The 103,448-nt window shown below is 56.3% G+C and carries 98 protein-coding genes, 1 tRNA gene and 1 pseudogene (1 of these 100 running past the window's edge); 30 read left to right on the forward strand and 70 right to left on the reverse strand.

Annotation, left to right across the window (positions count from 1 at the left end; genetic code table 11):
- Both A11S_RS11150 and A11S_RS11155 read left to right on the forward strand, forming a co-directional pair.
- Positions 1-468, forward strand: the 3' portion of a protein-coding gene (locus A11S_RS11150) for a PhoH family protein (protein ID WP_015468615.1). 291 nt of this gene lie to the left of the window's left edge; only the last 468 of its 759 coding nucleotides appear in the window; its start codon lies off the left edge, out of view; its stop codon occupies positions 466-468.
- 153 nt (positions 469-621) lie between these two features.
- On the forward strand, positions 622-1,248 hold the full coding sequence (locus tag A11S_RS11155; protein ID WP_015468616.1) for an SCO family protein: 627 nt from the start codon (positions 622-624) through the stop codon (positions 1,246-1,248).
- 26 nt (positions 1,249-1,274) lie between these two features.
- Here A11S_RS11155 and A11S_RS11160 read toward each other — a convergent pair whose 3' ends face one another.
- Positions 1,275-1,574 (reverse strand): hypothetical protein, encoded by a 300-nt coding sequence (locus tag A11S_RS11160; protein WP_015468617.1) that lies wholly within the window; start codon positions 1,572-1,574, stop codon positions 1,275-1,277.
- 239 nt (positions 1,575-1,813) lie between these two features.
- On the opposite strand from A11S_RS11160, the gene A11S_RS11165 reads away from it, so the two are divergent.
- The gene (locus tag A11S_RS11165) at positions 1,814-3,082 is read left to right on the forward strand and encodes an OmpP1/FadL family transporter (RefSeq protein WP_015468618.1); all 1,269 of its coding nucleotides are present in this window, start codon (positions 1,814-1,816) and stop codon (positions 3,080-3,082) included.
- A gap of 81 nt (positions 3,083-3,163) precedes the next feature.
- On the opposite strand, the gene A11S_RS11170 is transcribed toward A11S_RS11165, so the two are convergent.
- The 10 genes from A11S_RS11170 to A11S_RS11215 form a co-directional block, all read right to left on the reverse strand.
- Complete coding sequence (locus A11S_RS11170; protein WP_015468619.1) at positions 3,164-3,721, reverse strand: thioesterase family protein; 558 nt, start codon at positions 3,719-3,721, stop codon at positions 3,164-3,166.
- Positions 3,722-3,724: 3 nt separating this feature from the next.
- The gene (locus tag A11S_RS11175; protein WP_015468620.1) at positions 3,725-4,027 is read right to left on the reverse strand and encodes an SCP2 sterol-binding domain-containing protein; all 303 of its coding nucleotides are present in this window, start codon (positions 4,025-4,027) and stop codon (positions 3,725-3,727) included.
- Between the two features lie 50 nt (positions 4,028-4,077).
- On the reverse strand, positions 4,078-4,752 hold the full coding sequence (locus A11S_RS11180) for a 2OG-Fe(II) oxygenase (protein WP_015468621.1): 675 nt from the start codon (positions 4,750-4,752) through the stop codon (positions 4,078-4,080).
- 151 nt (positions 4,753-4,903) lie between these two features.
- A complete protein-coding gene (locus A11S_RS11185; protein ID WP_015468622.1) occupies positions 4,904-6,697 on the reverse strand; it encodes an acyl-CoA dehydrogenase C-terminal domain-containing protein in 1,794 nt (597 codons plus the stop codon).
- A 31-nt stretch (positions 6,698-6,728) separates the two neighbouring features.
- Positions 6,729-7,742 (reverse strand): cytidine deaminase family protein, encoded by a 1,014-nt coding sequence (locus A11S_RS11190; RefSeq protein WP_148285147.1) that lies wholly within the window; start codon positions 7,740-7,742, stop codon positions 6,729-6,731.
- Between the two features lie 2 nt (positions 7,743-7,744).
- Positions 7,745-8,041: a hypothetical protein gene (locus A11S_RS11195; protein ID WP_015468624.1), complete on the reverse strand. Its 297-nt coding sequence runs from the start codon at positions 8,039-8,041 to the stop codon at positions 7,745-7,747.
- Between the two features lie 6 nt (positions 8,042-8,047).
- A complete protein-coding gene (locus A11S_RS11200; RefSeq protein ID WP_015468625.1) occupies positions 8,048-8,842 on the reverse strand; it encodes a hypothetical protein in 795 nt (264 codons plus the stop codon).
- 15 nt (positions 8,843-8,857) lie between these two features.
- Positions 8,858-11,266, reverse strand: a complete 2,409-nt coding sequence (locus tag A11S_RS11205; protein ID WP_235067803.1) for a 3-hydroxyacyl-CoA dehydrogenase/enoyl-CoA hydratase family protein — start codon at positions 11,264-11,266, stop codon at positions 8,858-8,860.
- Positions 11,267-11,460: 194 nt separating this feature from the next.
- Positions 11,461-12,765 (reverse strand): hypothetical protein, encoded by a 1,305-nt coding sequence (locus A11S_RS11210; RefSeq protein WP_015468627.1) that lies wholly within the window; start codon positions 12,763-12,765, stop codon positions 11,461-11,463.
- A 238-nt stretch (positions 12,766-13,003) separates the two neighbouring features.
- Entirely contained in the window at positions 13,004-14,131 is a 1,128-nt protein-coding gene (locus A11S_RS11215; protein WP_015468628.1) for a thiolase family protein, read from the reverse strand.
- A gap of 294 nt (positions 14,132-14,425) precedes the next feature.
- Here A11S_RS11215 and A11S_RS11220 point away from each other — a divergent pair, with 294 nt between their 5' ends.
- Both A11S_RS11220 and A11S_RS11225 read left to right on the forward strand, forming a co-directional pair.
- Complete coding sequence (locus tag A11S_RS11220; protein WP_015468629.1) at positions 14,426-14,854, forward strand: FYDLN acid domain-containing protein; 429 nt, start codon at positions 14,426-14,428, stop codon at positions 14,852-14,854.
- The gene (locus A11S_RS11225) at positions 14,855-15,814 is read left to right on the forward strand and encodes a 50S ribosomal protein L11 methyltransferase (protein ID WP_015468630.1); all 960 of its coding nucleotides are present in this window, start codon (positions 14,855-14,857) and stop codon (positions 15,812-15,814) included. It abuts the gene before it with no gap.
- 32 nt (positions 15,815-15,846) lie between these two features.
- Here the strand turns inward: A11S_RS11225 and A11S_RS11230 are convergent, their stop codons facing one another.
- The 10 genes from A11S_RS11230 to A11S_RS11275 form a co-directional block, all read right to left on the reverse strand.
- Positions 15,847-20,661, reverse strand: coding sequence for a protein with mRNA degradation ribonuclease J1/J2 domain (locus A11S_RS11230; RefSeq protein ID WP_015468631.1), 4,815 nt, complete (start codon positions 20,659-20,661; stop codon positions 15,847-15,849).
- A 9-nt stretch (positions 20,662-20,670) separates the two neighbouring features.
- A complete protein-coding gene (locus tag A11S_RS11235; protein ID WP_015468632.1) occupies positions 20,671-21,462 on the reverse strand; it encodes a hypothetical protein in 792 nt (263 codons plus the stop codon).
- Between the two features lie 204 nt (positions 21,463-21,666).
- Positions 21,667-22,332, reverse strand: coding sequence for a hypothetical protein (locus A11S_RS11240; RefSeq protein ID WP_015468633.1), 666 nt, complete (start codon positions 22,330-22,332; stop codon positions 21,667-21,669).
- Between the two features lie 37 nt (positions 22,333-22,369).
- Positions 22,370-22,720 carry a DUF3147 family protein gene (locus tag A11S_RS11245; RefSeq protein ID WP_015468634.1) on the reverse strand — a complete coding sequence of 117 codons (351 nt, stop codon included), beginning with the start codon at positions 22,718-22,720 and terminating at the stop codon, positions 22,370-22,372.
- A gap of 34 nt (positions 22,721-22,754) precedes the next feature.
- Positions 22,755-23,984 carry a right-handed parallel beta-helix repeat-containing protein gene (locus A11S_RS11250; RefSeq protein ID WP_148285148.1) on the reverse strand — a complete coding sequence of 410 codons (1,230 nt, stop codon included), beginning with the start codon at positions 23,982-23,984 and terminating at the stop codon, positions 22,755-22,757.
- Positions 23,975-24,436 carry an inverse autotransporter beta domain-containing protein gene (locus tag A11S_RS11255; RefSeq protein ID WP_041802775.1) on the reverse strand — a complete coding sequence of 154 codons (462 nt, stop codon included), beginning with the start codon at positions 24,434-24,436 and terminating at the stop codon, positions 23,975-23,977. Before A11S_RS11255 ends, A11S_RS11250 begins: the two co-directional genes overlap by 10 nt.
- Positions 24,437-24,482: 46 nt before the next feature.
- A complete protein-coding gene (glmS, locus tag A11S_RS11260; protein WP_015468637.1) occupies positions 24,483-26,312 on the reverse strand; it encodes a glutamine--fructose-6-phosphate transaminase (isomerizing) in 1,830 nt (609 codons plus the stop codon).
- Positions 26,313-26,373: 61 nt separating this feature from the next.
- Positions 26,374-27,732, reverse strand: coding sequence for a bifunctional UDP-N-acetylglucosamine diphosphorylase/glucosamine-1-phosphate N-acetyltransferase GlmU (gene glmU / locus A11S_RS11265; protein WP_041802777.1), 1,359 nt, complete (start codon positions 27,730-27,732; stop codon positions 26,374-26,376).
- Between the two features lie 197 nt (positions 27,733-27,929).
- Positions 27,930-28,796 carry a DUF3108 domain-containing protein gene (locus A11S_RS11270; RefSeq protein WP_015468640.1) on the reverse strand — a complete coding sequence of 289 codons (867 nt, stop codon included), beginning with the start codon at positions 28,794-28,796 and terminating at the stop codon, positions 27,930-27,932.
- Complete coding sequence (locus A11S_RS11275; RefSeq protein WP_051054903.1) at positions 28,789-29,754, reverse strand: GNAT family N-acetyltransferase; 966 nt, start codon at positions 29,752-29,754, stop codon at positions 28,789-28,791. Before A11S_RS11275 ends, A11S_RS11270 begins: the two co-directional genes overlap by 8 nt.
- A 30-nt stretch (positions 29,755-29,784) precedes the next feature.
- Between A11S_RS11275 and dapD the strand changes: the two are divergent.
- Positions 29,785-30,638: pseudogene (dapD, locus tag A11S_RS12265) on the forward strand (2,3,4,5-tetrahydropyridine-2,6-dicarboxylate N-succinyltransferase).
- A gap of 23 nt (positions 30,639-30,661) precedes the next feature.
- A complete protein-coding gene (dapE, locus tag A11S_RS11285; protein WP_015468644.1) occupies positions 30,662-31,789 on the forward strand; it encodes a succinyl-diaminopimelate desuccinylase in 1,128 nt (375 codons plus the stop codon).
- Positions 31,790-31,807: 18 nt separating this feature from the next.
- On the opposite strand, the gene truA is transcribed toward dapE, so the two are convergent.
- Positions 31,808-32,578: a tRNA pseudouridine(38-40) synthase TruA gene (gene truA, locus A11S_RS11290; protein ID WP_015468645.1), complete on the reverse strand. Its 771-nt coding sequence runs from the start codon at positions 32,576-32,578 to the stop codon at positions 31,808-31,810.
- 91 nt (positions 32,579-32,669) lie between these two features.
- On the opposite strand from truA, the gene A11S_RS11295 reads away from it, so the two are divergent.
- Positions 32,670-33,416 (forward strand): hypothetical protein, encoded by a 747-nt coding sequence (locus A11S_RS11295; RefSeq protein WP_015468646.1) that lies wholly within the window; start codon positions 32,670-32,672, stop codon positions 33,414-33,416.
- Entirely contained in the window at positions 33,413-34,162 is a 750-nt protein-coding gene (locus A11S_RS11300) for a hypothetical protein (RefSeq protein WP_015468647.1), read from the forward strand. Before A11S_RS11295 ends, A11S_RS11300 begins: the two co-directional genes overlap by 4 nt.
- Positions 34,163-34,169: 7 nt before the next feature.
- On the opposite strand, the gene fmt is transcribed toward A11S_RS11300, so the two are convergent.
- The 3 genes from fmt to rmuC are packed head-to-tail and all read right to left on the reverse strand — an operon-like array spanning position 34,170 to position 36,925.
- A complete protein-coding gene (fmt, locus tag A11S_RS11305; protein WP_015468648.1) occupies positions 34,170-35,126 on the reverse strand; it encodes a methionyl-tRNA formyltransferase in 957 nt (318 codons plus the stop codon).
- A gap of 1 nt (position 35,127) precedes the next feature.
- A complete protein-coding gene (def, locus tag A11S_RS11310; protein WP_015468649.1) occupies positions 35,128-35,661 on the reverse strand; it encodes a peptide deformylase in 534 nt (177 codons plus the stop codon).
- A 52-nt stretch (positions 35,662-35,713) separates the two neighbouring features.
- Complete coding sequence (gene rmuC / locus A11S_RS11315; RefSeq protein ID WP_015468650.1) at positions 35,714-36,925, reverse strand: DNA recombination protein RmuC; 1,212 nt, start codon at positions 36,923-36,925, stop codon at positions 35,714-35,716.
- Between the two features lie 55 nt (positions 36,926-36,980).
- Between rmuC and A11S_RS11320 the strand changes: the two genes are divergently transcribed.
- Entirely contained in the window at positions 36,981-37,685 is a 705-nt protein-coding gene (locus A11S_RS11320; RefSeq protein ID WP_015468651.1) for a hypothetical protein, read from the forward strand.
- A gap of 2 nt (positions 37,686-37,687) precedes the next feature.
- Here the strand turns inward: A11S_RS11320 and yihA are convergent, their stop codons facing one another.
- From yihA to rpmH, 5 genes are all read right to left on the reverse strand, one after another.
- The gene (gene yihA, locus A11S_RS11325; protein ID WP_015468652.1) at positions 37,688-38,329 is read right to left on the reverse strand and encodes a ribosome biogenesis GTP-binding protein YihA/YsxC; all 642 of its coding nucleotides are present in this window, start codon (positions 38,327-38,329) and stop codon (positions 37,688-37,690) included.
- Positions 38,326-40,251, reverse strand: coding sequence for a membrane protein insertase YidC (yidC, locus tag A11S_RS11330; protein ID WP_015468653.1), 1,926 nt, complete (start codon positions 40,249-40,251; stop codon positions 38,326-38,328). The genes yihA and yidC overlap by 4 nt, the downstream gene beginning before the upstream one ends.
- Positions 40,252-40,364: 113 nt before the next feature.
- Complete coding sequence (gene yidD / locus A11S_RS11335; RefSeq protein ID WP_015468654.1) at positions 40,365-40,601, reverse strand: membrane protein insertion efficiency factor YidD; 237 nt, start codon at positions 40,599-40,601, stop codon at positions 40,365-40,367.
- Positions 40,598-41,005, reverse strand: coding sequence for a ribonuclease P protein component (rnpA, locus tag A11S_RS11340; RefSeq protein WP_015468655.1), 408 nt, complete (start codon positions 41,003-41,005; stop codon positions 40,598-40,600). Before rnpA ends, yidD begins: the two co-directional genes overlap by 4 nt.
- 58 nt (positions 41,006-41,063) lie before the next feature.
- The gene (gene rpmH, locus A11S_RS11845; RefSeq protein WP_014103938.1) at positions 41,064-41,198 is read right to left on the reverse strand and encodes a 50S ribosomal protein L34; all 135 of its coding nucleotides are present in this window, start codon (positions 41,196-41,198) and stop codon (positions 41,064-41,066) included.
- A gap of 342 nt (positions 41,199-41,540) precedes the next feature.
- Between rpmH and A11S_RS11350 the strand changes: the two genes are divergently transcribed.
- Positions 41,541-42,158 (forward strand): hypothetical protein, encoded by a 618-nt coding sequence (locus A11S_RS11350; RefSeq protein ID WP_014103939.1) that lies wholly within the window; start codon positions 41,541-41,543, stop codon positions 42,156-42,158.
- Positions 42,159-42,292: 134 nt separating this feature from the next.
- A complete protein-coding gene (locus tag A11S_RS11355) occupies positions 42,293-43,021 on the forward strand; it encodes an outer membrane protein (RefSeq protein ID WP_015468656.1) in 729 nt (242 codons plus the stop codon).
- Here A11S_RS11355 and A11S_RS11360 read toward each other — a convergent pair whose 3' ends face one another.
- Positions 43,022-43,372, reverse strand: a complete 351-nt coding sequence (locus A11S_RS11360; protein ID WP_015468657.1) for a P-II family nitrogen regulator — start codon at positions 43,370-43,372, stop codon at positions 43,022-43,024. It lies immediately after the preceding gene.
- 114 nt (positions 43,373-43,486) lie between these two features.
- Between A11S_RS11360 and A11S_RS11365 the strand changes: the two genes are divergently transcribed.
- A complete protein-coding gene (locus A11S_RS11365) occupies positions 43,487-44,755 on the forward strand; it encodes a UbiH/UbiF/VisC/COQ6 family ubiquinone biosynthesis hydroxylase (RefSeq protein ID WP_015468658.1) in 1,269 nt (422 codons plus the stop codon).
- Positions 44,756-44,758: 3 nt separating this feature from the next.
- On the opposite strand, the gene A11S_RS11370 is transcribed toward A11S_RS11365, so the two are convergent.
- From A11S_RS11370 to A11S_RS11420, 11 genes are all read right to left on the reverse strand, one after another.
- A complete protein-coding gene (locus A11S_RS11370; RefSeq protein ID WP_015468659.1) occupies positions 44,759-45,883 on the reverse strand; it encodes a hypothetical protein in 1,125 nt (374 codons plus the stop codon).
- 21 nt (positions 45,884-45,904) lie between these two features.
- The gene (locus A11S_RS11375; RefSeq protein WP_015468660.1) at positions 45,905-46,279 is read right to left on the reverse strand and encodes a hypothetical protein; all 375 of its coding nucleotides are present in this window, start codon (positions 46,277-46,279) and stop codon (positions 45,905-45,907) included.
- Between the two features lie 117 nt (positions 46,280-46,396).
- Positions 46,397-46,873, reverse strand: a complete 477-nt coding sequence (locus A11S_RS11380) for a hypothetical protein (protein ID WP_015468661.1) — start codon at positions 46,871-46,873, stop codon at positions 46,397-46,399.
- Positions 46,873-49,863: a hypothetical protein gene (locus A11S_RS11385; RefSeq protein ID WP_015468662.1), complete on the reverse strand. Its 2,991-nt coding sequence runs from the start codon at positions 49,861-49,863 to the stop codon at positions 46,873-46,875. The genes A11S_RS11380 and A11S_RS11385 overlap by 1 nt, the downstream gene beginning before the upstream one ends.
- Positions 49,864-50,102: 239 nt before the next feature.
- Positions 50,103-50,801: a hypothetical protein gene (locus A11S_RS11390; RefSeq protein ID WP_015468663.1), complete on the reverse strand. Its 699-nt coding sequence runs from the start codon at positions 50,799-50,801 to the stop codon at positions 50,103-50,105.
- 73 nt (positions 50,802-50,874) lie between these two features.
- Positions 50,875-51,273 (reverse strand): hypothetical protein, encoded by a 399-nt coding sequence (locus tag A11S_RS11395; RefSeq protein WP_015468664.1) that lies wholly within the window; start codon positions 51,271-51,273, stop codon positions 50,875-50,877.
- Positions 51,274-51,310: 37 nt separating this feature from the next.
- On the reverse strand, positions 51,311-52,402 hold the full coding sequence (locus tag A11S_RS11400) for a hypothetical protein (protein WP_015468665.1): 1,092 nt from the start codon (positions 52,400-52,402) through the stop codon (positions 51,311-51,313).
- A gap of 252 nt (positions 52,403-52,654) precedes the next feature.
- A complete protein-coding gene (locus A11S_RS11405) occupies positions 52,655-54,019 on the reverse strand; it encodes a hypothetical protein (protein ID WP_015468666.1) in 1,365 nt (454 codons plus the stop codon).
- 96 nt (positions 54,020-54,115) lie between these two features.
- Positions 54,116-55,516, reverse strand: a complete 1,401-nt coding sequence (locus A11S_RS11410) for a DotG/IcmE/VirB10 family protein (protein WP_015468667.1) — start codon at positions 55,514-55,516, stop codon at positions 54,116-54,118.
- Complete coding sequence (locus tag A11S_RS11415) at positions 55,506-56,633, reverse strand: DotH/IcmK family type IV secretion protein (RefSeq protein WP_015468668.1); 1,128 nt, start codon at positions 56,631-56,633, stop codon at positions 55,506-55,508. Before A11S_RS11415 ends, A11S_RS11410 begins: the two co-directional genes overlap by 11 nt.
- 115 nt (positions 56,634-56,748) lie before the next feature.
- Entirely contained in the window at positions 56,749-57,528 is a 780-nt protein-coding gene (locus tag A11S_RS11420; protein WP_015468669.1) for a type IVB secretion system apparatus protein IcmL/DotI, read from the reverse strand.
- Between the two features lie 272 nt (positions 57,529-57,800).
- Between A11S_RS11420 and A11S_RS11425 the strand changes: the two genes are divergently transcribed.
- From A11S_RS11425 to A11S_RS11440, 4 genes are all read left to right on the forward strand, one after another.
- Positions 57,801-59,147 carry a hypothetical protein gene (locus A11S_RS11425; protein WP_015468670.1) on the forward strand — a complete coding sequence of 449 codons (1,347 nt, stop codon included), beginning with the start codon at positions 57,801-57,803 and terminating at the stop codon, positions 59,145-59,147.
- 11 nt (positions 59,148-59,158) lie between these two features.
- Complete coding sequence (locus A11S_RS11430) at positions 59,159-60,358, forward strand: hypothetical protein (protein WP_015468671.1); 1,200 nt, start codon at positions 59,159-59,161, stop codon at positions 60,356-60,358.
- Positions 60,359-60,526: 168 nt separating this feature from the next.
- Positions 60,527-62,800: a flagellar hook-associated protein FlgK gene (gene flgK, locus A11S_RS11435; protein ID WP_015468672.1), complete on the forward strand. Its 2,274-nt coding sequence runs from the start codon at positions 60,527-60,529 to the stop codon at positions 62,798-62,800.
- A gap of 17 nt (positions 62,801-62,817) precedes the next feature.
- Positions 62,818-63,861, forward strand: a complete 1,044-nt coding sequence (locus tag A11S_RS11440) for a flagellin (protein WP_015468673.1) — start codon at positions 62,818-62,820, stop codon at positions 63,859-63,861.
- Positions 63,862-63,906: 45 nt separating this feature from the next.
- On the opposite strand, the gene A11S_RS11445 is transcribed toward A11S_RS11440, so the two are convergent.
- From A11S_RS11445 to A11S_RS11480, 8 genes are all read right to left on the reverse strand, one after another.
- Positions 63,907-65,334, reverse strand: a complete 1,428-nt coding sequence (locus tag A11S_RS11445; protein ID WP_081604785.1) for a TcpQ domain-containing protein — start codon at positions 65,332-65,334, stop codon at positions 63,907-63,909.
- 205 nt (positions 65,335-65,539) lie between these two features.
- Complete coding sequence (icmT, locus tag A11S_RS11450) at positions 65,540-65,842, reverse strand: IcmT/TraK family protein (protein ID WP_014103961.1); 303 nt, start codon at positions 65,840-65,842, stop codon at positions 65,540-65,542.
- 88 nt (positions 65,843-65,930) lie between these two features.
- Positions 65,931-67,094 (reverse strand): type IV pilus twitching motility protein PilT, encoded by a 1,164-nt coding sequence (locus tag A11S_RS11455; RefSeq protein WP_015468675.1) that lies wholly within the window; start codon positions 67,092-67,094, stop codon positions 65,931-65,933.
- Positions 67,073-67,918, reverse strand: coding sequence for a type IV secretion system DotC family protein (locus tag A11S_RS11460; RefSeq protein ID WP_015468676.1), 846 nt, complete (start codon positions 67,916-67,918; stop codon positions 67,073-67,075). The genes A11S_RS11455 and A11S_RS11460 overlap by 22 nt, the downstream gene beginning before the upstream one ends.
- Before the next feature lie 3 nt (positions 67,919-67,921).
- Entirely contained in the window at positions 67,922-68,440 is a 519-nt protein-coding gene (locus tag A11S_RS11465) for a DotD/TraH family lipoprotein (RefSeq protein WP_041802782.1), read from the reverse strand.
- Positions 68,441-68,642: 202 nt separating this feature from the next.
- On the reverse strand, positions 68,643-69,059 hold the full coding sequence (locus A11S_RS11470; protein ID WP_014103965.1) for a lytic transglycosylase domain-containing protein: 417 nt from the start codon (positions 69,057-69,059) through the stop codon (positions 68,643-68,645).
- A gap of 12 nt (positions 69,060-69,071) precedes the next feature.
- Complete coding sequence (locus A11S_RS11475) at positions 69,072-70,055, reverse strand: hypothetical protein (RefSeq protein ID WP_015468678.1); 984 nt, start codon at positions 70,053-70,055, stop codon at positions 69,072-69,074.
- A gap of 161 nt (positions 70,056-70,216) precedes the next feature.
- Entirely contained in the window at positions 70,217-71,077 is an 861-nt protein-coding gene (locus tag A11S_RS11480; protein ID WP_015468679.1) for a thioredoxin fold domain-containing protein, read from the reverse strand.
- Between the two features lie 139 nt (positions 71,078-71,216).
- Here A11S_RS11480 and A11S_RS11485 point away from each other — a divergent pair, with 139 nt between their 5' ends.
- From A11S_RS11485 to A11S_RS11505, 5 genes are all read left to right on the forward strand, one after another.
- Entirely contained in the window at positions 71,217-71,792 is a 576-nt protein-coding gene (locus A11S_RS11485) for a LemA family protein (protein ID WP_015468680.1), read from the forward strand.
- A 13-nt stretch (positions 71,793-71,805) separates the two neighbouring features.
- Positions 71,806-72,840 carry a M48 family metallopeptidase gene (locus A11S_RS11490; protein WP_015468681.1) on the forward strand — a complete coding sequence of 345 codons (1,035 nt, stop codon included), beginning with the start codon at positions 71,806-71,808 and terminating at the stop codon, positions 72,838-72,840.
- Positions 72,841-72,908: 68 nt separating this feature from the next.
- Entirely contained in the window at positions 72,909-73,661 is a 753-nt protein-coding gene (locus A11S_RS11495) for a Bax inhibitor-1/YccA family protein (protein WP_015468682.1), read from the forward strand.
- 214 nt (positions 73,662-73,875) lie between these two features.
- Positions 73,876-75,534, forward strand: a complete 1,659-nt coding sequence (locus A11S_RS11500) for a sigma-54-dependent transcriptional regulator (RefSeq protein ID WP_015468683.1) — start codon at positions 73,876-73,878, stop codon at positions 75,532-75,534.
- A gap of 220 nt (positions 75,535-75,754) precedes the next feature.
- Positions 75,755-75,830 (forward strand) — tRNA-Ala (locus A11S_RS11505).
- 19 nt (positions 75,831-75,849) lie between these two features.
- Here the strand turns inward: A11S_RS11505 and dcd are convergent.
- From dcd to A11S_RS11530, 6 genes are all read right to left on the reverse strand, one after another.
- The gene (gene dcd, locus A11S_RS11850; RefSeq protein WP_041802786.1) at positions 75,850-76,464 is read right to left on the reverse strand and encodes a dCTP deaminase; all 615 of its coding nucleotides are present in this window, start codon (positions 76,462-76,464) and stop codon (positions 75,850-75,852) included.
- Positions 76,451-77,491, reverse strand: coding sequence for a M48 family metalloprotease (locus A11S_RS11515; RefSeq protein ID WP_015468685.1), 1,041 nt, complete (start codon positions 77,489-77,491; stop codon positions 76,451-76,453). The genes dcd and A11S_RS11515 overlap by 14 nt, the downstream gene beginning before the upstream one ends.
- Positions 77,478-77,807 carry a hypothetical protein gene (locus tag A11S_RS11520; protein WP_041802788.1) on the reverse strand — a complete coding sequence of 110 codons (330 nt, stop codon included), beginning with the start codon at positions 77,805-77,807 and terminating at the stop codon, positions 77,478-77,480. The genes A11S_RS11515 and A11S_RS11520 overlap by 14 nt, the downstream gene beginning before the upstream one ends.
- A 193-nt stretch (positions 77,808-78,000) precedes the next feature.
- Positions 78,001-81,717 (reverse strand): LamG-like jellyroll fold domain-containing protein, encoded by a 3,717-nt coding sequence (locus A11S_RS11525; protein ID WP_015468687.1) that lies wholly within the window; start codon positions 81,715-81,717, stop codon positions 78,001-78,003.
- Positions 81,718-82,014: 297 nt separating this feature from the next.
- A complete protein-coding gene (locus tag A11S_RS12270; protein ID WP_081604794.1) occupies positions 82,015-82,140 on the reverse strand; it encodes a DUF4402 domain-containing protein in 126 nt (41 codons plus the stop codon).
- Positions 82,083-82,511 carry a DUF4402 domain-containing protein gene (locus A11S_RS11530; protein ID WP_015468688.1) on the reverse strand — a complete coding sequence of 143 codons (429 nt, stop codon included), beginning with the start codon at positions 82,509-82,511 and terminating at the stop codon, positions 82,083-82,085. Before A11S_RS11530 ends, A11S_RS12270 begins: the two co-directional genes overlap by 58 nt.
- A 258-nt stretch (positions 82,512-82,769) precedes the next feature.
- Here A11S_RS11530 and A11S_RS11535 point away from each other — a divergent pair, with 258 nt between their 5' ends.
- From A11S_RS11535 to A11S_RS11555, 5 genes are all read left to right on the forward strand, one after another.
- Entirely contained in the window at positions 82,770-82,898 is a 129-nt protein-coding gene (locus tag A11S_RS11535; protein ID WP_014103982.1) for an entericidin A/B family lipoprotein, read from the forward strand.
- Between the two features lie 71 nt (positions 82,899-82,969).
- On the forward strand, positions 82,970-83,326 hold the full coding sequence (locus tag A11S_RS11540) for a hypothetical protein (protein WP_015468690.1): 357 nt from the start codon (positions 82,970-82,972) through the stop codon (positions 83,324-83,326).
- Positions 83,327-83,460: 134 nt separating this feature from the next.
- A complete protein-coding gene (locus A11S_RS11545) occupies positions 83,461-84,759 on the forward strand; it encodes an O-antigen ligase family protein (RefSeq protein ID WP_015468691.1) in 1,299 nt (432 codons plus the stop codon).
- A gap of 92 nt (positions 84,760-84,851) precedes the next feature.
- Entirely contained in the window at positions 84,852-85,301 is a 450-nt protein-coding gene (locus tag A11S_RS11550; RefSeq protein ID WP_015468692.1) for an SseB family protein, read from the forward strand.
- Positions 85,258-85,803, forward strand: a complete 546-nt coding sequence (locus A11S_RS11555; RefSeq protein ID WP_235067805.1) for a hypothetical protein — start codon at positions 85,258-85,260, stop codon at positions 85,801-85,803. Before A11S_RS11550 ends, A11S_RS11555 begins: the two co-directional genes overlap by 44 nt.
- Before the next feature lie 61 nt (positions 85,804-85,864).
- On the opposite strand, the gene A11S_RS11560 is transcribed toward A11S_RS11555, so the two are convergent.
- The 3 genes from A11S_RS11560 to A11S_RS11570 are packed head-to-tail and all read right to left on the reverse strand — an operon-like array spanning position 85,865 to position 89,139.
- A complete protein-coding gene (locus tag A11S_RS11560) occupies positions 85,865-87,052 on the reverse strand; it encodes a PrnB family protein (RefSeq protein WP_015468694.1) in 1,188 nt (395 codons plus the stop codon).
- Between the two features lie 33 nt (positions 87,053-87,085).
- On the reverse strand, positions 87,086-88,321 hold the full coding sequence (mltA, locus tag A11S_RS11565) for a murein transglycosylase A (RefSeq protein ID WP_015468695.1): 1,236 nt from the start codon (positions 88,319-88,321) through the stop codon (positions 87,086-87,088).
- Between the two features lie 53 nt (positions 88,322-88,374).
- Positions 88,375-89,139: a Tim44/TimA family putative adaptor protein gene (locus A11S_RS11570; protein ID WP_015468696.1), complete on the reverse strand. Its 765-nt coding sequence runs from the start codon at positions 89,137-89,139 to the stop codon at positions 88,375-88,377.
- A 151-nt stretch (positions 89,140-89,290) separates the two neighbouring features.
- On the opposite strand from A11S_RS11570, the gene A11S_RS11575 reads away from it, so the two are divergent.
- Together A11S_RS11575 and secB are read left to right on the forward strand one after the other, a co-directional pair.
- Positions 89,291-89,776, forward strand: a complete 486-nt coding sequence (locus A11S_RS11575; RefSeq protein WP_015468697.1) for an FxsA family protein — start codon at positions 89,291-89,293, stop codon at positions 89,774-89,776.
- A gap of 91 nt (positions 89,777-89,867) precedes the next feature.
- On the forward strand, positions 89,868-90,377 hold the full coding sequence (gene secB, locus A11S_RS11580; RefSeq protein WP_015468698.1) for a protein-export chaperone SecB: 510 nt from the start codon (positions 89,868-89,870) through the stop codon (positions 90,375-90,377).
- A gap of 57 nt (positions 90,378-90,434) precedes the next feature.
- On the opposite strand, the gene ftsH (A11S_RS11585) is transcribed toward secB, so the two are convergent.
- The 11 genes from ftsH (A11S_RS11585) to A11S_RS11635 all read right to left on the reverse strand — a co-directional run bounded on the left by ftsH (A11S_RS11585) (position 90,435) and on the right by A11S_RS11635 (position 102,658).
- The gene (gene ftsH, locus A11S_RS11585) at positions 90,435-92,387 is read right to left on the reverse strand and encodes an ATP-dependent zinc metalloprotease FtsH (RefSeq protein ID WP_015468699.1); all 1,953 of its coding nucleotides are present in this window, start codon (positions 92,385-92,387) and stop codon (positions 90,435-90,437) included.
- Between the two features lie 83 nt (positions 92,388-92,470).
- Positions 92,471-94,465 (reverse strand): ATP-dependent zinc metalloprotease FtsH, encoded by a 1,995-nt coding sequence (gene ftsH, locus A11S_RS11590; protein WP_015468700.1) that lies wholly within the window; start codon positions 94,463-94,465, stop codon positions 92,471-92,473.
- A gap of 237 nt (positions 94,466-94,702) precedes the next feature.
- Positions 94,703-95,407, reverse strand: coding sequence for a DNA polymerase III subunit epsilon (gene dnaQ / locus A11S_RS11595; protein ID WP_015468701.1), 705 nt, complete (start codon positions 95,405-95,407; stop codon positions 94,703-94,705).
- Positions 95,408-95,505: 98 nt separating this feature from the next.
- Positions 95,506-95,907 (reverse strand): hypothetical protein, encoded by a 402-nt coding sequence (locus A11S_RS11600; RefSeq protein ID WP_015468702.1) that lies wholly within the window; start codon positions 95,905-95,907, stop codon positions 95,506-95,508.
- Between the two features lie 107 nt (positions 95,908-96,014).
- Complete coding sequence (locus tag A11S_RS11605; protein WP_015468703.1) at positions 96,015-96,725, reverse strand: glutamine amidotransferase-related protein; 711 nt, start codon at positions 96,723-96,725, stop codon at positions 96,015-96,017.
- Entirely contained in the window at positions 96,709-97,332 is a 624-nt protein-coding gene (gene coaE, locus A11S_RS11610; protein WP_015468704.1) for a dephospho-CoA kinase, read from the reverse strand. Before coaE ends, A11S_RS11605 begins: the two co-directional genes overlap by 17 nt.
- The gene (locus A11S_RS11615) at positions 97,329-98,171 is read right to left on the reverse strand and encodes a shikimate dehydrogenase (protein WP_015468705.1); all 843 of its coding nucleotides are present in this window, start codon (positions 98,169-98,171) and stop codon (positions 97,329-97,331) included. The genes coaE and A11S_RS11615 overlap by 4 nt, the downstream gene beginning before the upstream one ends.
- Complete coding sequence (locus A11S_RS11620; RefSeq protein WP_015468706.1) at positions 98,168-99,046, reverse strand: pyruvate, water dikinase regulatory protein; 879 nt, start codon at positions 99,044-99,046, stop codon at positions 98,168-98,170. Before A11S_RS11620 ends, A11S_RS11615 begins: the two co-directional genes overlap by 4 nt.
- A gap of 157 nt (positions 99,047-99,203) precedes the next feature.
- Positions 99,204-100,451, reverse strand: coding sequence for a DUF6782 family putative metallopeptidase (locus A11S_RS11625; protein ID WP_015468707.1), 1,248 nt, complete (start codon positions 100,449-100,451; stop codon positions 99,204-99,206).
- Positions 100,405-101,799: a DUF6782 family putative metallopeptidase gene (locus tag A11S_RS11630; protein WP_235067808.1), complete on the reverse strand. Its 1,395-nt coding sequence runs from the start codon at positions 101,797-101,799 to the stop codon at positions 100,405-100,407. The genes A11S_RS11625 and A11S_RS11630 overlap by 47 nt, the downstream gene beginning before the upstream one ends.
- A 232-nt stretch (positions 101,800-102,031) precedes the next feature.
- Positions 102,032-102,658: a hypothetical protein gene (locus A11S_RS11635; protein ID WP_148285150.1), complete on the reverse strand. Its 627-nt coding sequence runs from the start codon at positions 102,656-102,658 to the stop codon at positions 102,032-102,034.
- A gap of 170 nt (positions 102,659-102,828) precedes the next feature.
- Here A11S_RS11635 and A11S_RS11640 point away from each other — a divergent pair, with 170 nt between their 5' ends.
- Entirely contained in the window at positions 102,829-103,269 is a 441-nt protein-coding gene (locus A11S_RS11640; RefSeq protein WP_235067810.1) for a hypothetical protein, read from the forward strand.
- The last annotated feature ends 179 nt before the right edge of the window (positions 103,270-103,448 follow it).

Below are 103,448 nucleotides of genomic sequence, written 5' to 3' on the forward strand. Positions count from 1 at the left end.
GTGGAACGCATTGTTCTGTCACGGCCCGCAATGGAAGCGGGTGAATCGCTGGGGTTCCTGCCGGGTGACATGCACGAAAAAATGGCCCCGTATTTACGCCCGCTGTATGACGCGTTGGGTGACCGCATGGGCGGCAAACGCGTACGCCAGTTGATTCAGGACGGCACCATCGAAATCGCCCCCGTCGGGTTCATGCGCGGACGCACCTTGAACAACGCCTTCGTTGTGATTGACGAGGCGCAGAACTGCACCTATTCCCAGTTGAAAATGTTGCTGTCCCGTTTGGGGTGGCATTCAACCATGGTGATCACCGGTGACCCGGACCAAAGCGATTTGCTGGATGGTATATCCGGCTTGAAAGACATCGCCCACCGTCTGGAATCCGTACCGAATATCAACGTTGTCCGATTGCAGCAGGTGGATATTGTGCGCCACCCGCTGGTCGCGGAAATGCTGGACGTTCTGTAATGCGATAACAGGACGGACTGCTCACCCTTCTGCGTTTCTAGCGTTGCTCGCGTTCGTGGCCCGGGAACCCCCTTCCCGGGCCACTTTTATGGACGACGGCTTGCATTTCAATGATGGGCGTGCTTTTTAATTCGCACAAAAAGGAGCCGCCCCATGTTAAAAAAACGCCTTGCCCGTCTTGTTGTCTTGTCCATCATTGCCATTGCGATCGGTGGCGTTATTGCCGGGATACAGATTAAAAACGCGCCTGGCCCGATGGCGCAAAGCGCGGTGAAAAGCAGCGGCGTCGCCGGGGCTGATATTGGCGGCCCCTTCACTTTGACGGATCACAACGGCCAGCCCTTCAGCGAAAAAAATCTGGCGGGGCACCCGACGCTGATTTATTTCGGCTTCACGTTCTGTCCGTCGATTTGCCCAACAGAATTGCAAAAAATGACCGCCGCAATGAAAATGGCGGATGCCGAAAAATCTGAAAAAATTATGCCCGTCTTCATTACCATTGATCCGGAACGCGATACCGTCGATGTGATGAAAAACTATGTCACGCAATTTCACCCGCGCCTGATCGGTCTGACCGGGACCCAGGACGACATCAACGTCGCCGCCCGGGCATGGCGCGTCTATGCGCAGAAGGTTCAGGATGAAACCATGAGCGAATACACCATGGATCATTCATCCTATATCTATCTGCAGGGTCCGGATGGCGGGTTGCAGGCCATTTTCGGAACGGACAGCACAGCGCGCGAAATCGCCGATGCCATCAACGCCAACGTGAAATAATTTACGCGCCAGCAACACCATTGATTTTATGAATCCGAATCATCCCCTGATTCGGATTCATTTTTTAAATCACACCGCACCCAGCACCACGCCATATACAGCGTCAGCAACACCGCAGCCGACACCATGTTTATGGCAACGACCAGCACCAAAACCGACCACATCGATAAAGAATGCTTGATCGTCGAGAGCATCGTATCATCAAGCGAGACAACGAACGCCGCACAGAATGCGAGCCCGAAAATCAGCAAAACCGCGATCTTCAGGAATGCGCGATGCATACGATGGCGTTTTTTGGATGCGTTTGATGGCGTATTGAATGTCATGACGCGCTCAGTTTATCGCACATAAACAGTGATGCAAAGCACACGCAATTTTCATATCGGCACATGCCATAAAGCTTGATGCGATGCCGCATAATCTATCCTGTTGCATGTGCAAAAAATCATTAGAATAAAAGTGTCTTTGACGCGTTTCGCACCGTTTTGCAGATGCGGCCGAATCGCTTATCCTGACATATCCGTTTTCAATATCCATGATTGTATAACAAGGGGAGTCCTAAACCATGTCACGCAACAAATTCTCGATGATCCGCACCGGCTTGATGGCCGCCGCAACTGTGGTTGTTGGCGCATCCGCCGCCAACGCCGCCGGCTTTTATATTCAGGAACAATCGGTACGCGGATTGGGCTCTGCCTTCTCTGGCTCCACCACGACATTGAACGATGCCAGCACGGTGTATTTCAACCCGGCCGGCATGACGCAATTGCCGGGTCTGCAGGCCCAGGCCGGCGTGCATGTGATCATTCCCGATTCTAAAGTAAAGGACACGGGCACAACGGCCGGTACGGCCGCGGGTTTGCCGTTGGGTGGTTCTTCTGGCAATCCGTATGATGCAACACCGGTGCCGAACGGCTTCGTCACCTATCAGGCCACCAACAATCTGTGGCTTGGCCTGGGCGTTACCGCACCGTTCGGTCTGGCCAGCGATTACGGCTCAACATGGTTTGGCCGTTTCGACTCAACGAAAACGGAATTGGCTGTGATCGACGTCCAACCGACCATCGCCTATAAAATCAACGATCAATGGTCCATCGGCGGCGGCATGAATATTCAACACGCTTCGGCTAACCTGCAGAACAACGTGGTTCTGGGTGCTGGTGTCGAAGGCAACAGCAAATTGTCCGGTGACGACTTCGGATATGGCTACAGCCTGGGCATCCAGTACAAGCCGTGGGAATCCACCACCTTCGGCCTGAGCTATAAATCCGAAGTGCACCATGAACTCGATGGCGACATCGAAGTAAAATTGCTGAGTGGTGCAACCGTGGCCGCCGCAACATCTGGTGGGTCGGCCAAACTGAACACCCCGGATCACCTGACCCTGGGCGGCGCGCACAAAGTGACCGATCGTCTGACCCTGCAAGGTCAAGCCACCTGGTTCGGCTGGAGCAACTTTGACCAGATCCAAGCCGTCCGCGACAGTGGCGCCGTAGCTTCTACCGTTCAACAGAACTACCAAAACACATGGGCGTTTGCCGTTGGTGCCGAATACATGGTCAACGACGCGTGGACGGTCCGTGGTGGTTTGCAGTTTGACGAAACCCCGACCACCGACGAATTCCGTACCAGTCGTACACCGGATGGTGACCGGACCTGGGTATCGTTGGGTGCCACCTATGGCCTGAACGACAAGATCGATCTGGATATGGCCGCCACCTATATCGACGTGGAAGACGGCACAATCAACGTCGCCCGCGGTAACGGCACCATGACCGCCGATACAGAAGGCAGCGTCGGCATTCTGGCCCTGGGCATGACCTACAAATTCTAATCCTGCTACAGGATAGCGAAATAAAAAGCCCCGGATCGAACCCGGGGCTTTTTTATTCTGCAGTCACACCGCATGCTTCTTTTATTCCGCGGTTACACCGCGCAGGGCATCCTCCGCCTCAACCCAGCCACGAACGTGATCCGGCATTGGTGGGCTTTTGAATTTCATGCCGATAATGCCCAGCAATTCTTCCGTTGGCACGGTACGCTTGGCCACCTGATCATAAAAACCGCCCTTGACCAACGCGATCGCGGCAACGGCGCCGGCTTTTTTGCCTTTGGTAATCACAAAGCGCTGCTCCATATACACCCATTTCGGATCCCAGCAGATGACACGGGTTTCCAACCGATAAGGTTCAAACGGGGCCAGTGAAATGCGATAGCGCGTCGATACGGACGCCAGCACAGGAATCGCCTTGCGCTTGATCATCGCGCGCAACAACCCGTTACGCAGGATCAGGTCAAACCGTCCCAGATCCATGATGGTCAAATACCGTCCATTGTTCATGTGCATGTTGCTGTCCAGATCATTGGGCAGCACGCGGAATTGCAAAGATTGCACAGCCATCAGATCCGTGACGCGCGGTTTGAAAAAAATACCGCGAATAATCAGGATCAAAAGGCGGATATAGAGATTCATAATTTATCCCTCAAGCAACGCATTCAGTTTCAGCGCCAGCCCCATCGACCCGGCAACTTTCAATTTACCCATCATAAAGGCAATGTTCGGGTCTTGGGATCCATTCAGGAATCCCGCAAACGTGGACAGGGCGCAGGTCAGCGTGACGTCCGCATCGGCATCATCGTGATTCACGACCGGCGGGCTTTGCGTTGTATCCACGAACACAATTCCGTCATCGCCAAAATTGAATTTCACACGGGCGTTCAGGCCGGGGGATTGGGCGATTTTCTGGTTGATCTGGTTGGTGGCTTCGTCGAGGTTCATGGCAGGCATCCATTCGCTAAAAAATGACAGATGCCCAATAAGATACGCTTTTACCGCAACGGATCAACCCGGTCTTCGCCCGACGGGTTGCACCGGAACCATCCGGCAATAGAATTGCGCGGGCGCGCAGGGGGCAGGACCTCGTGCGGGATCTCCTCGCTTAAAAACACAGCCAATGTGCCGGCCGCGGGCAAAACCCGGGCGATGGCCCGGTCCTGGTCCACGGCATCGTATAAAACCAGATGACCGCCATCAGATTCGGCCCAGTCCGGGGTGAGATACGTCACGGTTGAAACCACACGGTTGCGTTCACCATGCAGGGCGTCCACATGTTTGCGGTAAAACCCGCCCGCATCATACCGGGCATAATGCGCTTCATATTCAAACAGGCCCAGAATCAACCGGCGGTTCAGATCCAACCGCAAACGCCCCATCAAATCCAGATAGGCCGCCGGGGCCGCATCACGGCCCGCAAGCCAGAGCGTGCGATCATTGCGGATGGTTGTTTCCACGGTTTGCGTCGTGTCACGCCCGACGGCGGCCAGCGTCAAGCGTCCGGCTTCTTCCTGGGCGGCCAAATCGGCCAGCAGGGCCGCGCGCAAATCTTCGGGAACATAGTCGGTGCAGACGGACCATCCCTGCACATAAAGATCATCGGCAATGCGGGCATTCAATGCCGCAATTTTATCATGGTCCAATCGGAAAGCCGGTACGGCATCGCCCAATTATAAGAATCCCAATGTCAAAAATGACAACCCGTACTGTGCGGACCGTCAATGTGTGGGAGTATCATCACCACACCGCCAGAAAAAGCGCAAGAGGCACAAAAAGGACACAAAAAAGCCCGGGAGATCATCCCGGGCTTTCATGTCTGTTTTAGAAGCCTGACGCATCCAGTGCCATCACGCTGTCCGCCCCGGCCATTGCCTGTTTAAAGCGGAAATCCGTTTCCGGCAGGATACGGTCATAGAAGAACCGCGCGGTTTTCAGTTTGCTTTCATAGAAGTCCGCCTTGTCGCCTGCGCCCGCGGCCAGTTTTTCATTGGCCGCCTTAGCCATACGGGCCCACATATAGGCCAGCGCAACCAACGCAAACATGCGCAGGTAATCCGATGCCGCGGCCCCTGCTTCGTTCGGGTTTTTCAGACCCTTTTGCGCCACCATGGCCGTAGCCTGTTGCAGTTTGGCGAATGATTTGGCCAGCGGGAACACAAAATCCTGCATTGCCGGATCGGCCTGGTTTTCTTCGATAAACTGCCCCACCGGGTGGAAGAAACGGCGCAGGTAGCGGCCATAATTCGCGCTCATCTTCCGGCCGACTAGGTCCATGGCCTGAATGCCATTGGTGCCTTCGTACAGCAGGGAGATGCGCGCATCGCGCACATATTGTTCCACGCCATGTTCCCAGATATAGCCATGGCCGCCATAAACTTGCACCGCCATGTTGGCGATTTCAAAACCCATGTCGGTTTGGTACGCCTTGACGATCGGGGTCAACAGGGCGACCAGATCATCGGCCGCCTGGCGTTGCGCCGGGTCCGGGTGACGTTCAGCAATATCCAGATGCATCCCGGCCCAGTAGGCCAGCGCGCGGCACCCTTCGGTCACGGCCTTGCCGGTCATCAACATGCGGCGCACATCCGGATGCACGATAATCGGGTCCGCCGGTTTTTGCGGTTCCGCAGGACCAGTGAGCGCACGCATCTGCAGACGTTCCTTGGCATAGTTCAGCGCGTTTTGATACGCGACCTCCGCAATGCCCAGTCCCTGCATCCCCACGCCCAGACGGGCGGTGTTCATCATGGTGAACATGGCGCGCATGCCTTTATGCGGTTCACCGACCAGCCAGCCCGTCGCGCCATCAAAGTTCATGACACATGTCGCCGAACCCTTGATGCCCATTTTATGTTCGATGGACCCGCACGCCACACCGTTGCGCGCGCCGACATCACCGTTGTCTTTCGGCATGAATTTCGGCACAACGAACAGGGAAATGCCCTTTACCCCCTCCGGCGCGTCCGGCAGTTTCGCCAGCACCAGGTGGATGATATTGCTGGTCAAATCATGTTCACCGGCGGAGATGAAAATTTTCGTCCCCGTAATGGCGAAGGACCCATCACCATTCGGCACAGCCTTGGTTTTAATCAGCCCCAGATCGGTGCCGCAATGCGGTTCGGTCAGGCACATTGTGCCGGACCATTCGCCCGTGACCAGTTTCGGCAGATAAATATCTTTTAATTCATCCGTACCGTGTAAATGCAGGGCGTTATACGCCCCTTCGGACAGGCCCGGATACATGCCGAACGACATGTTCGCGGAGCAGATCATTTCCTGCAGCACGAAATTCACGGTCGCGGGCATGCCCATACCGCCATAGGTCGGATCAGCAGCCAGCGCGGTCCAGCCCCCTTCGGTAAAGGCGCGATACGCATCCTTGAAGCCGGACGGTGTGCGCACAACGCCGTTTTCGAATGTGCAACCTTCTTTATCCCCCGACTGGTTCAACGGGAACAAAATGTCCTGGCAAATCGCCGCGCCCCCTTCGATGATCTGGTCGATCATGTCGGGTGTGGCTTCTTCATAGCCCGGCAGGGTGGAGAGTTTTTCAACCCCCAGAACATCGTTCAGAACAAAGCGAATATTATCAAGCGGTGCGGTATAGACAGGCATTTCACAAGGTCCTTCTCAGGTTAAAAACGAATCATGCCGCGGACAATAAAAGTCCGTTGCGAATACGGCGTGTTTCATGGTGCATACGCGGGGCTTCCGCCCCCCAGTCAGCCAAAGTCATCGTCATCCCATCCCCATTCGCGCACAGATGCGTGAGCGGGATAATCGACGACTTTGAAAATTCATTGAGGATTTGCAGGGCCGAAAGCGACAGCGGCATAATTTCATCACCGCGCAACGCCCCCGCATCACCCCCGCGTTCAGAAAACACAAAAGCCTCGGTCACGGACCATCCGGGTTTTTGCGACACATTGGCAATGGCCAAAGCCGCCTGCATCGCGCTGAGGCCCGTGAAAACGGCATTTTCAATTTTCACGCCCGCAACATACGTCCCGTTATCCAACGCCAAAATCACCGTTTGCGATGTGTGGCTGGCGTAATTCAGGGATTTCAATTCCCCCGCCCAAGCCCGCAAGGCCGGAATATCGTGCGGTTCATTCCGCACCGCACGACGGGCAAGATCATTTACATCCTGATCCGGTGTAATCGTTTCTATGGCGCGGGACCGCAGGGCCGAAGATTCGGCATTAAAATTATCAAAGCTGAACGAATCGGGCAGCAGGTCATTCAACGCGGTATCAACAACACGCCCCGACAGGGCACAATTGCGCACCCGAATATCGGGCGTTCGTGCCAGGCCCGCCAATTGCTGGCGGCAATTGCCGCAGCAATGCGCGACCATATCGCTTTCGGAGCCATGATCATCCACACCGCCAATCACCCACGCCGATTCAATGGCCACATCCGGCCCCAACGTCGTGACCAGCGCGGACAACGCCCCCTCTTCACCATGGATGCTGAGGCGGTGTTCAATCGATTCCACATTCACACCGGCAAAACCCAAAAACCCGGTTGCCGTTTTCACAATCAAAACGGCCCCGACGCGATAGCCCGATGCGGGGGCATAGGCCTGCATCCGCACATCACGCAGCCATGGCATGATTGTTTTTTCGTCCAGCGTGTGAAAAGACCGCACAAAATCCATGATCATTTATCCCGATCAGACAGCAGGTCTTTGAGATGTTTCGCCACGCGATCTTTGTCCATCTGGCGAATTTCATCGCGGGCTTTTTTACCGGCGGACCGGTTTTTTTCCTCTAACGCGGCGGCGATTTTTTGCAATGTTTCTTCGCCGATTTCCGCGCGGGCCTTGCGCGCATTTTCCATCGCCTGTTCACGCAATTTTATGCTTTCGGGCGAACGTTGCGGCGGCGCACCGGGGGCTGGTGGAACATCACCGCCGCCTTTCTTGCCTTTATTCTTGCCCTTTTTGAAAAAAATCATCGCGTATCAATAATCCACTTTGCGCAGGGCGCAGAGATGAGAGCGCGCCTGACAGAACGAAACCGCCGCACCATCCACACCCGTTACAGGCGCGGTGAGGGAGAATTGTTCATTATTTACAAACATCACCGGATCAACCGGATCATACGCCACACCCAGAACGAAATATGCCGCCATATCTTGGGGCGTTATGCCCGTTTGCGACACCAGCGCCCAATCACATGTCGTCATGTTACAGGGCATGAAATTTTCCGCCCGATCGCGCACAATGGTTTCCAGCCCGGCCCGTTCGCGTTTTTGCGGATTGGCCCAATACACATCGCGCGCCGGGTCATGCAACGCCCACTGCCCACTGGTCGCCTCTTTCGTTTCCACCATCGGAACCGACGGGAACCCGGGGGCGTAACGGAACAATTCGACAATGCGGGCTTCGACCCCGGCGCGTTGCAACATCAACCCCATCAATTGCGCGGCCGTGGCCGGGTTGATTGCGGGACGCACATCGCTTTTCTTATGCGCGTGCATCAACAGGCCGCTGATCGTTTCGACCCAGGCCCCGCTGTCACCATTCAGGGGTTTTTCCGGATCAATTTGCGCATGCGCCGCCACGAATTGCCGGATAATATCCGGCCATTGCGCAGGTGGCGTATCGGCGGGCACGGACGTCGCCATAAACAACGCGTCCACACCCTGATTCATGCGTTCGGAATCCAGCTGAGCCCCATAGCTTTTCAGCAGAATCAGGCCCAGCAGCGCCACCGCCCCGAGAATCAAACCCCAAAAAATGATGTTTTTTTTCATTCCCGGGTACGATCCTTAGTTCCGCAACGGCTTACCAGTGGACAGCATGTTTTCAACGCGGGCTTGGGTGCCTTCGTTCTTCACCAGCTTCATGAATTCATAGATTTCCAGTTTCAGGATATCCTGCTCGCTGACCGGGGTGGTCCAATCGGCCTTGTCCCCACCGGACAACACCGCCGCCAAGTGATCGGACACAACCACATCATACGGCGTTGCCTTGCCCGATTTTTTGAAATCGGCAACAGCCATATCCAGCGCGACCTTACCCGTCGGGCCCGGCAGGCGGATGGATTCAACCGGAACCGGCGCGGCGTAATTTTGCGCCAGCTCCAACGCCTTTTTCTTCGCATCGAACAGCAGGCGGTCACGGTTCATGGTGATGCCGTCACGGTCACGGAAATATCCGATCTCTTTCGCTTCGGTTGCGGATTTGGCCACGGTCGCCGTGCCAATCACTTCGAATGCCTTGCGCACCGCGCCCATCGGCGTGTTTTGCGGCGACATCCACAGGCGATCACCACCGCCAATGGCTTTCTTGTACTGTTCGCGTTCACGCTCTTGGAAGCGCAGGATCAATTCCTTGCATCCACCCCAACCGGGGATCAGGCCAACGCCCACTTCGACCAGACCGCAATAGGTTTCGGCATGCGCCTGGACATGGTCGGCATGCAGCAGGATTTCGCAACCCCCGCCCAGCGCCATACCGCTGGGGGCCGCGACAACCGGGAACGGTGCGTATTTCAGGGCCATATAGGCCTTCTGCCCGCCGGAGATCAGTTCCTCAATCTGCGGCCACAGGCCGATATTCATCGCGAAAATCGCCAGACCGAGGTTGGCACCGGCGGAGAAATGCGTGCCTTCGTTATAGATCACAAGCGCCTTCCACTCACCCTTGCCATCGCCGATCTTTTTGATGGCGTGGTGGTAGACATCGAACACATCGTTATCCAGCGCGTTCATCTTGCCGGTAAATTCAACGCACAAAACGCCATCACCCACATCCCACAGGGCGGCGGACGATGATTTGTACAACGGTTTGGAATACAGCTTGATATCACGCAACAGCAGGACACCATCGGCACGGACCACATTGTGATAGGCGCCGTCGGTGCCGAAATATTGCATTTTGCCGTTTTCAACGCGGTAGAACGACCCAGCGCCCACTTTCTGCACCAACGCCGGAACGGCTTTGCCTTCGGCTTTTAACGCATCGGCAAACCATTGCGCGCCCAGCGCGTCGATCATTTCAAACGGACCGAATTTCCAGTTATAGCCAAGACGCATGGCTTCATCGACATCAGCAATGGAATCGGCAATATCGGGCACCAGTGACGCGGCATAGGCCAGCGTATCGCGCAGAACCGCCCACGCATAACGGCCACCCGCATCATCGGTGGTGACAACAGCCCGCAACCCGGCCTTGCCCGCATCAACGGAATCCAGACGCGGTTTGTCGGCTTTGCGGTATGCGGATTCGCTGAACGAAGACGCGGTGATATCAAACGCCTGTTTCTCTTTCTTCCCGCCCGTGGTGTCGAGGCGATAGAACCCGCCCTTGCCCTTACGCCCCGTATAACCGGCGGCGATCATGCCCTTGATAAAATCAAAATCGCGCGAGATGCGGCGATATTCATCACCCTCCGGCAAGGTGGACAGCAGCGATTGCGCCAGATGCGGCATCAAATCAATCCCGACCAGATCAATCAGGCCGAACACACCCGTTTTCGGAATACCCACCGGTTTCGACAACACGGCATCGGCCACTTCCACGCTGACCTTCTGGTCCACGGCATGGTTGAGGGAGGCTTGCAGCCAGAACGTCCCGATCCGGTTGGCGATGAAGCCCGGCGTGTCGTGACATTCCACAACGCCCTTGCCCAACTGGATATCACAGAAATCGCGCACCAGCTTGATCGCGTCTTTGCGCGTTTTCGGCCCCGTCACCAGTTCCAGCAGACGCATATAACGCGGCGGGTTGAAGAAGTGCGTAATCATGAAATCCTTCGCCAGCGCGTCCCCGAACGGTTCCACCAGCAAATGCAGCGGAATGGTGGATGTGTTGGACGAAATCACGGAACCCGGCTTGCGGTGCGCCTGTAATTTTTCATACGTCGCATGTTTGATTTTCAAATCTTCCAGAACGACTTCGACGATCCAATCGCAATCAGACAGAAGCGCGAGGTCATCCTCCATATTCCCCGGCGTGATCAGTTTCGCATTGCGTTTCGACATAAACGGGGCCGGATCGGCCTTCATCATTTTGTCGATGGCACCCTTGGCCAGCATGGAGCGATCCGCCGCATCTTTCGGCACGATATCCAACAGCACGACCGGAATGCCCGCATTGGCAATTTGCGCCGCGATGCCCGACCCCATGACGCCCGATCCGATAACAGCCACTTTTTGAATGGAGGAATTGGTCATGGTTTTGGTCCCTTTGGATGGATTGAGTTTCTTGAAAAAGCCAAACATGGTGTATGCCAGTTTTGTGATGAAACGGTGAATGGTGAAAGCGACGCAGAAGACCCCGCGCCGGGAAGAAGAAGGCGTAAATAAGATAGGCTGTACCAAGCGGTTTGTACAGTCACAGCACGCAAAAACAGGCGGTTAAAAAGCGATCAGGATGCGGCGATGGACGATGGCGCCGCCTGAACATCCGCCCCCGGCCTGGCCCTGTCGGTTGCGGATGTATTCTCCGCCCCGTCATCATCCCCCAGATCAACGCCTTCGATTTCGGCCTGGGCGACATTTTTATGATAATCGCTTTGCAGGACGCGGAATTCCGCGACCACTTTGGCGGATTGGGCCAGAATGGTCGGAACTTCGCCAAAAAAGTTACTTTGCAGATAGCGGGTTCGGTTAATCACAGTCGATTCATATTCCCGCACCATACCCATATCGCTGAGCGGGCGGATCAGGCCGGACAGCATTTTCCGATAAAGCGTCATCAGATTTTCCAGCGACCCAATCACCATCATCTTGTCGCGCAAATGCGCCAGCGTGCCCAATTTAAATTCCATATAGGGCAAACTATATTTCATAATAAACCCATTGATCTTGCGGATTTCCTGCACCTGCGCTTCCATCACCAATCCCAATTCACTGGCGCGCAGGAACAGGCGTTTCTCCTCATCCAGCAAATCGCTTTGATGTTCATCATAAAAATCAACCAGACGGGTCAGGGTTTGCGCCAACACCTGACGCACGGCATCGGGCCGTTCGACACCAAAGCGGAGCTTGCCCTCCAATGCGGCTTTGGCCACGGTGCGGGCACGTTTTATATCCCCGATACGCAAAGACGCGCGCAGCGATCGCTCCAAGGCCTCGGCCTCAACAGGGCCGTACAATGCATCCAGCGATTTGGTGATTGTGATCCAGTCGGGTTCCATGCTGGCCAGCAAATCCCGCGCCGCCCCGAAACGAAGCTTGTATTCCAGCAATTCAGCTTTGCGTTTGTCATACCGGGCCATCATCACCCCGGCATCCGCGGTCCATTTGATATTGCGCCCCGAAATATCAAGCGCCTTGGACTTGTCCTGACGAATGCCTTCGCGCACCAGCGTCGTAAACCGGTTGATCTGCATATAGGCGACGGCAAAGTTGGTGATATTGGTCTGCAACCCGCGCAGGACATTGCGGGCCTCGGCCTTTAAACGGATGGCATCGGGGTGGTCTTTCGGACGACCCGGGATTTTCATCTGGGCTTTCACATCATGGGCGGCCCATTGCATGGCGTAATCGAAAAATTGCTGGAACAAGGTGCGCAGTTCCTGCTCCTGAGCCTTCACCTGGGCTTCATCAAAATTGTCGGAGGCCACGGCGACGATAGCATGCACCCGTTCCATAAAGCCCCGTTCGACCGCGTCGAAATCGGTTGCGTCCGTCAAACCCAAAGTCGTCAGCAATGTGACCACAGAACTCATACGCAGAAACCCCGCCTCTATCAGAAAGCCACGCCCCCGCCCGCAGGGGGGAAACGGAGCTATTGTGCGCCGCCGCACTATTATGGTAACCGCTGAGCGTAAACATGATGTAAACGTTAACGCCGCTGGTTTCACTGAAATGTAAGGAAATCCGCCAAAAACAAGGCCGGAGGGTCGCCCCTCCGGCCTGAATTTTTGCATTTTGCCTGCGCAAAAGGATAGAGCAGGGTTTAAAACCCTAGGCCGCTTCCAACACGATGGCCGTGCCCTGACCGCCACCGATACACATGGTGGCCAGACCGGTTTTGATGCCTTCACGTTGCATCAGGCTGGCCAGTTTGCCGGTGATCCGTGCACCGGAAGCCCCCAGCGGGTGACCCAGCGCAATTGCGCCGCCATCAATGTTCAGGCGGGATTGATCAATGCCCAGCTCCTTCACCACCGACAAGGATTGCGCGGCGAAGGCTTCGTTCAATTCAAACAGGCCGATATCCTTGATCGACAGACCGGCGCGGGCCAGCGCCTTTTGCGAGGACGGAACCGGACCAATGCCCATGATTTCCGCCGCACAACCGGACACGCCAATCGATTTGATCCGCGCCATGATCGGCAGATTATGTTTGCGGGCATAGGATTCAGAGGTGACCAGCACCGCCGCAGCCCCGTCGGTCAGCGGTGATGACGTCCCCGCCGTAACCGTACCATCGGACAGGAAGGCCGGTTTCAGACCGGACAGAATATCAACGGTGGTTTCGGGACGGATAATGCCGTCGGTTTTAATATCGCCAATCGGCGCAATTTCCGCATCGAACTTGCCCGACGCCGCAGCCGCAGCGGCTTTCGCCTGCGAATTGGCGGCAAATTGGTCCTGTTCCCCACGGGTGATCTGGTACTTGCTGGCCAGGTTTTCGGCGGTTTCACCCATGCTCATATAAGCCTGCGGGAAGGTTTTCGCCAAAGTCGGGTTCGGCATCGGGTTGAAGCCGCCCATCGGGATGCGGGTCATGGACTCAACACCGGCGCAGATGAACACATCGCCCGCGCCCATGGCAATCGCCCCGGCGGCCATGTGGATCGCCGTCATGGACGAACCACAGAAACGGTTCATCGTCACACCACCCACCGACACCGGCAGACCGGCCAGTTGGACCACGATACGCGCCAGGTTAAAGCCCTGTTCGGCTTCGGGGAAGGCGCAGCCCATGATCAAATCTTCGATATCTTCCGGCTTCACGCCCGTTTCCTTCACCAGGGCGGTGATAACGGTGGCGGCGATGTCGTCAGGACGCACTTTGGCCAGGGCACCCTTGGTCGCCAAATGCATCGGGCTGCGTTTAAAGCCACAAATTACGGCTGTTTCTGTCATGTTGTAACCCTCCGGATAGATGGGAAATAACCCCGAAGACCCGGGACCGGGTGGGGTGAGTCGGTTTGTCCGTCCCATACATTACAGGGATATAGTGCGTGAATCTACGGGTTTCGAGGGGGGCGCATACACAACCCGTGCTCATCTGCCTTGCGGGGCGCTTTTCTTTTTGACATTCCGTTTGACTCCCGGGACAATTCCGGGCATCACCTATCCCTATCAGGGGAATACGGGAAATTACGAAAAAACCACCCCGAACCCCGATCCGATTTTTATTGAAGGAGACGAAAGTCAGTGGCCACCGCAACCGACAAAAAGGGCATGAAACGCATCTGCAACAGCTGCAGCGCCCGTTTTTATGATTTCAACAAACGTCCGGTCATCTGCCCGAATTGCGCGGCGGAATTTACCGGTGAAGTGAAGCTGAAGGCCCGCCGCAGCCGCGCCATCGCCAATGACGAAGGTCAAGTAAGCCCGGCCGCCGCCGCCGATGCGGATGAGGCCGCCGAAGAATTGGAAGACGAAGACGAAGTCGAACAGGAAGACGATACCGTCAGCCTGGACGAGGTCGAGGAGCTGGAAGAAGCCGACGCCGATGACGTTGATGCCGACGAAGAAGATATCGACATCGATGACGATCTGGATATCGACGATGATCTGGACGAAGATCTGGATGATGACGATTTCGACGACGAAGATGAAGACGAGGACGACGAAGACTAAGTGTCTGACGCATCTCTTTATACCGTTACAATACGCCTTCCGGCTGGCCTGAGCGATGTTCAGGCCAGCCTTTTTGCTGATGAAGCCTTTGGCGGCGATCAAATCTCATCATCACTGGTCCGCGAAACCCCGGCATCGGAATCCGATCTGGGGGCCACGGCATGGACCATGCAATGGTTGCTGGCGGGTGTTGCCGAGCCGGATGCGCTGGCCGCACATTTGAATGACGCCGCCGCCATGTTTGATATGGCCGATATGATCAACGTGACACCGGCGGATTTGGACTGTGCGATTGTCAACCCGGACACCAATTGGCTGGAACAATCTTATCGCGCCTTCCCGCCCTTTACCGTTGGCGGTTTTTACATTCACGGCAGCCATTCCACCGACCCGGCGCCCGATGGTTTCCGCGCATTGCAGATTGATGCCGCGACCGCCTTTGGTTCGGGCGAACACGGCACGACGGCGGGATGTTTGTTGTTGTTGGAACAATTAAAAGCCGACGGCATGACGCCGGGCCGCATTCTGGACATGGGATGCGGGTCGGGCATTTTGGGCATTGCCGCGTGGATGTTGTTTGACCGCCCGGTGATTGCCAGCGACATCGACCCCGAATGTATGCGCGTCACCGACCATCACGGCGAAATCAACCATGTGCCAGTATGGGACGAACAATCAAACACCACGGGCATGACCACATGCGCCGGGGATGGGTTCCGATTGCCGTTGGTGCAAAACAACGCCCCCTATACAATCGTGATTGCCAACATCCTGCCCGCGCCGTTGCTGGCCATGGCCAACGATCTGGTCGCGGCGATGGAACAGGATGGATTTGTCATCCTGTCCGGGATTTTGAATGAACAAGCGGATGAGGTTGAGGCGGCCTATATCGCCCTCAACCTGAAACCCGTGACACGCATGGTGCGCGGGGAATGGACGTCGTTGCTGATGCAGAAGTGATAAAAAAGGCCCGTTTGACCGGGCCTTTTTCTTTATCCTAAATTCTGCTTCGGCGGCTTCGGCACCCGGACCTTCGACTTCGCCAGCGGGCGCTGGTACGTGCCATAGGGGCGGTTATCATCCAGACCCAACAGGCGGTAATCATCCGCCGACAACGCCCAATCCGGATCGTTGTTCGCGATCTTGGTCTTGATATCCTGCACCAGCGATTCCGTTTCTTTCAAAATCGCCTCGGCCACCGCGCGGTCTTTCTTGGACTTGCCCGTCATACGCTCTTCCCATGTTTCATGGGCGCGTTTGATTTGCATTTCCAGACGACCCAATGACACCGCATCCGTATCAATCAGACCATGAATACGGGCCTTTTCCTTGGCCTTTTCACGGGCCAGATCATCGGGGTGCAGATAATTTTTCGATTTACCAAACAATTGCGCATGTTCCATTTGCGCGCGGTACAGCACAGCGACATAACGTTCACGCACCTGAACCGAATGGAATTGATCCAGCGCATGGGCCCGTTCGCGGTTGATGCGATCGGATTCTTTCGCGCTCGCAAATTCCTCGGCACAGGGCACGAACAATTTCGCCAGCGCCTTGTCATGCGCGGACATTTCCATGAAGGCCGGGGCATAGACCCGTTCTTCCAATGTTTGCTTGCGGTCGAAATCGGGGAAGTAACGCGCCATTTCCATCGCGCGGACCATGTTCGCGGCCATTTCCGGGTTGCGTTCGATGAAGTGCTTGTTCGCCTTCATCTGTTCCAGCGACGCGCCACGGTTGGCACCAATGGCAATGCCGCGCTCAACGGACGTGACCAGTGGCTGTTTATTGATATCAATAATTTCAAACGCCTTGTGCAAACGGTGGTTCCGATCGCTCATAATCTCGGCGATTTCCTGTGGCCCCATATGCATGAATTCTTTGGGGTCGAAATCGGACACGTTGAACAAAACCGCCTTGTTCGCGTAACGGCGTTCAGTGGATCGACCCACATAAACACCGATATTCGCGCACGCCTTGTACGCCGTGCGGTTGACATAGGTCAGCAGGTGGCGCGGATAAACCATGCCATTATGCGTCCCGCCGAGGTATTTTTTCACCTCGGCCTTGTTCGCGTTCATGGTCATGCGGGTGTAGAGTTCCGGGTCAATGGACCGCATGAATTGGTCCAGGCGGCGTTCCATGATGACGTCGTTGCGTCCTTCGTGTGCCGCGCCGTCCTTCTTGGACACCAGATTGTTGGAAATCATCAGCCCTTCGACCGTGAAGTCGGGGAATTCCGGGTTTTCCGGTTTGCGGCGGACCTTGAATTTATCCGGGCGCAGATAGGCAAACATGCGCGCCTTGTTGCGAATATCACTGCTGCGAATGCCGCCACTGCTCATCGGGAAATAGTTCAAATCCCCGGCGGCGAAAGCCAGTTGTTGCATCCACATATTGTCAGCGTTGAAGATGTTGGCCCCATCCACCATGGTTTTGATGTGCACCATGCGCGGGGATTTCAATTCTTTCTTCTTTGACGGGTCCAGAACATAATTGATGGTTTTTTGTTCATAGACATTCACGCCGTTATCGCCCTTAGCCTTACTGCGGCTGGCGTCTCCCGGCTTTTGCTCGGCGTCGATATATAGGCGCGATGCCGTATGTTCGTTGCCCTTTTCGTCTTTGAACGAAACCTCTTTCGACTGTTCCAGAAATTCCTTGATCTTGAAATAGAACAGGCGCGGCGGGAAGGCGCCGTTTAATTCACCCGGGTTGTTAAACGCCCCCTTCGCATCCACCGCCGGCTTTTCATACAAAGCGGATGGCATGACGTTGGTGGTCAGCAACGCGTCCAGATCCGGCAGGATCGTGCGCGGTAAAACCTGGTAATAGTTCGCCCATTTTTCGTTGGCATCGCCCAACAAATCGTACTGAACCGCGGCGAATTGGTGGATGGCGGCATAACGGCCCAATTGGGTCGTTTCGGTATCGTATGTAATGCCGCGCATAAACCCGTTCTGGATATAATAATCCGGCAGGGACATCGGCACGCGGCGTTGTTTCGGGTTCAAATTCGCCCCGTCGATGTTCAACACGGCATCATGCTGGTCCCGGGCGGCGCGGCGCAGTTTCAAACGATGTTTTTCATCACCGCTTTCTTCACGCGCATCCGCGATTTCGCGGATCATGTCGCCCATCGGGGTTTTAATTTCCGGCGGCACAATCTTGGTCAGATATTCGACATCTTCGCCACCACCAAAGTGCTGGTCCTTCGGACGCTTGATGGTGATGTAGGTCATCATTGATTTTTCCTGACCAATGATGGCGCAACCCTTTTCATCGGAAATCTGGATGACGTCTTGTTCGCTGGGGTTAATCGCGGTCATGCCGTGCTTGACCATCAGGGCGGAGCTGTGTGCCCGTTGCGGCACATCGCCGTGCGTGGCCAGACCATAGGGCGCCCCGGCCATATCCATCATACGCTCGACATCTTCTTGCCCACCGTGACCGGAAGCGTGTTCGATCACATATTCGTACCCGCGGCGCTCAAGAAACTTGATTACCTTGTTGTAGTGTTTTTCCGAACCCGGAATCCCCGTCTGCGACACAATAAATTTGTAGCGTTGCGGTGTAATGAAGCCGAGATTCTTCTGGTCCTTGTTCTCAATCAAACGGTTGAGAATGGACATTTGTTCGTTGTGTGTCCCGGTCACGACCAAGCCATGGTGACGAATATCGCCCTTCAAAATCGCATTCACACCAACGCCGGTCGGCGTGAAGTTCAGAATGCGGCGACCAAAAGCCTGACGTGCGTGTTCCTTCAGGGTCTTGCCGTTTTTACGGCCGATTTTTTCCAGCACTTTTTTGGTAAAGCGCAAGGATGCACCCAGCACAATCGTGTCACGATCGGTTTCGCCATAGGCATCGGCGGTGGTCACCAGGCGGGCCGCGTTCGTCCCGATATGCAGGGTAACAGGGGCCTTGTCCGGCGACTGGTTGATAAATTTCACCATGCCCTTTTTCACGTCGTCTTCGCGTTTGATCGGGCCGATAAAGCTGGCACGCGTGGAATCGACGGTCACCATTGTCGGCTTCAACGCGGTGATGCGTTCAACATCAAACACGTGGTTGGATTCCACCGTCTGATCAAATTTCGCGTCGGAATAATGGAACAACGACCCCTTCGGCGTCTTCACAAACACCCAGTTGGTGGGCGCGGAGTGCGGGGTCCAGCCGAATTCGGCGGTGATGTTCTTACTGATCTGCAGCTCTTTCTTCGCATCAATCAGGGAATCGATCACCGTCCATTTTTTCGGCATCCATTCCTTGGGCACATCGAGCTTTTTACAAATATCTTCGATATGCATTTTGGTCGCGGCGTTACAGATCACATGATCCATCACGTAACCGGCCAGCAACATATGCGGCACACCGCCATTATGGTCATAGTGCCAGTGCGTGATAAAGGTCGCAGCGGCCTGATATTTCGGTTTGTGTTTTGGGTTGTTGCGGTGGCGGTAATAATCGCCCGCGAACGCCATTTTCGCGTCATACCCGGTTTTATCGCGGTCCAGTGCCATGATCCCGACATCGCGCACCAGCGATTCGGTCACCAGCTTGCCCTTATCATCAATATATTCGTAATGATCGGCGAAGCAGTTGGCACCCAAGCCCCGTTCGCGGCCCGGCAGATGTTCGTTGGTCGGGTTGCCGCCCAGAATACGGGTGGTAAAGCGCGCACCTTCTTCTTTCGTCAAGGCGGGCACGCCGCTGATCGCTTTTTGTGTGTTGGTGTAACCGATAATGTCGCCCAAATCCGGCACGATCCCATCGCGTACATCCAGCATCGCGTCATGCGCGAAATGCAGGATGCGGACCATGTTTTTATGGTCGCTGGCGCGTTGTTTGCGGTCACCGATCGTCGCGGCGGACAATTCCACCAGACCCTTGCCCTTCTCACTCCGCACCGGGCGGAAGGACAGTTTTACCAGATTGTGATCCTGATAATCATGGCTGGCGGCCAAATCTTTTTTCGCCAATGTCATTTCAACATTGGTGTGATCCGGCGTTTCACCGCGGACCATTTCGGCCTGCAGGCTGTAGCGGACGGAATCCGTGTCGCCCCCCGTGGCCGCGCCACGTGTTGCGGCATGGAACAACACCGGCTGGCCCGGACGGGCGGCATAACCCTGTTGGAAAAAGCCCGTCACCGCCGGAACATATTGCGGCGGAATGCGCAAAGACCGGGTGATGTTCTTGCGCCCCTCTTCATAGGCCAGACGGGCATTGCCGTCCTTGTACGTGTTGGGCAGCGGTTTGATCTTCAACCCCGCATCCTTGGCAATATTGCCCAGCATCGGCATGCGTTGTTCCAGACGCAGCGTTTCCAAAACCTGTTGGCAGGTGGTCACAGCCGCCGTTACGGCGCGGCGGTCATGCAGATTGATCGCCTCACCCTGCACCACCAATGCGGTGATGCGCATCACGTCCTTGCCCTTATACTTGGCCGGTTCGGCCTTCAACGTCATAAAGGGGGTGGTGATATTGTCGCCGTTGGGGCGGTGAACCCAATGTTCAATCGCAATGGCAATGGACCCGTCGGTGGCCGGTTGAACATCGGCGTGCACACCATGAATGGCGCCCTGTTCCGCGTAAAATTTCACCCCGGCATAGCCGGAGGGGCGGGATTCGTAATATTTCTGGGCATCAACACCGATTTCAATGGGGAAATAGCGCAGGTCAAAATCCGCCGCGCGTTCAAAGATCCGCCCCAAACTCATCACGGCCTTCGGAGTCTTTTTCACATCCCCGCTGTTCGCGTTGGGGATGTTGTCCTGATCCGGCGTGTTTGTGGTGTTGGTCATTGTTCCCGATTACTCCCCCAAGAAACGCTTGTCCCTGTGTATGCTTGTTATTTTTTCTGGCATACGTTCATCGGATGCGGGTTGCCCCGTATCCATCACACATCCACCCGCCAATGTTCGGTCAGGCAATCGCCGGTCCAGCATCTGTGTGCGGTTTGGGCGATCATATGCTGTTGCCACTTTCGGCCCCAAAGTCGGGCGGCGCGACGGCACAGTCAGCTTTTTATTGTTTTGTTTTCCACCCGATCCCGATTGGCCATCATTCAGGACATCATCCGACGTCCGGCGTAAATCGGGGTGCAGGCGGTGCAGTTCCAAAATCCGTTCGAAATCAGGAACCTGATCCGCCTGGATCTGGTGCAGGAAGAATAGCGCGGCATTCACCGCCCGTGAAGAAATTTTTTCCGTAATTTTAATCGGCCGCGCCATGATTTTCAGGCTGATAACCGACCGCGCAGGCACGGAAAACCGCCGCGCATCGAACACGATTTCCATAACCGGAAGATCGGTCACCTGCCCCATTAAATCGTAATGCCACGAATCGATGCGCAGCAAAACCGTGTCCGCCCCGTCACAGGGCGCACCATTGCCATGTACGGCGTGACAGTTATGAATGGAGTATCCGAGCCCCAGAATGGTGGATTCGGCGGAATCCCGCCGGGTCGCGGCGGATTCGGGTTTCTGTAAAAATTCGAAGAGGGTCCACCCGGCAACCGGCCAGTTCAGCCGCGCCGCAGGAATACAGATAGAATGGGCCTCACCCGTACCGGGCAGCGGCGTTATTTCGGTTCTGTAAGCCACTTTTACTCCTGCGCATCTTTTTGTTTTATTTATAAAAAGACGTGAAACCTGATGGCAGTCATAGGCATAAGAATTTTTTATTTCAAGACTGGTTTCCCGACCAATCCCGTGCAATAACTCTACCCTTCCCCTGACACGCACACCATCCCGCGCCCGGTCTTATCCACAGGGCGGGGTTTTGCATTTGCGTTCTCAATGAAGGTGTTATCGAATTGCGCGCGGCAAACGGTGATACAGACCCAGCAGATAGAGCAGCACAAAGTAATAGAAGCACAATTCCTGCATCTCACTCGTGCGTTCAAACAGATTGATGCCCATGCCTTCGACAACCTTGTCCAGCAGATGCACACCAACCGCCAGCGCCGCCACAACCCACAGGGACGATGACGGATAAAACGCATTGAAGCGCGCCGGCAAAACCGCCGGACGAATTTTACGCAGCAATGGAATAATCAACCCACCCACGGCCACCCCGATCATCAGGATCAGGCGCGGCTTCTGGTCCAGCCAGGCGGATGTATTGTGCAGGTTGGTTTCATTCTGGTCATTCAGATGGGTCCAGAAATCCGGCGTGCCCCAGCCGACAAAATGCTGACCCCAGCTGATTTCCTCACCCGCGACATAAACACAGCAGAATGCGGCCATCGCGACCCAAGCCGTCATCAACAGATCCGCGCGACGGTCCATCCGCACAAAGGTCGCCAGCGCCACCAGCACCGCGGCCACCAGCACCAGAAACTGCAAATTCTCATACAGCCCTAATTCGCTGTACATGAATTCCAGCGTCGGGTGATCCAAAAGACGTTCCGAAATAAACTGCCCCACGATCAGGACGGGCGGCAGGATGTAGAACCAGAATTTCGTGAGCATGATGGGGGGCCTTCGTGCGGATCAAAGATGACCCATCTTAAAGAACAATACCGAACCGTTTCAACAGGAACGTCATGCCAAAATAAAGAATAATGGTCATGACACAGGACACGGCCAGCCCCGCATAAAACGGCACGCCATGGCGCAGCAAGGCCGGGAAGACCAGAAACATCGGCAAGGACGGCAAAACATACCAGAACGTGGCCTCGGCATGACTGGCGATGCGTTCGGCATCCCCCGTATCCCGCCACAACCAGATCATGGCCAACACCGAGACCAGCGGCAGAGACGCAATCAACGCCCCAAAGGCAGGCGAACGGCGGGCCGTTTTTTTCACCGCCGCCACCAAAATGCCAGAGAGCGCGGCCTTGATAACGGCATAAAGCATCAGTTAGTCCACCTTCATCCCTGTTTACACGCCCCTAAGGGCAGGTGATCGTTGAAAATCCAATCGATCCCGTTGGCGCAACCGTGAAACTACATATGCCACCATCCGTGGTGTTACCCGTTGAACCGGCATGAATGCTGGTCGTGCCGTTGCCAGAGATAACGGTTTTCGGCCCAGACGTTGACAAAGAAAAGTTGTTATCGGCAATCGTGGCATTGGATGCGCCATTGATCAGCATTCCAACGGCCCCTGCGTTATTGGAGGACGCGGTAATGGTATTATTGCGCACAATGGCATTCGTCGTATTGCGCACATCAACACCCACACCGCCGCCGGTCGCGCCAAAGCTGGTAATCGTAGAATTTTCGATGACAACACCGGACATAGTCTGTGCGTTCACGACATACGTACCTGTGCCATCACTATTGGAATTGCTCAGATTCATGCCTTTGATATGGGTGTTATTTCCAATATTCATCATATAAGACAAACTGGTGTCGGTAGCCGCCAATGCACTTTTTTTTTTTTTGGCCGTCGCATTCATCCCCGATGGGGTTCGCACACCGACCGCACCGCTGCCGATCAATGTTTGCCCGGCGGGTACAATCACAAGGGCGGTTGTATCAATACGGTCAGTAACAATGACCGTGTTTGCCCCGGCATTGGTCAGGGCCGTGTTCAGGGCCGCCGTGTCCGCTATGCCCGCGCTATTCACAATTGTGATGGTTTGGCCATCGGTGGTTTCGGTCGCCGTTTCGCTGCGCCCATAGGCCCCGGCTTGGGTGACGACATCAATATCGCGCACGATCGGGTCCATCATGCGGCGTTCTTGGGTGGTGAGCGTTTTCGATGGGTTTTTATCCCCTGTAAACGCGCTGAACGGGATACGCAAACGGGCGGACACAAATCCTTGGGATCCACGCGGATCATCTTTTTGCCATTCCGCCCCGACAGAGAAACGTGACCCTTTCCACGCAAATGGCAATTCATCAAAGGTCAGATCAAGGCGCAGACGAGGGCCTTGCACATCGTCAACACCATTTGTATCGGAGGAGAAATGATAACCACCAGCATAGGCGCGCAAATTGGTGCCCGAATCCACATCAAAGACGGGCAAGCGATAGCCAACCTCGCCATCGAACCCCTGCATTGCGACTTCTTCACCTTGGGTGACGGTGAAGCTCGACCCCGTAAGGGTCGCGGTGTTTAACGCATCAACAGATTTGTTTTTTTCACCGATGGGCTGATAGGCGTTCACACGCACATCCCAATCTTGGCCCAGCAGCTCTGCGCCCAATGTAATCTGATCGAAATAATTATCATTGGATGTTTGGCGGCGGTGCGGTCAAAATAGCCATAGGCCCCAACATTCCAGCCATGATCCAGCATCTGGCGCAGCCCCAAGCCGAAATTGCCTTCGCTGCTGGAATTGTTATCTGTACGCAGGCGGAGATCAGAGAAAAATAAAGTATCGTCATCTTGAGAAAGCGGCATGAACAAATCGATTTCGCCTACATCACGCTCATTCCCGATTTTACCTTCCAAATCAATATAGGGCTCCCATTTATCCTGCGCCTGCGCCGGCCATGAAAACAAGGCCAAGGTTGTTATGACACCAACGGAACAAAGGGCTTTTGATTTAGAATTCATATTTCTCCCAATCAAGATTTCACATTTTAAAAAATTTACATCAATCACGTCATGATTGCGTACCACAGCAAACGGCCCGTTTCAAGAAACGGGCCGGATTATTGCTTTTTCGTTATTCCACTGTGACCGATTTCGCCAGATTGCGCGGCTGGTCAACATCGGTGCCCTTGGCGACCGCAACATGATAGGCCAGCAATTGCACCGGAATGACGTACAGGATCGGGGCGACGAAGGCGTCGGAGACTGGCATGCGCACGGACCAGCGGCAGCCGCGGCCCAATTGGGTCAAGCCATCACGGTCGGTGAACAGCAGAACCTGGCCACCGCGGGCGATGGTTTCCTGCACGTTTGATGCGGTTTTTTCGAACAATTTATCGTGCGGGGCCAACACGACCACCGGGACCTTGTCATCAATCAGGGCGATGGGGCCGTGTTTCATTTCACCAGCGGCATAGCCTTCGGCATGGATGTAGGAAATTTCTTTCAGCTTCAGCGCACCTTCCAGTGCGATCGGATACATGGCCCCACGACCGAGATACAGAACATCGCGCGCCTCGGCGATTTCACGGGACAATTTTTCAATCGTCTGCGCCGTATCCTGCAACACGGAGTTCACGAGAGACGGCAATTGACGCAGGGAATCGGACATCGCACCAACGGTTTTGGCGTCAATCGCACCTTTCTTCGCGGCGGTGCCGAGAACGAGGCAGGCCAGTGTGGTTAATTGCGTTGTAAACGCCTTTGTCGACGCCACGCCGATTTCCGGACCGGCCAGCGTGTGCAACACCATATCGGATTCGCGTTCAATCGTGCTTTCGATCGTGTTGACGATGGACACGATTTTCTGGCCCTGGCGTTTGCAGTAACGCAAGGCTTCCAGCGTATCGAGCGTTTCACCCGATTGCGACACGAACAACGCCACACCACCTTCCGGCATCGGTGCTTCGCGATAGCGGAATTCGGACGCCACATCGATTTCAACCGGAATGCGGGCAATTTGTTCGAACCAGTATTTGGCCACATGGCAGGCATAAAACGCCGTGCCACACGCCACCAGCGTCAGACGCGACGCATGGGCCACCATATCAACCAGATCGGCAGGCAGCGTGATTTCACGCGTAGCCGGGTTGATGAAGGAGTTCAGTGTGTCACCAATCACGCTCGGCTGTTCAAAGATTTCCTTCAACATGAAGTGGCGATATTCACCCTTGCCCGTCGTTTCACCGGATTGCGCGGTGATGCGGATCGGGCGGGAAATTTCTTTGCCCTCACGGTTGTAAATGGTGACACCGCCCGCATTGACGCGAATGCGGTCGCCATCTTCGAGGAAGCAGATTTTTTTGGTCAGCGGGGCCAGTGCGTAAGAGTCGGAGGCCACATACATTTCACCATCGCCATAGCCAACAGCCAGCGGCGTGCCCTGACGCACACCGACCATCAAATTATTTTCATTGGCAAAAATAACGGCCAGCGCATAGGCCCCTTCCAGACGGTCGAACGCGGCATTGGCGGCACTGACCGGGTCCATACCCTGTTTCAGATGATGGTCGACCAGATGGGCCACAACCTCGGTATCCGTTTCGGTTTCGAAACGGCATTGATGTTGTTCCAGTTCCGCCTTTAACGCGGCGTAGTTTTCGATGATGCCGTTATGCACCACCGCCACGCGTTCGGTGGCGTGCGGGTGAGCGTTACGCTCCGTCGGACCACCATGGGTCGCCCAGCGTGTGTGACCAATCCCAATCGGGCCACGCACCGGCGCTTTTTTCAACCGTTCATCCAGATTGATCAGCTTGCCCTCGGCACGCAGGCGTTCAATCTTGCCATTGTCCAGCGTGGCGATCCCGGCGCTGTCGTATCCGCGATATTCCAGACGGCGCAAGCCATCCACCAAACGCTGGGCCACATCACCCTTGCCAACAATACCAATAATTCCGCACATCTTTTTGTTTTCCTTTTCGGAGGTTAAGAATCCGGCGCGCACGCCGTTTGGGTCAGGTCAATTATTTCTTCTGCTTCTTCGCCCGGAACTTTGCCGCCCAGCCCGCCAGCATGCGGGGTTCGGCGCGTTCGACGAACAGGGCATCATCGGCGACATCCTTGGTAACCGTCGCCCCGGCGGCAATATAGGCCCCTTTGCCAATCGTGACGGGGGCGACCAACGTAACGTTGGACCCGACCATGGCATGATCACCAATCACCGTTTTGAATTTTTCAAAGCCATCGTAATTGGCCGTGATCGCGCCGCAGGAGAAATTGACCCCGGCCCCCACATCGGCATCACCGATATAGGCCAGATGGCTGGCCTTGGCCCCATCGTGCAAATGGGCGTTTTTGGTTTCGACGAAATTGCCGATCTTAACCTTGGCCCCCAGTTTCGTGCCGGGACGCAGACGCGCAAACGGGCCCACGGTGCAACCCGCGTCAATACGGGCCCCTTCGATATGGCAGAAGGCTTCGATGACGACATTGTCCCCAACGGTCACGCCGGGGCCGAAAACCACATTCGGGCCGATGACAACATCACGGCCAATTTTTGTATCGTGACAGAAAAAGACCGATGACGGGTCAATCAACGTGGCCCCGTTATCCATCGCGGCCCGGCGCAAATTTTTCTGGGCAATCGCCTCAACCACGGCCAGATCGGCGCGGGAATTTACGCCCGCGACTTCATCCGCGTTGTATAAAATGCTGACGCGGGTTTTAACCCCTTCGCGCGCGGCAATTTCGGGCAGGTCGGTAATGTAATATTCGCCTTGCGCATTGTTGGTTTGCAGCTTGTCCAGCCAACCGGATAATTTCGTTCCATCAATGCAGAACGCGCCGGTGTTGCACAATTTGATGGCGCGTTGTTCCGGGGTTGCGTCTTTGTCTTCAACAATTTTGTTCAACGTGCCATCGGCATTCATGACCAGGCGACCAAAGGCGGGTGGATTTTTATATTCAACACCCAAAACGGCAATGCCCGTGTGCGCATCATGGCGGCGCGCCTCGATCAAACCTTGCATCATCCCGGTGGACAGCAATGGCATATCCCCCAGCAGAACCAGAATATCACCATCAAAATCCTTGAGCGCGGGCATGGCAGCACGCACGGCATCACCCGTTCCCATCGGTACTTTTTGAATGGCGGTGGCATGGGGTGCAACGGCATCGGCCACACCCGGCGCATCCGGCGCGGTGACCACGATAATTTTATCCGGCGACAATTCTTCGACCGAACGCAACAGCCAGTTGATCATCGGACGTCCGGCGATTTCGTGCAGCACCTTCGGCTTGGCGGATTTCATCCGTTTGCCCTGACCAGCGGTCAGGATCACACAGGCAAGTTTCGAAACGGGTTGAGCGGAAGATGGGGTCATTGGGCTTGAAAACTCATTCACTTTAAAAACAATGCGGCCTTAGTCTTTATTGCCCCGGTGGCGGCGCAAAACAAGTCACATCATGTTGCAAAGCATTTCACCAAATCCCCCCAAAACCCCAACAAAAAACCGGAAAAAACCATTCGCCCCGAACAAAACCGGGGCGAATCAGTATATTATCCTTTTATATCAAATAATTAGTCCGATTGAGCCAGGGTCGTCGCCCCATCGGTATAGCCCACCAAATGCATAAACATGGTGCCATATTCCGATGTCACCCGCACCTTCACCGGAACGGCCGGCTTGTCGGGGGAAACTTTTGCAAACCACACGGTCGGCAATTTGCCCTTCATGCGGCCCTGTTCCTGGATCGACATCCAGCCGCGTGGTTTTTTATGCCATTCCCCGGCCACCGGAGTCACCTCGACCACACAGCGTTGCGACGGGCCACCATACACATTGTAGCGTGATGCGTTCAGTTGCTCTTCACCCTCCAGACGGAATTTCATGGCGAAGCGGCGTTTGCCATCAAAGACTTCCGATGATGAATCACAGGATTGCCCGGCGGCAATATCCTGCATCACATCCAGCGTAGCGGTCAGGACATCAATCGTTCCCTGAGTCAGTTCCGCAGGCGGCAAATCACGCTCCACCGTGCTGTCCGGGTCGCGCACGGTATAACCGACGAAATCCCCGTTTTTATTGTAGTTATATTCCTTCACTTCCTCTTCCTCACGCCAGATGGCGGAGGACCGGTGCAGTTCCGGACGAACGCCGTCCTTCATCTGCCACCCCTGTGTTTCGAATGTGCCATCCCACGGGGCCAGCGCGCGCAGGAAACCCTTGGTCCCGGCGCTGAACGATAAATTATATTCGCTGTCTTCCGGGGCATAGACATGCAGAGTCGCGGCCACGGCGTTCACACCGCCCGCGTAAACTTCGTATGTCAGTTGTTGCGTTCCGGGTTTGAACACGGCCTTTTGTGCCGTGGCCGCCGCATTCACGCCGCCCGTCACCGCCAGCACAACACCCGCAACAACGGACAGAACAGCGCCCTTAATCATAAAATCCCGGGGTGCGGATAATCGTGCCGCCAAGACCTGTTTTGAAAATTGCCAGACCGTCTTTGTCATCGGAAATCCCTCCAAGGTCAAAATCCCGAATACCCCTTTGTTTCAGTATAACAGATGAATCCCACAAAAGAAGGTGGTGCGCGTGATATTCGCGGCCCACATCCGTCGTCCACCCAATCTGATATGTGGCGGAAGCCCCGTGAATCAACAGCATAACCATGGCAATGGTTTCATTGTGCGCCCGCACCGCCCCCACCAAAAGGTTATTTGTGGCAAAAAATTGGCGCGCCAGCGCGCGCACCATCTTCACCGACGGCCCCGGATAACCGCGCAAGGTCCGGTCGGCGTGATAACCGGCAATCGCTTCATCAATGGTGCGGGGCGTCGTGGCCCAATCAATATGCAGGGCCGTGTTCTTTTGCGCCTTGGTCAATTCGTTGCGCCAGCTTTTACGCAAACGCGCCCGCCGCGCATCATCATCGGGGTCCAGATCCAGCCAGACGGTTTGATAAGATGATCCGCGCGCACGCAACCCCGCACGGACAAGCGCTTGACGCATTTCGGGTGTATCAGGCACTTCCGGAATAAAGCGGCGACGGCGACCCAGACGACGCGGTATGGCGCGATGAAATGCATTAAAAAAGGCCGCAACATGATCCGCCGTGCCGAAACCGGGCAACCACACCGGCCCACGGTCCAGATGCACACCATGCAGGAGGTTCCCCGGAAAGGCCGTTTCCAGAATTTGCACCAATCCGGCCTCAACCCCATCGATCTCAATCACACCCCAGCGCGCCTTTAGCCCCAACACGGGGCACGCCGCACGGGCATAATCGTAGGATTGCAACAGACTGGCCCGCCGCGCGGATGCGAAGCGTTCATTCCATTGATCCAGCGACAGCACATTCCATCGGATGAGACAGGCGGGAGGCGCAGTTTCGCCTTGCATTCACTTGGTCCTGAAGGTTTGATAGGCGGTATGACACACGATCCGAATCATACACAAATTAAAGCGCTTGTCGAACAGGGATGGGACGCACGCGACACCCTGAACCCCGGTACGACGGGTGATGTGCGCAATGCCGTGGTTGAAACGCTGGAGTTGCTGGATAACGGCCACCTGCGCGTTGCCGAACCCGTTGCGGGCGATTGGGTCGTGCATCAATGGGTGAAGAAGGCCGTGTTGCTGTCCTTCCGCCTGAACCCCATGGCATCCATTCCCGGCGGCCCGGGCGGCGCGCATTGGTGGGACAAGGTGCCCAGCAAATTTCACGACTGGGACGCCGATGATTTTCACGCGGCGGGTTTTCGCGCCGTGCCAGGATCAATCGTGCGCCATTCCGCCCATATCGCCAAAAATGTCGTCCTGATGCCCAGCTTCGTCAATGTTGGCGCGTTTGTGGATGAGGGCACGATGGTCGATACATGGACCACCATTGGATCGTGCGCGCAGATTGGCAAAAACTGCCACATTTTTGCGGTGTTGGCATTGGCGGGGTATTGGAACCATTACAGGCCGACCCCGTCATTATCGAGGATAACGTTTTCATCGGCGCGCGCAGCGAAGTGGCTGAGGGTGTGCGCGTTGAAACCGGGGCCGTATTGTCCATGGGCGTGTTCCTGGGCGCATCAACCAAAATTATCGACCGTGACAGCGGTGAAATTTTCATGGGCCGCGTCCCAGCCTACAGCGTCGTTGTTCCCGGTACACTGCCCGGCAAGCCCTTGTCCGATGGCACACCGGGCCCGGCGTTGGCCTGTGCGGTGATTGTGAAACGGGTTGATGAACGCACCCGATCAAAAACCGCGATCAATGAATTATTGCGCACATAGATTTTCAACATAAGGATTTTCCAATGACCGACGCCCTCGCCCTTGCCCGTGATCTGATCCGTTGCCCCAGCATCACGCCAAAGGACGAAGGGGCGCAGGCGTTGCTGGCCCGTACGCTGGGCGGCCTGGGCTTTACCTGCACCGACCTGCCCTTTGGTGATGTGCAAAATTTGTTTGCCCGCCGGGGCACGGATGGTCCGCATCTGTGTTTCGCCGGACACACGGATGTCGTGCCCGTGGGCGATGAACAATCATGGTCACACAGCCCGTTTGGCGGCGCGGTCGCCGATGGGAAACTCTATGGCCGCGGGGCCGCGGACATGAAGGGCAACATTGCCGCCTTCATCGCCGCCACGGCCGCTTTCGTTCACAATCACCCGGATCACAAGGGCTCGATCAGCTTGCTAATCACCGGGGACGAGGAAGGCCCGGCGGTCAACGGCACCGTCCGCGTGCTGGACTGGATGGCGAAGAATGGCCACACACCTGATGTCTGCATCGTTGGTGAACCATCCAACCCGAAAGAAATGGGCGACGAAATTAAAATCGGCCGCCGTGGGTCGCTCAGCGGTACATTAACCGTGCGCGGGAAACAGGGGCACGTGGCCTATCCACATCTGGCCGACAACCCGGTGCCGAAACTGGCGCATTATCTGGTTGCCTTATCCGATACGGTTTTGGATGCGGGCAGTGCGCATTTTCCGGCATCCTCTTTGCAGGTCACCAATGTTGATATTGGCAACAAAGCCGAAAACGTTATCCCCGCCCGTGCGACCGCCACGTTCAATGTGCGGTTTAACGACCGATGGGATTTTGAAACGCTGGAAAATAAAATCCGATCCATCCTCGACCGCGTTGGCCCCGATTACGATATCGAATTCCGCCGTGGGGCCCATGTATTCATCACTGCACCCGGCGAATGGACAGGTTTGGTGCGCCAGGCCGTCACCGATATCACTGGAAAAACCCCGGTGATGAGCACGGCGGGCGGCACATCCGATGCCCGGTTTGTCAGCCAATATTGCCCGGTGGTGGAATGCGGCCTGATCAATGAAACGATCCATCAGGTGGATGAACATGTGCGCATCACCGATCTGGAAACACTGACCGCCATTTATGGCCGCGTGCTGGAAAAATACTTCCTGGGCTAAGCCCCCAGCCCCCAGCCCTCAGTAATCAATCCGCACCAGATACAACCCATCCGGCGGAGCCGTGGGGCCGCCCGCGCGGCGGTCGCGTGCATCAAGCGCGGTGCGCACCTGATCGGGGGTCCATTTGCCATCCCCAACCATAGCCAGCGTACCGACCATGTTGCGCACCTGATGGTGCAGGAAGGATCGCCCCTCGACATGGAATTCAATATCCTGCCCCGGCCCGGCGACGCAGGGTTTGGCGATGATATCCAGACGGTCGAGCGTGCGCATCGGGGATTTTGCCTGACAATCCGTATCGCGGAATGTTGTAAAATCATGGTGGCCCAGCAAATGCGCCGCGCCCGCGCGCATGGCATCCACATCCAGCAGACGCCGCACATGCCACACCAGCCCTCGTTCAAACGCGGGCGGGGCCGGACGATTGAGCAGGCGGAAAATATACAATTTGTTCGTGGCCGAGAACCGGGCGTGGAAATCATCCGCCACCGCTTCAGCGTTCAGGATCACAACCGGCGTGTCCCGCAAATGGGCGTTCAGCGCCTTGGTCAGGTCGTATCCCGTCAGCGCGCGGTTTCCGTAATCCAGATCAAAATGGGCCACCTGCCCCCGTGCATGAACGCCAGCATCGGTGCGGCCCGCAACATGGATGGTGATGGCTTGCTGGCAAAAGTTCTGGATTGCGGCCTCGATGGCGGCCTGCACGGACGGGATGCCTTCTTCCTGCCGCTGCCAGCCGGAAAAGGGGCGTCCGTCATATTCAATGGTTAATTTCCAGCGTTGTTGCATAGCCCGGCGCTTTCAGCCTAATCTAAACCCCATCAACGACGCCCCACCATAAACGAGGGCGCGTGACACAGGGAACTATCGCGTTTTAGGTATGAAAGTCAAAGATCTTCACATTCTGGACCGCCATTATTGCGTCCATGCCGATGCCTATCTGGTCATTGGCACGGCGAAAAATGCGCGCCGTTTGCCCGGTACCATCACCGGATGGCACGCCCGCGGGGATGAGACGCTGTATTACAAGCGTCATTTCCTTGATGCCGACAGCGCCCATATTCATTTCGATGCCGAGATGGTGGATACAGACGCCATCATCGATAATATTTTCAGCGTCGATCGCCAGCAGCAAGCCGTTTACGATTGGGAAGATCGAGTCATTGTTCCTCATGGCCGGATTATCACGGCCAAGGACGCCCGCGCCATGATCGCCCGCGTTGCCGATGACAATGATATGCCGCGACCGAAGCTGGTGTGGGAAGAACACACAAATCATTCCGAATATGATGAATGCGACAACCGCGTGCATTTTGGTCATCGCGATAGCATCAGCCTGTTACACGAACTCGCCCACGCCTTGTACCACGAGCGCCGCGATGGTGAAAAATTCGCAGACCACAGCCCTGGCTTTGTCTGGACCGCAATCGAGCTCTATCATCGTTATGCGGGCGTTGACCTGCAGCTGCTGATTACATCGGCCATGCAGGCCGATATTATCGGAGACTTGAAATCGATTCGCCACATTCGCGATCTGTCAATTCCTATCGTTGAACAGGCAATGGCCAACGATAACACGGCCACACCCAAGGCCGTCGTGCGGACAAAGAATGGGCCGCGGCCATGAGCATGAAAAAAGGGCAATTGAAGAAGGCGTTCAACGCACCCCGCTTGCATGTGCCGCATATTGATGAAATTTTTTCATACACCCACCCGATCAGCGGCGCGAAACTGTTGATGGGGCACATGCACAAGCCCGTTACAACAGCCAATGGAACAACCTATGACGCACCGTTCGTCGTGGCGTGGGTGCCACCGGGACGGGTTAATATTACGCAATTTTCATTATACAAACACGCGTCCGTGGCCTTGAAAGGCTACACACGGTTGCGCAGCCATGCGCACGGCCCCGGACCGCACAGCGCCTTTGCCCGTGATTTTCAATGCGCCACAGTTTATGGCTGGGAAGCCCGCATTCTGGATCGCGGCACGCCGCAATTGGATGACGAAGCGATTGAAAACATGATCTGGCGCGTGGCGGATGATTTCAATATGGCCGCCCCGGCGGTGAAGGTTGACATCAACCCCAAACTGAAACATCCCAGCAGTTTTTATGTGCCGGACAAACACCGCATCCGTATGCGGGACCGGGGGTTGAGCCATGTCTTGCACGAAGTGGCCCACGCCATCGACATGACCATCAATGATAATCAATGGAGCGCCCACGGCCCCAGTTTTGTGCGGACGCTTCTGGTGCTGGCTGAACGATATCAGGGATTTGATCAGGCCACGCTGGAAAAATCCGCGCGCAAGGCCGGGATTCAGATCGCCGATTTGTCCGATTTAAAAAACCTGAAACCGCGCGCGGCTTAGCCGGGGATCAGGCAGACCCCAACACCGCACCAACATTCAAAATCCCGCCATTGATCGCGGCGAATGAATCCATCACCTTGCCATTTTCGGGGTGCACCTGCATCAGGCGCAGAACGCGGCCATCACCGCAGGCCACACGGCCATCACGGTCGATCAATGTACCCGCCGATTCATGCGACCGCATATCTTCAAGCTGGGCATGGACGATTTTAATGCGACGGGCATCACCATTGGATGTCCACACGCCCGGCCACGGGTTCAGGGCCCGGATTTGTTGATCAATTTCAGCGGCGGTTTTACCCCAATCCACACGCCCATCATCTTTTTTCAGCATCGGGGCATAGGTGGATTGCGCATCATCCTGTGGCGTCATATCAATGCGCCCATCAATCGCCAGACGATCCAGCACCGGCACAATCATATCCGCCCCCATGGCGGACAACGCATCGTGCAATTGCGGCGTAGTCGTGGTGCCGTTCAATTTCATGTCGCGCATGGCGATGACCGGGCCAGTATCCAGCCCCTCGCACATTTGCATGATGGAAATGCCGGTCGATTCATCCCCCGCCCAGATGGAGCGTTGAATGGGTGACGCCCCACGCCAGCGCGGCAACAAGGACGCATGGATATTGATGCAGCCATATTTCGGCGCATCCAGAACATCACGCGGCAGGATCAGGCCATAGGCCGCCACAACCGCCACATCTGCACCCAAAGCCTTAAACTGCGCCCGCGCGGCATCATCTTTTTTCAGGGACAGTGGATTGTAAACTGGAATCCCCGCATCCAGCGCCGCGGCATGCACGGGGGATGGTTGCACCTGCTGGCCCCGGCCCTTTGGGCGCGGCGGTTGGCTGTAGACGGCGACGACGCTGTGATGCGAATTCAAAATGGCTTTCAGCGCCGGAACGGAAAAATCCGGCGTGCCCATAAAGACCACTTTTAAACCTTCGCCATTGCTCATCTTACAAAACCTGTTGGCCCTTTTGCAGTTTGGCCAGTTTTTTCATGATCATGTCGCGTTTCAATTTCGACAGATGGTCGATAAACAAAACGCCGTCCAGATGGTCGATTTCATGTTGTACGCAATGCGACAACAGGCCCGAGGCCTCCATCTCCTGCCCCTGGCCGTTATAATCCAGATATTTCACCCGAACGATGGCCGGGCGTTGCACCAATGCATATTGCCCCGGAATGGACAGGCACCCTTCTTCCATCTCGCTCGGCTCTTCGGATTTAAAAATAATCTCCGGGTTCACCATATAGATGGGGTTGCGCTTCACATCTTCGCCCTCGTCGGCCCGTTCGGACAGATCCATGACCAGAACGCGGTTCAACAACCCGATCTGGTTCGCGGCCAGTCCAATGCCCGGTGCGTCATACATGGTGTCCAGCATGTTATCCATCTGGCGGCGCAGGGCATCATCCACCGTTCCCACTTCGGTCGCGCGTTGTTTCAAAACCGGATCGGGAACAGTCACAATGGGCAGAATCGTCATTTTTTTATGTCACTTTCACTACACTAAAGAGGTATGCCGGATACCGGACGGGTCAAGAATTGGCGGTCACGGTTAAACGGCGCGGTTGATCTTCGATTTCCTTCAATTCGGGCAGATCGCGCCCGCCGGTTTGCACCTGTTTGTCCTTTAATTTCCGCGCGGCGGGCAACACCATGCGTTCCAGCGAACCGACGGCGTCGTTATAGCTGCCCAATGCGCCGGACAGGCCCTTGCCCACCTTCTCCAGATGTTCACCGAATTTCGTGATGCGGGAAAACAGATCACCGCCCAGCGTCGCAATCTCCGCCGCGTTCTGGGCCAGGTCGGCTTGCCGCCAGCTTAAGGACACGACGCGGATCAACGACATCATCAAAGTCGGGGACGCGATGATTACATTGCGCCCGGCGGCAAAATCGACCATGCCCGGATCGGCGCGCAAGGCCATGGAAAACAAATGTTCGGACGGCAGGAACAACACCGTGAAATCGGCATTGGTGCCATCGACATTTTCCCAATACCCCTTGCGCCCCAACGCAACGATATGATCGCGCACACGTTTGGCCAGATTTTGGATGATCGCATCATCATCAACATCATTGCCAGCCAGTTGGTCGGCAATATCATTGATCGGCGCTTTGGCATCGACGATGATTTGCAAACCATCATGCAGGCGGATCACCGCATCCGGGCGCTGCCGCCCGCCATCATTGGTGGACACCGCCACCTGTGATTCAAAATGCACGCCGCGGATCAGGCCGGATTTTTCCAGCAAACCATCCAGAATATATTCACCCCAACGCCCCTGCGCCGCCGGATCACGCAATGCGCCAACCAGCCGCGCCGTTTCGCGGGACAGGGATTGCAGATCATTGCGCAGGGCATTGTCCGTGCCCTTGATCTGTTCCACCGCGCCGCCCAGCATTTCCAATTGTTTCTTGATCGGGTCAACCAAAGTGGAAATGGCCAGTTGGCGTTTTTCCAAATCATGCGCGGTATCGTTTTGCGCCTGTTTCAATTTTTCCTGCGCCAGGGTCAGGAATTGCGTTTGTGAATCCTTCAAAGCTTCGGCGGCCAGTACGCGGAATGTATTCTCCATATTGACGCTCGCGCCCTGCGCCGCATCAATTTGCGCCTGTAATGTGGCGGCTTCTTTCTCCACCGTGGACAGGCGTTTCATCATCACCAGCGCGACAATGGCCGCACCCGCAAGGACACCAGCCCCCGCGCCAATCAGAAACGCCATCATGTCGATGTTGGAAATCATTTCGCTCAATCCCTTTTGTATACTAGAATAATAAGCTGTAAGGATTATTCATACAATGCAAAACACTTTTAAAACGACCCATTTTCAATCCGGTAACGCCATGATTTACGTCCTGATCGTGGTGGCGTTGTTCGGGGCCTTGACCTTCGTCCTGTCGCGCCAGACGGATACGGATGAATCCAACACGCTGGCCCCGGATCGTGTGGCCGTCCTGACCGGGCAGATCATGAATTACCCCTTCACCGTCAAACAGGTGCTGGACATGATGGAATCCACGGGTTCAGATGCGGACGAACTGGTCTTTACCCTGCCGACCGATGCGGGTTTTAACGATCCGGTTTTGGCCAACAACGTACACAAAGTCTACCATCAGGCGGGCGGCGGGTTAAACCCGACGCAAATTCCACCCGAAGCCGTGGGCGAAGGCACGGGCCTGCCGGCGGCGGGATGGTATCTGGGCCGGTTCAATAACTTCGAATGGTCGAACGACCCGGCGAAAAACGAAGTGGTGCTGGCTGCCTATAATATTCGTCAGGAAATTTGCGCGGCGATTAACACAAAACTGCTGGGCGATCCCACCATCCCCGTTACATCCAATCCGCGGCAATATTTTGTCGAAGGCGTTCACTGGGGCGGCGGCACAAACGCCACGCTGGAAATCGCCGATTGCCCGGAATGCGAAAACCATTTGCAAATGTGCGTCAGTGACGGCGGCAGCCCGGCGGTCTATGTGTATTACTCACTGATGATCAATCAGTAAGATTAACCTCCGATCAATTCCAGAATGGCAACCTGCAGATCAGGAATGCCCGTGCCTTCGTCCGAACTGGTCGGCAGAACGAAGGGGAAAGCGGATGGGTGTTTTTTCAACGCCGCTTCGACCTGTTCCGTGGTTTTTTTCAATTCCTGAAAACCGGCCTTGTCCACTTTGGTCAGCACGATCCGCGCGGACACGCCCGCCGCATCCAGCATCTTGATCAAATCCAGATCAACCTGTTTCAAACCGTGGCGGGAATCGATCAATACAAACACACTGCGCAACGATGGCCGCCCGCGCAGATAGCTGAAAATCAGATCATCCCATTCCTGACGCATCTTCTTGGACACTTTGGCGTAGCCATAGCCCGGCATGTCCACCAACCAGAACACGCCGCCCAGATCGAAGAAGTTCAGCTGTTGCGTCCGACCCGGTGTATTGGATGTGCGCGCCAGTGTCTTTCGCGCAGTCAGCGCATTGATCAGCGATGATTTACCCACGTTCGACCGCCCGGCAAAGGCGATTTCCGGCGCCCCTTCGGGTGGCAGGCCGTTCAAATCCATCACGCCCGCAAAAAATTCGCACGGTCCGGAAAAGAGTTTCCGGATCGTGGCAATCTGTTCAGGCGTCAGGTTCTTATCGCTCATTTCTTCTTTTTCTTTCGCGGGGAGACAGGCTTCGGCCCATCTTCATCATCATGACCGAACAGGGCATCTTCCACCTGTTCTTCCAACAACTCGGCACCGGGGTGCACAACCGGACCTTCGGCAACCATCTTTTCCATCTTCTTTTCTTCCGGCGTGCGCTGGAAGAACTTCACTTCGATGCCCATGGACCGGTTGATGATATATTGCTGCAGGATCGACAGCGCGTTGCTGAACGTCCAGTAGATCACCAGACCCGACGCAAAGCCCGCCATGATGTAGGTCATGAAATACGGCATGAACGCCAGCATCTTCGCCTGGATCGGGTCCTGCGGCGGCGGGTTCATGGATTTCTGCAGGATCATGAAGAACAGCATCAGGCACGGCCAGACACCAATCATCAGGAAGTCCGGCACGTTGTACGGCAACAGACCAAACAGGTTGAACAGGGATGTCGGATCGCGCATCGACAAATCCTGAATCCAACCAAAGAACGGCGCATGACGCATTTCGATGGTGACCGACAACACCTTGTACAAGGCGAAGAAGATCGGAATCTGGATCAGGATCGGCAGGCACCCGGCCGCCGGATTGACCTTTTCACGACCATACAGGGCCACCAGTTCTTTCTGGAGCTTTTCTTTGTCGTGACCATATTCTTCACGCAAAGCCGTCATTTGCGGAGCCAATTGCTTCAGCTTGGCAAAGGACCGGAACGACGTGTTGGCCAGCGGGAATACGGCGGCACGCAACAGCAATGTGAAAATCAAAATTGCCACACCAAAATTGCCCGTCACATGGCCCAGCCAGGTCAGGAAATAGAAGAACGGTTTCGTCATGAAATAATACATGCCGAAATCCACCGCCAGATCGAAGTGCGGTACATCCAGGCGGTCTTCGTACAGGTCAAGGATACGAACCTTTTTCGCGCCGGCATACACATGCGACACAAATTCAACCTTCTCGCCCGCGCCAACCACACGTTCGGTGCCCATCATATCAACCTGATAATGCGGTTTCGCATTCGGCGTGGCGGCTGGTGTGGATTTGAAGCTGTATTTCATCGCTTCGCCCTGCACCGGCAACAGGCTGGTCAGCCAGTATTTTTCCGTGATGCCGATCCACCCCGTCGGGGCGTTGTATGACATTTCATTTTTCTTGCCGAGGTCTTTGTACGTTACTTCGTGCAATTCGCCGCCAATGTGGCCGATCGGGCCTTCGTGCGCGATCCATGTGCCGGTGAAGTTTTCCGGCATGCCCTGCATCGCGACCAGGCTGTATGGATACAAACGGGCCGTTGCGCCGCCGTTGTTCACAACACGCTGGGTCAGGGTGATGACGAAATGATCGTCGATGCTGTATTCACGTTCAAAGGTCAGGCCCGCGCCATTGTTCCATGTCAATGTTACCGGCTTATCCTTGGTCAGGGTCGGCGTGCCGCCGCCTTTGACGCTCCAGCGTGTATCTTTGCCCGGAACCTTCACGCCGTCATTTGCGGCGATCCACCCGGCTTCGGCATATTTCGGGTGCGGGGTGCCCGCCGGGCTCATCAACACGACATGGTCGGACCCGCCCAGCGTTTTGAAATAATCGGTCAGGGAAATATCGTCGATGCGGTTGCCCACCAGCGGCAGCGTGCCAAAAATCTGACCGTTGTCGATTTTCAATCGCGTGCTTTCGCCAATCACAACATCGCGCGGGCGTTCAACCAGCGCGTCGACCGCATTCGGCGCGCCATTAACCGCGGCGGCGCGGGCGATTTCCTGTTGCGCGCGCATCGCTTCGACCTTCGGCTTCATCACAAAATGATCAAAGGCGAAATACATCGCCAATGAAATGATCAGGAAGATCACCAGATTGCGGCGATCATCGGGGTGCATTTGATCATTCGGGTTCATCATGTTCGGGCCGGAATTTTTTGCCATTTTGGTCTTTCGCGCACACCCGCCGGGGGTGGCCTCCTTCACAGTCGAGAAAATCTACGCTGGTGCGTGGTTATGCAACAGTGGGGCGGTTATAGCCCAACACCGGGACGCAATCAAACATCGCGGTCCATATTCACGTCGGGCACCGGGTCAATGGCGGGCCGGCGGCTCCAGGGGTGGCACGACGCAATCCGCCGCGCCGCCAGCCATCCGCCCTTCAACGGGCCAAACCGTTCAATCGCCTGCACGGCATAGGTGGAACAGGTGGGGTGAAACCGGCATTGCGGGCCGCTTAAAGGGGATAAAACCCACTGATATCCCTTAATCAGGGCGATCATCACACGTTTCATTGGGGTTTTTCCGCCTGTTTTGCCCGCAAACGGCGCAAACACCAGCGAATATCCTTCACCAACTGGTCAAACGGGGCCGTTTCGGCGGCCAGACGGCCAATCACGACAATATCGGTGCGTTTCAGGTCGGCATGTTCCCCGGTCAGGGCACTGGCCATGGCGGCGCGCAGGCGACGTTTGATCCGGTTACGGCCCACGGCGGTTTTTTCGGTTTTTTTGGTCACGGTCAGGCCGTAATTCGGACCAGAAGCCAAAGGGTCAGCCCCAGATTCCAAAGGCGTGTCCGCAATCTGGATAATCACGGTGGGCGAGACCCATTTCTGGCCACCGGCGCCCACGCGCAAAAAATCAGACCGCCTTTTCAGGCGGCCGATCATAGTCATGTCTTCGCGTTTAACCAGCATGTCGCGGCGATCCCTTTCAAAGGATCCTCCAGCCACGGGCCTTCCACAAACGGGAAGATTAAGCGCTCAGGCGCTTGCGGCCCTTGGCGCGTCGGTTGTTCAAAATCAAACGGCCAGCTTTCGTGGCCATGCGGCTCAGGAAGCCGTGGCGACGCTTGCGGATCAGTTTGCTCGGTTGGTAGGTGCGCTTCATCGTCGGACGCTCCGGCTTGGGTGTTCAAAAATTCCATCAAAATCCCCGGAATTCCGTAAATATTTCCGTCCGGGAACGCGTTGTTATACAGACCCCACCCATGGCTGTCAACGACTTGTGTGGATAAGTTACGCCCCCGCCGGGCCCCTTTTGGATTAACCATAATTAAAATACTGAAATGGCTATGAAAAAACACTTTCTTAACCCTTTCCGGCCTATGCTCTTTTTGAAAATCAGGGGCTTGCACCTTGCCACGTGTCTGGCATGATAGCTTCAGGTTTAACCTCAAATCTTCACCCGGCCATTCAGGTTGGGGAAAATTGCATAAAGGCCAAATACCTCATGTACAATGATAATAACTGGAACGCCGTGACCGGTGCCGAACTCGAAGGCTTTCTGGAGCAGGTCAACCCGATCGCCGGGAAATACCGTACGGCCGCCACCAGCACACAGGTCGCATGGCGCGCCCTGCCCTTCTATGACAATGTCGTGCTGATCCGGGTCAAGGATCCGTCCTGGCCGCCGTCACTCTTTATCTATTACCTGACCGAACAGGGGAACCTGTACTGGTTGAACGGCACATCACCGCCGATCCATGAAGTGAACGCGAAGGCGCCGATCAAGTTGAACGAGGAAAACATCCTCGAATATCTGCGCTTCTTCTGCTTCTTCGTTCGTGGCGAAGAAGGGCCGTTCCTGATCGCCGAGTCCATGGATGACCCGGATATGCCGCGCAATATGGACGCGCAGACCCGCTCTGTGATCGAAGGTTCGATCCGTCCGGCCACGTATGAGGGCCGCAACGAACAGGGCTTCTATCTGTGCGACGCCGTGGTGTTTTATTCCAACGCGCTGTTTATCGCCAACTTCGCGGTTCAACCGACCGGCATGATTGAAATGCTGGACGACGAACCGATCGCGGGCGATTTGCCGATCCGTGTGGACGCACCCGTCGCATAACGCGCACATGCCATAATCAATAAGAACCCCCCGCGATAACGTGGGGGGTTTTGTTTTGCCCCTTCGCGTGCCATTCGATTGCAGGCCCCTTCGCTTTCCATTAAAATTTTATGGAACCGATTCGCGAAAGAACAATGAACAAGCACGCCGCGATAATCCTGACATTCATGACGATGGTTGCAGTGCTGGGCACCGCGCCACCCACCCGCGCCGCGACGGACGGGGCAATCCCCTTTGCCGGGTTCAAGGGCCTCAGCACGTCCGTCACCAGCTTTCACCGCTGGATCGACAACCCGATGAATAAAACCCCGCCCGCCTATGCGGGATTGTCCGACGATGTCATACAGGATCATGGCCATGACCGCCCCTTTGCCGAGTCCATCGGCCTGCAGGTCGGCACATGGTCCGTAACCGGCGCACAAACAACACGCAGCGCATCGTTCGCCGCATCATCGGGCGGCGGGGATGTGCAAACCACAATCGGTTTGGTTCAACTGTCTTATGATTTTAATTTAGGTCCTGATTCACGGGCCAAACCCTATGTCAGTGCCGGGGCCGGGATTGCCAACCATGAAATATGGAAGGGTGGAATCAACACCAACGGGCTGGACGCCGATGACCGCATCGTCACCCCCGCATGGCAGGTTGGAGGCGGATTGAATTATCGTTTGACCGACCAGCTTTGGTTTAATGGTGCCTATCGCTTCACGGGCACGCCTTCGCTGCGCGATGATGGATATAATCTGGGCGGGAATGATCACCAGATGCGGATGGGGCTGACCTATGAAATGTCTGCGGGCCGCATCATCGCAAAAACGCCGGCGGCGGGCGATCGCGCCCCACCACCGCCGTTTGCGGATTGATTATAACGCGGCTTCGTCTTTTTCCCCAGTGCGGATGCGCACGGTGTGGGACAGGTCATAGACAAAAATTTTCCCGTCGCCGATACGGCCCGTATTCGCGGCCTTGGAAATCGCCTTGATCACCTTGTCTTCCATGCCGTCGGCAATGGCGACTTCGATTTTAACCTTGGACAGCAGGGTCGGGGCCGTTTCGGATTTACCGCCATCCGGCGCGCTCTTGTCGGACACACCGCGTTGGCGGCCATAGCCACGCACTTCGGTTACGGTCATGCCCTCAACACCCATAGCCAGCAGGGCCTCGCGCACATCGTCCAGTTTGAACGGTTTGATTACGGCCATCACCATCTTCATGACAAAATCCTCAACTTCCTTTACAAAGGGTACACAGTTTACGCCAGATGGGTTTGATCATAGCAGAGAGCCAAAATCAATCCCATGGTCCGGACACAGGAGCCACCCCCGATTATGCACAGCAATCAACGCCGCACTGCGAAAGGCCCAACCACAAACACCCACGACGTCATTATTATCGGTGGCGGGTTGGCGGGCGGGACACTGGCGGCCCTGCTTGGCACGCATGGCATCCATGTTGCCTGTATCGATCGGGATAACCCAAAGGCGACATTGGATGCCGGGTTTGATGGCCGCACCACCGCCATTTCGTGGGGGTCGCAAAAAATTCTGCGCGCGGCCGGCGTGTGGGACGCATTGGAACCGCACGGATGCGCGATCCGCGACATTGAAATTCTGGATGGGGACAGCCCGACCCTGTTGCATTTCGCCGCGGACGAAGTGGGCGGTGAAAGTTTCGGATGGATCATTGAAAACCGCTTGATCCGCTCCGCCTTGTTTGACCGCATGGCTGCCTTGAAGACGGTCGACCACATTGCTCCGGCGGGGGCGCTGTCATTTGAACGGGATGACGATTCAATTTCCATCATTTTGGATGACGGCCGCACGCTGAGCGCCGCTTTATTGATTGGTGCCGATGGGCGCGGATCGAAAACACGCGAATGGATGGGCATCGAACAACGGTTCTGGGCCTATGACCAAACCGCAATTGTGTGCACCGCCCGTCACGAGGCCCCGCACAACCACATCGCCGTCGAACATTTCCGCAGTGAAGGTCCCTTCGCCATCCTGCCGATGCAGGATGATACGGACGGCACGCACCGCTCCTCCATCGTCTGGACCGTGCATGGCAAGGATGTGAATGACATTCTGGCCTACACACAGGACGTGTTTGACGCCGCATTGACCGCACGATTTCCGGATCGTTATGGGTCGGTGCAACAGATGGGCAAGCGGTTTTCATTTCCCCTGACCCTGAACCACGCGCATGATTACATTGCCGATCGCATGGCGCTGGTCGCCGATGCGGGCCACGGCATTCACCCGATTGCGGGACAGGGTTTAAATCTAGGCCTGCGCGATATTGCCGTGTTGGCCGATTTGATTGTTGATGCGCACGCGGCCGGGGACGACATTGGGCATGCCGATCTTCTGCAATCCTATCAACGGCAACGGCGCGCCGATAACATGGCCATGGCGGGAACAACGGACACGCTGAACAAATTATTTTCCAACCGATCGCGCACATTGTCGCTGGCACGCAAGATTGGATTGCGCGCGGTATCGCGGATTAAGCCTGTGAAAAATTTCTTTATGCACCAAGCCATGGGTGCGGCCGGGTTGTTGCCCGACCTGATCCGTGATGCGCAACGGAAGATTTAGACACTAGCCCAGCATCGGGTTCATGCCGGGCTGTGCGCCCGGTTGGGATTGGGGTTGCGGTTGGCGTTGCTGCTGTTGCAAGGCGGCATCCACCTCGGCACTGGCGCCCGGAATGCGGCGTGGATCGGCAGGTTCAACACCGCCCGTTTTCGGATCAACCACCGCCAATTGCCCTGAAAACCCCGTCGCCGCCATGGCCTGACCCGCGACGGATCCGCCGGGTGAGTTCATCGACAACATTTGCCCCGATGCGCCCATCATGCCCATCACGGCATTCATCAGGCCCATAACCAAATTCATGATCCCGCCAGCCAGACCAGACAGATCAAAATTTCCGCCCTTAAACTGGTCCATAAAACCACCCAGGCCTTCGCTTAACTGCGCCATCATATTTTGGCCCTGCATCGCCTGATCCAGAATATTCATGGCGTTGCCCGGGTTGGCGGCGATTTGATCCGCCACCGCGCCAACCGCGTCGGGATTTTGATCAATCATTGTGTTCAGTTTCACAAAGAACTGGGGATCAGAGTCCGCCCGCTGGGCCAGTTGTTCCAGACCCGAGCCATTGTTTGCACCACCCAACGCCGTAACCGCGGCCGAAAGGCGTTCGTTATTTTCAACACGCTCAATAAATTCCGCGGCCCCGGGCATGGCCATCATGCGGGTCAATGCGCCATCATCCTGTGACGCGGCAGCCATCGGAAAAACGCCTGTTGTATTTGCGGCACTGGCCATCACCCCAACGGGGGCGGCACCAACGGCGGATTGGTCCGGCTTTGTGCCATCCACTTTCGGGGCGGCGGGCGCATTCACGGCGGAATTCAATTCCGCCACTTTCTGCGCCATCGTTGCAGGGTCTTTCATCATCCCCGGCACCGCATCCGCCAAAAGGCCCGGATGGTTGGTAGCCAGATTTTCAATCTGGATGCGGAATGTCGGATTCTGCATATTTGTTTCCAGCGCCTGCACACCAGGCCGGCCTCCGGCCGAAAACGCATCGGACAAGCGTTGATAGTCCGGCGCACGGTCCATATTCTGGTCCCAGGCGGCGTCAACCTTTTGCATCAGACCATAGGTCTTGGGTGCAAAATTACTGAGGTAAAATTCCTGCGCTGAATCGAGACGCATAACCTGATCCTTTTTCCCTTATCAGGAATGATAAATTCCGGTTTCGCGAACCATCAACGGTAAAACGCCGACATCGGCAACCTGACGATTCTTCATGTACACAGTGTGAATTTCGCGCGCCTTCAGCAAATGTTTGCGAAAGGGCTTGTGAATGGGCATCCCCAGATCGTGCAGGCGGCCCGATTGTGACATCAACACCAGCGTCGCCGCATCGGCATCATATTCGGCCCACATCATGACATCGCCAAACGGCCTGTCATGCGCGATCCAGACTTTTTGATTTTCATTGATCATCAGCGCAACGTCCATGCGTTGCGCCAGCGGCCGATCCATCGGTGAATCCGCAGACACCGCGCGCGGCGCAAAAATATCGTCGAAGGATGTGGCCTGACTCATCGTTATCCGCCCCTAGGAATACGGGACCTTTTCGCCCCTTTTTATCACCTTCAAAATACAGAAAAGGTGTTAAAAAACCCTTAGAATGGCGGATTTTTCTTTATTTTTAGGGGGTTGTTACTTCTTCGGATCCTTCAACCCTTCCAACCCGTCCGAAAACGGCAGGGGCAGGACCAGGGACGGCGGATTGGCTTGAATCGCCGGGATGGACAGGTTGAACCGGTTCAGCTCCACCTCCGGCACAGGCATCCCGTTGAACCGCGCTTCGGCCAGGGCCAGCCCCACCTGTGGATCAGGCCTAAATACACAATCCAGCATGCCACGCGTATGGTTCCCGAACGGGTTGACTTCGGTATAGTGCAAACGGATCAGCGGTTCCCGAATTTCCACCTGATTGATGCTCAATTCATGCGGATAGGATACGCGTTGTTCCAGAAAAACACGGCACAGGCCAAAGGCCGGCGGCCCCTTTAACGGCTGGAACCCCAACCACATGATAAAGACAAAGAATGCAAAGCCGGCATAAGCGGCCGTTTTCTTGCCGCTGATTTTTGTCTTCGGTTTTTTTTCAATGCCCGCGCCGGATTGTGCCATTACGTATTCACTTCGGATTTATCCAGTTTTTGCTTACCGGCAGCGACCAGCTCCTCGACGATTTCCTCCATCACGGCGGACATCAGGGCGGATTTGGCTTCGCCTTTATCGGCACGCATCATCACGCGGCGTTTGATTTCACTGCGCGCACTGCCACCGGGGAAGTTGGCCGCCAGCATCTGCCGCGCCCGACCCGCACCCAAACGGGTGTAAAGACGATTACGGATCACCACATCTTCCGCCGAAGTGGACAACGCCCACAATTCAACCGGACCCAGCGTGTTGATCAAATGCTGTTCATAACGCCCTTCGTTCGTACCCAGAACGAACAGAGCCGGAGCCCCGCCCGCGCGCGGACCCGTCAGTTTAAAGCGGATAATATTCTTCGCCGTATCCGACAGACCGAAACGATCACGGATGTTATCAACGGCGGTTTCAGAAATGGCCGCCCCCAGAACCCACACACCGGTGGCCAGGTCGATCATGTCGTCATCAAAGTCATCCAGCAATTGCGACGCCAGAACGATCTGCACGCCGCGCTTACGGCCTTCACGCACGTCACGGATCACCTGTCCACGCACGGCGGACGAGCTGGATGTCCGGTGGAATTCGTCATAGCACAGACGCTTCGGTGTTTCGGCCAGATCCTGGAGCTTTTGCTCGTGGTACAGGCGGTATTTTTCAGGAATGAATTGCAGGGAATCCATACCCATCCACCAGCTGCGCACCAGCACGTGACGCGCCAGCATGTACATGATGGAGGTTTGGCGATCCGCCGTTTCATCACCCTGCGGGCACACATCCATCAAATCGAGCGAGCAAACGCGCGTGTTGCTGATGTCAAACTGTGTCACCGATGACAAAATTGGATATTCGCGTGTGGCGGAGGTAATCATCCGCTCAAACGCGTTGATCACGGTTTCCGAACTGAATCCAACCGATGTTTCTTCCAGCAGAGACCGGATTTGCGGACGGCGCGATGCCGTAATCGCATCCGACAGTGTCGGAACGGCGTGGCGCTGCGCCAGCGCGGCAATGTGATACTGGCCAATATCGAACATCTTATCGACCACATCCCACCAATACGGATCGGCGGGCAGGTGGATGTTGTATTTCTGGATCGCATCGTCAACTTCGTTGTCCAGGCGTGGCAGATACGGGCGCGGTTCGGCGTTGGCCGCCACATCGTCACGCCAGCGATACATTTCATCCACGACCATACCGGCCAATTGCTGAATCCCGTCATAGGGTTTTTCATGGCCCGGCGGCGTACACAGCAGGGTCAGCAATTCAACCAGGTAACTGCGTTCATCCATCAACGGCTGGCGGCAGCCCAACTGGGTATCAAACGGGTTCACCGCATATTGGTGCGCCATTTGCAGACGGTAATAGGCCGCTTCGTGCGCGCGGTTGGGCGGCAGAGCTTCCTTCACCAGCGAGATCAGACCGGATGATGACGGACCAATATCGATGACCGCCACATAGGGCAGTTTCGACAGACCCGGCGACAAACAGGTGCCAAGGTTCAGCGTGTTGACCAGAACCGATTTACCTGCACCCGGCTGAGCAAAGATCAAATCGAACCAGGTGGTGGTCAGGTTTGTACCAGTTTGATACGGCCAAGCCTTACCATCCGGCGTACGGAACAGCATCGCGCCAAATTCAAACGGGCTGGACGGGCGCTGCCATGGCAGCAATTTCATGACTTCGCGCATTGGCGCAACAGCCGGTGGTGCCGTGCCCGCGCAATGAATCCCCATGGCGGAGGACATCACACAATCCAGCGGATCGCCGGAAAATTCACTGACCTGGCAATAGCCCCAGGATTCAACAGCCTGCACCAAGGTCGACAACCGATCCTGGACCAGATCCATCCGATCCCGCGGCGCCCAGGTGGCGAAGGAGACGCGCAAACGCACAACCGGTTCGTTGCGCGACATCGCCTCGAGACCTTCGAGGGAGTATTTAATCTGTTTGTTCAGCGCGTTGGTCACACCCAGAATGGTCGCCGCGAATGCACGGAACGCCATCGCCTGAGCCCCACCGCCCTCAATCAGGAAGGAAATGCGATACGGGATACCCGCATCAAACAAACGGTTCAGCAACATCGGGAACGGGCTGGCTTCCATCGGGCCCAGCGTCATATCCGCGCCGGCCCACAGGCTGTCACCCATCTGCACAACGGATTCGTTGACGATGCGCGCATCACCCACCGCCAGTTGCTGACGCAGTGGCGGCCAGATTACATCGGACATGTCCGCACTGCTGAGCGGCGCGCGCGGCGCAATCGGATCACCCGGCAGGCTGGCCCGCCATTTTTCGTTGGCCTTGTCCGGATACAAATTGTCACGCACGGCGCGCAGGGCGTCATGCACTTCCAGTAACGTGCTCTTGATCCCCAATTCATCCAAAGCGGATAAAATAGAGGTCACATAACTTTTGTGACGGTTGCGCAACGCATCCAGTGCCGCGAGTGGGTTTTGGCCATAGCCCGCATTGATCCAGACTTTTTCCTTGGACTCTTTGCCCGCGCGCTCCATCTCTGTTTTGCTGAGCACGCTTGGACGCGTCCACAAAACGAAATAGCATTCTTCATACGACAGATAGCGTGACATATGCCGCACGCGTTCATCGAACAGATCGTTCAAATCCAGATCGCTGGCTTCCGCCGTTTGGCGGCTGGGACGAATTTGGCGATTGAGGTAGGGCACAACACGATCGGGATCGCGGACGAAGAAAACTTGTAACGCCTGACCGGCGCGGTCAAATCGCGCGCCAATTTTAATCGTCGCGGCATCGACCAGGAATTTATATTCCTCGTCACCAATAACCTGGCGACTGCCATCCACTTTGATCACGGAAACCAGAGAGCCATCTTCGGCCACCAGCGTGCGTTCGTCATCCGCTGTTTCCAGACGGATAAAACTTTCAACTGATTTGCGCAGTGCCACCTGAAACGGCATCAGCAATTTTTGTAAATATGAAGCCATTGATACAAACGTATGTGTTGTGAAGCCCGGGAGTTGGGCAAGGCCGGTCCGCCCCGAATATGGGACATCATTATTTATACTGGATTTACGCCGCAGCCCAAAGCGCAGAAATACAAAAGTATGAAATAGAAAAATCCGAAGGCCCGGACAATGGCGGAGCAAGGGGCGGGGCAAGAGGTAGGGCAAAAAGGGGCGCGATCAAACGCGCACCCCGTCTTCTTTTCCGGAACTCTGCTTTGTTATGCTGCGGTGCGTATGTCGGCCAGCAAAGAGGGCCATTGCGCCGGCAAACGCCCGGCAAACGGCCCGTCTTTCGACCGCCAATAGGCCAGAATTTGCGGGAACTGGTTAAACTCCAGATCCGCTTCCTTGATGATACGACGGTCCAGCGGGAACAGACGTACACCATCCAGTTTGGAGGCACGGCCCTGATAATGGCGTTCCGTCAGATAATCCTTCATCACCTGCGCCAGAATATAGGGATCATCCGTCCCCAGACGCGAGCGAACATCTTCACGGCGCTGCATAATCACATCCAAGGCCTGGCGCGCGGCATTGGCCACGCCACCCTGGGAAATGCGGGCCACATAAATAGCCCGCGCCATATGATGCAACGCCGCCTGATCAATTTCCGGCAGCCAGATCAACACACCGGATCGCATATCCGAAACGCGCTCCAGATCGAAGCATTGGGCACAGAAAATACAGGCCGTCGTCAGCTTATCCGGATGCGCATCCGCAGGGGCAACATTCGTCCCCGGCACCGGAATCACATCCTGATATTTCATGGATTGAAAGCCACAGAACTGGCACGTGTGCTGATCACGCTCAAGCACGCGGGCCTTCACCTCGGGCGAGGCGTCGGTGTTTTTGGAAGAACTACGCGGCCCGTTCGCGCGCATAATTCCCAATGTGATGGATTTGAACTGATTGCTCAACTTCGATCAGCCTTTTAAAAGAAAATCAGGCCCGGACGGTTTTGTCCGCCGGGCCTGATTGAAACAAGACAGATTAGTTAACGCCCATCGTGATTGCGTTCAGCGTTGCCGCGGATGTGGCGGTACCATCAGCACCCACCGTGTTCAGCATCGCATCATAGACGATCGGCAGAGCGAACAGACCACCACCAGCAGCCAGACGAATTGCACCGTCTTTCAAGGCAACCTGACCCGGGTTTTCAACGTGGTCTTTAATCTTCAGAATGCCCAGAACGCCGAGCAAAATACCGAACATATAAGCAATACCAGACAGCAACCCAGGCAGACTTGCGATAGATTCGACAATATTTTCAGCAATCGCGCTGAAGTTACTACCAGCACCACCTGCATGCGCCTCGCCGGCACCCGCCAGCACCAGCACAGCCATCAATGCTGCCAGTTGGATCGTCTTTTTAGAGCTCAGTGTAATCATGGTTTAGTCCTCCTCTTACCGTTTTTTACGACTGCTTCTAGGTGAATAGTATACCATAGCCTGTAATCCCGAAAGTCTCTTGTACAGCATTCAGGACCGGGCCCAGATTGACCGCCAGCGCCCCACCCAGAACGTGGGTCATACCGGCCATCAGGGATGCCTGATGCGACCCTTCGGCCACATCACGAATAATAAACCAGCCGCGGATAAAGCTGATCCAGCCAATAATCATCATAAAGGCCAGAACGGAACTGACAACCGTGTGGATGTGGTTCAGTTCGTCCGCGCTCATGCCGGAGTCAAAGTTCAGTTCGGCATAGGTGGTAATGGTGTCTGTCGCGAACAGCGATCCGGTAAACGCCCCCATGATTGCGTCAAATGACAGAAGCGTGCCGCCGACGATAAAGGTCATCATCGTACCGAAACCGGCCGGGCCGCGCGGGCCTTCCTGTGCGCTTTTCAGCAAACGGGAAATACCGATCAGGATAAAAACAATACCTGCGAGATAGCAGAAGGCGCCAAACAGCAAGTGGATCGGGCCAGAAATATCCATAACCAGGGCCGCAACCATGGCATCCAAGCCACCGCCAACGGTCTGCGTCGCGTTAAATCCTGTCGCCGTAGGCGCAAAAATATCCTGGGCCACAGTGTTGTAGGCCGCTTCCATGACCATCGGCAGCGCAAAGAACGCGCCCCCGGCAATAAAGCGTTTCATGGATTCTGATAAAGGTGTCTGGTTCGGGTTTTCGACGTGGTCGCGCAATTTCAAAATGGCGATCACACCCAAATAAAGACCAAACAAGTAAGCAATCCCCGAGAGCAGCCCCGGGATCAAATCCGTGGCCTCCCAAACATTACACATCACCGAGCCGATGGTGTTGCCACCGCAGCCGCCTTGGCCAAATGAAATTGTAAATCCACCTGAACCCCAGCCAATGCCGATGGTGCCCAGACCGGGAATATTGATGCTGGCGCCGGAGCCGCCGATGGACCCGATGCCAGGAATGGAGAAGTTTGGAATACCGCCCAGCGCATGGGCATCCTTGGCCCCAAGACCAAAGGTCAAGATCACCGCGACCAGCGCGATGGACAAAAATCGGAACGGTTTAAGCGCGTTCAGCCTTGTCATGATGCACACCCAATTTTTCACCTGCGGGAAGCACAACCCCTTGTTTTTTATTGGTTTTCTACAACAAGATCGCATTTGATCTAAATTGCGGAAACCTCAGCTTCCAGACTTACATTACCGTTATTCTGTTAATTTATGGTTTATACGGGGTCTCTTTTTTTCGGACCCGCTGTGGATATGTCTATCATAAAAAGGCCGTGAACGCGACATAAATGACGTTCACGGCCTCTTCTTTTGTTCAGTACGGCGGTCTTACTGGGAAATCCGGCCCTCACTGCCCGTCACGACCCAGCGTCCGTTTTCATAGGCGATCGACGAAATCCGTCCCACGCCCGGCAGGCTATCGCCCACCTCAACCGTGCGCATCTCGCTTTCACCCGCGCGTGACACCATGGCCCGGCCCGGTTGCGCGCCTTTCAAAACCCATTGAACAGGCTGGGCCTGCCGTACGGCTGGTTTGGACTTCGGCTCGGCCTTCAGCGTCGTTGTGCGGGCCATCGGTGCGTCCGCGGTCGCTCTGGCCGGAGCCTGCGCCTGCGTGCTCAGCTTTTTCTCCAGCGCCTTCACAGCCGCACGCAATTCTTCCACTTCATCTGTGGCTGCGGCGGCGCTTTCCTTGCGCACCACGGACAAATCGTCTTCCAACTGATCCAGACGGGCCGCGATCAGATCAAGGCGATCCAGCATTTGCGCCGTCATTTCCGCATCGACAGAGGATGCTGATGCGGCCTGGTCCGCGGCCGGTGCAGCCAATGGTGCATCCACCACAGCAGTCGGCGCCGCCGGGGCCGGGGTGGGTTCAGACACAGGAGCCGGCATCGACTCCGCAACCACCGGGGCAGCATCGGCCACAGGCGCATCGGCGACTGCCGATGGTTTCAACAGGTCATTGGCCTTCGGCATCGCAACGGACGGCGCCGGAACAGGCGCGGCCGCCATCGGCGCATCAGGCATCGCCGGCGCATCGCTCACCTCAACCGGGCGCGCATCAGCCAACGGGGCCGGCGCAAGAACGCCAGACTTTTGCTCAGACTCTTGCCCAGAATCCTGCCCTGCATCCTGTAAGGTGGAATCAAGCGCTTGCGGGTCGTTGAACATCCCTTGGGCTGGCAACCCCTGATCCGGATCGCGCGGCATTTGCGCATCCGCCGAGTCAGCATCAGCCCCATAAGCCGGAACCGCCGGCAGATTTGCGGCAGGCGCAGGAGCCGGTGCAGGCGCCGGAAGCGGCGCAGGCAATGACGCATCCGCAGGCATCGCCGCCATATCCGTCGGGGACGCAGGCGCGGGCATAGATGGGGCCACAGCCTGGGGGGCTTGTGCCGTATTTTGTGGCGCACCGCCCATCATGGTCATCACCATGACACCGGCGCCCACCACAACAGCGGCCCCGATAATCAATTTATTCGTCAGGGACGATTTCTTTTTTGCCGGGGCCTGTTGACCGTCGTCACCCGCGCCCTCGTCCATCGTGTCCCATTCATCATCCGCCAGATCGTCGCCTGTTGTATAATCGGCGTCATACGTATCCGCGTCATCGAAACTGGTATCTTGAAAATCTTCACCCTGAAAATCATTTCCGGGGAAATCCAAATCGTCGTTATCGTGATTGCTCATCTTTTTTTCACTTTCTACACCGCTTCTATAACACTGAATGCGGTTTATAAAACCGCATTCAAATCTTGTTCAAATGATCCCGTCCAAACCCGGATATCAGTTTGTCGACGACGTGCCCGTTTCGGTCGTCGCGGTCGCAGGCGCCGCCGTTCCCGGCTGACCCTGATTTTGCACCGGAATGAAGGCCGGGATCAGGTTGCCAAACGGATTCTGGTTGGACGTTTGCGACGCCACCGTCGGCTCTGGCTTGCTGGTGCTTTGTTGCACCGGCTTGACGAACAACAGCGCCATCGGCGTGCCCGCGGCCACGCGCAACATCGGCTCGGCGTTATCCGCTTCTTCATCCAGCATCTCACCGACTTTTTCCGCCGCTTCCTCAACCGCTTTGAAGAATTCCTGTTTGGTGTCCAGGTCTTCGGTTGTCGAGGATGACGACGACCCACCCGTTGCCACGGTCAGCGTGGTCGATCCGGTTTCGGCAATCGCACCACCCAAACCTTCGATAAAGGCCGCGGCGGCAGGCAGAATGACGCGGGTGAAATATTTCTTGTCAATCTCGGTGATCATACCGGGATTGGCCGTTTTCGGGTCCAGCGCAATCGCGTCGGTGCCATAGGCAACGCCGTCCACCACAACTGTATTGAATTGCAGGGTGATATATTCGTTGCTCGCCTTAAACGAACCAATTGCACGGCTGCCCGCCAACGGACCCGACACGATCTGGGCCAAAACCGGGCCCGGCGCATCCGTGTTGGCTTCGGTCATCAGCTGGGCATATTCAATCGTCCCGGCCGGCAGCAAAATAACAACATCGGAGGCTTTTGCATCGCCTTCAGCGGCCTGACGCTCCGCTTCGGCCTTGTCCTTTTGCTCCTGGCGTTTTTGCTCGATCCAGTCCGGAGAACTGACCGATTCCTGTTCAGCACCCTTGATGGTTTTGAAATCCAGAATGGATTCCATCTGACCAGCCATCGCCTTAGCCAGCTGTTGCTTCACCTCAGCATTCGGATCAACCGGCGGGGCCTGTGGGCCCGCTTCCGGAGCGGCTTGTTTTTCTTTCTCAATCCGCTCGGCCTGCAGGCGGCGCCAGCGTTCCAGCGGATCTTCCTCGGACACCTTGGCTTCATCCAGCGGAATCACGCCGCGCGTGGTGCCCACCGGAACGGGCAGGGCGCTTTGCCCCGTGCTTTTCGCCTGATCAATCTGGGCCTGGTTGAAATCTTCAATTTGCCCGCGATAAGTATCCGAAACATCGTTGGCCCCGGGTGCCTGGGTCAAATCCGACCCCGGACGCATCACGGATGTACCACCCGTTTGCTTTTCCCCGCCAAACAGAACAATACCGCCAACGATGGTCGCAATCGCACCCAGAACAACACCGATCTTGACCATCGGGTTGTTGCGGAGCATGTCGCCCATCGACTGTTCGCCGCCGTCGAAATCCTCGAAACCGGCGTCCTGACCCAGCGGGTCGTTGTCGAATTCGTTATTGCTCATCGCTGTCGTCCTTTTCACTCAGATGCGCGCGCACCATGCGGCCCTTGTCGGACAAGAGCAAAACCGGCGCATCTTCAATTGTATAGACATTCATGCCATCCGCCGAACTGACCGATCCGCTCCATCCCGGAGACAGCATGGTCAAAGGCGTCCGCACGTAAACATTGCCCTTGAAACGATAGGCCGTGGTCCGGCCATCAACGCCAGAGACCACCAGTTTTTCGGCGCTGTCCGGGATAATTCCGTCCAGAATGCTGGCCTGCGCGGCGTTGCCCGCGGCGATGGTAATACCGCCATCAATAATCGGCGGTTTGGCATACGGGCCATATTCGGGAATGCGGGCATCCATACGGTAATGAACGGTATCGCGACGCGTGTTCATCACGAACGTGATCGGCGTTTTCAATTCCAGCAATTTGACGGACAGGTTGCCATAGGCAAATTCCTGCATCGGCGTGACGCGCAGGACCCAGCCCCCTTCACCCGGTTTCAGGATTTCAAAATCCCCGGCCCAGCTGACATCTTCGATCGGCCACGGCGCACCCGTCACATCGACGAAGTTCAGCGTGGTTACGTGACCAACGGCCACCTTGATCTCAGACGGGCGAACACCCGGGTCCAGCGCCACGGTTTGTACAACCACCTCCGGCTCCGGGTAGGGTTGCAACGGTGTCTGCACCGCTTCCAGCGTTTGATCATAACGCTTCAGCAATTCACGAATTTCTTCCGGGCGCATCGGCAGAAGGCCGGTAATAGCGGCTTCAAATGCATCTTCACGGATTTCGGCTTCGATATCCTCGGGCGATTTTTCCGCCAGATCCATGTCCATGCCACCTTCAACCGGGGCCAGACCAGCATCCTCCGGCAAGGCCAGGCCCGGAGCGCGTTCCATCGCATCCATGGCCGGGGGCAGGGCGCTGTCATCTTGCGCAACAAGGTCATCCGCCGGTGGTTCGGCATCCATCTGCGCGGCCAGGCCGGGTGGCAACGCATCCTGCGCGACAGCCGGGAGAACCGACAACGCCGTTCCCGCCAGACAAACGCACACCGCACCGAGTGCGACGGGGCGCACAGCGCCATGAAGACCTTGGAAATATCGATTGAATTTCGATGTCATGAATATTCTTTTTAGACCCCGGCTCTATTACCCCAGCGACACAACCCATCGCCGGGCAAGGATACAACGTGCCAATACGACTGTCACCACCCTATTACCCCTTAAATCCGGCCCATTAACCCGGTTGCGCAATCCATTGTTCGATCCCGACCCCGTTGGCGCTTTCCAGACGGGACACACGCACGATCACCATCGTGACCAGCCATGTATCCGACCGGGTTTTCGACCCCGCCTGATAGGTCAGGATCATCGGCAACTGGACCTGCCACTGGTAACGGCCATTGACCAGCCCTTCGGACACCAGAATGGGTGCCCCCTTCGGCGCGGCTGTGATAACCTGTTGATATTCCTCAACACTTTCGATGATACGAGAGCGTTGCAAGGCCTGGGTAAAGCTTTCCCAGCCCCGGCGGGTGAAGTTGCGGGACGCTTCCTGCAGGCGACGGCGATAATCGCTGAAGCCAAAGGTCATAACCTCGGTCGCGGCCTGCGCCACCCAGGACATCAAAGCCGGAGCCGACAGGTTCGGCGCGTTCAGCGGCACCATCGGCACCAGACGCCCATCTTCGGTCGTGGCGAAATAACGGTTTTCCGGCTGGTGCGTATGCACAACAAAGAACATCGCCCCAATCAGCCCGACAATCACGAGCCCCTGGATCAGCGCCAGGCGCAAAAGGGACCGGTACCCGTCCTTATAAAATTCATTCCGGACAATGACGGTCCCCAGCCCGCTGGGCACGGTGTGGCCCTCGGCAATCGCGCCCTTCACGGGCTTGCCGCCCTTTTTCACAGGCGCGGCACCGCGTTGTTCGGTTGCGCGAATACGGCGCGGATTAGGCGCATCGCCACCCCCGGCAGATCCACCGGGTGCTTGCATATCGGGTGTTTGGGCCATGATTGCCACCTGAAAAAATATCTAAACTGTCTAAGGGCTGAAAGACCGGAGGGACCCCCGGCACGCACGTCCCCTCAAATGTACCAACAAAACAGCTTGATAACCAAGGGTTAAAATTTCCCTACCGCGCGCAGGAAAGGCGGCCGAAAAATCGCCGAACGAAAGATATTGCAATTTAGGCCCTCGCAGATTTGTACAACAGCCAAAAGAATATGGTAGACTATCCCCAGTTATAAGAAGACACCGGGACGAAATGCGGGGGTGACCGGGCCATGATCCATGTTCTGAAAAACAAACTCTTTCTTGTTGCGCTGCTGGTCGCGTTGTTCGCGGGCACATTGAGCGGCGGCACATCCGTTAAACCGGCCTTTGCCCAATTGGGCGGCGGAACATGCGGACCGGGCACGCCGGGCATGGGGGCCTATGTTTTTGGTGTCGTTGAATATGGCTTTGGTGTCATTGAAACATTCCCTGTCGGGATTATCGCGACCGAAGAAAACGTCAACTATACCCGCGAATGGATGGTCACCGATTTCTTCAACGGTTGTATCATCGACATCTTCTTCAAGGAACACATCCTGCCCGCCATGATGATGATGACGGAGCAACTCTCCGCCGTCGGCATGCAGCAAGTTTCTGCCATCGGCATGTTCATGGATGCCAAGCACCAGCAGGAAACACAGCGCCTGTTCCAAGAATTGTCCGCCCAGGCGCACAAGGATTACCAGCCGAGCGAAGAACTCTGCTCCCTCGGTTCTGTCATGAAATCGCTGGGCGCTTCGGACCGGAACGCCGATCTGACCGCGTTGATGATGACGGAACGGTCCCTGAAGCGTCAGTTGGGGAATGCCAACTCCAACGCATCCGAAGGGCCGAAAGAGGACCGCGAGGGCCGTCTGGAACAATTCCGTCGCCGTTATTGCGACCCGAATGACAACGACGGTGGCCTGGCCAGCATTTGCGTTTCCGGCGGCAACAACGCAACCAAAAACAAAGATGTGGATTACGCCCGCACCATGGCGTTCCCGCAGACCCTGAACATCAACTTCTCGGACAACACATTGACGGATGACGAAGAAGACGTCATCGCGCTGGCTTCCAACCTGTTCTCGCACGATGTCTTCACCCGCATTGCGCCGAGCACTTTGGAAGTGGCCGCAAACCAGGACGAATATCTGAACGTTCGGTCCGTCATCGCGAAACGCAGCGTGGCCGAACATTCCTTCAACACCATTCTGGGGATGAAGACCGCCGGGTCCAACGCCGCCGGCACATCGCAGTATATGAGCGCGATGCTGCAGGAACTGGGCATGTCCGCCGCGGATGCGCAATCGCTGATCGGGGCCAACCCCAGCTATTACGCCCAGATGGAATTGCTGACCAAATCCATCTTCCAGCGCCCGGAATTTTTCGTTGGGCTGTATGACAAGCCGACCAACGTCGCCCGTAAGGGTGTGGCGTTGCAGGCTCTGGCCCTGATGCAGGATCGCGACACGTTCAAGAGCAACCTGCGCAGTGAAGCCATCCTGTCCGTTCTGCTGGAAATGGAAGTCATGAGATTGCAGGAAGACGTTCAAAACCGTCTGCCGCGTATGGTTGACAGTGGCCCGAAAAACTAAGGGACCGCAGAATGACAACACACGGACACACGCCACAGCATAAAGGGCCGCGCCATGCGTTGCGGCGTTTTGTGCTGTCCGCCTGTGTCACGGCCCTGTTGATCCCGGCCATGCCATCCGCCTCCCACGCAACGGCGGACATTCAATTGATCCGCGATAACTGGGTCCGCGCCTTCATGATGATGACGGAACAACTGTCCGCCGTCATGATGCAACAGGTGGCCGCCATCGGCATGTTTATGGACGCCAAGCACCAACAGGAAACACAACGCCTGTTTCAGGAACTGACCGCGCAGGCACACAAGGATTATCAACCCAGCGAAACATTATGCATGATCGGCAGCGCCACACGGTCGCTGGGCGCAACGCAGTCAAAAATTCGCGCCAACGCCGCCGCCTTGGGCGCGGGCATGCGCCGCCGCGAATTGCTCAACAACAACATGGCATCGTCGTGGGGTGCGTTTGCCGACCGGGCCGCCCGTTTGGCCCAGGTGCGCGCGGTCTATTGTGAAAAGGCCGACAACAACAACACTTTTCAGGATTTTTGTGCCTCCAACGGCACCGGCCGCACGAACAAGGACGTGAATTACGGCCGCACCGTGGACAAGGCCTGGACCCTGAACGTCGATTTTACCGATGACCAGCTGACCGACGATGAAACCGATGTCATCGCGCTGGCCCGGAACCTGTATTCCCATGACGTGTTCACTTACACGCCGGAAACATTGTTGCTGAACAGTGATTCCATCACCTTGTTCCAGGATACGCGCGCCGTCACCGCCCTGCGCAGTGTGGCCGCCCATTCCTATGCCACCATCACGGCGATGAAGGCCCCAGGCACGGGATTGTCGGCAGACAACATCCGCGACATGGCCCAGATGCTGGGGATGAGCCCGGATGACGTCAACAACGTCGTCGGCGCCAATCCCAGCTATTACGCCCAAATGGAAATCATGACCCAGAAATTGTACCAGAGCCCGTCTTTCTATGTCGGCCTGTACGATAAACCGACCAACGTCGCCCGGATCGGCGTGGCCCTGCGCGCGATGCAGATCATGGCCGACCGCGACAAATATGAAGCCAGCCTGCGCCGCGAAATGCTGGTCGCTTTGTTGCTGGAGCTGAAACTGCGCCGCTATCAGGAAGAGGTCGAAAACCGCCTGACGGGCAAACTGCCCCGCACCGGACCGCGCGCGACCGCGACCCCGTAAAGCCGGATATTTTCATATAACACCCTCAAAGTCCTTTCTTTTTGCCGCCGCGCCCCCCGCGGCCCGGTGGCACCGCATTTGCAAAGACTGTCCTGAGATATCGTCTCTGCCGGGCAAAACCTGCCCAGCGGGGACCCGCTTTCAATCTTGTCGCAATGGAGCGAAAGAATGAGCATTTCAGGTCTGGATTCGGCCCTGTCCGGTTTGAAGATCGCCCAGCAACAGCTGAGCGTCATATCGAACAACGTCGCCAACGTATCAACGCCGGGATATTCCCGAAAAATCCTTCCGCAACAAACCGTTGCGATTGAGGGCCAGACCGTCGGCGTCAAGGCCAACGCCGTGGTCCGCAATGTCGATATGTACCTGGCCCGGGATTATTGGACCCAGGTCAGCGCGGTGACCTTCCAGGACACCACCGCCACCTATATGAACCAGATTCAGCAGTTCCACGGGGCGCCGGATGCGGAAACATCCATCTCGGCAAAAATTACCGCCCTGCAGGATGCGTTCCTGTCCCTGGCCAACCAACCCGACAGCGAAGTCGGCATGCAGGCCGCCGTCAGCGCCGCCCAAAGCACCGCCCAGAAATTCAACGATTATTCCAAACTGATGACCCAGATGCGGAATGACACGCAGCGCGAACTGAGCGAGGCGGTCAGCCAGGTCAACACGTTGCTGAACCAGGTGGCCAGCCTGAACAAGGAAATCAAAAGCAACATGGCCCAGGGGCGCACCGTCGCCCAGCAGCAAGATCAACGCGACGCCGCGATTGAGGAATTATCGGGACTGATCGAAATCAGCTTCTTCACCCGCGGGGACGGCGTTCTGGTCGTCCAGACCAACGAAGGTTTGCAATTGGCCGACGACACGGTCAACCCGATGTATTTCAACCCGACACAGCAAACGACCCAGACCTATTACCCGGCCAGTGCCGCGGGTCTGTATGTCGGCGGCAACCCGGACGAAGTCCGCGTGTCGTTTGATATCACCGAACGCGATCCGGGCGGCAAAATCGGCGCGTTGCTGGCCATGCGCGATGAAACTTTGCCCGCGTATCAGGCACAGCTGGACGAGCTGGCTCACAAAACCGCCCTGCGCCTGTCGGAACAGGGGTTGAACCTGTTCACCGATCAATTTGGCAACATCCCGGCCAACACCGATCCGGTCCCCAACCCGCCCGGCCCGCTGACCCCTGTGCCATATGTCGGATTTTCCGCGATTATGCAGGTGAACCCGGCCATTTTGAATGACAACAGCCTGATCCGCTCCGGTACCGTGGTGGGCAGCGCCGTACAGGAAGGATCGAACGAAGTCCTGCGCCGCGTCGCCGAATTTGCCTTTGGCAACATCGCGTATCAGGAAGCGCAGGGGAACGTTGATATTCGCGTCGCCGGCATTCCCGATACATTACAAAACATCTTTGGCCTGAACCCGCAGGCGCAAATGCGCGGTGATGTGAATATTCACAATCTGTCGCTGGGCGTGCCGCTTAACGCCGCGCCGGATCATCCATTCCTGCCCATCAGCGGACCGCCTTTGCTGGATGATTTCACCATTCGTATTGATGAGGGCGGGGCCAACGACACGGGCGATATCACCATCGACCTGACCGCCGTGGACACCGCCTATCCCACGCCGCCCTCCACCAGCGGGGCGCAGGCATTGGTTGATTACCTGAACAACGACGTGTTCCCGACACTGGCTCCGCCATTGGACACCACCGTCACCGCGTCCTTGAACCAATTCGGCCAATTGATGATCAACGCCCAGCATGACATCGGGATCGGTGTCGGAAATATGGGCGAAGACGGGCTGGAATATCTGGGCTTGAAGGCCGGAACGACGCAAGCCGTCGATCCGTATTTCACCGTACAGGTGGGGCAGGATGATCCGGTTCGTGTCAGCATTTCACCGGGTGACACGGAAACCGATTTGCTGACCAAGCTGAACAACATTCCCGGTGTTCAGGCCAGCATTGACCCGGCCACCGGCTTCTTGTCCTTCCGCCCCGGCCCGGGGTTCGGCGGTGATATTCGCATCGTTGACGGAACGATCCTCAGCGCAGGGGGCAACACGCCGAGCCTGGAATTGCTGGGCAGCGCCAGCCCGGTGGTCAGCGTCGCCCACGCCCCCTTCCGCGAAACCCAGTTGGGGGCCGGGTTACAGGTCAGCTCCGGCTTGCCGGGGACGCTGACGCTGGAGGAATATTCCCAGCGTATGATCAGCAACCAGGTGGCCGAGGTGAACGCCACCACCGCCAAACAGGCGGATGAAGCCAGCCTGCGCGATTTGTTAAACACGCAGTTGCTGAACGAATCCGGCGTCAATCTGGATGAGGAATTGTCGCACTTGATTGTGGTGCAATCGGCCTTTGCCGCCAGCGCCAAAACCATTACCGCCATTGATGAAATGTTCCAGCAATTGCTGAACGCTTTCTAAACTGAGAGGATAGACCCATGACCGCGATATCGACCTACGCACGATCCATGGCGCAATCGCAGCAGATCAAACTGATGCAGATGCAGTTTTCCGACCTGCAGACACAGTTGAACACGGGCAAAAAAACCCAACTGCTGTCCGGTTTGGGCAGTGATGCCATCGTATCCAAACGGGCCCGTGCCGATTTCAACGAACTGCAAACCTATATCGACAACATCGACAAATCCCAGACCCGCATCAAAATGATGCTGGAGGCTGTTGAGGGGATCAAGGCGCAGGCCACCGCCGTCGCCGATGGCGTCATCAATCAGGTGCAGGAAGGCGAGATCAGTGAACTCGGCGCCCTGCGTGATCTGGCCGATAAATCATATGATTTCATTCTTGATCTGATGAACACCCGGGATGGCAACACCTATCTGTTCGCCGGATCGGATTCCGGATCCCAGCCGATCACAGATGCCGGGACGCTGGATACCTATTTCGCCACACTGAACGCGGAATGGGCGGCGGGCACATTGACCGTCAACCCACCCAATACGAATATTGCCGAGGAATATATCAGCCGTTACACCAACATTCCCGAAACCACGATGGGCATCAACGGATCACTGGTCGATGCGAAGAAAGTCATGGTGCGCGCCGATACGACGGTTGAGGTTGATTACACCGTGATGGCGAACCAGCAAGGGTTCAAGGATATCCTGACCGCCGTGTCCGCCCTGCGCAATCTGGGTGATTTGGAAGACGCGCCGGGGGCGACATACGAAGAACAGCAGGAAAATTTCTACGCCGTGTTTAACAACATCGCCACGCAACTGACCGGGGCGCTGGACAAGATGGATGAATATGGCACGAAATTAAGCCTGGCCGATGTCCGGATCAAGGAAGCAAAGGCCGATCACAAAATCGACCAAAACACACTGACCGCCACAATCGAACGGATCGAAAACGCGCCGATTGAGGAAGTGTCGGTGAAAATCACCGCTCTGGCCACACAGCTAAACGCCACCTATCAGGTCACAGCCATGGCCAGCCAGTTGAGCCTGGTGAATTTCATCTAATAAAAAAGGGCCCGGATGGGCCCTTTTGATTGGGTTTTCGATCTCTTAGGACATCGGCTGAACATCCACCACCAGAACCGACGGTCCCTGGGGCAGATTGGGATGCAAGCGGCCCAACGGGCGGGCATCCTGATCATTAAAGGCGCTGAGCGCGCTCAAAACCGCTTCTGCGTAATTGCTTTTCATTGTGATCGGCGCGGGCAATTTGAAATCGCGCGCGGAATTCCAGACCAGTTCAACGCCCGCATCGTGCGACCATTGCAACAAAACATCGCGCAAAGATGCACCACGGGCGGCCTTCCACGTCTGGATCGCATCGGGATTAAAGCGGGTTTGAACAGCCTCCTCCGCCGCCAACGGGGCCGGGGCCGTCAGTGACGCATCCGACATCATCATATCGTCTTGGGTCATATCATCCTGGATCACATCATCACCCATGACAACATCGCCGGGCGCGCGGGGCGTGGCCACCGGATCAATAAACCCAACATCCTCAACCCCCATCAACGGGGTCGGGGCTTCAACCGCCACCGGATCGTCCGATACGGGTGTCTCCATCATCGGGGCCGGGGCGGCATCGCGCACAACAGGCTCGGCCACACTCTCACCACGGCGAAGATAAACCTCGCGGACGGGCTCATGGGCAGGTGCGGACACAGGGGCCGCATGAACCGGCAGAGCCGGGGCTTCAACAGGAGTTGCAACAGGAGCCGCGGCCACATGTGCCGCAACCTCTTTCGGTCCAACCCAAACGCGTTTGACATCATCCATCACGCGCACGGACAGACCGTATGCGGCAACCGCATTCTCCAGCACGGTGGGCCATGCGGCGCCACCATCCCAATCAACGCGCTGGCCCTGATCCACGGACGGATCAAAAACATACCCATACCCAGCCGGAACAATCTGGCGCATAGCCAGCACCAGCGGCAGGTCGCGCCCAAAGCCCTCCGCCGTGGCGTGGTGCGACGGCGCAGACACAGGAGCGCTTGCCTGTACCGGCGCGGACGGAGCGGGCGCGCCCGTCCCCTTGGAGACGATCAACGCCGGTTTATGCCGGGTCGGTTGGTGCAGGGGTTTTTCAATCTGGGGCGCGCGCGGGGCCGGGTGCGCATCGGCGTGAACATGCGGTGCCTCGGTCGCGGGCGACAGGCGCATCATCGGCTTTGGTTCAGGCTGTTCGTCGATTGCCGGCATCGGGCGGGGGGGCGGCGGCAGGTCATCCATCACAGTTCCGGTCGCGCCATCATCCGTCGACACTTCCGTCATGGTGACGTCGATGATTTCGACTTCACTGACCGGGACGGCGCTGACGGGCGGCATCACGCCATCGGTATCCGCACTGACGGACGAAGCCGCCGGCGGGGGCGTAAATTCAAACCCAGCCAGAGCCGGCACAGCGAAGGAAGAGGTCAGAACACACACCGTCCCCAACAGTAAAAAGCGGGACGAAAAAAGGGCGCGAGAGTTCATGGTTTAAAAACCTTGTCGATTGTTGCCAGTCAGATATGCCAGTCGGTCACAAACAGCGCGGCCACAAAAGGCCCGCGCATAATGCAATAAAGCCCCCTGAAATTAGTCGTCAGGGGTTAAAATGACAAGGTGGAAATGGGGTTTAGGGTTGGGTAGTCCCGTAAAATCCGGGTTTGCGCCCCGTCACGCCGGACCCAAACAGCAATCAGCCAAAATCCCGCATCCGGCGGCGGCGCAGCGACACCCAAGCCGGGCGGTTCTGCCCCACGATCCAGACCCGCAACGCCCGCATGGCGGAGGAGAAGGTCAGGCCCCGACGTTCGAGCATCGAGAAAATGACGGTGATGATGATGGTCAGGACCAGTGTGATCGGCCGGGCATAGACCAGAAGCGCAAAAAACGGCAAAGCCGCCCGGGCATCGAGCGAGAAAAACCGCACCGGGCGCATGGTGTTGCGCCAGTGCCAGTTCCGCTTCTCAATCAGGGCATCTTCGGTACTTTGGGCCATTTCATCTGCCTAAGAGGCTGTAAATAATCATAGAATACCGTATCAGCAGAGTTTAAACAAACCGCTAACGGTCAGAAGCAGGGCGCACTTACCCGCCCGCGCCCGTGGAGGAGGACAGCAGCAGATACCAGCGGCGTTCAATCAATCCGGCATCAAAGGCTTTCCCGGCGGAAATCGCCATGCTCTGCCCATAGGTCGGCAGCATCCGTTGCAGGTTGGCCGGCCATTCGGTGAAATCCATATCCAGCAATTTTTCGCGCACTTCGTCCGGGAATTTCATCCATTCCCGCACACCGAGACGGCCGCCGCCAACCTTTGGCACCAGCGCCTGGGTCACGATCATGCGCAACGTTTCCATCAAGGCGTAAGCCCGTTCGGAGCGTTCATTGGCATCGAACGTGGCCACCATACGCTGGATGGTCGAGGCCACCCCCGTCGTGTGGGTCGTGGTGTACACGGCGTGGCCGGTTTGCGCCGCTTCGATCGCGGCGGAAATGGTTTCACGGTCGCGGGCTTCGCCCACCAGAATGATGTTCGGTTTACGGCGCAGGGCGTTACGGACGCCGCGCGCGAAATCGGGCAAGTGACGCGGAATTTCCGTCTGCGCGACCAACGAACGCGGGCTTTTAATCGCGTCATAGACATATTCGATCGGCGCTTCATACGTCAGCATTTTGCCGCACCCGTGCGCACGTTCCAGCATCATGCGGTTGCCCGCGGCCAGCAATGTGGTTTTCCCCGAACCCGTCGGGCCGGTGATAATCACAACCCCCTGACGCGGGGCCCAGTTCTTCACGATGTCTTCCTCGATATTCAGATCGAGCATCGTCGGCGGTTCGTTCGGCAGAACCCGCATCGTAATCTGCGCCGCGTCGCGGCCCTTGGACAGGACCGGCGTAATGTTCACACGGAAACGGATGCGCGTATAACGATCCGGTTTCAGTTCGTAGGACAGGTCGAGGTCGGTCCCCGAGGCCAAGCGCGCCTGCGCTTCTGGTCCGTAAATTTTTTGCAGCATGACGGCCATGTCACCCGCATCCAGCGCGCGATAAGTCGCCGGATACAGAACGCCGTCAATTTCGTGATAAATCTGTTTATCGGACTGGAACGTAATATCGGATGCGTTGCGTTTCACCGACCAAAGCAGGAACGGATCGACATGTTCGTCCGTGAACCGGTTGGGTTCATCGGGCCATGTCTGGGCAACGTTATCCGCGCCCTTTACAAGACTTATCGGCTTGCGGGCAGCCATGTATCCGATCCCGGCTTGAGTTCAGGCTTGCCGGTGATTTGCACCGCGCGGTCGCCAACACGCATGACATCGCCACCACCCGTCACGCCGCGATCAACATGCAGCGCGTAAGGTTGCGACACCATATCCTGAGCCAGCAACATGCGATACCGCACCATGCCTTGATAATCAGCCGACAACGCTTGCAGGTCGGCCTGGAAAATTTCATCCGCCTGCTCAACACCGCGTTCCCAGCCAATCTGGACCCAGTTTTCCCAGCGCTCTTGCTCTTCCGGTGTTTCCGGCAGCAAGACATCTGGCGGCGGGGTTACCTTGCCCCAGTCACGTTCCAGATAGTTGCGCCAGACACGGGCGGTCGCGACGATCTTTGCGTTTGCGCTGATGGAATAAACCCGGTCAGACACGGCGGCGGATTGACCGCCCGCCTCGATCAGCAAAGCATTTTCCTGTTCGGAAACAATCGGCGGTTCGATCAGCAGACCCGACGGGGCCGCGATCAGCAGCTGGCGGAAATCGAACACCTTGTCCATATAATCGGACGTGTTTTCCAGTTCATTCCGGATTTCCCATGTGCGCCAGGCCAGACCGCCGCGCGCGCCATAAGACAACGCCGCTTCCTTCATCGCGTCGAAGCGGATATCCAGCGGCAACCCCTCGGTCACACCAACGCTGATCGCCGTATCGGTCCGAACCGGATTTTGCAATTCCACAATCGGCGGCGGCGGTGTGCGTTCGGCGCGGGCCACCGGGCCAGCGAACAGAACAGCGCCACAGGTCAGCGCCGTCAAAGTCAGTACACGGAAAAATGATGGCGTGCGGATCACGTGTTATCCCCCGACACCCGTCACAGGCGCGTAGTGGATTTCCACCATGCGGCGAACACCATCCACGCGAACATCGGCGCGCTGCCCCAGTTGCAGGCCCAGCGAGCGCAGGACATCAATCACCGGACGGTTTTCAACATTGATCGAAACAACAACGGGCACAGGCGGCTGTTCGCCGACAGACATAAAGGCATAGCCGGCGCGATCCGCCAGTGTTTTGGCAATCGGCTCAACCGGGCCAACCCAGTTCACCGTAATGGCGCGTTTCAATTCAACCGGCGCATCGGCAATCGGTTCAACGGCCACACCGGGGCTGCGCGCCTGTTCGACAGCGGCCAGCGTTTCCAGCGCGCCCGATGCACGATCAGCCGCTTCGGCCAGCATCAGATTCACCTTCTCCGGTGACGCAACCAGTTGCGGATTGTTATTTTTTTGCACGGCCTGACCCGGCGCACAGGCGGACAACGCCAGCGCAGCCACGCACAGGGTCAGCGAAACAGCTTGTTTGCGAAAACGCATCATGACCACAAAACACCCTCAAAAATGCGAAACCCGAGAATGCCAAAAACCCGGGGAATGAGACGATTGGGACAGCAGGCCATGGTATGGCCGAACACCCCCAAATCAGAACACTTCCACAAGTTACCTTGTCCCGCGCGGCGGAACAAGTCAGCTTTTTCGAAAAACCGGACAGTTCACCCGGCCCTGAGGGGTGCAGAGCCGTTTATTTGCGCAGAAGACCGTGGCGTTCCATCGAAGACACCACTTTTTTCTTATATTTCCCGCCAATTCCGGGGGTGCGGGAATGATAATGAGCAATCGCCTTGGATAAATTGCCAGTATCGTTCAGATGGCGGCGCAAAATCCAGGCGGACACGCCAACATTGGTGCATGGGTCATCACGCACCCATTTGCGGGCGGTGGAGGGGCTGACCCCCCAGACGCCGGAGAGTTCATCCAGCCAAAGCGTATTGATCTGCATCGGGCCCAGATCATAGGTGCCGTTGTCGTTCGGGCCCACTTCCTGCCCGACCCGGCCGCCTTCGACCTGATAAATCCCCAGCAAAACCGCCGGGGGAATGGAATAGGTTTGCGCCGCGATCAGGATGCATCCCGCCAGAATACCGGACATTGCACTCATGATCGCGCCCCCTTATTCCGTGGTGTCTTCGCCGCTGGCGGCTTTTTTGCCAGCGAAGAAGCCCATCGGACTGCCTGTGGGGTTGGCGGGCGGCGTTGCTGGCGCAGCCGCGACAGGGGCCTGAACGGCCTGTTTCTGGACCAACGGAGCCGCCGGGCGGACGGCGGATGACCCGCCCCCCGATCCCGCAACCGCGTCCGCGGTCAGGGTCAGCATCTCTGCGCCGCGGTCAAACGCGGCCCAAACGGCATCCATCGGAACCGGGCCACCGCTTTGCTGGATCATGGCGTTGCGGGACGCTTCGTCCATCATCATCAAACGGCTGGTTTCCATGGCGTGGCATTGCGCGTACAGCAGGCACAGGGCCCGTACGATCGACAATTCGGCCTTTTTCTTCTGAGCCAGCGTGGCGTTCGGCCCCAGCATCCGGCCACACATGGCCGTGGCCCGGTCCAGCACCGTCGCGGACACATCCTGCACCAGTTTCTTTTCCGGGCGGCCAAAGGAGTACACCCCGATTGCCTGCACCACCGGGACGAGGGCGAACAGCGCTTGAATATGGATTTGCGGCTCATCCGGCCCGCCAGTGTACGGCCCGGCCTCCAGCGCGTTCAAGCGCGCGGTGGCATCCGCCGCCGGGGTAAAATTATCGGCAAAGGCCAGAACAGCCCCAAGGGTCGATGCCAAACGGCCAACGTCGCCTTCCGCCGGAACATGGCCCGTCATTTCATAGGCCCCCGCCACCAGCGGTGCGGACAGGCCGGCAAGGGCCAGACGCAAGCCATCGGCCTGCCCCTGATCATCGCGAATATCCATGGATTCCGACAGGACGACCGACATCTGGACCGTACGGCTGATCAATTCGGCCAGACGTGTCGCATCGGTGCGCATATCCGGGGCCACGCCCATGCGGGCAGACACCGACCCCACCGCCGTCATCAGCGGGACGCCCAAACGTTCCAAAACCTGTATTTGAAATTCAGCGCGCTGACTCATAATCTCATTATGTCAATAATGGCGGCCTAAGCCTGCCTTGAACCCAATCGTAACCCTGTCTTTGTTATAGGGGGGACCGGGCAAAAACGGCAACCCTTTTTGGCCGCCAAAAGCACAAACACCCCCGAAAAACGGGGGTGTTTGCTTGAAAGACAGGAAAATCAGAACAAATCGGCGGTTATTTCGGCCAGGTCGCGCGGACGTCCACGCACCATCTTAATTTCGCCCGCCTTGCTGCGGTAAAGCAGGATCGGCGTGGCATCCAGTTTCCAGTTTTGCATGATCAGCAAATTCCGTTCGACCCCTTGTTTGTTAATCGCCGGATCAATCGGCAAGGCCTTGTCATCGCCATCCAGATGTTTGTACCAGCGGTCTTCCGCATCCGGCGCGGCCAGAAGGTAGGCGGCCTGGGCCTTCGTCTCATCACGCAAACCAACCGGGATCATCTTGATCTGGATTTGTCCGGTGGCCAGCAAATCCTTGCGCAGATCGTTCATCAGCGCGTGGCAATGCGGGCATTGCGGATCCATGAACGCATAAATCACCGGAGCATCGGCATTTTTGCCCAACGTGATCATGTTCGAGGCTTCGACCTCTTTCATCAGGCGCTGGGACGGGCTCAGGTTTTGTTGGGCGCGCAATTCTTCCTGAATGGCCTGCAGCGGATCGACGGTGGGCGTGGCCGGGGTGGCCAGCGCATCCAAAGCGGCATCGCCGCCCTGCAATTTCGCCACCTGATCAATCGTCACCGGGTGGCCGGATTTATCGAACAGCAGCCCCATGATGATCGCCTCACCATCCGGTGTGACGTAGAAATATTGTTCCTGTCCCTGCAGGATCGTGGCCCAGCCATCCAGCCCCTTGTCCCGGCCCAGATAACGGATTTGCGCGCCGCGCGTGCCCAGTTCTTTTAAAACTTCGGGCATCGGGGGTGTTTTTTCCGCCGTTTGTGCCGATACGGGCGACAGGCCCATCACACACACCAACGCAGGAACCAGTAAAAGACGGAGAAAATTTTTCATGGCGCACAAAACCCTGTAAAATGGGACATAGCCAAAGAGTACAGATCATTTATGGCGGCGTAAAGGCACGGCTTGCCCCCGCACAATGACCTGATACACTTGTCCCCGCTGAAAAATTTTACAAAACGGAGAATGCGTGATGGATACCGGCCTTATCATTCTGATTGTTCTGGGTGTGATCGTTCTGGGTCTGATCATGATTTACAACCGTCTGGTCGCGCTGCGCCAGACGCGGAACAATGCGTTTTCCGACATTGATGTGCAGTTGAAACAGCGGTTCGACCTGATCCCTAATCTGGTTGAAACGGTCAAGGGCTACGCCACGCACGAGCAAAGCGTATTTGAAAACGTCACCCAGGCCCGCGCGCAGGTGGGCCGCACATCCGGGGCCGGCACCGACCGCATTCAGGCCGAAGGCATGTTGGGCAGTGCGTTGATGGGGTTGTTCGCCGTGGCGGAAAATTATCCGCAATTGAAGGCCGATCAGAATTTCCAGCGTTTGCAGGCGGAATTGAGCGACATTGAAAACAAGATCGCCGCCGCGCGCCGTTTCTTCAACAGCGCGACCAACGAATACAACACCGCCATTCAACAATTCCCCGCCAATCTGATGGCGGGCATGTTCGGATTCCACAATGAAGAATTCTTCGAACTGGACCCGGCGCAGCAACAGGCCGTTCGCAACGCCCCGCCCGAAGTGAAATTCGGCGGATAAGGCACGCAACCCCATGGCCTTCGCCGCGGCGGGTTTAAAAACCCATATCTGGAACAATAATCTGCGCTCGATCATCCTGCTGGTCGGGTACCCGTTCCTGATGGGGGCGATTGTTTGGGCCACGGCCGCCGCCATCGGATATTTCATGGGGCAAAGCGCCGGACCCCACGCCCCGCACGGGGCCATCGCCACCCATTTCGCCAACGGATTTATCGCGCAATACTGGCCCTTGATCGGCACCGCCGTAGCGATCTGGTTTATCATCGCGTGGTTTTTCAACACGCGCATGGTGCGGATGTTGTCCCACGCGAAACCCGTGACCCGCACCGAAGAACCCGCGCTTTATAACCTGCTGGAAAATCTGTGCATCGCGCGCGGCTTGCCCATGCCGCAGCTCAACATCATTGAAACCGATGCCCTGAATGCCTTTGCCAGCGGCGTGCAGCGCAGTGATTACACCGTGACCGTTACACGCGGCCTGCTCAACACACTGCAACCGGATGAGGTTGAGGGCGTTCTGGCGCACGAGCTGACGCACATTATCAACCATGATGTGCGATTGCTGATGGTGTGCATTATCTTCACAGGCATGATCGGATTTGCGATGCAACTGGTGTGGTCATCGGTGCGCTATGGCCTGTACATGCCGCGCAGCGGCAATAACCGCAACAATGGCGGGACCGTCATTATTGCGCTGGTGATCCTGTTGATTTTGGCGATTGGATACGGGGCCAGCCTGCTGACCCGGTTTGCGCTGTCGCGGCGCCGGGAATATATGGCCGATGCGGGGGCGGTTGAACTGACCCGCAATCCGGATGCGATGATGCGCGCCCTGCAACGCATATCCGGGCGCGACCATATTCCCGCCGTGCCCGATGATGTGGCGTTGATGTGCATTGAAAACGACCATGCCTTTATGGGACTGTTCGCCACGCACCCGTCGATTGAGGATCGCATTCGCGCCCTGTCCACCATGACCGGAACACCGATCCCCAGTGCAAGCGGGACCGAAAAATCGGATAACCCATTGAATCCATGGGTCAGATAGACGTCCGATTTCGGTTGAACCCTCTTCCCGAATGCTTACAATACGCTATATGACTATCAAAGGCGGTCATGATGACCGCTTTCGCTATCGAATGGAGAGAAGAAGATATGCAACCCGATCGTTTTACGACGCAAACCACCACTGGCGCAGTTGCCTATGATGCTGGCCTGCGCGCCCATTTCCAGAAGGTGTACAACACCATGGGTCTGGGCCTGGCCGTCACGGGCGTGACCGCGTACGTTGTGTCCAGCATCGAGCCCGTTGCGAAAGTTTTGTACACGACACCACTGGCTTACGTTTTGATGTTCCTGCCGCTGGTGTTCATGTTCTTTGGGTTTAACCAGCGCGCCTTGATGACCAAAAGCGCGGCCCAACTGACCAGCCTGTTCTACATGTTCTCGGCGGCGTTTGGTTTGTCGCTGGGCGTGATCTTCCTGGCCTATACGGGCGTCAGCATTGCCAAGGTGTTCTTCATCACCGCGGGCATGTTCGCCGGTACGTCCATTTTTGGTTACACGACCAAGAAAGACCTCAGCGGCCTGCAAGGTCTGCTGGTCATGGGTGTGATTGGCCTGTTGATCGCGATTGTGGTGAACCTGTTCCTGCAAAGCGCGATGATGGACTTCGTGATTTCGTGCGTTGGTGTTTTGATTTACACCGGCCTGATCGCGTTTGACACGCAGAACATCAAGGAAATGTACAGCGAAGCCCACGGGTCCGAAGCCAATGGCAAGGCCGCCGTTATGGGGGCGCTCAGCCTGTATGTGAACTTCATCATGCTGTTCCAATTCCTGCTGAGCCTGCTCGGCCAACGGGAATAGGTCACGCGAAAAGAGACGAATTCTTCGACGCAGAAGGATAGTTTCTGAAATAAATTTTTTGCACGCGTGCAGTGCAAAACAGCTAAACGCCCGGTTGTCCGGGCGTTTTTTTATACTCGAATATTCTAATGCAATCACACCCCCGTAATCATCTTATGAATCCTTAAGCTTGGGCCTATATTCTGAATCCATGCATGAAGCGAAGGGGGGCGACATGGAACCGCACAAGACGCGAATACTTCTTGTCGACGATACGGCATCACTGGCCCGCACCTATGAAACATTTCTGAAAGCGCAAGGATACGATGTGCGGTGCGCCTATACCGGACGCGACGCCATTGAGGATTTAAAGCGCTACGGTGCCGACCTAATGCTGCTGGATCTGGACCTGCCGGATTGTTCGGGGTTGGACGTGATGCAACAAACCAAAGACATGCCCGAACACCCGCCGGTTATCATTATCACCGGAACCGATTTCGCCCCCGTGCGCGACGAAGCCATGCGCCGCGGCGCACGATCAATATTGACCAAACCGATCAGCATGGATCGTCTGTCCCACGCGGTGGCCGACGAACTGGATAACGACCTCTCGAAAAAGGACGCTCTAGCCCCAAAGGATGAAAGCCAGATGACACCCCATAACCCGACACAAGATCGTGGAATGAATGAAACCGAAACCATGCCGGGGAATATTGCCGGGCTTCAACCCGACGCAACGCCACCGGAACCGCACCATGCGCCCGAACAGCCGCGCCGCGCCGATGGATATGACACGCAACGCATTTTACAGGGCACCGATTTCGGCGGCTTTATCGGCACATCGCCGGTGATGATGCGCCTGTACGACAACATCCAAAACGCCGCACGGTCCAGCGCCACCGTCTTTATCACCGGGGAATCCGGCACCGGCAAGGAAGTGTGCGCCGAGGCCATTCACCGTCATTCCCCGCGATCCAAGGGCCCGTTCGTGCCCTTGAACTGCGCCGCCATTCCGCGTGATTTGCTGGAAAGTGAATTGTTCGGTCACGTGCGCGGGGCCTTCACCGGCGCCATCAACGACCGTGAGGGTGCGGCGAAACTGGCCGATGGCGGAACATTATTCCTCGATGAAATCGGGGATATGGACCCGAATATGCAGACGAAACTGCTCCGCTTCCTGCAGGATGGCACGTTCCAACGTGTGGGCGGCAGCCGTCTGGAAAGCGTGGATGTGCGCATTATCTGTGCCACCAACCGCGATCCGCTGGACGATGTGCGGTCGGGCCGCTTCCGCGCCGATCTGTTTTACCGCCTGCATGTTTTACCCATTTCGATGCCGCCGTTGCGGGCGCGGGGTGATGATGTCATCGACATCGCGCAAACCCTGCTGCTGCGCTACGCGGCGGAGGAGAAAAAGGCCTTCCACGGCTTCGACGCGGCGGCCGCCGATATCCTGCGCCACTATGAATGGCCGGGGAATATCCGCCAGTTGCAAAACATCATCCGCAATGTCGTCGTCATGCATGACGGCCCGATGGTCAAGGCCCCGATGCTGTCCGACCGCATCCTGCACAGCGCCGAGGCCCATGATATGGCCCTGAGCGGACGCGGGCCGGGCCTGTCTTCACACGGCCTGTCGCCCCACGGGCTGACCCCACCCATGACGTTGGGGGATTTGAACAGCGGCCGTCACGACCCCGCCCATACCGATGCCATGGGCGGCACACCGATTATCCAGCCTCTGGCCATCACGGAACGTGTGGCGATTGAACAGGCCATCAACGTTTGCGGCGGCAATATTCCCCGGGCCGCCGCGTTGCTGGACATCTCGCCCTCGACCATTTACCGCAAAAAAGCGGTGTGGGACCAGGCGGATAAGCAGGGGCATAAATAGGCGAGCAACCCCGCCAGACCAAACCAGAGGCCCCGCTTGAACCCCGGACAACACCCTCTGGCGAACCCCTCAAAAAGCCAGCCGCAAAGACTGGCCCCCTGCGAAAAGACCCTGTTTCCGCCCACCCCCGGGCCAAACAGGGTCTTTTTCATGGTTTTAAGGATTTTGCGCTTGAAACCACCGACGAAGGCGGCTATTTTCCGCTCGTCTTTCAAAAGAAGGGCCCTTAGCTCAGCTGGGAGAGCGCTTGCATGGCATGCAAGAGGTCGTCGGTTCGATCCCGATAGGGTCCACCATTTCCCCCCTTAAATTTCTCTATGTTCTTGAGAGCATTATTAGCTTCTTTAGATCTGGATCCGATTCAGCTTTTGAAATAGTAGGCCTGACTTCTCCATGATACTTCCTAACAGAGCCTGATCTAAGATATTCCTGCGCCTCTGTTAACTTGTAAAAACGCGCCTGCGCAATACGGCAACCAACCACAAGCTCTATCGGCGTGCTCCCGTGATTAACAAGCTCAAGCGGAATACAGCCTTTGTATCCCGGTTGAATCATCGTACTAATGTGTATTCCTAATCTTGTATAACTACTTCTAGATAAAATGTCCGCATATGTATCGGAGGGCAAAGCAACATATTCAAGAGTCGTAGAAATTGCCACCTGATGTGGATATAGAACAAATTTCTCTCCAATATCACGACGCGTTTCCTGAAAATATGTTGAGACAGGACGCCAATCTTGATCCGTTGAAACTAAATCAACCGAGGGCTTTCTAGTTAATATTGATACTTGGAAATCATAACCCAATCTAAAATCAATCGAGATCGCACCAACCTGCTCATCTTCGTCTAACAATGGATCTACAAATAGACTATTTTTATCTTTTGAATGCAAAGAATCTATCAACTTTGATCTATCAAGGAGTTCCATTTCCCCACCTTTGACTAATCATAAAATTCCTTATGCTCTTCTCGCTTAAGTCATTGATCATTTTTTCAATTTGATCTTCACGAATCAGCGACCATGGTTCTGCTAACCGTTGTTGAGCCGTCTCCAAATAATCCCAGCTTGAATCAAAGAGTGCATGTAGCTGTCCTATATTAGAAATTGGACACGGCATTACATTATCGAAGTATTCTTTTACATCCAATGAATCGAATCTGATTTCCAGTTTTCCTAAATTACGCTGACTTAAAACAGCCTGGAAACCATCTAGAATTGGCATACTTTTTCCATCCAGAAACGCTTCTATTAATTCCAACCTATCTGATGTCGCCGGATGCGTTGCAGATACCGGAACGTTATGAGCAAATCGATCAAGAAATTTATGGATCCCATATCCCAAATAGGACGCTGCAAAAATATCAGCCCAGTATTCCATGACATGGTTTCTTCTTATCTTCTCATCTACACCTGCTGACAAACGTGGTAATTGAACATTGGGGCTCAAGAGCAAAAGATAATCGGATATCGCCTTGTGAGTATCAATAAAGTGCCCAAGTTCGTGATATAAAGCCACATTATACAAGGGTCTGTGTCGATATAAGTCTGGCAATGCGACTTGAATTAGCTTGTATTCAAACGTTTCCCCACAGAAGCCCTCAGCTTCAGTATAGAAACTCGGACTAATTCCCTGAAAATAAAAATTCATCTCATGTAAAATTGCGGTCGTTATGAGATAATTATCCGTCGTCCAATCTTTGAGCGCAGCATCCAAGCAAAAGACAACTTCATATGGCAACAGTCTTGTCGTACTGCCGTCCAAGTACTTAATGGCCGACCACAATTGCAATACCATCCTGTTTCTCACTTGAGGATCAGTAATGGCGTCAGCTTTCCTAGCTACATTAGAAAGCTGCTTTGTGTATAGCTTAAGTTCAGAACTAAAATACGGCGTGTCTCCTAAAGAGGAGAGCTTCTGCTCAAGAAGCTTAAGATTAATCTTAGTAAGTGGCATCCCGCCCTAGCTTCGCCAAAACGCTTTTCGCAATATCCATATTAATGCTTTGAATGTTAATTATTGAATTAATATCTTTGGCTAAATCTGCCTTGCTCTGCATATAAAGAGCAAGCGTTACCGCTTCAGGCAAAATATAGCTCGTATCCCTCTCCATGTTAGCAAGGTCATCAGAGAGAAGCTTGGCTTGATTGATAACATTCATAAGGTAGGACTCCAAAGATTCCGGGAACCCCCCTTTCTGTTGCCCCAGAAGCGACAAACAGAGCTCAAACGCCTCCAAAGGTTGGGAACTATACGGCAGCGCGGCAAACATAATAGTACGAGATCCCCTAAGTAGAAAAATATCATTATGTATAATTTTTATAACATAAATTATTTAGCAGAATCATAACACTGGAGGATTCTGTGTGGAATCCCCTAAAATGAAAATCCATAAAATTATACGCATGGGGAAATTCGCTATTCAATATCACGCTCTGATTAATTTTCATAAAAATTACTTTATTTTAAACCACTAGCTGCCCACTATCGAACAGGTCCATGGCATTCGTCACATTCACCGTTCCGGCAAGAGTGGCGATCTGGGTGTAATCGGTGTAGGCCCCGGTGGGGGAGACATACACGCCGGCGGGGACGGCGCCGTCGAAGGCGTTCAGGCCGGCCTGGTAGATGTGGTTGATGGATTGGCTGCCCATTTTGTAGTCATAGACGGCCACTTCATCGATGTCGCCGTTCCAATATTCGGCGTAGGTCGTGTTGCCGCCCGAATTTTCCGCGCCGACGATAAAGCGGTAATCCGATCCCGTGATGGATGTGAAATTGGCGTTGGAATACACCGCCACGCCGTTGAAATACAATGTCGCCCCGCCCGCACCGAAGGTGAAGGCGTAGAAGTTCCAATCATTTTGATCGACATCATCCGCCGCGCCCATGGCGATGGGGTCGACATTGATGGTGTAGGTATTGCCGCCGATTTGCAATTCACCCGTGACATTCCCGTTCGACAAATTCGCGCCGAAATGGAATTGGCCGTTCGTGGTGCCGGACCCGTGTTTGGATAAAATCGAATGCGTGCCCGACCCGGTTTCGGATTTGGCCCACGCCACAAAGGTTCCGGCGGTCAGGTCAAACACCGCATTGTCATCCACGCGGCCGCGTTCGTTGCTGCCGTTAAAATCGATGGACCCGTCACCAATGGAGGCGTTAAACGCCGTATTGTTTTTCCCGGGGTTGTTGTCATAGGTGCCGTTCAGGATGCCCATGGCATCGACCATCGTGCTACCGCTGGTTTCACCCATGCGGTAATAGAGGAGCGGGTCATAATTCAGTGTGATGAGTTGGTACAAATCATCACTGGTGCCATCGCTGAGCGCGACGAAATCGGCAATCGCCTCGGTCACCGGATCGAAGGCGGAGAGCAGATCGGATAAATCCAGCCCGTCACCATCGGTATAATCAAAATTATGGATGACATCATCGTCATTGGCCGCGCCGATCCAGTCAAACTGGAAGATATCCGCACCGTCGGACCCATAGAGTTGATCCAGCCCGTCGCCCCCGGCCAACACGGTCGGGTTGCCGGATGTTAAAATCTGGTCCGCTTCCCATTCGATCACATAGCCGCGCGTGGTGCTGGGCAACTGGTCGTTCCATGTGCCGCCATTGTAAAATTCCAGGTGCGCCTCGAACCCGTTATAATCATTGGGTTCGCCGGAGCCCCAGTTGGTATAGGCCCCGCCAATCGCGGACCCGTTGGCCAGACCCTGCCAGAATTGTGTGCCATCATCCGGCCCGCCGACCCAGCGCCATTCGCCGTTCACCGTGCCGTCCGATCCACCCAGCCAGAAATTGGCCGTGCCTGTAATGCTGTCCAGATAGGCGTTTTCCGTCGCGGAATTGGAATGGGCCAGATGCCCGGCCACGCCATTGACCAGATAGGCCGTGGCCGCGGAGTTTGCGGCCTCCCATGTCAGGGCGCTGGTCACGTGCAGATAGAAACTGTCCGTTGTTGCGTTGTAAACCATGCCCGGATAGGCCGCGAGAATGGAGGCCGATGTCACATTCGCCGTTGATCCGGAATACAAACTGTCCGCCCCGTCCCCGCCATTCAACGTGTCGGTTCCGGCGCTGCCATACAGCGTATCGTTGCCCGATCCGCCATTGAGAATATTCGACACGCCATTATCACTGCCCGGATCGGTGCCGATGGCGACGTTGTCAAACCGAATGGTGGTGTCTTCATCCGCCGCGTTTTTGCCCTCGACCAGACCGCCGAGCGTGATGGTGTGATTGCCCTGATACAACGTGCCCAGATCAATGCTGACCTGACGCCATCCGGTGTCGTAAGTGGGATCGTTGCCATCGCTTTCCATGCGGACAATATGGTCGTTGCCGTTCAGGCCGTAGCGCACGCCGTCAATTTCGACATAGACAAAGCTGTCTTCGTCCGTTTCATAGGTGCCAGAGCGGATCACCTTGTACTGGAAGGTCAGCACCGTGTCCTGCACATCTTCGGTCAGTGTAAAGGACCGGCTGTGCCCGCCGGACATGGTGCCGCTGGCCGTTGCGTTGGTGCCGTCAAAAAACACTTCCAGCGATCCGTTGCCATTGACGCCGTCACCGGTGTTGCGGCTGCCGCTGACATAGGCATCGCCCGTGCCGCCAAAAACATTGTCGGCGTAGGAAAAACTTTCCGTGCCGCTGTTAAAATTGGTTGTAAAAACGGTGATCGGGGCCGTGACGGCGTAAAGCGTATCCGCCCCATCCCCACCATGGATCGTGTCACCGCCCAACCCGCCGGAGATAATGTTGTTCCCCGTCGTGCCGGTCAATGTATCGGCATAATCCGACCCGATTAAATGCAGGAAATTCGACAGCGTATCCGTGCCCGCCCCGCCCGTGGCCGTGCCCGCGGTCAGATTGACCGTGACCCCGGATGTTGCGCTTTGATACACGACCGTGTTGGTGTCCGCGCCGCCATCCAGCGTGTCATCGCCCAGGCCGCCATCAATCACATCATTGCCCAGACCGCCACTGATAACGTTGGCCAGCGTGTTTCCGGTCAACACATCGGCATAATCCGACCCGATCAGGTTTTCAAAATTGGAAATCGTATCCGTTCCGGCCCCGCCGGTATTTTGCGCTGTGGTCAACGCCAAGGACACCGTAATCCCCGCCGCCGCATTGGCGTAGGTCAGCGTATCCGTGCCCACGCCACCATTCATCACATCATAGCCCGCGCCGCCATCCAGCGTGTCGTTCCCGGCCCCGCCGATCAATGTGTCGTTGTCATTGTTCCCGTACAGAACATCATTGCCGCCGCCGCCATTGAGCAAATCATCGCCCGCTTCGCCATAGAGTGTGTCATTCCCGGCATCGCCGTAGATTTTATCATTGCCCAAACCGCCATACAGCGTGTCGTTATCAGCCCCGCCGGACAGTGTATCCGCCCCATCATCACCGAACAGATGGTCATCCCCGGCCCCGCCGATCAGCATGTCATCGCCATCATCGCCGAACAGGATATCGGCCCCGGCTTCGCCGCTCAGCGTGTCGTTCCCGATCCCGCCATTGGCCACATCATTGCCCAGACCACCAACGACAATGTCATCGCCATCATCGCCGTAGAGAATATCATCCCCATCCTCGCCATAGAGCCAATCAAGCCCCGCGCCGCCCATCACAACATCATTGCCCGCACCGGCGAAAATTTTATCATCCCCCGCGCCGCCAAAAATCGCGTTTTCGGCATCGCGTCCGCGAATGCGGTCATGGCCGTTGCCGGCGCTGATAATATCGGGGTCGGTGTTGGACCCGACGATGCTGTCATCGCCGCCCGTGCCATTGTTGGGTGTGCCGGAAAAATCGCCTTCCGTCGGGGTGGTGCGGCCAAATAAATGATCCACCGCCGCCGCGTTCAATGTCGATGTCTGGGTCTGCAACAGGGTCAGGAGCGTGATATAGCCGGTATCGACGGACGTCCCATTGATGCGGACGGATGCGATGGAAATGCTGCGCCCGCCTTCGCCCGAGGCGTCGTTAAAGCGGAACTGCAAACTGGACGGATAATCGTTTTCGAAATCGAGCGTGAAAAAATAATCGCCGTTTGCGCCGGACGTAATCTGGGTCGATCCAACCACGATGCCACCCACCAACACTTCAAGCGTCGGCGCATCGGCGCTGAAGGACGCGCTGGCAACGATTTGCATGGTGAATGTGGACATCGCCAAAGCCTTGGGTTTCAACAGTTACGGGAGCCAACACAGAAACGCCAACGCGGAAGAGAGAAGACGGGAGGCGGGGCCACCCGATCTGAGATCAAGACCCGGACAGAGTCGCTCTCTCAAATACTGGTCATGGGGGCCCCACCACCGTGCCCCTATTATGCAAGGGCGGGCTGATCCATTTCTTAATTTTGGCGGAGGTAAAAGCCCAAAAAGCCTTTTATTATCAATCGCTTATGTTTCCATAATCGTACACCCAGCCCCGAAGCGGGCCGGAATGTGTTTTAAATCAATAGCTTATTGGTAATTGGCGTTGATGGTGTAACTGCCGCTATAGTTGCCCGCCGCCTGACCGGATTGGATATTCAGGCGAGCCCCGATCGGGGCCGTGGCGGCCCCGCCGGCGGTGCGGTGACGGTATATTGCACCCCACCCGCATCGGTTCCGACATTGAACTGGTCAATCTGCATCGTCGCCCCGCCGGGACCATTCAGAACCACCGAGGCCGGGGCGCTGATTTGCACCATGTCGGCACCGGTCGCGCTGGACGACACGCTTTGTACAAGGCACATACCGCGGTTGAACGCCCCCGGAATGGCGGTCACGCACCCGGTCGTGCTGCGCCCGTTGGAGGGGGTGACCGTCACGGTCCCAGCCCCCGGACAGGACAACAATGTCCCAAACACCAGCGGCAAATTACAGTCAATCGTCTGCGCCGCCGCGCGGAGCGGGGCGAGGGTCAGGCTCATTAACATACCGCCCGCCAGCAGCAGGGCTTTGTCGCTTTTCATCATGGCTTGGTCCTGTCCCTGATTATAAGCGCTCAACGGCGCGTTGCAACCGCTTTCACCCCGCCCAAACCTGAAGAAACCATTTATTTCCAGAGACTTGCGCCCAAAGCACGAAAGAGGGTGGATTGGGGGCCGATTGGGGCTATATTCCTCTCATAACCTGATGGCGGGACGTATTTCCGCCTTTCCCGGATGCTGTGGCTTTGCTACCTTTCGGATGCTGTTTTTAAAAATCACACTTCTCGATAAGGGCTTTAAAAAATGCGCACAGGTTTGATGTTGGCCGTTTTGATTGTTCTGGCCGCCGGGTCGCTTTCGGCATGCGGGAACACGATTGATGGCATGGGGCGTGATGTTGAACGCGCCGGAGAAAAGATCCAATCCTGGTAAAAATTCAGGTTAAGCCCGGGGCACATCCCCGGCCAATCGGATCAATAACAATAAACACAGGGAGTTTCACCATGATCCATACCGGTATAATCCGCACCGGCCTGCTGAGCCTTATCCTCGCCTGCGGCGCGATAACGGCCCCGGCTTTGGCTGCGGATGATGGCTTTGGCGGGTATTTCACCGCCTCTGGCCCGCAAGCCTTGACCGACCCGACCAGCAGCACCCCAGCGCTGGCCGCCGCCGAAGATGAAGCCGCCGCCCTGAACGCGATTGCGCCAGCCGCCGGTGGTGACGCCCCGGATGGAGCCACAACGATGGTCGACACCCCTGTGACCAACACGGGCGATACGCTGAGCGATCCGCAAACCGCCATCGTCCCGGGCATGGAAGCCAACCCGACCCCGGTGCAGGGGGCGCTGTTGCCGTAACGGCGCCGTAAGACACTGATTTTAAAAGCGCGTCGCGATGAACCATCGGGCGCGCTTTTGTTTTGTATGCGTTTTTCGTGGAGTCCCGGCCTTTTGCGTGACTTGGGCTGGCGGGGCATGCTAAAAACCCGGCCATGACGACACCATTTTTTAAATCCTTTCTGACGGCCCCGGCGGCGTCCTTGTCCCCGCGCCAAACGATGATCCTGCTGGGGGCATTGGCCCTGGTTCTGCTGGTCGCGTCCTTGTTGCCGCGCACCCTGTCTGCGATGCCGCTTATACTGGGCGTTATCCCTGTGCTGCTCTGGACGGGATGGACCCGGACATGGCCACCACTCTATCCGGCGGCGTTGGTGTGCACGGGTGTAATTGTCGCATTGGCGGGATGCAGTGTGCTGTGGGCGATGGACCCGGCCGAAGCCGCAGAACGCACAGGTAAAATCGCCATGGTTTTGATCCCCGGGGCCTTCCTGTTGGGGCTGTGCCGTGGCGCGGATCAGGACACGCTAACCCGGATCGCGAAAATCATCCCGCTGGCGGTGATGGCCGGATGGAGCATCATCATTGGCGATTATTATACCGGACAACCTTTATACCGCCTGACCCACAATATTGCCCCGGATGTCATCATCGGCACCTATGAAACCAACCGGGCCTGCATGACCCTGACCTTGTGCAGCCTGCCGGCCATGGTCATGGCCATGCGCCTGTGGCCGGGCGTGATGGGCTGGGGCATGGCCGCCGCCATCGTGGTTCTGGGTTTTATCGCCATTAACACCAGCGACAGCCAGACCGCGTTGCTGGCCTTTATCATCGGTGTTGCCGTTCTGGCGGCTTTCCCCGCCAGGTCCATCTGGCCACGCCGGATTTTGAAATGGATCATCCTGACCGGCATTGCGACAGGCCCGTTTCTGGCGATTGCGATGTTCCGTCATCTGGCGACCCCCATGGAACCCATGTTTTTGGACAGCCACGCCAACCCTCTGGAACGGATGGAAATCTGGGATTTCGTCAGCCGTTACGCCCTGCAAAACCCCCTGACCGGGTTTGGGATTGAGGCCAGCCGCGTCATCACCGATTTTGACAACGCCAAAATCTATGAACCGGCCAGCACGATCATGCACCCGCATAATGGTGTGTTGCAGATCTGGATTGAATTTGGCGCGCTGGGCGCAGCCCTGACCATAGCGGCCGTGGCGGCCCTGTTCCGCCGGATTGATGCGCTGGGCCGGGCCAACCGTCGTCTGGTTCTGGCGGTTTTCCTGGCCACCTGTTCGGTGAGCTTGACCGGATACGGGTTGTGGCAGGGCTGGTGGCTGGGGGCCTGTATGCTGATGATCGGGCTGACCGCCCTGACTTTGAAAATCCGGTCGGTTCCGGTTCGTTTTCCACTGTCTTTCAACCGTCCTGCTTGGCTCAGCCCCACAGCATGATATGATAGATATCGGACACGCCACACGCGCCGGCTTTGCCGGGGCCTGCGGGCGGGTCTTTTTGTACACCTTCAACATTTTAGGCCACGGCTATGAGCAGCACCCCCGATTCCGATAATGCAAACGATAACGCCCCGCCGCTGGAAGAATTGATGATGCTGGCCGCGCTGGATGAAAGCGCGACCATGGCCTTTTATGATGCGCTGGTTGGGGCCACCGTTTTTGTGCCCGGTGCCGTCACCGGACAGACCGAAGATGGACCGGAACTGGAACTGCATGTCTGGCAGGCGGATGATGATTCATCCTTTATCCCTGTCTTCACCAGCGAAGCCTTGCTGGAGGAAGCGACGGAAGGGGACCCAGTTCCCTATCTATCCTTCGTCATGCGTGACCTGCTGGCCGCCATTGACGATGCCGCCATCACCATCAACCCGGAAAGCGATATTTCGCTAACACTGGAACCGGATGAAGTTCAGGAATTGCTGAACGCCATCATTGATGACAGCGAAGAAGAAGAAGAAGACGATGATGATGAGGAGTAAGATCCGCGCCCTGATCCTTCTTCTGACCTGTGTGGTGATCAGCGCATCATCCGCCCTGGCCCAGCCGATCCAGAAGCCGCAAAGCGGCACGGCCATCAGTGACACCGCCATGCACTACACCAAGATGGTGGCGGTGGATTGCGCAACCAAGGCGCATTTATGGACGACGGCCGGATGCCTGCGCACCCTGTCGGAATCCAGCCGCGTCATGGTCTCCAACTACATGGAAACGCTGGAACGTGAAGGGCAGACCAGTTTCGTCGAGCTGGTCAAAAACAATTGCGCCGCTTCAACCGCCGCCGAGCAGGGCACCTATCCGGCCGAAGCCATGAAAAGCGCCTTTATCGAATGCGCCAACACCATCAGTGATGTCGCGGAAAACAGCCGTTTGGTCCCGGATCTGGCCCATTATGAATTGTTGGCCGGTCCGATCTTGTGCATGAGCAATGACCGACGGTGCCGCCATGTTGAACATCGGCTGAAACAGTTTTTATACAAATAAAAAATTCACGCATAAAAAATCCCCGGAACAGATGTCCGGGGATTTTTTATTGTCTGCAGCCTTATGCCGATTTTGCCGGTGGCAATGGCAATAAATGCTGTCCGCTTTCATCGCGGTGTTTCTTCAGATACTTCATAAAGGGCGTGCCCCCCGTACCGATATCCACCGGGTTTCCTTCGGAATCACGGGCCTGTTTGTTGATATAGCTGGCCGCATATTCCAGATGGCGGGTGCGGAACGCCTGTACATGGTTCACGATATCGTTGTACAGCCCGACCAGGTCCGCCGAACCCGATGCCGCAACAAAATCACGCAGGTTTGAATGTTGGGCCACATCTTCGATAAATTTGCGGTGACGCGGCGGGCGGTATTGGTGCAGCTCATCCAGATATTCGCGCAACGGATCATTTTCATGCGCGATCCCCAGCAACGCATCCATGGTCGGCACGATCGAGCTTTGCGATCCTGTCTGACCCCGGAAGGGTTGCGGTTTGCCGGCATATTTATCAACGCCTTCGTAAATTAGGCCGTCAGGCAAGGCTGGATTGCCCTTCCACCCGTGAATATACGGGCGGACGCGGTGATAATAAATATACGGATCACAGCCCTCGGGCATGCGATCAAACACCGGATTGATTTTTTCCCACGCGGCCAGAATGGTGCGCAGGCCTGTGGTCACACTCGCGCTGTCCTTCGCGGCCAGTGCGTCGAGCAACGCCGGAATGGCGGCCAATGCAGCCCCGGCCTTCGCTTCAATTTCAACATGGACCAGGATGAACCAGTTTTCGTCCAGCCCGTCATAAAAATTCTGGATGACGTAGATGTTGTTGAGGGCAACATCACCGCGCGGGTCCAGTTTCGCCCAGTTATCGAGCGTATAGGACGAATAGGGCAACAACGGAAACTGTCCGATTTTATCGGCCAGAATGCAGTACGGCACTGCCAGATTGCGCGGCAACGTGTGCGCGGCCTCTTTCTCGCCCCAGACATAGGCCTGAACGATGAAGGAATAATGCACCATCAATCGGCGCAATTGCGCGTCGTTCAAATGATGGATATGCGCGGCCATGTCGATTTCCGGCAAGGCATTCAAAAAATGGCGCACGCGGCCCGTCAGCATCAGGTCGGATAAATGTTTCCCGGAAATCAGGATCGCGTTGAAATCAGACGGCAGCGCGACCTCGTCCATTTCATACGGGGCCAAAAAACCACGATCGGGCGTGATGTCGTAATCAGAGAGCGTCAACATGAAACGAGCCTTCCTGTAAAAATCTTCTTTGAATTATTGCGGGTCAAATGTGACCGATTTTGGAATGAAAAACCAGTAGCGACCATCCGATTTCATCAGCCCGGCATTGTGCTCTGCCGCATCGCCATAGCCGAAATAGACATCGCCCCGCACGGCGCCACGAATGGCCCCGCCAGTATCCTGCGCCATCATCAGGCGGCGGATCGGGGGGATTGTGGTCGCCGCATCCGACACAACGTCAGACCCCGGCCCACCCGCATCCAGCCATAACGGCACACCATATGGAATTTTGCTGCGATCAATCGCGAGCGAGCGCCCCGCTGTTAATGCAATGTTTTCACCGCCCAACGGACCTTCGCCTTCGATCAACTGAAAATACACATAGGACGCATTGACGTTCATCAAGTCATCCGCCTGATCCGGATGGGCTTCCAGCCAGGCGCGGATGGATTGCATCGACACTTCGTCCTTGGTCATTGCGCCGCGCTTGATCAATTCGCGACCAATGGCGGTATAAGGATGCCCGTTCTGCGCCGCGTAGCCCACCTGCAACACGGACCCATCATCCATCTGGACACGGCCCGAGCCCTGAATTTGCAGGAAGAACGCATCGACCGGATTATCCACCCAGGCCAGAACCGTTGCATCATCATCCTGCAAGGCCGGTGTCTGCGCTTCGATCTGACCGCGGGTTTCAAACGGCTTCAAATTGCCGTCCACCACGCGACCCGCGATGCGCTGCCCCTTCAGGCTATCGCGGAATTGACCCAGATCCACCATCACCAAATCGGTGGGGCGCACGCGCAACGGCGTTTGATAGGGGCCGTGCCGCGTCCGCGATCCGTTCAAAGAGGCCTCGTAATACCCGGTAAACAGGCCGTTTTCGTGGTCACCACGATCCGTGGCGGCCACGGCCGCATACACATTGAACCACTGCACCATAAAGGCCCGCATATCAACGGGTGGTGTTTGCGCCAGTGCCTGACATGGGGCCTGCCAATCAGCCATGGTGCCAAAACGCGCATCAACACCGAACGCTTTATCCGGCGCGGCCTTTGCAATCCGTGCGCAGGATTTTTGCAAAGCAGGCAACACTTGCGCCACGTCATCATCATTCCAGCCCGGCAAAGCCGAAACATCCGCCGCCCGCAAAACCAGCGGGGCATCATCGGGGGCAAAACGGGGCGGTTCTTCCGGCCCGGTGCCGCACGCGGCCAGCGCAAAGGATAAAACCAGAACCAAAGAAAAGGGGCGCATGTTTTTCATCATGCGCCCATTCCATAGAAGCTGTTGCAGGCCGTCAAGCCCTATCCATGCGGCCCTTAGGCCACCGTTTCCGGCATGCCTTTCTTGTCCGCATCTTCCTCACGCGTGGCGACCAGATACCAGGTCGGTTCGCGGGATTTCAGCGGTTTGGCAAAGGTCCAGATATCGATTGTTTCCTTCACCCGGTCCGGATTGCCGGAAATATAGTCGCCGTCTTTGTTCTGGATCGTGGCGGTTTCGTCGGCAACGAAGCGCACGGTCAACAATGCGCGTTTATCCTGCACCCGGGCATCAATGATTTCCATGCGGCGAATGGCATGAATTTCCGTCAACGCGACTTCACCCCGCGCTTCACGCGCACTGATCGCGCCATCAAAGGCGGAGTAGAGTGACGGATCCAGCAGGTTTTTCAGCAATCCGCGATCATTGGCGGCAAAGGCCTCAACAATCATCACGAACGCATCCTGTGCGCCCTCAAGGAAATGCGTGGCGTTGAAAGAATGGTCGGCATTCGCGATCTCTTGCAAGCCCGCCTCGGCCCCTTTGGCCGCGCTCATATTCTTGCCCACCGGAATAACCACGCCGGGCAGGGGTTCATCAATCCCGGGCAGAATACCCGGCAGGGGACCATCATGGATTACAGGCTGGGGCGACGCCGGACGTTGCGCCGGACCCGTGGACGGGCGCGCCGTGTCATTGTCGGTGCGGGCAAACGGGTTCGGGCGCTGGCGTTCATCGCCATGGCGCGTACCCAACACGTTGCGGAGCCAGAACACCAGGCCTGCGGCAATCAAAGCATACAGAAGAAGATCAGCGGTCACGGAAATGGAATCCTTTGTTTTGCAGGGGATGCAACCATATTAACACAGGAGCGGGGCCATCGGGCTGGCTTTTCCGTCCCCCGGTCTGTAAAACCTAATGTAATTCACGCCAAACGCAAGACAAACGCGAGAAAGAGACCGCCGGGCCGCCATGGTGTTCCTGATCCTTTTTATTGTTATCCCCCTGATTGAAATTGCCCTTTTCGCCGCAATCGGTGGAGAGATCGGGGTGTTGAATACATTGCTGTTGTGTGTGGCCAGCGCCACGGCCGGGGTGCTGATCCTGCAAAGACAGGGTTTATCGACCTTTTTTAACCTGAATGAGGCCAATAGAAGCGGCGAAGTGCCGATTCAGCAGATTTTTGACGGGTTTTGCCTGTTTATCGCCGGGATATTGTTGATTATTCCGGGGTTTTTCACCGATTTCATCGCTTTTGCCCTGCTCATTCCGCCCATTCGGGTCTTTTTGCGCCAATCCTTGGCCGGATGGGTTCAGGTGCATGGATTCCCGGGGCCCCGATCAACCCGCGGATCCAGCGCGAACGATACCGCCGCACGCTACACCGCCCTGGATGTCGAATATGAAGAAATCAGCGTCACCGACCCGGACGATGAGAACAAGAAAATCGGATCATAAAACAAGCGGTCCGGTTGATTACATTATTGATTGGGGGCCCCAGACCTCTTAATCTCGCCCAACAGAATAAAAACTTGTAAGGAATTTTTTGATGACTGACGCAACCGCCCAATCCACACCGCTTGATGTGCGCCCGATGCCGCTGACCATCCATGCGCAATATGTGAAGGATGTATCGTTCGAAAATCCGAACGCGCCGCAGTCCCTGCGCCCCAGTGCGGACAAGCCGGAAATCAAGGTCAACGTCAACATGGAACTGAACGGATTGCCCGAAGTTCCGGGCAGCCCGCAAATGTTTGAGGTGTCCTTGCGCCTGCGCTGTGCGTCCAAACGTGGCGAGACAACATTGTTCGTGGCCGAAATCGAATATGCCGCCGCCGTATCTGCGGGCGAAGGTGTGGCGCAGGAAACCATGCACCCGCTGATGCTGATCGAAGTGCCGCGTCTGATCTTCCCGTTCGCACGGCAAATTCTGGGCGACCTGACCCAACAGGCGGGGTACCCGCCGCTGCTGATCGGCCCGATTGATTTCCAGCAGCTCTACATCCAGCGCTTTGCGCCGGACCTGCAGCAAAAGGCCGATGAAATGGCCCGCGCTTAACGCGATAAACCTTGAATAAAAAAGCCCGGATCAACATCCGGGCTTTTTGTTTCTCTGTTACAGCGGCTTGGGCGGACGCATATCGTTGCCCGTATCATTCGCGGGCGTGGCCCCGAACGTGCCCGGGCCCTTTGGCGTTTCATCCGGCGGCGGTTGCGATGGATCGCGGGTCAGGGTTCCGCCCTGGGCCACGATTTTGATTTCCGACCCGCTGAGCGTTTCATATTTCAACAACGCCTCGGCAATGTTTTCCAATTCCCCACGATAATCCGTCAGGATTTGTTCCGCCATCACCTTGCCCAGATCGGTCAATTCGCGAATTTCCTGATCCAGCATCAGCGATGTCACTTCCGAAATGCTCCGTGACCGCCCCGTGGCCCCCATGGCCTGTTCCTGGCGGCTGGAAGCGTACAAAACCGCGCCAGCCTTGTCGGACAGGCCCCATTCCTCGACCATCGCGCGGGCCATGGCTGTGGCGGATTGGATGTCGCCGGATGCACCGGTTGTCACCTTGTCCGCGCCAAAAACCATTTCTTCGGCAACACGGCCACCATAGCATACAGCCAGACGGGCATGCGCCTGCTGACGGGTCAGGGACACACGGTCCCCTTCCGGCAATTGCATCACCATACCCAAGGCCCCACCGCGCGGAATGATCGTAGCCTTGTGGATCGGGTCCGCCCCCGGCGCGCGCAGGGCGCACAACGCATGGCCCGCTTCGTGATAAGCGGTCAGGCGTTTTTCCTGTTCGGTCATGATCATGGTTTTACGTTCCGCGCCCATCATGATGCGATCCGCGGCCCCTTCGAAATCGGCCTGGGTGATGGCGTTATCGCCACGGCGGGCGGCAAACAACGCCGCTTCGTTCGCCAAATTGGCCAGATCAGCCCCGGAGAAACCCGGCACGCCGCGCGCGATCACCTTCACATCCACATCCGGCGCAATCGGTTTATTCCGCAAATGGGTTTGAAGAATACGCACGCGCCCCGACAGATCAGGAAGGCCCACATGCACCTGGCGGTCAAAACGACCCGGACGTTTCAACGCCGCATCCAGAATATCGGCCCGGTTGGTTGCGGCCAGAATGATAATGCCTTCGGTCCCGTCAAACCCGTCCATTTCGACCAGCAACTGGTTCAATGTCTGTTCGCGTTCATCGTTACCGCCACCGACGCCGCCACCACGCTGGCGACCCACGGCATCAATTTCGTCGATGAAGATAATGCACGGCGCGGATTTTTTGGCTTCTTCAAACAGCTCGCGCACACGCGCAGCCCCGCGCCCCACAAACATTTCCACGAATTCCGAACCGGATTGGGACAGAAACGGCACACCCGCTTCGCCCGCCACAGCTTTGGCCATCAGGGTTTTCCCGGTGCCCGGCGGGCCAACCAACAGCGCGCCGCGCGGAATTTTTGCGCCCAAACGCGTATATTTTCCAGGGCTTTTCAGGAAATCGACCATCTCCATCAATTCGGCCTTGGCCTCATCAATCCCGGCCACGTCTTCAAAACGCACATCGCAATCCCGGGCATTGAATTTCTTCACCATGGATTTGCCGCCCAGCAATCCGCCGCCACCACCGCCGCCGCCCGGACCCTTCATGCCACCACGCATCATGAACATCATAAATCCGATCAGCAATGCGGCTGGCAACAGGGTCAAAAACAGACGGGACATAAACCCGGCTTCTTGCGGCTTGTCCCGCGCGGATAAATCAACCACATCCACGCGTTCGCCATAGAGGCGATTCATGATGTTTTCATTCACGGGAATACGCGAAACGATCAATGTGCCATTGCTGTCCAGCGCCCGCACTTCGCGGCCATCCTGACCACGCAACTCAATCTCTTCGAAATCTCCGCGCAGTGCCATGTCGATAAACTGCGTATAGGGCTTGTGTTCCGCGCTCGGGCGGGTGGTTTGTTCGCTGGCATCGGTCTTCATAATCAAATGAACCGCAACAGCAAAAGCAGCCACCAAGCCCACATTTTTCAGCATATTCGACATGAATAAAAAATCCTTTGTTCTCTATCGTAAAACCAAAGACCCGGGCTTGGGGCCCGGATCCTGTATTCCTGTTTGCACGTCCGTTATTGCGGACGCATTTCGTTATTGTTTGCCGGGTGCGGTGGTTCGTTATCGCTAACATTGACCGCCTTCGGCGTTTCATCCGGTGCCGGATCAATCGGATCACGGGACAGGGTTTTTCCCTGTGCCACGGCGGCAATTTCAGACCCGCTCAACGTTTCATATTTCAACAACGCCTGCGCGATGTTTTCCAACTGATCGCGATGATCGGTCAGGATTTGTTCCGCGCGCACTTTGCCGCTGTCGATCAACTCGCGAATTTCCTGATCCAGCATCAGGGAGGTGATTTCGGACATGTTTTTCGACCGTCCGACAACGCCCATCATCTGTTCGCCGCGCCCCGCGGAATAGCGCACCGTGCCCGCTTTTTCGGACAGACCCCAATCCTGTACCATGCGTTCGGCCATGTCGGTTGCGGCCTGAATATCGCCGGACGCACCGCTGGTGACTTTTTCATGACCAAAGACCATTTCCTCGGCCACGCGGCCACCGAAGCACACAGCCAAGCGGGCGTGCGCTTGCTGGCGGTTCAGGGAGACACGGTCACCATCCGGCAACTGCATCACCATACCCAGGGCACCGCCGCGCGGAATAATCGTAGCCTTGTGGATCGGGTCCGCGCCCGGGGAATGCAAGGCGCACAAAGCGTGGCCCGCTTCGTGATAGGCCGTCAGGCTCTTTTCTTCGTCCGACATCACCAGACCCTTGCGTTCCGCGCCCATAATGATGCGGTCGCGGGCCTGTTCGAAATCGGCGGCGGTCACCAGCTTGCCGTTGCGACGCGCGGCGCACAACGCCGCCTCGTTCACAAGGTTGGCCAGATCGGCACCGGAGAAACCCGGCACGCCGCGTGCAACAACGCGCGGGTCCACATCGGTATCCAGCGGCACGTTGCGCATATGGGTTTTCAAAATCTGCACCCGGCCCGACAGGTCCGGCAAACCGACATACACTTGGCGGTCAAAACGGCCCGGGCGCTTCAGCGCCGCATCCAGCATTTCCGCCCGGTTGGTCGCACCCAGAACGATAATACCCTGATTGTCCTCGAACCCGTTCATTTCGACCAGAAGCTGGTTCAGTGTGCTTTCGGATTCTTGGTGCCCGCCGCCGGCGCCGTTACCACGGGCGCGGCCCAGCGCGTCAATTTCGTCAATAAACACAATGCAGGGCGCGTTTTTCTTCGCTTCGGCAAACAGATCGCGCACGCGGGACGCGCCCACACCAACGAACATTTCCACGAATTCGGACCCAGACACGGTGAAGAACGGCACGCCCGCTTCGCCCGCGACCGCCTGAGCCATCAGGGTTTTCCCCGTGCCCGGCGGGCCGACCAACAACGCGCCATGCGGAATTTTACCGCCCAGACGTCTGTATTTTTCCGGGTTCTTCAGGAAATCGACCATTTCCATCAATTCGGTTTTGGCTTCATCAATACCAGCCACGTCGGTGAAACGGACCTTGCATTCTTCGGGCTTGATCATCTTGGCTTTGGATTTGCCAAACCCGTTGGCCGGGCCCTGGCCACCGCCCATTTGCTTCTGCTGCTTTTTCTGCATCCAGTACATGAAACCGATCAGCAAACCGACCGGAATGATCGACAGCATCAGCATCATCATAAATCCGCCGCCGCCAAAACCGCCGCCATTGGATTTGACTTCATCGGGAGGAAGGCTGGTCACATTCACACCACCTTCAATCATCCGCTCCATAAACTTGTCGGCGCTTTCCGGCACGTGGGTGATAAAAATCTTGTTGTCGATGGTTTCACCACGCACTTGCTGGCCCTTCATCGTCAGGGAATAAATTTGCCCCTGACGCGCACGCTCAACAAATTCGGTGTACGGCATGCCAAACGCTTTGAATTCGCGTTCATACGCGCTTTGCTGACGATCGCTATACGCCCAGTACCCAATACCGGCGACCGCGACAAAGGCAACCGCCAAAGCGACCGTGTTTTTCTTCTTCTTTGCGTCCGGATTCTTCTGTGGCGTAGCCATGATGAAACAACTCCCAATCCTGTTTTTTCTTTGTTTTTATTTTTTAAGAGGGAAATTGGTAGGCCGCTCAACCAAGACTGTCAATTGATTGTTATGGGAATCGCGGATTTTTGAAATAATCGTGCGCATTCAGCGGGTTAGGATTCTCCGCCGGGGCCAGAAGATGGCCAAAATTCACCTGTAATTTCAAAGACTTTGCGTGATGGCCACTTGGGGAAAGCCCAAGTTCCGGGGGCCTTAATCCGCCCGCTTCCAGATGGCGTCCGTCAGGGACGCGACCAGTTTTTCATGGGCCTCGGCCTCATCCGCCGGGATGGGGAAATCGCGTTTTTCGCGGGCCTTGCGCCGCATCGGCTCAATCCCCGCCAAAACCGAACCACGCCCCTGTTGCTGGGCACCGCTGGCCGCACCCAGGCCCAGGCCGTGTTGCCGCCCGCCGCACAGTTCCAGATACACCTCGGCCAACAATTCCGCATCCAGCAACGCGCCGTGCAATTCGCGGCCCGTATTGTCGACGCCAAAGCGACGGCACAGCGCATCCAGGCTGGCCGGGGACCCGGGGAATTTTTCCCGCGCGATTTTCAACGTGTCGACAACATCCTTCAGCCGATAGCCGGGGAAGCCCACATTGGCCAATTCGGCATTCAGGAATTTGACGTCGAATTCCGCGTTGTGAATGACCAGCTTGCCGTCATCGCCGATGAAATCCAGAAATTCGGTGTAGATTTCGGCGAAGACCGGCTTGTCCTTTAAAAACTTGTCATCCAGTCCATGCACCGCCACAGCCTCAGCCGGAACGGAGCGTTCGGGATTGATATATTGGTGATAGGTGCGCCCCGTCGGCACATGGTTCATCAGCTCGACACAGCCAATTTCAACCAGCCGGTCGCCCTGCAACGGGTCCATGCCCGTGGTTTCGGTATCCAGTACGATTTCACGCATAGGGGAACTATGAAAGGTTTTAAGCGGCGGCGCAAGGGCGACAAAAACCAATCCCCCCGACCATACGGACCGGGGGGATTGGAGAAAACTCTAAGAGATTATTGCGCCTTTAGTACGGGAAGGGACGCGCCACCGCGGATTGATTGCGTGGTCGCCTCTGCCTTTGCCGCGGCTTCCGTTTTTGTGGTTTGCGGGGCATCGTGGCCAGCGATGGCCAGATAAAGCACTGCACCCGTTGCGGTCGCCGCAAAAGTTTTTAAGAGCGCATTTTTCTTCAGGGCCGCCACAAAACCCAGCGTATTGTCTTTTTCACGCACATCCAGCGCCGTTCCGAAACTGTAGATGGCCGCCGCGCCGGTAAAGGCCGCCAATGCGGCAGAGGCAGGCAGGCTGGTGATGGCGAGCAAGGGGGCCGCAACAATCCCTGCGATCCCGGAATAACCCAATACATTTTCCAACGCAGATGATTTTGAATGTTCTTTTTTGGTAATCTTTGTCATTTGCGATCCCCTTCTGAATGCGTTTTTTTCGAATGGGGGGAACCTACACAAATACAGATATTATGTCAATATAAATAGTTTTATTCGTTTAAATTCAAATAGATAAATCAGATATTATCCAGCCACTCATTCAAACACAACCGCGTCTGGGCCTGCATTTTCGGCAGCCAATGGTCCGTATCAGCCCGCAGGCCGTTCAGGTCCAGATCGCCCGTGGCGGCGCGGTGCGCCAGACCGACGGACCAGCTGTGCATGATGCGCGGCGTCACCTCGACATGGCACTGGAATGCCAGCACGTGATTGTCGATTGCGTAAATCTGGTTTTCGTACTTCGCCGTACTGGCCAGGCGCGTGGCGCGTTTCGGCAGGTTGAACGTATCGCCATGACGTTGCATGACGCGCGTGGCGGTGTGGTCAAAATGACGGGCGACGGAATTTTTTCCCGCATCGCTCAAAATCAGATCATGCCAGCCGAATTCTTCGCCACGCGGGCCCTTGTACACATCTTCGCCACACGCCGCGGCAATCATTTGCGCGCCAAGGCAGATGCCCAGCGTGGGGCGGCCCGCTTCAATGCGCGCGCGCACGGCGTCAATTTCATGGTTTAAAAACGGATACAAATCGCGCTGGTAAATACCGCACGCCCCGCCCAAAACCACCAATAAATCGGGCTTTAATGGGTCAAGATCAGAAAAATCATGATCGAACGTATCGATCAACGTGATGTCCGCACCGCGATCAACCAGCACATCGGCAATGGTGCCCGCGCCATCGGACATGGAATGACGGAAAATTGTAACGTTACGGATGGTGGACATGGGGGGATGGTCCCTGTTGCAGAAGGTTACGCATGATTGTTTTTAACGCCCGCATGGTATGCACGCGACCAAGGCCCGTCTGAACGACGTAATCGGCCCGTTTGCATTTATCCGCATCGGGCATTTGTCCAGCCAGAATGGCGTTGAATTTATCCATCGTCATATTGGGCCGCGCCAGCACGCGTTGTTTTTGTACATGCGGTGGGGCGGTCACAACAATCACCTTATCAACACGGGATTCCGCACCCGTTTCATACAGCAGCGGAATATCCAGCACCGCGATTTTGACGCCCAGCACGCGATTTTTATGCAGGAAATCCGCTTGGGATTGACGCACCATCGGGTGCAAAATCCCTTCTAAAATCGCCTTTTTTGCAGAATCGGGGAAGATGATCGCCCCCAGTTTTTTGCGATCAATCGCATTGTTGGTTTGATCCAGAACGCCGGGGAATGCGGCCTCAACCGCCGCCACCGCCGCACCATTTGGACCCAGCAATTGATGCACGGATGCATCGCTGTCATGCACGGGCACACCCAGCCGCGTGAACATCGCCGCCGCCGTGCTTTTCCCCATGCCGATCGATCCGGTTAAACCTAAAACAATCATGACTCCACCAATCGTTCCATTACGATGGATTCCAATTCATCATCCACATGCGGCATCACCCCATACCACGCATCGAACGCCGGGCGCGCCTGATGCAACAGCATGCCAAGGCCTGTCACAATTGTGTTTCCACGCACCTTCGCCTGTTGCAGCAACGGCGTCATCAATGGACGATAAACGATATCATACACCACAGCATTGGGTGACAACCCACCCACATCCAGATCCAGTGGCGCCTGTCCCGTCATGCCCAGCGACGTTGTATTGACCAGCAAATCCGTATCCGCCAGCGCACCGCCGCGTTTTTCCCAATCAACAATCAACACGCGGCCATCATCATCCAGATCGTTCGCCACCGCCACCGCGCGTTCGCGCGTGCGATTAATCAACGTGATCCATTCAAAATCTTCGCGCAATAACGCATATAAAACCGCACGCGCCGCGCCGCCCGCACCCAACACCACCGCGTGTTTTCCGGACAAATCAAAATCCGGCACCGATGATTTCAGATGATTGATAAACCCATCAACATCGGTGTTATGCCCGTACAGCCGGCCATTTTCGTCAATGGTCACCGTATTCACCGCACCCACGGCCTGCGCCGTATCATCCAGATCATCGCACAGGAATGATATTTCTTCCTTGTGCGGCAGGGTCACATTAAAACCGACATATCCCTCATCCGCCAGCGCACGAACACGGGCCGCCAAATCATCGGGCGCACTATCAATCGCCGTATAAGACCCGTCAATCCGGTACTTGTGCAGCCAGTGCGTATGGATAAGCGGGGACAAGGAATGCGATACCGGATGGCCGATCAGGCCCGTTTTGCGCGTCATGACAACAACTCCGGCTGATCTTTGAGCCCCAATTTTCGTTGCAGCAACAATTGAATTTCCGCCGATGTTTCCTCAACCGAACGGCGCGTGACATCAATCACCGGCCAGCCATGGGTCGAGAAAAATTTGCGCGCGATGCGAATTTCTTCTTCGACGCGATCAATATCCAGATAGGTGTTTTCGGTGTAATGCGGATTCATATCCTCCGCCCTCAACCGGTTGCGGCGCAAGGCGACCAGACGGTCCGGCGTTTCGGTCAGGCCGACAATCAACGGCCCATCATGCGTGGAATCCTTTAATTTCAGCACTTTTTCAGGGAACGGCAGATCCGGCACAAACGGAATATTGGCCGCGCGAATGCCGCGCCGGGCGAGAAAAATGCACGTGGGCGTTTTCGATGTGCGCGACACGCCGACCAGGATGACATCCGCTTCCTCGATCCCATCCAGATTTTGCCCGTCATCAAACGACAACGCAAAATCCACCGCATCAATCCGTTTGAAATACGCCGCATCCAGCGCGTGTTGCAGACCCGGAACCCCCTTGGGCGCAACCCCCAGATAGGACGATAACCCTTTAATAATCGGATCCAACACCGGCATGCAGGGCAGGCCCAGATCATGCACCGCCCGTTGCAGATGTTTGCGCAAATGCTTGTCCACCATGGTGAACAAAACCGGGCCCGGATTTTCGGCAATTTCCGCGATCACGCGGTCCAGCTGTTTATCGGTCCGCACCATGGGCCAGAACCGCTCCACCGCCTCAACCTCTTCAAACTGGGACAGGCACGCCCGCGCCAACCCCTGCAACGTCGTGCCGGTGGCGTCGGAGACCAGATGAACATAAAACGGCGCATCGGCGCGATGGTGTTTCATGCTGGTATGGTAGCGGAAAAAGGCAAAAAAACCATGGGGTTTAACACCCCCGTCTTTGTCATCCCGACAGAGCGAAGCGACGAGGGATCCCCCTACCCAAGGTGAGATCCCTCACATGCGTTCGGGATGACAATGTGGTGGCGCTCCACCTCGGCCTTTACCCCCGCGGCGTGGCCGGGCGGACCAAGTCGCCTTCGGGGAAGATCAGGCGGGCCAGGTCGGCATCGCGGAACGGGACGTTGTTCACCATGACCACTTCCATATCGTACATGATGTGGAACAAATGGGTCTGGTTGATCGGGTCGCTGAGGCCCGCGAAGAACGGGTCTTTCAGGATGCCGTCGCCCAGGCCGGACAGATACGCCGTGCCATCGGGCAGGATGGCCAGACCCTCGATCACCGCCGGGGTGACCTTGTCCGCGCCAAAGGACGGGGTAATGTCATCATTCAGGAACACGTCATCCAGAACTTCCAGCGTTTCATGGTCGCTGGCATCCACGCGGGCTGTATCCGCATACCATTGGCGGAAGGTGTAGGCGAGAACCGCGCCGTTGAACAAGGCGCCCGGATCGCGTTCCAGAAAACGGGTGAAAATGGTGGCCATATCACCCTCGTCCGATCCCAGAATATGGCGCCAGATTTCGGCAAAACCCGCCCCGCGCAATTCCCAACCCGCCAGAATGGTGACGGTATCGCAATCAGCGGCGCGTACGCGTTCCAGCATCAGATATTGGTCCGGCGCAAAATCTTCTTCCGATCCATCCAGACGGTTTTCGTGCCAGACATCGCGCAAGGCGCGGATAAAGGTGGTCAGCAACGCATTGCGGAAGAACGCCGAGCGACCCAGCGCATCGACATTCATGCCAAAACGATCGATCAGGATCAGGCGTTCAGCCACATCAATGTAATAACCTTCGCGGCCCAGATGATCGAGGCCAACGGACCAGCCATGATCTTCGGCATCCAGCATCAGGGCGCGGACCAGCGGGCTTTCCCCCGCCATCATCGCGCACCAGGTCAGAACATCGCGGTCGGTTTGAAAGGCAAAGGGGCGTTCCTGAACGCCATCAATATCGCATTGATCGGCCTCGGCCAGAATGGCGGCGAGCGGCCAGAAGCACGGCATCATCCGCACGGATGGCGCCACACCCGGACCGGACAACAGCGTCACGGCATCACCGGTGGAATGGGTCAGGTCATAAACATGGGGGTGTGCGGCATCGCGGTTGAGATCGCGGCCATGCAGGCGTTTCAGATGGGTTTTGCGCGTTAAACGCTCGGACTTCATTGAATCAGATCCACACACATCGGCATCAACCCAACGGGGGGCATCCCCCGTCAGATCGATCAATTCATACTCATGCCCCGCGCTCGTCTTCTGCAGAGACGGGCTGGAGGTAAACAATATCGGCTCCGCCAGATCCACCGCTTGCGCGTTTGGCCGGAATGTTGTTGCCGGAACCGGACGCGCGGTCCGCCCCGGGCAAACGGATAATGTTTGCTGCCGTCTTTTCATATTTGTCGCCATCCATTTTATTTTTTGTAATTCCGGCGGCAGAATTTGCACCGGTTTGGATGGTTTCAGACGTTTGCAATTCCTGTTCCGCTTCCCGGAAGGAGCGTTCGAACTTGATGAACCACAGGAAATTGGCATTCGAGCGGTCCCGCACCTCGGTAAAAATGGCGTCGGACAGGATGGTAGGGACAAAAGAGACCAGGTAATTTTTGCCGAAAGGCATCGTGCCCAGCGCCAGCACCAGATCGGTGGTGATGGTGCGTGATGCATCTTCGCCGGCAAAGACATAACCCTGATAATCGGCCAGCATTTGCTGGATCAGCGTGCGATCCTCAATCCGGCAGCGATCAGACAGGAACCATGTTTCAAACACAGCCGCCGATGCCGACCCATTATTGATGGTGCGGAAATCCAGATAGGCTTCGCGGGCGAAGGCGCGGGCCAGATCGGCCATGGAGGATTCCTCCAGCCGCTCCCACGGATCGCGGTTGCCCGCCAGTTGCAGTTCCCACGCCACGCGGATGGTGGACGCGGCCAGATCAGCGATCTGGGCCCGGTTGACCAGAATGGCCTGATCCGGGTGGAAGGTCAGCGGATGCAACAGCGCCCCGTTGCGGTGTTGCCACATGCGGCGCAATTCGCGGGACAGTAACAAAATCTGATCCGTGCGGTCACGGCGCGGATTCAGGAAAATCGCATTGGCGTCGCGGTCATAATGCGCGGTGTCGACCTGTTCCGAAAAATGCAGGCCCAGACCAAATTGTTCGCCCAGCAACAGATAGGCATGCGCCACACGGCTTTTTTCCAAAGCGGCGCGCAAGGCCCGCAGATCAAATTCACTGCAGGACGCAGGTTCCAGTTCCGGATCGAGCGCAGCGCGCATCTCATCCATAAATTCTTCCATGCGCAATTGCGGCAGGCCCGGTTCGGACAACGCCGCATCCGCCGCCATCAGACGGTCCTTCATTTCGGCAACGCCGCGTTCGATTTCATCAATGCTGAACGGATCGGCGCCATAGGTCGCGCCCATGGATGAATAGCCATCACTGGCAAATTCCAGCTCGTCTTCAATGTCGCCTTCAAAATCCATATAGAACAGTGGCTGGTCACCAATGATCGAGCAACGCACCGGTTGGGCGTTGTTCAATGTATAGGCAACGCGGCAATCATCCTGTTGCAGAATTTCGATGGTGGTGCCGTTGCCCCCGCCGCGGCCATTCTGTGACTTCGTACCCATGAACCCAAACCATTGTTTAATGGGCTTTGCGCCCGTTTTGATCCGCACATTCCCCATGTAGCGGTATGGGTCCATTATGCGGGGGCGAAGTTAATGAGTTCTAACCAAGGGGACAGTTTTTTGAAAATATTTTTCCGTTCTTAGACAAAGGGTTAGGTGACTAATTTTCCCTAATATCTGAACTTGCCCGCCCTCACACAGGGGGCGCGGGCAAATAATTGCAAAATTTGGCTTATTGGCCGAGCAGGTCATCCACCACGGGCATGTCTTCGACCACCAGCTCCTCATCGGTCAGGCTGACCATCCCGTCGGGGGACACCAAAACCGTTGAGCGGAACAGGCTGTCTTTAAAGATCATGCGGACGACCAGGGTTTTGGTCCCGTCTTTGGCTTCCCCCGTCATGCGGACGGGTTCCAGCAGATTGCCAATCGCCTTGCGTGCGGCCTGCGGGGGGTCTTCCTTCCAGGCAATGTCATCAACGTTTTCAGCAATGATGAAACGCCCGTGACGTCCCCGCACATACGCAAAGAAAAACCGCACATAATCAACGACGGCGCGATCATCCTTCAGCGTCAGGGGTGCGGCGCGGTTCAGCGCATAGATCGGGGCGTTGGTCCAGTCCAGAATGCGCAGCGGCTGGCTGGCCTCCGGGTTGTACAAAACATGGACGCGGCGGGCCGGGACCACCTCGTGATCCGCCAGATCCAGCAGGCGCCAGCCGGGATAAAACGACAATTCCGCCGCCAGGACCGTAACCGTTCGGGGATTGAACGGTGCCCCGTCCAGAAGCGGGTTCACCGCCCCCATCAGGTTTTCGATTTCCAGCCGGTCCAGTTTTTGAAACGCATCACGAAACATGGCCGGGATTCTAGACAGGTTTGCGCGGGCCGACAAGCTGGCGCCGGGGGCAAAAACTTGAAAAACCGCGCCTTTTGGCAAGAATCCTGACCCTGACCCCTTGTCTATGACAAAGCCAGCCCTATTTACCGTTTATATTAGTGTAAAACGATATATTAGAGTTTCAGCCAATGCCTCATGAGCGCCGCGAGATTTTGTTTTATCTCCACGAAATTGCCCCCGCTTTGCTGGATGCTGCCATTCCCCTGATCGGGAAAATCCCGGATTCGCGGGATGTGCGGATTCTCGACGTTATGCATACGCGGGACTTCCACCGGTCTTTCCACGACATTCAGGCCCGATTCCGCCCGTTGTTCAATGCCCGCAAACAGACCGAGGGCGTGATGTTCCGCGCCGCCGCCACGGGATTGTTCAAAAAGGAACAAATGGCCGGATTTATCGTTTCGGACGATGTGTTGCAGGATATTTTATTCGATGCCTGCAAGGCCTATAAAATCAGTCTGCCCCGCAGCGCCGACAAAAAAGTGGTGGCCCAGGATCTGGCCATTGGGTTCGAATTGATTTTTGAAAGTGCCGGAGCCGGGCCCGCCCTTGCCCTGGAAGAAGCCTGATCTTCACCGCCACCCCGCTTTTGTTTTTATCCCGCGAAGTTCCCCGGATGTTCGCGGGATAAGTTTGTGGGGGAATCGGGGTTCAACATTGTGGGAAAGATTCCGACCCCATTTTGCCCCCGCTGACCCCTCTCAATCACACCGGCTTGCCACCCTGTTAAGATCTTTTTAACCAATTG

The sequence above is a fragment of the Micavibrio aeruginosavorus EPB genome, from assembly GCF_000348745.1.
GTDB lineage: Bacteria > Pseudomonadota > Alphaproteobacteria > Micavibrionales > Micavibrionaceae > Micavibrio > Micavibrio aeruginosavorus_A.

What these genes read in the sequence shown, in the direction of transcription:
- A11S_RS11155 (WP_015468616.1), top strand. Translation starts at nt 622, where the DNA reads ATGTTAAAAAAACGCCTTGCCCGTCTTGTTGTCTTGTCCATCATTGCC.
- A11S_RS11160 (WP_015468617.1), bottom strand. Translation starts at nt 1,574, where the DNA reads ATGACATTCAATACGCCATCAAACGCATCCAAAAAACGCCATCGTATG.
- A11S_RS11165 (WP_015468618.1), top strand. Translation starts at nt 1,814, where the DNA reads ATGTCACGCAACAAATTCTCGATGATCCGCACCGGCTTGATGGCCGCC.
- A11S_RS11170 (WP_015468619.1), bottom strand. Translation starts at nt 3,721, where the DNA reads ATGAATCTCTATATCCGCCTTTTGATCCTGATTATTCGCGGTATTTTT.
- A11S_RS11175 (WP_015468620.1), bottom strand. Translation starts at nt 4,027, where the DNA reads ATGAACCTCGACGAAGCCACCAACCAGATCAACCAGAAAATCGCCCAA.
- A11S_RS11185 (WP_015468622.1), bottom strand. Translation starts at nt 6,697, where the DNA reads ATGCCTGTCTATACCGCACCGCTTGATAATATTCGCTTTGTTCTGAAC.
- A11S_RS11190 (WP_148285147.1), bottom strand. Translation starts at nt 7,742, where the DNA reads ATGGATTTTGTGCGGTCTTTTCACACGCTGGACGAAAAAACAATCATG.
- A11S_RS11195 (WP_015468624.1), bottom strand. Translation starts at nt 8,041, where the DNA reads ATGATTTTTTTCAAAAAGGGCAAGAATAAAGGCAAGAAAGGCGGCGGT.
- A11S_RS11200 (WP_015468625.1), bottom strand. Translation starts at nt 8,842, where the DNA reads ATGAAAAAAAACATCATTTTTTGGGGTTTGATTCTCGGGGCGGTGGCG.
- A11S_RS11205 (WP_235067803.1), bottom strand. Translation starts at nt 11,266, where the DNA reads ATGACCAATTCCTCCATTCAAAAAGTGGCTGTTATCGGATCGGGCGTC.
- A11S_RS11210 (WP_015468627.1), bottom strand. Translation starts at nt 12,765, where the DNA reads ATGAGTTCTGTGGTCACATTGCTGACGACTTTGGGTTTGACGGACGCA.
- A11S_RS11215 (WP_015468628.1), bottom strand. Translation starts at nt 14,131, where the DNA reads ATGACAGAAACAGCCGTAATTTGTGGCTTTAAACGCAGCCCGATGCAT.
- A11S_RS11230 (WP_015468631.1), bottom strand. Translation starts at nt 20,661, where the DNA reads ATGACCAACACCACAAACACGCCGGATCAGGACAACATCCCCAACGCG.
- A11S_RS11240 (WP_015468633.1), bottom strand. Translation starts at nt 22,332, where the DNA reads ATGCTCACGAAATTCTGGTTCTACATCCTGCCGCCCGTCCTGATCGTG.
- A11S_RS11245 (WP_015468634.1), bottom strand. Translation starts at nt 22,720, where the DNA reads ATGCTTTATGCCGTTATCAAGGCCGCGCTCTCTGGCATTTTGGTGGCG.
- glmS (WP_015468637.1), bottom strand. Translation starts at nt 26,312, where the DNA reads ATGTGCGGAATTATTGGTATTGTTGGCAAGGGTGATGTGGCCCAGCGT.
- glmU (WP_041802777.1), bottom strand. Translation starts at nt 27,732, where the DNA reads ATGACCCCATCTTCCGCTCAACCCGTTTCGAAACTTGCCTGTGTGATC.
- A11S_RS11270 (WP_015468640.1), bottom strand. Translation starts at nt 28,796, where the DNA reads ATGATTAAGGGCGCTGTTCTGTCCGTTGTTGCGGGTGTTGTGCTGGCG.
- A11S_RS11275 (WP_051054903.1), bottom strand. Translation starts at nt 29,754, where the DNA reads ATGCAAGGCGAAACTGCGCCTCCCGCCTGTCTCATCCGATGGAATGTG.
- dapE (WP_015468644.1), top strand. Translation starts at nt 30,662, where the DNA reads ATGACCGACGCCCTCGCCCTTGCCCGTGATCTGATCCGTTGCCCCAGC.
- truA (WP_015468645.1), bottom strand. Translation starts at nt 32,578, where the DNA reads ATGCAACAACGCTGGAAATTAACCATTGAATATGACGGACGCCCCTTT.
- A11S_RS11295 (WP_015468646.1), top strand. Translation starts at nt 32,670, where the DNA reads ATGAAAGTCAAAGATCTTCACATTCTGGACCGCCATTATTGCGTCCAT.
- A11S_RS11300 (WP_015468647.1), top strand. Translation starts at nt 33,413, where the DNA reads ATGAGCATGAAAAAAGGGCAATTGAAGAAGGCGTTCAACGCACCCCGC.
- fmt (WP_015468648.1), bottom strand. Translation starts at nt 35,126, where the DNA reads ATGAGCAATGGCGAAGGTTTAAAAGTGGTCTTTATGGGCACGCCGGAT.
- def (WP_015468649.1), bottom strand. Translation starts at nt 35,661, where the DNA reads ATGACGATTCTGCCCATTGTGACTGTTCCCGATCCGGTTTTGAAACAA.
- rmuC (WP_015468650.1), bottom strand. Translation starts at nt 36,925, where the DNA reads ATGATTTCCAACATCGACATGATGGCGTTTCTGATTGGCGCGGGGGCT.
- A11S_RS11320 (WP_015468651.1), top strand. Translation starts at nt 36,981, where the DNA reads ATGCAAAACACTTTTAAAACGACCCATTTTCAATCCGGTAACGCCATG.
- yihA (WP_015468652.1), bottom strand. Translation starts at nt 38,329, where the DNA reads ATGAGCGATAAGAACCTGACGCCTGAACAGATTGCCACGATCCGGAAA.
- yidC (WP_015468653.1), bottom strand. Translation starts at nt 40,251, where the DNA reads ATGGCAAAAAATTCCGGCCCGAACATGATGAACCCGAATGATCAAATG.
- yidD (WP_015468654.1), bottom strand. Translation starts at nt 40,601, where the DNA reads ATGAAACGTGTGATGATCGCCCTGATTAAGGGATATCAGTGGGTTTTA.
- rnpA (WP_015468655.1), bottom strand. Translation starts at nt 41,005, where the DNA reads ATGCTGGTTAAACGCGAAGACATGACTATGATCGGCCGCCTGAAAAGG.
- rpmH (WP_014103938.1), bottom strand. Translation starts at nt 41,198, where the DNA reads ATGAAGCGCACCTACCAACCGAGCAAACTGATCCGCAAGCGTCGCCAC.
- A11S_RS11350 (WP_014103939.1), top strand. Translation starts at nt 41,541, where the DNA reads ATGTACAATGATAATAACTGGAACGCCGTGACCGGTGCCGAACTCGAA.
- A11S_RS11355 (WP_015468656.1), top strand. Translation starts at nt 42,293, where the DNA reads ATGAACAAGCACGCCGCGATAATCCTGACATTCATGACGATGGTTGCA.
- A11S_RS11360 (WP_015468657.1), bottom strand. Translation starts at nt 43,372, where the DNA reads ATGAAGATGGTGATGGCCGTAATCAAACCGTTCAAACTGGACGATGTG.
- A11S_RS11365 (WP_015468658.1), top strand. Translation starts at nt 43,487, where the DNA reads ATGCACAGCAATCAACGCCGCACTGCGAAAGGCCCAACCACAAACACC.
- A11S_RS11370 (WP_015468659.1), bottom strand. Translation starts at nt 45,883, where the DNA reads ATGCGTCTCGATTCAGCGCAGGAATTTTACCTCAGTAATTTTGCACCC.
- A11S_RS11375 (WP_015468660.1), bottom strand. Translation starts at nt 46,279, where the DNA reads ATGAGTCAGGCCACATCCTTCGACGATATTTTTGCGCCGCGCGCGGTG.
- A11S_RS11380 (WP_015468661.1), bottom strand. Translation starts at nt 46,873, where the DNA reads ATGGCACAATCCGGCGCGGGCATTGAAAAAAAACCGAAGACAAAAATC.
- A11S_RS11385 (WP_015468662.1), bottom strand. Translation starts at nt 49,863, where the DNA reads ATGGCTTCATATTTACAAAAATTGCTGATGCCGTTTCAGGTGGCACTG.
- A11S_RS11395 (WP_015468664.1), bottom strand. Translation starts at nt 51,273, where the DNA reads ATGATTACACTGAGCTCTAAAAAGACGATCCAACTGGCAGCATTGATG.
- A11S_RS11400 (WP_015468665.1), bottom strand. Translation starts at nt 52,402, where the DNA reads ATGACAAGGCTGAACGCGCTTAAACCGTTCCGATTTTTGTCCATCGCG.
- A11S_RS11405 (WP_015468666.1), bottom strand. Translation starts at nt 54,019, where the DNA reads ATGAGCAATCACGATAACGACGATTTGGATTTCCCCGGAAATGATTTT.
- A11S_RS11410 (WP_015468667.1), bottom strand. Translation starts at nt 55,516, where the DNA reads ATGAGCAATAACGAATTCGACAACGACCCGCTGGGTCAGGACGCCGGT.
- A11S_RS11415 (WP_015468668.1), bottom strand. Translation starts at nt 56,633, where the DNA reads ATGACATCGAAATTCAATCGATATTTCCAAGGTCTTCATGGCGCTGTG.
- A11S_RS11420 (WP_015468669.1), bottom strand. Translation starts at nt 57,528, where the DNA reads ATGGCCCAAACACCCGATATGCAAGCACCCGGTGGATCTGCCGGGGGT.
- A11S_RS11425 (WP_015468670.1), top strand. Translation starts at nt 57,801, where the DNA reads ATGATCCATGTTCTGAAAAACAAACTCTTTCTTGTTGCGCTGCTGGTC.
- A11S_RS11430 (WP_015468671.1), top strand. Translation starts at nt 59,159, where the DNA reads ATGACAACACACGGACACACGCCACAGCATAAAGGGCCGCGCCATGCG.
- flgK (WP_015468672.1), top strand. Translation starts at nt 60,527, where the DNA reads ATGAGCATTTCAGGTCTGGATTCGGCCCTGTCCGGTTTGAAGATCGCC.
- A11S_RS11440 (WP_015468673.1), top strand. Translation starts at nt 62,818, where the DNA reads ATGACCGCGATATCGACCTACGCACGATCCATGGCGCAATCGCAGCAG.
- A11S_RS11445 (WP_081604785.1), bottom strand. Translation starts at nt 65,334, where the DNA reads ATGAACTCTCGCGCCCTTTTTTCGTCCCGCTTTTTACTGTTGGGGACG.
- icmT (WP_014103961.1), bottom strand. Translation starts at nt 65,842, where the DNA reads ATGGCCCAAAGTACCGAAGATGCCCTGATTGAGAAGCGGAACTGGCAC.
- A11S_RS11455 (WP_015468675.1), bottom strand. Translation starts at nt 67,094, where the DNA reads ATGGCTGCCCGCAAGCCGATAAGTCTTGTAAAGGGCGCGGATAACGTT.
- A11S_RS11465 (WP_041802782.1), bottom strand. Translation starts at nt 68,440, where the DNA reads ATGATGCGTTTTCGCAAACAAGCTGTTTCGCTGACCCTGTGCGTGGCT.
- A11S_RS11470 (WP_014103965.1), bottom strand. Translation starts at nt 69,059, where the DNA reads ATGAGTGCAATGTCCGGTATTCTGGCGGGATGCATCCTGATCGCGGCG.
- A11S_RS11475 (WP_015468678.1), bottom strand. Translation starts at nt 70,055, where the DNA reads ATGAGTCAGCGCGCTGAATTTCAAATACAGGTTTTGGAACGTTTGGGC.
- A11S_RS11480 (WP_015468679.1), bottom strand. Translation starts at nt 71,077, where the DNA reads ATGAAAAATTTTCTCCGTCTTTTACTGGTTCCTGCGTTGGTGTGTGTG.
- A11S_RS11485 (WP_015468680.1), top strand. Translation starts at nt 71,217, where the DNA reads ATGGATACCGGCCTTATCATTCTGATTGTTCTGGGTGTGATCGTTCTG.
- A11S_RS11490 (WP_015468681.1), top strand. Translation starts at nt 71,806, where the DNA reads ATGGCCTTCGCCGCGGCGGGTTTAAAAACCCATATCTGGAACAATAAT.
- A11S_RS11495 (WP_015468682.1), top strand. Translation starts at nt 72,909, where the DNA reads ATGATGACCGCTTTCGCTATCGAATGGAGAGAAGAAGATATGCAACCC.
- A11S_RS11500 (WP_015468683.1), top strand. Translation starts at nt 73,876, where the DNA reads ATGGAACCGCACAAGACGCGAATACTTCTTGTCGACGATACGGCATCA.
- dcd (WP_041802786.1), bottom strand. Translation starts at nt 76,464, where the DNA reads ATGGAACTCCTTGATAGATCAAAGTTGATAGATTCTTTGCATTCAAAA.
- A11S_RS11515 (WP_015468685.1), bottom strand. Translation starts at nt 77,491, where the DNA reads ATGCCACTTACTAAGATTAATCTTAAGCTTCTTGAGCAGAAGCTCTCC.
- A11S_RS11520 (WP_041802788.1), bottom strand. Translation starts at nt 77,807, where the DNA reads ATGTTTGCCGCGCTGCCGTATAGTTCCCAACCTTTGGAGGCGTTTGAG.
- A11S_RS11525 (WP_015468687.1), bottom strand. Translation starts at nt 81,717, where the DNA reads ATGTCCACATTCACCATGCAAATCGTTGCCAGCGCGTCCTTCAGCGCC.
- A11S_RS11530 (WP_015468688.1), bottom strand. Translation starts at nt 82,511, where the DNA reads ATGATGAAAAGCGACAAAGCCCTGCTGCTGGCGGGCGGTATGTTAATG.
- A11S_RS11535 (WP_014103982.1), top strand. Translation starts at nt 82,770, where the DNA reads ATGCGCACAGGTTTGATGTTGGCCGTTTTGATTGTTCTGGCCGCCGGG.
- A11S_RS11540 (WP_015468690.1), top strand. Translation starts at nt 82,970, where the DNA reads ATGATCCATACCGGTATAATCCGCACCGGCCTGCTGAGCCTTATCCTC.
- A11S_RS11545 (WP_015468691.1), top strand. Translation starts at nt 83,461, where the DNA reads ATGACGACACCATTTTTTAAATCCTTTCTGACGGCCCCGGCGGCGTCC.
- A11S_RS11550 (WP_015468692.1), top strand. Translation starts at nt 84,852, where the DNA reads ATGAGCAGCACCCCCGATTCCGATAATGCAAACGATAACGCCCCGCCG.
- A11S_RS11555 (WP_235067805.1), top strand. Translation starts at nt 85,258, where the DNA reads ATGACAGCGAAGAAGAAGAAGAAGACGATGATGATGAGGAGTAAGATC.
- A11S_RS11560 (WP_015468694.1), bottom strand. Translation starts at nt 87,052, where the DNA reads ATGTTGACGCTCTCTGATTACGACATCACGCCCGATCGTGGTTTTTTG.
- mltA (WP_015468695.1), bottom strand. Translation starts at nt 88,321, where the DNA reads ATGATGAAAAACATGCGCCCCTTTTCTTTGGTTCTGGTTTTATCCTTT.
- A11S_RS11575 (WP_015468697.1), top strand. Translation starts at nt 89,291, where the DNA reads ATGGTGTTCCTGATCCTTTTTATTGTTATCCCCCTGATTGAAATTGCC.
- secB (WP_015468698.1), top strand. Translation starts at nt 89,868, where the DNA reads ATGACTGACGCAACCGCCCAATCCACACCGCTTGATGTGCGCCCGATG.
- ftsH (WP_015468699.1), bottom strand. Translation starts at nt 92,387, where the DNA reads ATGTCGAATATGCTGAAAAATGTGGGCTTGGTGGCTGCTTTTGCTGTT.
- ftsH (WP_015468700.1), bottom strand. Translation starts at nt 94,465, where the DNA reads ATGGCTACGCCACAGAAGAATCCGGACGCAAAGAAGAAGAAAAACACG.
- dnaQ (WP_015468701.1), bottom strand. Translation starts at nt 95,407, where the DNA reads ATGCGTGAAATCGTACTGGATACCGAAACCACGGGCATGGACCCGTTG.
- A11S_RS11600 (WP_015468702.1), bottom strand. Translation starts at nt 95,907, where the DNA reads ATGACAAAGATTACCAAAAAAGAACATTCAAAATCATCTGCGTTGGAA.
- A11S_RS11605 (WP_015468703.1), bottom strand. Translation starts at nt 96,725, where the DNA reads ATGTCCACCATCCGTAACGTTACAATTTTCCGTCATTCCATGTCCGAT.
- coaE (WP_015468704.1), bottom strand. Translation starts at nt 97,332, where the DNA reads ATGATTGTTTTAGGTTTAACCGGATCGATCGGCATGGGGAAAAGCACG.
- A11S_RS11615 (WP_015468705.1), bottom strand. Translation starts at nt 98,171, where the DNA reads ATGACGCGCAAAACGGGCCTGATCGGCCATCCGGTATCGCATTCCTTG.
- A11S_RS11620 (WP_015468706.1), bottom strand. Translation starts at nt 99,046, where the DNA reads ATGAAACACCATCGCGCCGATGCGCCGTTTTATGTTCATCTGGTCTCC.
- A11S_RS11630 (WP_235067808.1), bottom strand. Translation starts at nt 101,799, where the DNA reads ATGGGTACGAAGTCACAGAATGGCCGCGGCGGGGGCAACGGCACCACC.
- A11S_RS11635 (WP_148285150.1), bottom strand. Translation starts at nt 102,658, where the DNA reads ATGTTTCGTGATGCGTTTCAAAAACTGGACCGGCTGGAAATCGAAAAC.
- A11S_RS11640 (WP_235067810.1), top strand. Translation starts at nt 102,829, where the DNA reads ATGCCTCATGAGCGCCGCGAGATTTTGTTTTATCTCCACGAAATTGCC.